102 protein-coding genes are annotated in these 111832 nt (G+C 68.9%); 60 read left to right on the forward strand and 42 right to left on the reverse strand.

The window, feature by feature from the left end:
- The first annotated feature begins 149 nt into the window (after positions 1-149).
- Positions 150-455 carry a DUF1905 domain-containing protein gene (locus tag RIE08_13620; GenBank protein MEQ8718643.1) on the forward strand — a complete coding sequence of 102 codons (306 nt, stop codon included), beginning with the start codon at positions 150-152 and terminating at the stop codon, positions 453-455.
- Between the two features lie 3 nt (positions 456-458).
- On the opposite strand, the gene RIE08_13625 is transcribed toward RIE08_13620, so the two are convergent.
- A complete protein-coding gene (locus RIE08_13625; GenBank protein MEQ8718644.1) occupies positions 459-2936 on the reverse strand; it encodes a winged helix-turn-helix domain-containing protein in 2478 nt (825 codons plus the stop codon).
- Positions 2937-3015: 79 nt separating this feature from the next.
- Between RIE08_13625 and RIE08_13630 the strand changes: the two genes are divergently transcribed.
- Both RIE08_13630 and RIE08_13635 read left to right on the forward strand, forming a co-directional pair.
- The gene (locus tag RIE08_13630; GenBank protein ID MEQ8718645.1) at positions 3016-3942 is read left to right on the forward strand and encodes a phytanoyl-CoA dioxygenase family protein; all 927 of its coding nucleotides are present in this window, start codon (positions 3016-3018) and stop codon (positions 3940-3942) included.
- The gene (locus RIE08_13635) at positions 3939-4934 is read left to right on the forward strand and encodes a homocysteine S-methyltransferase family protein (GenBank protein MEQ8718646.1); all 996 of its coding nucleotides are present in this window, start codon (positions 3939-3941) and stop codon (positions 4932-4934) included. Before RIE08_13630 ends, RIE08_13635 begins: the two co-directional genes overlap by 4 nt.
- A 114-nt stretch (positions 4935-5048) precedes the next feature.
- On the opposite strand, the gene RIE08_13640 is transcribed toward RIE08_13635, so the two are convergent.
- From RIE08_13640 to RIE08_13650, 3 genes are all read right to left on the reverse strand, one after another.
- Positions 5049-7472, reverse strand: a complete 2424-nt coding sequence (locus tag RIE08_13640) for an EAL domain-containing protein (GenBank protein ID MEQ8718647.1) — start codon at positions 7470-7472, stop codon at positions 5049-5051.
- Positions 7473-7670: 198 nt separating this feature from the next.
- On the reverse strand, positions 7671-9062 hold the full coding sequence (locus RIE08_13645) for an ATP-binding protein (GenBank protein MEQ8718648.1): 1392 nt from the start codon (positions 9060-9062) through the stop codon (positions 7671-7673).
- On the reverse strand, positions 9059-9733 hold the full coding sequence (locus RIE08_13650) for a response regulator transcription factor (protein ID MEQ8718649.1): 675 nt from the start codon (positions 9731-9733) through the stop codon (positions 9059-9061). Before RIE08_13650 ends, RIE08_13645 begins: the two co-directional genes overlap by 4 nt.
- A 111-nt stretch (positions 9734-9844) precedes the next feature.
- Between RIE08_13650 and RIE08_13655 the strand changes: the two genes are divergently transcribed.
- Genes RIE08_13655 through RIE08_13670 form a run of 4 tightly spaced genes read left to right on the forward strand, consistent with a single transcriptional unit; the run spans position 9845 to position 12524 of the window.
- Entirely contained in the window at positions 9845-10480 is a 636-nt protein-coding gene (locus RIE08_13655; protein ID MEQ8718650.1) for a hypothetical protein, read from the forward strand.
- Positions 10464-10949, forward strand: coding sequence for a hypothetical protein (locus tag RIE08_13660; protein MEQ8718651.1), 486 nt, complete (start codon positions 10464-10466; stop codon positions 10947-10949). The genes RIE08_13655 and RIE08_13660 overlap by 17 nt, the downstream gene beginning before the upstream one ends.
- Positions 10936-11913 (forward strand): FAD:protein FMN transferase, encoded by a 978-nt coding sequence (locus RIE08_13665; protein MEQ8718652.1) that lies wholly within the window; start codon positions 10936-10938, stop codon positions 11911-11913. Before RIE08_13660 ends, RIE08_13665 begins: the two co-directional genes overlap by 14 nt.
- Positions 11910-12524, forward strand: a complete 615-nt coding sequence (locus RIE08_13670) for a ferric reductase-like transmembrane domain-containing protein (GenBank protein MEQ8718653.1) — start codon at positions 11910-11912, stop codon at positions 12522-12524. Before RIE08_13665 ends, RIE08_13670 begins: the two co-directional genes overlap by 4 nt.
- Before the next feature lie 369 nt (positions 12525-12893).
- Here RIE08_13670 and RIE08_13675 read toward each other — a convergent pair whose 3' ends face one another.
- Entirely contained in the window at positions 12894-15377 is a 2484-nt protein-coding gene (locus tag RIE08_13675; GenBank protein ID MEQ8718654.1) for an FtsX-like permease family protein, read from the reverse strand.
- 41 nt (positions 15378-15418) lie between these two features.
- A complete protein-coding gene (locus tag RIE08_13680) occupies positions 15419-16207 on the reverse strand; it encodes an ABC transporter ATP-binding protein (GenBank protein ID MEQ8718655.1) in 789 nt (262 codons plus the stop codon).
- Between the two features lie 182 nt (positions 16208-16389).
- On the opposite strand from RIE08_13680, the gene RIE08_13685 reads away from it, so the two are divergent.
- Together RIE08_13685 and RIE08_13690 are read left to right on the forward strand one after the other, a co-directional pair.
- On the forward strand, positions 16390-17574 hold the full coding sequence (locus tag RIE08_13685) for a sensor histidine kinase (GenBank protein ID MEQ8718656.1): 1185 nt from the start codon (positions 16390-16392) through the stop codon (positions 17572-17574).
- Entirely contained in the window at positions 17574-18272 is a 699-nt protein-coding gene (locus RIE08_13690; protein MEQ8718657.1) for a response regulator transcription factor, read from the forward strand. Before RIE08_13685 ends, RIE08_13690 begins: the two co-directional genes overlap by 1 nt.
- A 9-nt stretch (positions 18273-18281) precedes the next feature.
- On the opposite strand, the gene RIE08_13695 is transcribed toward RIE08_13690, so the two are convergent.
- A complete protein-coding gene (locus RIE08_13695) occupies positions 18282-19301 on the reverse strand; it encodes a class I SAM-dependent methyltransferase (protein MEQ8718658.1) in 1020 nt (339 codons plus the stop codon).
- Positions 19302-19465: 164 nt separating this feature from the next.
- On the opposite strand from RIE08_13695, the gene RIE08_13700 reads away from it, so the two are divergent.
- From RIE08_13700 to RIE08_13710, 3 genes are all read left to right on the forward strand, one after another.
- Positions 19466-20866: an MBL fold metallo-hydrolase gene (locus tag RIE08_13700; GenBank protein MEQ8718659.1), complete on the forward strand. Its 1401-nt coding sequence runs from the start codon at positions 19466-19468 to the stop codon at positions 20864-20866.
- Between the two features lie 40 nt (positions 20867-20906).
- A complete protein-coding gene (locus tag RIE08_13705; GenBank protein MEQ8718660.1) occupies positions 20907-21626 on the forward strand; it encodes a flavodoxin family protein in 720 nt (239 codons plus the stop codon).
- A 157-nt stretch (positions 21627-21783) separates the two neighbouring features.
- Positions 21784-23223 carry an NADH-ubiquinone oxidoreductase-F iron-sulfur binding region domain-containing protein gene (locus tag RIE08_13710; GenBank protein MEQ8718661.1) on the forward strand — a complete coding sequence of 480 codons (1440 nt, stop codon included), beginning with the start codon at positions 21784-21786 and terminating at the stop codon, positions 23221-23223.
- A gap of 44 nt (positions 23224-23267) precedes the next feature.
- Here the strand turns inward: RIE08_13710 and RIE08_13715 are convergent, their stop codons facing one another.
- The 4 genes from RIE08_13715 to RIE08_13730 form a co-directional block, all read right to left on the reverse strand.
- Entirely contained in the window at positions 23268-24662 is a 1395-nt protein-coding gene (locus RIE08_13715; GenBank protein ID MEQ8718662.1) for a class II fumarate hydratase, read from the reverse strand.
- A 75-nt stretch (positions 24663-24737) separates the two neighbouring features.
- Positions 24738-25094 carry a hypothetical protein gene (locus RIE08_13720; protein ID MEQ8718663.1) on the reverse strand — a complete coding sequence of 119 codons (357 nt, stop codon included), beginning with the start codon at positions 25092-25094 and terminating at the stop codon, positions 24738-24740.
- 102 nt (positions 25095-25196) lie between these two features.
- Positions 25197-26558, reverse strand: a complete 1362-nt coding sequence (locus RIE08_13725) for an NADH-ubiquinone oxidoreductase-F iron-sulfur binding region domain-containing protein (GenBank protein MEQ8718664.1) — start codon at positions 26556-26558, stop codon at positions 25197-25199.
- A gap of 85 nt (positions 26559-26643) precedes the next feature.
- Complete coding sequence (locus tag RIE08_13730) at positions 26644-27690, reverse strand: NAD(P)-dependent alcohol dehydrogenase (GenBank protein MEQ8718665.1); 1047 nt, start codon at positions 27688-27690, stop codon at positions 26644-26646.
- A gap of 99 nt (positions 27691-27789) precedes the next feature.
- Between RIE08_13730 and RIE08_13735 the strand changes: the two genes are divergently transcribed.
- Positions 27790-28455, forward strand: a complete 666-nt coding sequence (locus tag RIE08_13735; protein ID MEQ8718666.1) for a TetR/AcrR family transcriptional regulator — start codon at positions 27790-27792, stop codon at positions 28453-28455.
- Between the two features lie 35 nt (positions 28456-28490).
- On the opposite strand, the gene RIE08_13740 is transcribed toward RIE08_13735, so the two are convergent.
- Positions 28491-29015, reverse strand: coding sequence for a MarR family transcriptional regulator (locus RIE08_13740; protein MEQ8718667.1), 525 nt, complete (start codon positions 29013-29015; stop codon positions 28491-28493).
- A gap of 54 nt (positions 29016-29069) precedes the next feature.
- On the opposite strand from RIE08_13740, the gene RIE08_13745 reads away from it, so the two are divergent.
- On the forward strand, positions 29070-30134 hold the full coding sequence (locus RIE08_13745; GenBank protein MEQ8718668.1) for an EamA family transporter: 1065 nt from the start codon (positions 29070-29072) through the stop codon (positions 30132-30134).
- A gap of 488 nt (positions 30135-30622) precedes the next feature.
- Here the strand turns inward: RIE08_13745 and RIE08_13750 are convergent, their stop codons facing one another.
- The 5 genes from RIE08_13750 to RIE08_13770 are packed head-to-tail and all read right to left on the reverse strand — an operon-like array spanning position 30623 to position 35171.
- The gene (locus RIE08_13750; protein MEQ8718669.1) at positions 30623-30994 is read right to left on the reverse strand and encodes a hypothetical protein; all 372 of its coding nucleotides are present in this window, start codon (positions 30992-30994) and stop codon (positions 30623-30625) included.
- A 44-nt stretch (positions 30995-31038) separates the two neighbouring features.
- Positions 31039-31959: a ferritin-like domain-containing protein gene (locus tag RIE08_13755; protein ID MEQ8718670.1), complete on the reverse strand. Its 921-nt coding sequence runs from the start codon at positions 31957-31959 to the stop codon at positions 31039-31041.
- A complete protein-coding gene (locus RIE08_13760) occupies positions 31956-32912 on the reverse strand; it encodes a hypothetical protein (GenBank protein MEQ8718671.1) in 957 nt (318 codons plus the stop codon). Before RIE08_13760 ends, RIE08_13755 begins: the two co-directional genes overlap by 4 nt.
- Positions 32909-33589, reverse strand: coding sequence for a thiaminase II (gene tenA / locus RIE08_13765; protein MEQ8718672.1), 681 nt, complete (start codon positions 33587-33589; stop codon positions 32909-32911). The genes RIE08_13760 and tenA overlap by 4 nt, the downstream gene beginning before the upstream one ends.
- Positions 33590-33620: 31 nt before the next feature.
- On the reverse strand, positions 33621-35171 hold the full coding sequence (locus tag RIE08_13770) for an aldehyde dehydrogenase family protein (protein MEQ8718673.1): 1551 nt from the start codon (positions 35169-35171) through the stop codon (positions 33621-33623).
- 86 nt (positions 35172-35257) lie between these two features.
- On the opposite strand from RIE08_13770, the gene RIE08_13775 reads away from it, so the two are divergent.
- Positions 35258-36865, forward strand: a complete 1608-nt coding sequence (locus tag RIE08_13775; protein MEQ8718674.1) for an AMP-binding protein — start codon at positions 35258-35260, stop codon at positions 36863-36865.
- A 33-nt stretch (positions 36866-36898) separates the two neighbouring features.
- Here RIE08_13775 and RIE08_13780 read toward each other — a convergent pair whose 3' ends face one another.
- The 5 genes from RIE08_13780 to RIE08_13800 form a co-directional block, all read right to left on the reverse strand.
- Positions 36899-37981 (reverse strand): Zn-dependent alcohol dehydrogenase, encoded by a 1083-nt coding sequence (locus tag RIE08_13780; protein ID MEQ8718675.1) that lies wholly within the window; start codon positions 37979-37981, stop codon positions 36899-36901.
- A gap of 52 nt (positions 37982-38033) precedes the next feature.
- Entirely contained in the window at positions 38034-38867 is an 834-nt protein-coding gene (locus RIE08_13785) for a creatininase family protein (GenBank protein MEQ8718676.1), read from the reverse strand.
- On the reverse strand, positions 38864-39796 hold the full coding sequence (locus tag RIE08_13790; GenBank protein MEQ8718677.1) for a hypothetical protein: 933 nt from the start codon (positions 39794-39796) through the stop codon (positions 38864-38866). The genes RIE08_13785 and RIE08_13790 overlap by 4 nt, the downstream gene beginning before the upstream one ends.
- A 29-nt stretch (positions 39797-39825) precedes the next feature.
- Positions 39826-40764, reverse strand: a complete 939-nt coding sequence (locus RIE08_13795) for a ferritin-like domain-containing protein (GenBank protein ID MEQ8718678.1) — start codon at positions 40762-40764, stop codon at positions 39826-39828.
- A 112-nt stretch (positions 40765-40876) separates the two neighbouring features.
- Positions 40877-42337: an aminobutyraldehyde dehydrogenase gene (locus RIE08_13800; protein ID MEQ8718679.1), complete on the reverse strand. Its 1461-nt coding sequence runs from the start codon at positions 42335-42337 to the stop codon at positions 40877-40879.
- 143 nt (positions 42338-42480) lie between these two features.
- On the opposite strand from RIE08_13800, the gene RIE08_13805 reads away from it, so the two are divergent.
- Together RIE08_13805 and RIE08_13810 are read left to right on the forward strand one after the other, a co-directional pair.
- Positions 42481-43173: a GntR family transcriptional regulator gene (locus RIE08_13805; GenBank protein ID MEQ8718680.1), complete on the forward strand. Its 693-nt coding sequence runs from the start codon at positions 42481-42483 to the stop codon at positions 43171-43173.
- A gap of 8 nt (positions 43174-43181) precedes the next feature.
- Positions 43182-44153: a hypothetical protein gene (locus tag RIE08_13810; protein MEQ8718681.1), complete on the forward strand. Its 972-nt coding sequence runs from the start codon at positions 43182-43184 to the stop codon at positions 44151-44153.
- A gap of 22 nt (positions 44154-44175) precedes the next feature.
- On the opposite strand, the gene RIE08_13815 is transcribed toward RIE08_13810, so the two are convergent.
- Both RIE08_13815 and RIE08_13820 read right to left on the reverse strand, forming a co-directional pair.
- The gene (locus tag RIE08_13815; GenBank protein MEQ8718682.1) at positions 44176-45009 is read right to left on the reverse strand and encodes an ABC transporter ATP-binding protein; all 834 of its coding nucleotides are present in this window, start codon (positions 45007-45009) and stop codon (positions 44176-44178) included.
- 88 nt (positions 45010-45097) lie between these two features.
- Entirely contained in the window at positions 45098-46204 is a 1107-nt protein-coding gene (locus tag RIE08_13820; GenBank protein ID MEQ8718683.1) for an NAD(P)-dependent alcohol dehydrogenase, read from the reverse strand.
- Positions 46205-46413: 209 nt separating this feature from the next.
- Here RIE08_13820 and RIE08_13825 point away from each other — a divergent pair, with 209 nt between their 5' ends.
- The 7 genes from RIE08_13825 to RIE08_13855 are packed head-to-tail and all read left to right on the forward strand — an operon-like array spanning position 46414 to position 53243.
- Positions 46414-47607: a M20/M25/M40 family metallo-hydrolase gene (locus RIE08_13825; GenBank protein MEQ8718684.1), complete on the forward strand. Its 1194-nt coding sequence runs from the start codon at positions 46414-46416 to the stop codon at positions 47605-47607.
- A complete protein-coding gene (locus tag RIE08_13830; GenBank protein ID MEQ8718685.1) occupies positions 47604-48032 on the forward strand; it encodes a cobalamin B12-binding domain-containing protein in 429 nt (142 codons plus the stop codon). The genes RIE08_13825 and RIE08_13830 overlap by 4 nt, the downstream gene beginning before the upstream one ends.
- Positions 48022-49632, forward strand: coding sequence for a methylmalonyl-CoA mutase family protein (locus RIE08_13835; protein MEQ8718686.1), 1611 nt, complete (start codon positions 48022-48024; stop codon positions 49630-49632). Before RIE08_13830 ends, RIE08_13835 begins: the two co-directional genes overlap by 11 nt.
- Positions 49629-50825 (forward strand): CoA transferase, encoded by a 1197-nt coding sequence (locus RIE08_13840; protein ID MEQ8718687.1) that lies wholly within the window; start codon positions 49629-49631, stop codon positions 50823-50825. The genes RIE08_13835 and RIE08_13840 overlap by 4 nt, the downstream gene beginning before the upstream one ends.
- Entirely contained in the window at positions 50822-51916 is a 1095-nt protein-coding gene (locus RIE08_13845) for a M20/M25/M40 family metallo-hydrolase (protein MEQ8718688.1), read from the forward strand. The genes RIE08_13840 and RIE08_13845 overlap by 4 nt, the downstream gene beginning before the upstream one ends.
- Complete coding sequence (locus tag RIE08_13850) at positions 51913-52905, forward strand: LLM class flavin-dependent oxidoreductase (GenBank protein MEQ8718689.1); 993 nt, start codon at positions 51913-51915, stop codon at positions 52903-52905. The genes RIE08_13845 and RIE08_13850 overlap by 4 nt, the downstream gene beginning before the upstream one ends.
- Before the next feature lie 44 nt (positions 52906-52949).
- The gene (locus tag RIE08_13855; GenBank protein MEQ8718690.1) at positions 52950-53243 is read left to right on the forward strand and encodes a thiamine-binding protein; all 294 of its coding nucleotides are present in this window, start codon (positions 52950-52952) and stop codon (positions 53241-53243) included.
- Between the two features lie 20 nt (positions 53244-53263).
- On the opposite strand, the gene RIE08_13860 is transcribed toward RIE08_13855, so the two are convergent.
- Positions 53264-53911, reverse strand: coding sequence for a TenA family protein (locus RIE08_13860; GenBank protein MEQ8718691.1), 648 nt, complete (start codon positions 53909-53911; stop codon positions 53264-53266).
- A 331-nt stretch (positions 53912-54242) separates the two neighbouring features.
- Here RIE08_13860 and RIE08_13865 point away from each other — a divergent pair, with 331 nt between their 5' ends.
- The 5 genes from RIE08_13865 to RIE08_13885 all read left to right on the forward strand — a co-directional run bounded on the left by RIE08_13865 (position 54243) and on the right by RIE08_13885 (position 60357).
- Positions 54243-55364 (forward strand): ABC transporter substrate-binding protein, encoded by a 1122-nt coding sequence (locus RIE08_13865; GenBank protein MEQ8718692.1) that lies wholly within the window; start codon positions 54243-54245, stop codon positions 55362-55364.
- Positions 55365-55603: 239 nt separating this feature from the next.
- A complete protein-coding gene (locus tag RIE08_13870) occupies positions 55604-56368 on the forward strand; it encodes an ABC transporter permease (GenBank protein ID MEQ8718693.1) in 765 nt (254 codons plus the stop codon).
- 30 nt (positions 56369-56398) lie between these two features.
- On the forward strand, positions 56399-57733 hold the full coding sequence (locus RIE08_13875) for an amidohydrolase (protein ID MEQ8718694.1): 1335 nt from the start codon (positions 56399-56401) through the stop codon (positions 57731-57733).
- Between the two features lie 55 nt (positions 57734-57788).
- On the forward strand, positions 57789-59342 hold the full coding sequence (locus RIE08_13880) for an amidohydrolase family protein (protein MEQ8718695.1): 1554 nt from the start codon (positions 57789-57791) through the stop codon (positions 59340-59342).
- A 1-nt stretch (position 59343) separates the two neighbouring features.
- Positions 59344-60357, forward strand: a complete 1014-nt coding sequence (locus tag RIE08_13885) for an amidohydrolase family protein (GenBank protein ID MEQ8718696.1) — start codon at positions 59344-59346, stop codon at positions 60355-60357.
- Here RIE08_13885 and RIE08_13890 read toward each other — a convergent pair.
- The gene (locus tag RIE08_13890; GenBank protein MEQ8718697.1) at positions 60354-60782 is read right to left on the reverse strand and encodes a VOC family protein; all 429 of its coding nucleotides are present in this window, start codon (positions 60780-60782) and stop codon (positions 60354-60356) included. The two genes, RIE08_13885 and RIE08_13890, sit on opposite strands and share 4 nt — an antisense overlap.
- A 92-nt stretch (positions 60783-60874) precedes the next feature.
- On the opposite strand from RIE08_13890, the gene RIE08_13895 reads away from it, so the two are divergent.
- The 4 genes from RIE08_13895 (at position 60875) to RIE08_13910 (ending at position 64763) form a co-directional block, all read left to right on the forward strand.
- The gene (locus RIE08_13895; protein MEQ8718698.1) at positions 60875-62443 is read left to right on the forward strand and encodes an amidohydrolase family protein; all 1569 of its coding nucleotides are present in this window, start codon (positions 60875-60877) and stop codon (positions 62441-62443) included.
- The gene (locus tag RIE08_13900; protein ID MEQ8718699.1) at positions 62440-63054 is read left to right on the forward strand and encodes a hypothetical protein; all 615 of its coding nucleotides are present in this window, start codon (positions 62440-62442) and stop codon (positions 63052-63054) included. The genes RIE08_13895 and RIE08_13900 overlap by 4 nt, the downstream gene beginning before the upstream one ends.
- 79 nt (positions 63055-63133) lie before the next feature.
- Entirely contained in the window at positions 63134-64048 is a 915-nt protein-coding gene (locus tag RIE08_13905; protein ID MEQ8718700.1) for a hypothetical protein, read from the forward strand.
- Between the two features lie 55 nt (positions 64049-64103).
- Positions 64104-64763, forward strand: coding sequence for a dienelactone hydrolase family protein (locus tag RIE08_13910; GenBank protein MEQ8718701.1), 660 nt, complete (start codon positions 64104-64106; stop codon positions 64761-64763).
- On the opposite strand, the gene RIE08_13915 is transcribed toward RIE08_13910, so the two are convergent.
- Positions 64753-65712 carry an NAD-dependent epimerase/dehydratase family protein gene (locus tag RIE08_13915; protein MEQ8718702.1) on the reverse strand — a complete coding sequence of 320 codons (960 nt, stop codon included), beginning with the start codon at positions 65710-65712 and terminating at the stop codon, positions 64753-64755. The genes RIE08_13910 and RIE08_13915 overlap by 11 nt on opposite strands.
- 58 nt (positions 65713-65770) lie before the next feature.
- A complete protein-coding gene (locus RIE08_13920) occupies positions 65771-67369 on the reverse strand; it encodes a hypothetical protein (GenBank protein MEQ8718703.1) in 1599 nt (532 codons plus the stop codon).
- A gap of 262 nt (positions 67370-67631) precedes the next feature.
- Here RIE08_13920 and RIE08_13925 point away from each other — a divergent pair, with 262 nt between their 5' ends.
- On the forward strand, positions 67632-70682 hold the full coding sequence (locus tag RIE08_13925) for an EAL domain-containing protein (protein MEQ8718704.1): 3051 nt from the start codon (positions 67632-67634) through the stop codon (positions 70680-70682).
- Between the two features lie 96 nt (positions 70683-70778).
- The gene (locus RIE08_13930) at positions 70779-71225 is read left to right on the forward strand and encodes a hypothetical protein (protein ID MEQ8718705.1); all 447 of its coding nucleotides are present in this window, start codon (positions 70779-70781) and stop codon (positions 71223-71225) included.
- A 47-nt stretch (positions 71226-71272) separates the two neighbouring features.
- Here RIE08_13930 and RIE08_13935 read toward each other — a convergent pair whose 3' ends face one another.
- Positions 71273-72454 carry an acetyl-CoA C-acyltransferase gene (locus RIE08_13935; protein ID MEQ8718706.1) on the reverse strand — a complete coding sequence of 394 codons (1182 nt, stop codon included), beginning with the start codon at positions 72452-72454 and terminating at the stop codon, positions 71273-71275.
- A 172-nt stretch (positions 72455-72626) separates the two neighbouring features.
- On the opposite strand from RIE08_13935, the gene yaaA reads away from it, so the two are divergent.
- From yaaA to RIE08_13990, 11 genes are all read left to right on the forward strand, one after another.
- Positions 72627-73412, forward strand: a complete 786-nt coding sequence (gene yaaA / locus RIE08_13940; GenBank protein ID MEQ8718707.1) for a peroxide stress protein YaaA — start codon at positions 72627-72629, stop codon at positions 73410-73412.
- Between the two features lie 19 nt (positions 73413-73431).
- Positions 73432-73719, forward strand: a complete 288-nt coding sequence (locus tag RIE08_13945) for a DUF167 domain-containing protein (protein MEQ8718708.1) — start codon at positions 73432-73434, stop codon at positions 73717-73719.
- A 133-nt stretch (positions 73720-73852) separates the two neighbouring features.
- Positions 73853-74713: a L,D-transpeptidase family protein gene (locus tag RIE08_13950; protein ID MEQ8718709.1), complete on the forward strand. Its 861-nt coding sequence runs from the start codon at positions 73853-73855 to the stop codon at positions 74711-74713.
- 106 nt (positions 74714-74819) lie between these two features.
- Entirely contained in the window at positions 74820-75542 is a 723-nt protein-coding gene (locus RIE08_13955; protein MEQ8718710.1) for an NAD(P)H-hydrate epimerase, read from the forward strand.
- Positions 75543-75616: 74 nt separating this feature from the next.
- Positions 75617-76225, forward strand: a complete 609-nt coding sequence (locus tag RIE08_13960; protein MEQ8718711.1) for a histidine phosphatase family protein — start codon at positions 75617-75619, stop codon at positions 76223-76225.
- A gap of 71 nt (positions 76226-76296) precedes the next feature.
- Positions 76297-78081 (forward strand): solute carrier family 26 protein, encoded by a 1785-nt coding sequence (locus RIE08_13965; protein MEQ8718712.1) that lies wholly within the window; start codon positions 76297-76299, stop codon positions 78079-78081.
- A gap of 96 nt (positions 78082-78177) precedes the next feature.
- The gene (locus tag RIE08_13970; protein MEQ8718713.1) at positions 78178-79575 is read left to right on the forward strand and encodes a sensor domain-containing diguanylate cyclase; all 1398 of its coding nucleotides are present in this window, start codon (positions 78178-78180) and stop codon (positions 79573-79575) included.
- A 63-nt stretch (positions 79576-79638) separates the two neighbouring features.
- On the forward strand, positions 79639-80751 hold the full coding sequence (gene ald / locus RIE08_13975) for an alanine dehydrogenase (GenBank protein MEQ8718714.1): 1113 nt from the start codon (positions 79639-79641) through the stop codon (positions 80749-80751).
- Positions 80752-80846: 95 nt separating this feature from the next.
- Positions 80847-81371 carry a hypothetical protein gene (locus RIE08_13980; GenBank protein ID MEQ8718715.1) on the forward strand — a complete coding sequence of 175 codons (525 nt, stop codon included), beginning with the start codon at positions 80847-80849 and terminating at the stop codon, positions 81369-81371.
- A gap of 3 nt (positions 81372-81374) precedes the next feature.
- Positions 81375-81986, forward strand: coding sequence for an HD domain-containing protein (locus RIE08_13985; protein ID MEQ8718716.1), 612 nt, complete (start codon positions 81375-81377; stop codon positions 81984-81986).
- A 72-nt stretch (positions 81987-82058) separates the two neighbouring features.
- Positions 82059-82955: an ROK family protein gene (locus RIE08_13990; protein ID MEQ8718717.1), complete on the forward strand. Its 897-nt coding sequence runs from the start codon at positions 82059-82061 to the stop codon at positions 82953-82955.
- A 38-nt stretch (positions 82956-82993) separates the two neighbouring features.
- Here the strand turns inward: RIE08_13990 and RIE08_13995 are convergent, their stop codons facing one another.
- From RIE08_13995 to RIE08_14050, 12 genes are all read right to left on the reverse strand, one after another.
- Positions 82994-83839: a PAC2 family protein gene (locus RIE08_13995; protein MEQ8718718.1), complete on the reverse strand. Its 846-nt coding sequence runs from the start codon at positions 83837-83839 to the stop codon at positions 82994-82996.
- Between the two features lie 82 nt (positions 83840-83921).
- Positions 83922-84485 (reverse strand): prepilin peptidase, encoded by a 564-nt coding sequence (locus RIE08_14000; GenBank protein MEQ8718719.1) that lies wholly within the window; start codon positions 84483-84485, stop codon positions 83922-83924.
- A gap of 5 nt (positions 84486-84490) precedes the next feature.
- On the reverse strand, positions 84491-85507 hold the full coding sequence (locus tag RIE08_14005; GenBank protein MEQ8718720.1) for a DnaB-like helicase C-terminal domain-containing protein: 1017 nt from the start codon (positions 85505-85507) through the stop codon (positions 84491-84493).
- Between the two features lie 2 nt (positions 85508-85509).
- Positions 85510-86424, reverse strand: a complete 915-nt coding sequence (locus tag RIE08_14010) for a type II secretion system F family protein (protein MEQ8718721.1) — start codon at positions 86422-86424, stop codon at positions 85510-85512.
- Between the two features lie 19 nt (positions 86425-86443).
- Positions 86444-88390, reverse strand: a complete 1947-nt coding sequence (locus tag RIE08_14015) for a VWA domain-containing protein (protein ID MEQ8718722.1) — start codon at positions 88388-88390, stop codon at positions 86444-86446.
- Positions 88387-89787, reverse strand: coding sequence for a CpaF family protein (locus RIE08_14020; GenBank protein MEQ8718723.1), 1401 nt, complete (start codon positions 89785-89787; stop codon positions 88387-88389). Before RIE08_14020 ends, RIE08_14015 begins: the two co-directional genes overlap by 4 nt.
- Positions 89784-90965, reverse strand: a complete 1182-nt coding sequence (locus tag RIE08_14025) for a P-loop NTPase (protein MEQ8718724.1) — start codon at positions 90963-90965, stop codon at positions 89784-89786. The genes RIE08_14020 and RIE08_14025 overlap by 4 nt, the downstream gene beginning before the upstream one ends.
- Positions 90962-91807 (reverse strand): hypothetical protein, encoded by an 846-nt coding sequence (locus RIE08_14030; protein MEQ8718725.1) that lies wholly within the window; start codon positions 91805-91807, stop codon positions 90962-90964. The genes RIE08_14025 and RIE08_14030 overlap by 4 nt, the downstream gene beginning before the upstream one ends.
- A 175-nt stretch (positions 91808-91982) precedes the next feature.
- Positions 91983-93119 (reverse strand): pilus assembly protein TadG-related protein, encoded by a 1137-nt coding sequence (locus RIE08_14035; GenBank protein MEQ8718726.1) that lies wholly within the window; start codon positions 93117-93119, stop codon positions 91983-91985.
- The gene (locus RIE08_14040; GenBank protein ID MEQ8718727.1) at positions 93104-93574 is read right to left on the reverse strand and encodes a TadE/TadG family type IV pilus assembly protein; all 471 of its coding nucleotides are present in this window, start codon (positions 93572-93574) and stop codon (positions 93104-93106) included. The genes RIE08_14035 and RIE08_14040 overlap by 16 nt, the downstream gene beginning before the upstream one ends.
- Positions 93575-93695: 121 nt before the next feature.
- Positions 93696-93944, reverse strand: a complete 249-nt coding sequence (locus tag RIE08_14045; GenBank protein MEQ8718728.1) for a Flp family type IVb pilin — start codon at positions 93942-93944, stop codon at positions 93696-93698.
- A gap of 166 nt (positions 93945-94110) precedes the next feature.
- A complete protein-coding gene (locus tag RIE08_14050) occupies positions 94111-94308 on the reverse strand; it encodes a Flp family type IVb pilin (GenBank protein MEQ8718729.1) in 198 nt (65 codons plus the stop codon).
- A gap of 238 nt (positions 94309-94546) precedes the next feature.
- On the opposite strand from RIE08_14050, the gene RIE08_14055 reads away from it, so the two are divergent.
- Together RIE08_14055 and RIE08_14060 are read left to right on the forward strand one after the other, a co-directional pair.
- A complete protein-coding gene (locus RIE08_14055; GenBank protein MEQ8718730.1) occupies positions 94547-96211 on the forward strand; it encodes a HAMP domain-containing sensor histidine kinase in 1665 nt (554 codons plus the stop codon).
- A 26-nt stretch (positions 96212-96237) separates the two neighbouring features.
- Complete coding sequence (locus RIE08_14060; protein MEQ8718731.1) at positions 96238-96837, forward strand: response regulator transcription factor; 600 nt, start codon at positions 96238-96240, stop codon at positions 96835-96837.
- A 98-nt stretch (positions 96838-96935) separates the two neighbouring features.
- On the opposite strand, the gene RIE08_14065 is transcribed toward RIE08_14060, so the two are convergent.
- Entirely contained in the window at positions 96936-98294 is a 1359-nt protein-coding gene (locus RIE08_14065; GenBank protein ID MEQ8718732.1) for a serine hydrolase domain-containing protein, read from the reverse strand.
- Positions 98295-98370: 76 nt separating this feature from the next.
- Between RIE08_14065 and purL the strand changes: the two genes are divergently transcribed.
- From purL to RIE08_14125, 12 genes are all read left to right on the forward strand, one after another.
- The gene (gene purL, locus RIE08_14070; protein MEQ8718733.1) at positions 98371-101178 is read left to right on the forward strand and encodes a phosphoribosylformylglycinamidine synthase subunit PurL; all 2808 of its coding nucleotides are present in this window, start codon (positions 98371-98373) and stop codon (positions 101176-101178) included.
- Positions 101175-101972 carry a phosphoribosylformylglycinamidine synthase I gene (gene purQ, locus RIE08_14075; GenBank protein ID MEQ8718734.1) on the forward strand — a complete coding sequence of 266 codons (798 nt, stop codon included), beginning with the start codon at positions 101175-101177 and terminating at the stop codon, positions 101970-101972. The genes purL and purQ overlap by 4 nt, the downstream gene beginning before the upstream one ends.
- Positions 101962-102885, forward strand: coding sequence for a phosphoribosylaminoimidazolesuccinocarboxamide synthase (locus RIE08_14080; protein MEQ8718735.1), 924 nt, complete (start codon positions 101962-101964; stop codon positions 102883-102885). Before purQ ends, RIE08_14080 begins: the two co-directional genes overlap by 11 nt.
- Positions 102882-103379 (forward strand): 5-(carboxyamino)imidazole ribonucleotide mutase, encoded by a 498-nt coding sequence (purE, locus tag RIE08_14085; protein ID MEQ8718736.1) that lies wholly within the window; start codon positions 102882-102884, stop codon positions 103377-103379. The genes RIE08_14080 and purE overlap by 4 nt, the downstream gene beginning before the upstream one ends.
- Positions 103380-103429: 50 nt before the next feature.
- Positions 103430-104524 (forward strand): ATP-grasp domain-containing protein, encoded by a 1095-nt coding sequence (locus tag RIE08_14090; GenBank protein MEQ8718737.1) that lies wholly within the window; start codon positions 103430-103432, stop codon positions 104522-104524.
- A 16-nt stretch (positions 104525-104540) separates the two neighbouring features.
- A complete protein-coding gene (purF, locus tag RIE08_14095) occupies positions 104541-105944 on the forward strand; it encodes an amidophosphoribosyltransferase (GenBank protein MEQ8718738.1) in 1404 nt (467 codons plus the stop codon).
- 122 nt (positions 105945-106066) lie between these two features.
- Positions 106067-107341, forward strand: coding sequence for a phosphoribosylamine--glycine ligase (gene purD / locus RIE08_14100; GenBank protein MEQ8718739.1), 1275 nt, complete (start codon positions 106067-106069; stop codon positions 107339-107341).
- Positions 107338-108393 carry a phosphoribosylformylglycinamidine cyclo-ligase gene (purM, locus tag RIE08_14105; GenBank protein MEQ8718740.1) on the forward strand — a complete coding sequence of 352 codons (1056 nt, stop codon included), beginning with the start codon at positions 107338-107340 and terminating at the stop codon, positions 108391-108393. The genes purD and purM overlap by 4 nt, the downstream gene beginning before the upstream one ends.
- Positions 108390-109004 carry a phosphoribosylglycinamide formyltransferase gene (purN, locus tag RIE08_14110; protein MEQ8718741.1) on the forward strand — a complete coding sequence of 205 codons (615 nt, stop codon included), beginning with the start codon at positions 108390-108392 and terminating at the stop codon, positions 109002-109004. The genes purM and purN overlap by 4 nt, the downstream gene beginning before the upstream one ends.
- Before the next feature lie 36 nt (positions 109005-109040).
- A complete protein-coding gene (locus RIE08_14115; protein MEQ8718742.1) occupies positions 109041-110561 on the forward strand; it encodes a CYTH and CHAD domain-containing protein in 1521 nt (506 codons plus the stop codon).
- A complete protein-coding gene (locus tag RIE08_14120; GenBank protein ID MEQ8718743.1) occupies positions 110558-111307 on the forward strand; it encodes a ParA family protein in 750 nt (249 codons plus the stop codon). Before RIE08_14115 ends, RIE08_14120 begins: the two co-directional genes overlap by 4 nt.
- Positions 111308-111567: 260 nt before the next feature.
- On the forward strand, positions 111568-111832 hold a 265-nt coding region (locus RIE08_14125), incomplete at its 3' end, for a hypothetical protein (GenBank protein ID MEQ8718744.1).

Raw genomic sequence — 111832 nt, forward strand, 5'->3', positions numbered from 1 at the left:
GCACGATCTTGAGCAGACGATTCCCCTCATCGTTGGTGATCTCTCGAACCCGGACGCGTTCAGCCATACCCACATCCAACGCGACTTCGACACTCAAGTGGTGGACGCGCCACCCCCGACGTTGCCGGTCACGGCACTAGGTTCTCCCGATGGCATTCGCCTTCGATGCCGAGCTGTTCGAGTGGGACGCACGTACCGACGCCTCCTGGGTGTTCGCCATGGTGCCGGTCGAGGTGGCCGAGGAGATCCGGGACATGACCCCTCCCCGTCGGGGTTTCGGCTCGGTGCGCGTGCATGTGCGCATCGGCGGGAGCGAGTGGCTGACATCGGTGTTCCCCGACTCCGGATCGGGCTCCTATGTGCTGCCCGTCAAGAATCCCGTCCGAAAGGCCGAGAACATCGAGGTCGGTGACACGGTCGCAGTCGAGCTCGAAGTGGTGCTCGCTGACCTGTAGGTCCTACTCCGTCGCTGCCCGGCGCTCGTTCAGGATGTCGATGGCGTGATCGAGGGCCCAGGGGGCGTCGTGGCGTGCGCCCTCCCGTAGCCATTCGTCCACCGATTCACTGCCGGCGGCGGCGATGGCAGCTCCACGCACCGCCTCGACACGGTCGGACTCCGCGCCGTACGTCGATTTCACCGCCGAGCTCGAGAGCGCACCGGCGATCCTCATCGCCGGCTCCGTCATCCCGGCGTTCACCATCGCCTCGATCAGGTTACGAAGCGTCGTGACGGCATGGGTGAGGCTCTGAGTCCGCCGGTACTCCTCGAGGAGCGGAACGAACGCGTCGAGGGGAGCGTCGCTCGCGCGGGTCGCAGCGGCGAGGGAGGAGACGTTGGACACGCTGACGACGAAGAGACTGCCGACCGAGGTCCCGAGCTCGATGGCTCGGCGGTAGGCATCGGTCGCTGGCGCAATTCGGCCGGCGGCTGCCAGGACCTCGCCTTCGGTGTATGCGATCCATGCCGCGCTCGTCGGGCTCAGTTCGGTCACGGTGTTCAGTCGTTCGAAGGCCGCTTCGCCCTCGCCGACCTGGCCGTCGTAGACGAAGGACAACACCTCGGTGGAGACACCCAGACTGCGGATCATCGCGTCATCGCAATGCTCACCCAGCTCCAGGAGTAGCGCCGCATGGTGATGCGCTGCGTCCAGGTCGCCGCTGTAGAGGCCGATGTTGGCGAGTGTGTCGTAGGCGAACCCCACGACACGCAGGTCCGTACTGTTCGCCGCCTGCTCAGCGAGGTGTCGGGACCTGGTGAAGTCGCCACGATTCGATGCTTCGGCGGCGAGCGCGGCGAAAGCGGCGAGCCTCGCCGGCTCAGCCAGATCGGGGAGTTCCGCGAGAGCACCGGCCCACGCGTTGGGCTCCGCCCATGGTCGCTCGTGGGCGTACCGCAACAACGCGGCGGTCAGTTCTCCCGCCAGCACGGTGTCGTGGGTTCGTGCCCAGGCGTGAGCTGCTCGGATCTCGGCGGTGAGCGCCTCGAGACGCGCTGTCGCGACGGGTTCGTCCACGGTGCGGATGAGGCGGTCGCATGTCGTGACGGTCACCGCGACGTGGCGGGCGTGGGCGGCTGCGACATCGGGCGGGCGGCGCTTCTCTGCGTACGCACGGACTGTCTCCAGAAGCCGGTACGTGGTCGGGCTCCTCGTTGTGTCGGCCACTGCGAGTGACTTGTCGACGAGTCCGGCGAGGGGGCCCATCGCGAGTTCGGCGGCTTCGCCAGCGGCGACAGCAGCGATATCGGTGATCGTGACCGGCCCCGAGAAGACCGACATCGTGGTCAACAGGTCGCGCTCGGTGCCGGTGAGAAGGCTCTCGGACCAACCGATCAGTTCGTCGATGGTGCTGTGCCGGGCGACCGCGGCCCGGTCGGCTGAGCCGAGGAGGTCGAGTCGACTCGTGAGGAGGTCGGCGAGCTCTGACACACCGATCGTCGGGAGACGGGCCGCGGCCATCTCGATGGCCAACGGGAGCCGGTCGATCGCATGGAGTATCCGGTTCACGTCCACTTCGTCACCGACGCCCCACGAGAAGTCCGGCTGGGTCAGGCGTGCCCTGGCGAGCAGGAGCTGCTGTGCCGCGGTCTCACCGAGCGGAGCCAGCGGCCACACCTGCTCGGCCGGAACGCCGAGGCGTTCGCGGCTCGTCGCCAAGAGCCGCACGGTGCCGTTCCGGGCGAGGATCCCCGCGACGAGCCTGCCGACCTCGGCGATGAGGTGCTCGCAGTTGTCCAGCAGGATGACAGCATCGAGCGCCGCCACCGCAGCGATGAGGGCGTCGCTGGTGCGGGCGTCCACCAGTCCCGTGTCGCGGCGTAGGACGTGGATCAGGCTCGCCGGGTCGCTGGTGTGCGCGAGCTCCACGACCCGAACCCCATCGGCGTGCTGGTCCCCTGATCGACCGATCAGCTCCCGGGCCAACGTCGTCTTGCCGACACCACCGGGGCCCACCAGCGTGACGAGCTTCGACGTGTGGACGAGGCCGGCTGCCTCTGCGAGGTCGACGTCGCGCCCGACGAGCGCCGCATGTGCATCCACCTCGGCCCGAGCGGTTCGCGGCCGCAGGTCCTCCACGGCGTCGGCCACGAACCGGTACCCGCGCCCGCGGAAATTCCTGATCACCGTCTGGCGGGTGCCGTTGTCGCCGAGCGCCTGACGGACCTCCTTGATGCGGGTGGTCAGGGCCGACTCCGATACGAACTGGTCGCCCCACACCTCATCGAGCAGTTCGGCCTTGGGGACGACGCGCTCGCGGTGGGCCAGCAGATGTACGAGGAGATCGAAGGCCTGCGGCTCGAGGTGCTGCTCCACGCCGTCCCGTTCGACGACGCGGGCGCCGACGTCGACGGAGTAGTCACCGAAACGGAGCATTCCCAACAGTTTGTCCCGCTTCACCGCGGCCCGCAGGCGACGATCCTCAGAGAATCCGGACACGGCCCTCAAGCTCCTCAGTCGGCGCTTCTCCACGATGGCAGTGCTCGCAACACGGCGAGCAGGAGAAGAGGAGAATCCGATGAGAGTGGGAGCGCTGCCCACCCTGCCCAGCACCGCCGGGATCGCGGAGGTGGACGCTGCGATCGAAGAGGTCGGAGCTGTGATCGTCGACGGGCTCATCGCCGCGGCAACCGTCCGCCGGATGAGCGACGACCTCAGCCCGTGGGTCGACGGCACCCCGGCCGGGAGTCGCAGCGGCGACCCCGAGTGGGAGGAGTTCCACGGCGCCACGACGGTCCGCGTGAACGGAATCCTGGCCAAGACGCCGGCCTTCGTCGACATCTGCCTCGACGACACCATCCTCGGTGTCGCCGACAACCGTCTCATCCCCGACGGGGGGGCGACCCAGATCAGCGACACCCAGCTCATCGCGATCGGCCCCGGTGAGTCCGCCCAGTACCTCCACCGCGACCAGAGCGGCTGGCCCTGGTTCAACCGGCACCTCCCCGACGGCCCCGAGATCACGGTCATCGCGATGTTGGCCGTCACCGACTGCACAGCCGAGAACGGCGCGACGCGTGTCGTCCCGGGTAGCCACCTCCGGGCCGACTCCATCGGCCTGTACGACCCGGCGAACTCGCTTCCGGCCGAGATGTCCGCGGGATCGGTGCTGTTGTTCAGCGGCAAGACCGTCCACGGTGGCGGCGCCAACCACTCCGTGGACCAGTGGCGTCAGGCCCTCCACCTCAGCTACCTGCAGGGGTGGCTGAGGCCGGAGGAGGCACACGCCTATTCGATTCCCCCCGAAGTCGGAGCGGCCCTTCCCCGGCGGGCCCAGGAGCTCTTCGGGTTCGCGGAGTACAACCCGGCCCCGTGCGGCGGTGGCCGCCTCTGGCTCGTCGACTTCGAGGATCCCGCCCGTCTGTTCACCCATCCCCGCCCGACCAACCCGATTCCCCAGATGACCGCAGGTGAGTACGCCTTCGGTGAAAGGACCCCTTCATGAGCACCCGTTTCGTCACAAGCCCGGTCGGCTCTGCCGACTCCGCCACCCACCGCCTGCCGCAACTGGACGGGCGCGTCTTCATCAGTGAGGCCGGCTTCGAGACCGATCTGGTCTTCAACCACGGCATCGACCTGCCCCACTTCGCGACCTTCCCGCTCCTGGAGTCGCCGGAGCACCGAGACACCATCCGCCGCTACTACCAGGCGGTGATCGACATAGGCCGACGTGACGGCACCGGTGTGGTCATCGAGACGCTCACCTGGCGGGCACATTCCGACTGGGGCGCCCTGCTCGGCTACGACGCGGGAGCCCTCGAGCGGGTCAACCGCGACGCGGTCACGCTCTTCGTCGAGTTGCGTGCGGCCAACCCCGACACGGCGGTGGTCGTCAGCGGCAACCTCGGTCCTCGCGGCGACGGGTACGCCATCGCGGACGCCATGAGCGCCTCAGAGGCAGCGAAGTACCACCATCCACAGGTCCGGTCCCTCGCGGCCGCCGGTCCCGATCTCGTCTCCGCCTTCACGATCAACTACGCCGACGAGGCGACCGGGATCGTGATGGCAGCCGTCAGCGAAGACGTGCCCGTCGTCATCTCGTTCACCGTCGAGACCGACGGCCGGCTGCCCTCCGGTCAGTCGCTGGCAGCGGCGATCGAGCAGGTCGACGCGGCCACCGACGGCGCAGCGGCTTACTTCATGGTGAACTGCGCCCACCCCAGCCACTTCCTCCACGTCCTCGACACGCCCGGCCCCTGGTACCGCCTCCGCGGGGTCCGCGCCAACGCGTCGACGAAGAGCCACGAGGAACTCGACAACTCCACAGAGCTCGATCGGGGCGACGAGACGGCCCTGGTCGACGGCTACCTCCGGATCGCGGACCGGCTCCCACACCTCGCGGTCACCGGCGGATGCTGTGGCACCGACCTGGCCCACCTCGACCTGATCAGTGCGGCATTCGCCGGGCGCCCGAGCACGAGACCCGAGCCGTCGTGAGCGGCCTGAGCTTTCCGGTGGAGGAACACGCGGTTCCGGCCCACCCGAGGGCCGACGACCGCAGGCTCGGCGAGCTCCCCTGCCACCAGGGCGAGTGAACTGTAGAACCCGCGCTCAGGCGCCGGCCACGAGAGCTGGTGCTACGGCTCCTTCGAGGGCTTGGCCCCGCACAAGTTGGTTTCGTGTGTGGAGCTCGGCCACCCGGCGACGCAGGTCGAGCAGCGTTGCCGCCTGCTCGGCCAGGGCGGTCAACAGGTCCAGGTCGTCGTCGCTGAAGGTGCGTGGCGCGGTGTCCAACACGCAGAGGGTTCCCAGCGCGAGTCCTTCCCGGCTGCAGATCGGGATGCCGGCGTAGGCGCGGATGTTGGGGGGTCCGGTGACGAAGGGGTTGGTGCAGAAGCGGTCGTCCAGTTCTGTGTCGGGGATGACGAACGGCTGGTCGGGGACTTCGATGGCGTGTGAACAGAAGGCGATGCCGCGCGGCGTTTCCGTGACGTCCACGCCGATGCTCGCCTTGAACCATTGGCGCTGGGCGTCGACGAGCGAGATCAGCGCGATCGGTGTCCCCAGCAACCGGGAGGCCAACCGAGCGAGAGAGTCGAACGCGTTCTCGTGGTCCGTATCGAGGACCCTGCAGGCTTCGAGAGCTGCGAGACGAAGCCTCTCGTTCCCTCCGGCCGGGATGACGGGACGAACCGCATCGCCCTGTCGACGTGCTCGAATGAACTCATCGAGTTGGACGGCGTGCCCGAGTAGCCATCCTTGCCCGAGACGGCACTCGAGCGCCACCAGCTGAGCCCGTTGGGATTCGGTTTCGACACCTTCGGCGATGACCCTCACCCCGAGCTCCCGTCCGAGGCCGATCACCGAGCGAATGATTGCGGTGTCGCTGACGTTGACGCCGAGACCCCTGACGAAGGACATGTCGATCTTGAGCGCATCCACTGAGAGTCGCGTCAGATACTGCAAGCTGGCATAGCCGGTGCCGAAGTCATCGATGGCCAGGCGCACACCGAGATCGTGTAGGCGATGCAGAGACTCGATGGCACGGTCATCGACCAGCACGCCTTCGGTCACCTCGATCCACAACCGATGTGCGTCCAGGCCGGCGGCCTCCAGGACTTCCGCCACGCATTCAACGACATCGGGGTGGTGTAGCTGCGTCGCCGAGACGTTGACCGTCAAGTCGACGTCGATCCCGCTCCGATGTATCTCGACTATCCCGGCGCAGGATCTCTGCAACACCCATGCCCCGAGTTCGTCGATCAGGCCGTGACGTTCTGCCAGGGGGATGAACGTTCCTGGGGAGATGGCCCCACGCACCGGGTGGTCCCACCGTGCGAGCGCTTCGACCTTGCGGATCCGCTCAGAGTCCAGATCGAAGATCGGCTGGTAGGCGACGTAGATCGCCCCCGAGTCCATGGCTTCGCGAAGGTCCGCAGCGAACGACTCTTCGTCGCGCCAATCCGGTAGCAGTGGGGGGTCCATCGCTGGTGGCGAGGTGGTGCGAAGATCGTGGATCTGATGGTCTGCTCCGCCTCTGCGTTTGACCGCGTACATCGCGACGTCTGCTCTGGTGATGAGCTCATCGGTGATGTCCGCGCCCGCGCCGGCGAAGGCGATCCCGACGCTTGCTGTGATCGCGATGGGGCGACCGAAGATCGAGAACGGTGGCTTGAAGGACGCGCCGATCCGCTCGGCGAGATCCTCCACATCCTTGGGCGAGCTGATGTTCTCGCAGAACAGGACGAACTCGTCTCCTGAAACTCGAGCGAGTGTGTCGCCATCGCGAATCAAGTGGCTGAGCCGATCGCTGACGGCGCGGAGTAGCGCGTCGCCGGCGTGATGGCCGTGCTGGTCGTTCACGTCCTTGAAGCGGTCGAGGTCGACGAAGAGTACGGCCGCCTTCGTGTGGGACCGTTTCGCCAGGTCAGAGGCGTGAGTGAGGCGCTCCTGAAGTAGCTGTCGGTTGGGCAGTCCGGTGAGAGGGTCGTGCAGCGAACTGTGGCGGACCGACTCCAGGTCTTGGTTGGCCTCCTCCCGTGCTCGTGCGTTGAGGAGATAGGCGGCGGTGACATCGGCCAGCGTCTGCGCTGTGTCCATGTCGTGCTCGTCGAGTGGGCCGGGGCTGGTTCTGTACAGGTCGAGCGCGCCGATCCGAACGTCGCCATGTCGCAGCGGGAACGTGAACACGGCTCCGAGACCAGCCGTGCTTGCGAGGGGCGAGAAACGTGGGAACCGGCCGTCAGTTGCCACGTCTGGGACGGCGACCGCCTCGCCGGTTTGGTACGCCTCGAGGCAGGGTCCCTCTCCGACCTCGGACTGCAGTTGCTCGAACCGCAACGCAGACGCGTCGGAGGCCGCGATGTATTCCGCCTTTCTGTCGTCCGAGATGAGGGTCACACCCGCAGCGGTGATGGGCAAGACCCCGACGATCCGTTGCACCAGGTGGTCGAGGATCTTCTGGATCGGGAAATCGGTGATGACGGTGCGCGCGAACTCGCTGAGAACTGCAGAGAGATTCTGTTCGTCGGCCATAGGCCGTCCCTTCCACATGCCGCGCGGGGTCAGGGGACGGCGAACTGAATTTACAGATTCACATATCAGCCTATATGGGATCGGACACCGTTTCTTGTCACCGACTCCGTCTATGCCTCGACCACGAGCTGCGCCGGCGAGATGGTGAACATCCCGCTCACGCCGGCTGGCAGTGAGCGGCGATCCGTGACTGCGGCACTAACCGTGCTCAGAGGGGTGGAGCTCCCCCGGCTGTTCGGCGGGGAAGTCGACGGTGACCTCCAGTCCACCATCGGGACCGTCGCCCAGGCTCAGGCCGCCTCCCGAGGCCGTCGCGAGGCTCGTTGCGATGGCGAGGCCGAGGCCGGTGCCGGGGCGGTTCGTGTCGCCGCGCCAGAAGCGTCGCAGCGCGCGCGCCTTGTCGTCGTCGGTCAGGCCGGGTCCCTGGTCGGTAACGACGAGGCTGTGCTCTTCGACGCCGGGGTGGATGGACACGGTGACGGTGGTACCCGCGGGCGAGATGTCCACCGCGTTGTCCAGCACGTTGTCGAGGATCTGTTCGATCGCACCGGGGACGGCCATGACCATCAGGGACGGCTGATCGGACTGCAGCGCGAGGCGGACGTCGGCTCCCTCGGCCACGGCGCTCCAGGTGTCGACCCTCTCGGCGGCGATGGCGGCGAGGTCGTGAGGGACAGATGTGTCGTGACGGTCGGCGCGGGCGAGCTGCAACAGGTCGGTCACGAGGGTCGACAGGCGGGTGATCTCCTCGATAGCCGCTTCGATCTGCGCCCCGTCGGTGGTGCCGTCGGGGTCGGCCTGGAGGTTCTCGAGTCTGAGTCGGAGCCCCGTGAGGGGAGTGCGGAGCTGGTGTGAGGCGTCGGCGACGAAGGCCCGCTGTTCGTCGATCATCGCCGCGAGCTGCCGTGCCATCGTCGACATGGTCTCGGAGAGCTCGCGGAGCTCGGGTGGTCCTTCTGCGGCGGCCGGCTCGATACTGAGGTCTCCGCTGCCGAAGCGACGGGCGGTGGCGTTGAGGCGGCGCAGTGGCAATGTCACGGAACGGGCGATGAGCCAGCCGACCAGGCCCATCGCGGCGAGGACCACGAGACCGATGCTCGCGAGTCCCCACCAGAAGCGGTGTACGTGTTCATCCACCTCGGAGGTGTCGAGGGTGATCCGCAGGGCGCCGTGCACGGTGCCGCTCGACGCGACGGGTACCGCGACATAGAGCAGTTCGGTGCCGAGGGTCTCCGACGGGCGCGTGCCCGTGGAGCGTTCGCCCGTGAGAGCGGTGGCGATCTCCGGGCGTGTCGCGAAGTCCCGGGGGGCCGGTTGGCCGGTGTCGACGACGGAGATCCCTCGTGCGTCGACCACGACGACCCGCGCTCCCGTCCGCGCTTCGTAGCGCTGCGCGGGGAGTGGGTCGGGGGTGCGCCCTGCCTCGAGGTCGTCCTCGTAGATGGAGGCGATGACCGATGCGTCGCGCTCGACGTCGGCGGTGAGGCGTTCGAGTTCCCGTTGGGCGTAGAAGACGGCGAACGGCACTTCGAGAAGGACCAGGACGACGACGGTGATCGCCAGGTAGCTGACCACGAGACGTCTGGTCATGGAGGATCGGTGGGGAGCTCGACCAGTCGGTAGCCGACCGATCGGACGGTCTCGATCAGATCGGGGAGCAGCTTCTTGCGCAGTGATGCGACGTGGACGTCGAGCGTCTTCGTCGATCCCCACCAGTGCTCGTCCCACACGTCGTGGATGAGCTGTTCGCGGCTGCGGACGGCGCCGGCATCGGAGGCGAGGAACACGAGGAGGTCGTACTCCTTGGGCGTGAGCTCGACATGGTCACCCGCGAACTCCACGGTCCTGCTGCGTTGGTCGATGTGTAGCGGTCCGACGACAAGTTCATCTGTGGTGTGGGAACTCTCCGTCGAGTTGGCGCGGCGGGTGACCGCCCGGATCCTGGCGACGAGTTCACGGAAGCCGAACGGCTTGACGACGTAGTCGTCGGCGCCGAGTTCGAGGAGCATGACACGGTCGATCTCGTCGCCGCGGGCCGAGACCACGATGATCGGCACGCTGGTCGTCGATCGGAGCCGCTGACACACGACGCGTCCCTCGAGGTCGGGAAGACCGAGGTCGAGCAGTACCAGATCGACAGGCGTAGCAGCCAGCGCCTCGGCGCCGGTCGCCGCCACCTCGACCTCGAATCCCTCGCGGGTGAGGCCGTCCCGCAGCGGCCCCGAGATCGACGGATCGTCTTCCACGACCAGGATTCTCATGGCGAGAGCATGCCGCGGCCCCGACATGGCCGACAGGGCAGACGGTCATCTTTGCCAAACGCTTACCTCCGGCTGGCCACCCTCTGGTGGGCACGTCTCTACGTTGAGCACATGACTTCTCCACAGCCCTCAAAGCCCACCGGATGGTTCTCGGGCCGCACACGGCTCGTCACGATCGTGTCCGTCTTCGCGGTCGTCCTCGCCGGTGCGACAGCCGTCAGCGCCAACATCGGCATCCTCGACAACGCATCCGACAGTCCGGTCGGGAACGTCTCGGCCGCCGGCGACCTGACGACGCCCTCCGCGCAGGTGGTCGACGTCTACCTCCCGGACACTTCCGCGGCCGAGCCGTCGACGTCCACGTCGGTCGCCGACGCGGACGGCGTGCAGGAATTCGCCGTCGACACCGCCGGGACCGTCGCGGTCGCGACGACGGATGCCGGAGTGCGTCTCGAGTGGGTGGCGCCGGCACCCGGTTGGAGCTGGAACCTCGCACAGAGCGACCCGTCAACGTTGACGGTCACCATGACCGACGGGTCGCGGGCCCTCGACTTCACCGCTGTCTCGAACGCCGACGGCACCATCACGGCGAGCGTGAGCGAGCGGGCGGGTGCACCCGTGGCCGCTACCACCCCCTACGACGACGATCACGACGATGAGTACGACGACGAGCACGACGACGAGTACGACGACTACGAGGACGAGTACGAACACAGAGAGTACGAAGGGCGTGAGGACGATGACTGAGCCGGCTTCTCATCGGGCACGGGTCGAAGAGCTGCAGCGACGCAGGGCCCAGTCGTCCCGCTCCGGTGGCGAGGGACAGCCGGCCGGCACCGGACGCTCCACAGGGGCGCGACGCGAGGGTGCCGCTCAGCGGTCCAAGATCGCTGCGGCAGGTTTCGGCTTCGCCGCCATGCTCGGTCTCGTCGCCGCCCTGGGTTACGCGAACCGGGAGACGTCCTCGTCTGCGCAGCCCCTGATCACGACGCCGGCCACTCCCGCCCAGGTGGTGGTCGTCATCCACCCCGCCGACGCGACGGACGCGGCCACTGTCGTCGGAGGAACGTCGGAAGCTGTGCCGGCATCGCCAGGCCAGCCGATCGTGTTGAGCGCAGAGCCGGCGGTCCGGCAGGCCAGCGTGGCCCAGGCCCCGACGGTTCGTCAGGCCCCCGTGTCGCAGGCGCCGACGGGGCAGACCAATGGCAGTCGCTGAGATCCACAGCCGGGTGATGGCCAGCCGGCTGCATCTCATCGCCTCAGACCCGACCGACGGCGGGCCGGCCGGTCGAGTCGATGCAGCTCTGAGGGATGTCGTCTCCTACCTACGCCACCTCGAGGATCGCTGGAGCAGGTTCATCCCCACCAGCGACATCAGCCGCATCAACGCACTCGGTCCGACCGGCGGTGGAGTGCTCAGCGTCGACCCGTCGACGTTGACCCTGTTGGGGGCGATGATCGAGGGCTACCAGGTGACCGCGGGTCGGTTCGACCCGACCGTGTTGAGGGCCGTCATCGCCGAGGGGTACTCCGCCAGTCACCTCGACCCAGACCTTGTGTGCCAGGTGCCTGCGGCGACGATGTGGGCGTCGGCGTCACTGCACGACCTGGAACTCGACCCGTGCGCGAACACCGTGACGGTCCCGGCCGGCCTCGTCGTCGACCCCGGAGGCATCGGCAAGGGTCTGGCGGCCGACCTCGCGGTCGCCCGCCTCCTCGACGCCGGCGTGGCCGGGGCAATGGTCGAGATCGGAGGAGACCTCGCGATGGGTGGCGTGCCGGTCGACCCCGCCGGCTGGCTGGTAGACGTCGAGCACCCCGATCCCGCCGACGGGCTGCTCTGCGCTCTCGCCATCAGCGGCGGAGGCGTCGCAACGTCGAGCACCCGCTCGCGTCGCTGGACACGTGACGGCGTCGAACGCCATCACCAGATCGACCCGGTCACCGAGCGGTCCTCGTCGACCGATCTCGACGCTGTCACGGTCATCGCCTCAGCAGCGTGGCTGGCCGAGGTGCACGCCACCGCCGCACTCGCGGCAGGCTCCGGCGATGCCGTCGCCTACCTGGACGGACATGGACTCAGTGGAATCGCCGTCCCACGGGCCTCGGCCGGATGCAGCGTCCTGAGCACCGGTGATCTCGCCGGGATCGACATGCGGCCACGGAGCGGTGCGCGATGAATCCGGAGTTCTGGTGGTACCTCACGCGCTCGTCGGGGATGATCGCCTGGCTGATGCTCACCGCGTCGGTGATCTGGGGAATCCTCCTCTCCACGAAGGCGTTCCCCAACCATCGGCATCCGACCTGGCTACTGGCGATGCACCGTTGGCTGGCCGGGCTCACGATGTCGTTCCTCGCGATCCACCTGGCGTCCCTGGTCGCCGACAGCTACGTGTCGTTCGGACTCGCGGATCTCGCCGTCCCCTACGCGTCTGAATGGAAGCCCGGGGCCGTCGCTCTCGGGGTCCTCGGCATGTGGCTCCTCGTCGCGGTGCAACTGACCTCGTTGGCGATGCGACGCCTCCCGCGTCGCTTCTGGCGGGTCGTGCACCTCACCAGCTACCTGGCGTTCTGGCTCACGAGCATGCACGCCGCCTTCGCCGGGACCGACTCCACCTCGTGGCTGTACCGGGGCGGCGCAGCGGCCTCGATCCTCGCCGTCGCCTTCGCGCTCATGTACCGGGTGGCGAATCGACGAGCGGTGCGTCGCGCCGAACGGTCGGCCTCCGCACGGGACGCCGTTCCTGTGAACACGGCCATCTCCGACGGCTCCGTCTCCACTGGCCCTTAGGGTTCCGATCGCGCTCGACCGACGGTGCGGAAGGTAGAACGTCTCGATGCCCGTCGGACATGGAGTCATAGATCGCTCCCGTGCTCGCCGGGGGCGTCGTGGAGCCTGACACCGTGCTGCTCCTCGCCGGTGCAGGTGTCGCCGCGGGAGGGATCAACGCGATCGCCGGTGGTGGCTCACTCGTCACGTTCCCGGCGCTCGTGGCCTCGGGCCTGCCGACGCTCGACGCGAACGTGACCAACACGGTGGCCGTCTGGGGGACGTCCTCCCCCCACGGTGGGACGGGTCGACCGGTAACGGACGCGACCCTGGCCACCCGGCTGTCGCCGGGTGGCCAGGAAGGGGCGGGACTTCGGTCCCGGGCGCCGTTCAGGCGGACCGGACGGCGTCGAGGACAGCGATACGGGCGGCTCTCCGGGCCGGGAGAGCCGCGGCGATCGTTCCTGCGAGCAGGGCGCCCACGGTGACAGCGACCAGGGCGCCGGCCGGGACGACGGGCGATGCGAGCCCGTCGTCGACGAGCGTCGTGAGCAGCGCCCAGGTGAACCCGATGCCCATCGCCATGCCGAGCAGCGTGCCGAACAGCGCGATCGCGATGGACTCGAGCCGGATGGACCGACGCAGCTGCCGTCGACTCATGCCGACCGCCCGCAAGACCCCGAGTTCACGGGTGCGCTCGTGGACCGACAACCCGACGGTCGTCGCGATCCCCAGCACGGCGATCACCACGGCCAGGCCGAGGAAGCCGAGCACCACGGTCAGCACCATGTCGAGCGAGCCCGCAAGCGAAGCTGCGTATCCGTCGACGGTGTCCACCGTCACCGTCGGAGCGGTGGACAGAATCGACTCGACCGTGGCAAGTGCGTCGGATGGGGCGTCGACGAAGACCAGGCGATCGAGGTCATCGCCGTGGGGGGCCACCGTGTCGTAGGGGGCGATCACGGGTGGTAGGGCGGTGGTCTCCTCGAAGATGGCTCCCACCACGGCCAACTGGGATACCCCGTCGGCGAAGGTCATCTCGACCGTGTCACCGACCGACCAGCCCCGATCCTCTGCCACACGATCGCCGATCGCGAGCCCCGCTGGACCGAGGTCACCATCGACCAGGTTCAGGCGGATCATTCCGGTCGCCGCCGGGAGGTCCAGTCCGGCGACGTCGGCCGCCTCGCCGTCGAGCAGTGCCATCGTGATCTGCATGGGCACGGCTCTCACGTCGTCGAGAGCGTCGATCGAACCGGCGATGCCAGTCGGGAACCCGGGGTTCATGCCAACCGGTCGTAGCACCTGATCGGCCGTCAACACGTCGTCGACGTCGCCACTCAACGTCGCCTTGGCCGTCGAGGCGAACATCGAGGCACCGACGACCAACATCACGCCGATCGTCAGTGCTGCGGCGGTGGCGGCTGACCTTCTCGGGTTCCGTGTCGCGTTGGCCGCGGCCAGTCGGCCGCTGGCGCCGAGTCGGCGCATCGGCACCGCGAGCGCGCCGGTGACCGGGCGAACGAGCACCGGACCCAGCGCAAGCACGGCGAGCAACGTTGCGAGACTGCCGAGGCCCACGGTCGAGGCGGCACCCCCAGAGGCGCCGCTGACGAGCGCAGCGATGCCGGCGACTCCGAGCGCGGAACCGATGGCGACCCGTCGGCGGGACGTGTCGAGACGCTCGATGCTCGCGTCCCGCATGGCGTCGACCGGAGCGACCGAAGCGGCCCGTCGAGCGGGCACGACCGCGGCAGCGACGGTGACGACGATGCCGGCCGCCATCGAGACGGCAACGGTCGAGGGAGCCACGATCAGTGCTCGGGACGGGAACTCCAGCCCGGTCGCGCTGAAGACCTTCGTGAGAGCGGTGGCCACCCCGAGGCCGGCGACGAGACCCAGCGCGGCGGCGACGGCGCCGAGAATTCCGGCCTCGAGGAAGACGGAACCGAGCACCTGGCGCCGGCTCGCTCCGATGGCCCGGACGAGGGCGAGTTCCCTGGTGCGCTGGGCGATGGTGATTGTGAACGTGTTGGCGATCGTGAACGAACCGACGAACAACGCGATCGCACCGAAGGCCAAGAGCACGGTCTCGATCAGCTCGATCGAGTCGTCGACCTCGTTCTGCAACTCGTCGACGAACTCGGAACCCGACAGGACCTGGGCGTCCGGGGTCGCAGCCGAGATGGCGGTGGCGAGTTCGGCCTCGGTCGTGGTGTCGTCGGCGCCGACGAGGATCCAGTCGACGGCCCCGGGCTCGGCGAGCCGGGTGGCAGCGTCGCTGTCGTGGAAGAAGGCGAACGCCGTGTCGCCGAGCGAGCTGCCCCCGTCGAGTTCGGAGAGCCCGACGATCCTGAAGGACTCACGACCTGCGACCGTGATCAGGTCCACGGTGTCGCCCACGTCGAGTTCGGCGTGGTCCGCCGTGTCCGAGTCGAGGACGACCTCGCCGCCGGAGCGTGGAGCGGTGCCGTCGACGAGGTGGAACATCGTGAGGTCCGGGTCGGCGATCCAGTTCAATCCGACGCTCTGGCGCAGATCGAGTGCCTTCCCGTCCGCCCCGATGACCTGTGCGTACCCCTCCCAGTAGGGAGCCGCGGTGCGGACCCCGTCGATCGAGCGGACCGTCTCCAGAGTGTCGAACGGAACGGTCGCACGAGGGGAGAAGGAGTCATCGGGGTCGAGTCGGTCGCCGCGCACGACCGCGTCCACGCCCTCGCCGAGGTCGTCGATGGTGGACGAGAACGACGCGGACATCGTGTCCGCGAGGATCATCGTCCCCGCGGTGAAGGCCACGCCGAGAACGATCGCGATGGCGGTGGTGAGGAGTCGGAGCTTCTTGGCGAGCAGTGAGCGTAGGGAGAGGCGGAACATGGTGGATCCTTCGTCGATGTGTGGGTGGAGAAGAAAGGTGGTCAGTTGCCGAGCCGCTTCATGCGGTCGAGCACCTGGTCAGGGCTGGGCGAGGACATCGCGTCGACGATGCGGCCGTCGGCGAGGAAGACGATGCGGTCCGCGTAGGAAGCGGCGACCGGATCGTGGGTGACCATGACGACCGTCTGGCCGAGTTCGCGCACGGCGGATCGGAGAAACGACAGCACCTCGGCGCCGGCGTGGCTGTCGAGATTCCCGGTCGGTTCGTCACCGAAGATGATCTCGGGTCGGTTGATGAGCGCGCGGGCGACGGCGACACGCTGTTGCTGACCGCCCGACAGTTCGGCCGGGCGGTGCCGGAGGCGGGAGCTGAGACCCACGGTCGAGACGACCATGTCGAACCAGTCGCGGTCGACCTTGCGGCCCGCAAGGTCGACGGGCAACACGATGTTCTCACCGGCGGTCAGGCTCGGCACCAGGTTGAACGCCTGGAAGATGAAGCCGATCTTGTCGCGCCGCAGGCGGGTCAGTTCCTTGTCGGACAGCGTCGACATCTCGACGCCGCCGATGTACACGCTTCCCGACGACACCGCGTCGAGACCGGCGACGGTCTGCATCAGGGTCGACTTCCCTGATCCGGATGGGCCCATGATGGCGGTGAAGCGACCACGCTCGAAGGACACGGTCACGCCGGCGAGGGCGTGCACGACCGCGGCGCCGGTGCCGTACGTCTTGACGACTTCCACTGCTTCGGCGGCGGCGACAGACGCCGTCGTGGAGGGCGGCGGGGGAAGCGTGGATGCACCTGGGTGGGTCGAGGTGAGCGACATGAGGATCTCCTTGTGGAATCGAGGTGTGGTCGGGCCGGTGTGGCCTCGATCCCAATGTGGTGATCCGCACGGGTCGCCGTCGTCCTTCCCGTGGGTGGTCTTCTGCCGTCGGCCGAAGGGGGAGTCGTGTCCTCCCAGAGGGGGACGACCACCGATGTCGTGCCCGGTACTTTCGATGTTCGATGATCGAACGGTTTCGAACAGACCGAGATGTGAACCGCGAACCCGTGTGGTTGACGGCCGATGCGGTCGTGGCCCTCGCGCTCGGCTTCCTGACGGTCTCTCAGATGACGTCCGACGCGGCGGTAGCCGAGTTCGGAGAGGTGGAAGGTCTGGGTTGGGTACTCGTGCTCGGCCCGACGGCGCTGCTTCTGGTCCGTCGCGTCGTGCCCGCAACCGCGCTCGCGGCCGCGGCAGTCCTCTACCTGCTCGCGGGGGTCGATCACGTGGAGGGCAACGCGCTGCTCGCCGCCTCGTTTCTCGCGTACACCGTCGCGGTGACCCGGCCGGTTCGCGATTCGGCGACGATCACAGCGGCGGCCGCCGTCCCGGTCTCGTTGACGGCCTTCTACGGTCCCGGTGGGATCGATCCTCTGGTCGTCCCGGTCAGCCTGTTCTTCTTCGGCATCGGCTGGGTAGTCGGTGTGCAGGTCCGCAAGAGTCAGATCCGCCAGCACGAGCTCGCGGAGAAGGCCGAAGCCACCCGCGAGGAGGTGGCCGAGATCGCGCGGCGTGCCGTGGCCGATGAGCGGCTGCGCATCGCCCGTGATCTCCACGACGCCGTCGGCCACGCCGTGAACGTGATGGTCATGCAGGCCGGCGCCGCGCGGCTCGCGTCGCGAGATGAACGGACCGCCCAGTCGCTGCACGACATCGAGCGCGTCGGTCGGTCCGCGCTGTCGGATCTCGACCGCATGCTGGGCCTGCTCGACCGCAGCGATGGAGATGGCGTACCCCTGGAGCCGACCCATGGCCTGGCCGACATCGCCCGTCTCGTCGAAGGCGTGCGGGCCACCGGTGCCGACGTCCACCTCGCGGACGGCTGTTCCGGCGTAATCGACCCCGCGATCGAGCGGCCGATCGGCGCGGCCGCCTACAGGATCGTGCAGGAGGCACTCACCAACGCCGTCAAGCACGCCGGACCTGCGCGTATCGAGGTGTCTCTGCGCTGCGACGACGACGAGATCGTCGTTTCGGTGGCCGACAACGGACGTGGAGCCGCAGCGGCGCCCACCGGTGTCGGCGGTCGGGGCATCGTCGGGATGAAAGAGCGTGTCAGCGTCCTCGGGGGACGCCTCAGCGCTCAACCCCGCGTCGGCGGCGGGTTCGCAGTGACTGCCCACCTTCCTCGGATGAAGGAGCGATGATGACCATCAGGGTGCTGATCGTCGACGACGACGTCCTCGTGCGCACCGGCTTGCGGATGATGATCGAGACCCAGGACGACCTCGAGGTCGTCGGTGAGGCGGGCGATGGGGCCGCCGGTGTCGATCTCGCCGACTCCCTGCGACCGGACGTGGTCCTGATGGACATCCGCATGCCGGGAATGGACGGTCTCGAGGCGACCCGTCGGATCACGGGTGCAGTCGCCGTCGACGACGACGGGCACTCCGATGCGCCGCGTGTGCTGGTGCTCACGACCTTCGAGCTCGACGAGTACGTCTATGAGGCGGTTCGCGCTGGCGCCAGCGGGTTCCTTCTCAAGCGCACTCCGCCCGAGGACCTCCTCGAGGGCCTCAGGGTGATCGCAGCCGGCGACGCCCTACTCGCCCCGTCGGTCACGAGGCGGCTGATGAGCGAGTTCAGCCGGGCCACCGCCGAGGGCCCGCAGCCGACGGACGTCACCAACCGCGAGCTCGATCAGCTCACCGAGCGCGAACGCGAGGTCCTCGTGCTGATGGCCCAGGGTCTGGCGAACAAGGAGATCGCGAGAGAGCTGTACGTAGCGGAGAGCACGGTCAAGACCCACGTGAAGCGGATCCTCATGAAGCTCGCGTTGCGGGACCGGGTCCACGCCGTCGTGTTCGCCTACGAGACCGGCCTCCTGGCGCCGGGGAGCGGCTGACCCGGCTGGTCAGAGAACCTCGACGCTCCAGGTCGAGGGTTCGACGAGCTCGCCCAGATGCACGTGCAGGCGCAGTGTCTCAGCGGCGCCGAGTTCCCGGTCCAGGCGGAACATCCGGTTACCCCAACTCGTGACGGGGCCGAGGGGTGACGTGGACAGGACCGTCTCGTCGTCGAAGCGGGCCTCGAACCAGACGCACGCCCCGTCGACGATCGCGTCGGCGGATGCCGTCCGCTCCACCACGTGGTCGATCGCGAGCTCCTCGACGCCTCCGAGCGTCGCGAGATCGAACTCGAGGATCGGTCGGGGCGTCCCGAGCGGGGACGAGACCGATCCGGGTCGGGCCCAGAACTGCTCGGCGCGGCCCGTGTCGAACCGGGCAGCGGCGGTCGAGTGCTCGACCGCGCTCAGGTTGAGCCCGTCGGGGAGTTCGATGTTCCAGAAACGGCGGACCCGCATGGATTCGTGCAGTGACACCGGCTCGACGAAGAGGGCGAACCTCGCGGGGAGGATGCGGCCGCCGGGTCGCAGCACCCGGTCCCGGAGATCGCGGACGTTCTCGAGCATGTTCTCGTTGAAGAGTTCGTCGCCCATCTGCTCGTGGAGAACGACGTCCACGGGCTCGGGGGGAGTGAACTCGCGGCTGTTGGCCTGCACGAACTCGATGTTCGTGACGCCGTTGTGCCGGGCGATCTCACGCGCGACCTCGATGAAGTCGGAGTGTTCGACGGCGTAGACCTTCGCCGCGCCGGCCCGGCTCGCCATCAGGGCCAGAAGACCGGTACCTGTGCCGAGGTCGACGACGACGTCGCCGGCCTCCACGTTGCGCCGGATGCCCCGGTGGTACGCGTCCACCCGGACCGAGTCGCTGAGCATCTCCTCGTGTTCGGCGAGGCCGGCGAAGTTGGTCTCGTTCATGAGGTCGTACACGACGCTCATGAGCCGGTCGCTCGCCGCGAACCGTTCCGCGCCGAACCGCAGCGTCGAGCGCAGAGCTCTGGTCGCGGCCTGCCGCGCCCGATCGATCATGGGGCGAAGGCTACGCCGTGGGGTCGGATGACCGGATCGGGTAGCTGGGCCGGCGGCGGTCCGGAGCGGCCATCGCGGTGACCTTTGCCCGTGGCGGCCGGGGCGGCTCACCTGCAGAATCGAGATCGCATCTCCTTCAACCGTGTGCCCGAGGCAGGCCCACCATGGACACAGCCCGACGTTCGCCGACCCTGACGTTCATCGGCGGGGCACAGACCGTGACGGGCAGCAAGACCCTTCTCGACACCGGCGACGTCCGGGTGCTCGTCGATTGTGGGCTCTTCCAGGGCCCCAAGAAGCTCCGGTTGCAGAACTGGGACGCCTTCCCGGTCCCGCCCGAGTCCATCGACGCCGTGGTGCTCACCCATGCGCACATCGACCACTGCGGGTACCTCCCGCGACTGGTGCGGCTCGGGTTCGCGGGACCGGTCCACTGCACGCAGGGGACCGGGAAGCTCGCAGCGATAGTCCTGCCCGACAGCGGGCACCTCCAGGAGGAGGAAGCGGCCTATGCCAACCGCAAGGGCTACTCCCGCCATGACCCGGCCCTGCCGCTCTACACGCGCCAGGAGGCTGTCGACTCGGTCGACCACCTGACGGTGACCGACTTCGACACGACCGTCACCGTCGCACCCGGCATCGACGTGACGTGGCGGCGGGCGGGCCACATCCTGGGGGCCGCGTCGGTGCACATCGATCTGACCGCGTCGGGCCGCAAGGTCGTGTTCAGCGGCGACCTCGGCAGGTCGACGCACCCGCTGCTCCTGCCGCCGGCCCCCGTGACCCGGGCCGACATCGTTGTCAGCGAATCCACCTACGGAGACGAGAACCATCCCGACGACGACCCCGAAGCCGCCATCGCCGAGGTGGTCACCGAAGCGGCCCGCTACGGCGGGGTCGTCATCATCCCGGCGTTCGCGGTGGACCGCACGGAGGTCGTGTTGTGGCACCTCGACCGGCTCGTGTCGTCCGGGCGGGTTCCCGACATCCCGGTGTTCGTCGACAGTCCCATGGCCAGTCGTGCCCTCGACGTCTACCGCGCCGAAGCGCGCTCCGGGTCCCCCGAGATCCGTCCTGAGTTGCACGGCAGCGGACTCTTCGCCTCGCTGCGTCTGACCGAGGTCCATACCACCGAGGAGTCGAAGGCCCTCAATGCGCGACACGGCCCGATGGTCATCGTCTCGGCCTCGGGAATGGTCACAGGCGGGCGCGTCCTTCATCACCTCGCGAACCGGATCGGCGATCACCGCAACGCTGTGCTCCTTGCGGGCTTCCAGGCTCCCGGTACGCGCGGTGACGCGCTGCGCCACGGAGCGAGCCAGATCAAGCTCCTCGGTGCCTACCACCGGGTCCGGGCCCGGGTCGTCTCCGTCGACCTCTCCTCGCACGCGGATCAGGGCGACCTGGTCGACTGGATCGCGACGGCGACGCCCCCGCCCGAGATGGTGTTCGTGAACCATGGCGAGTCCGACGGCTCCGCCGCTCTCGTCGACGTCCTCGAAGACCGCCTCGGCCTCGACGCCGTCGCGCCACGACCGGGGGAGCGCGTCCGCCTGGAGCACTGACCCGGGGTTGGTCGCCGGCCCAACGGGGAACACCCTGGTCATGAGAACGTCGGGTACCCCCATCAGCGCCCTTTTCGTCAACTGCTCGTTGAAGAGGACGGCGGCGGACTCGCACACCCGCCGACTCATGCAGCGTGTCGCAGGCGTGATGCGCTCCGAGGGGGTCGAGGTCGAGATCCTCCACGCGCTCGACCACGACATCGCAGTCGGCATGGCGAAGGACCTCTCCAGGGAGACCGGCGGCCACGACGACTGGCCTTCGATCCAGAAGAAGGTCGAGGGCGCGGACATCCTGGTCATCGGCACGCCGATCTGGCTCGGCGCGGTCTCGAGTGTCGCCGCGTTGGTGATCGAGCGGATCTACGCCTACAGCGCCGACATGAACGACGCCGGACAGTACATCTACTACGGCAAGGTCGCCGGATGTGTCGTGACCGGCAACGAGGACGGCGTGAAGACCTGCGCCCGCGACGTCCTCTACGCCCTCCAGCACGTCGGATACACCATCCCGCCGCAGGCGGACTGTGGTTGGATCGGCGAGGTCGGGCCCGGTCCGAGCTACGGGGACCAGTCCGAAGGCGACGGCGACGTCCCTGTGGGCTACGACAACGAGTTCACGAACCGCAACGCGACGATCATGGCGTGGAACCTCGTGCACATGGCCCGCCTCCTGCGGGACAACGGCGGGATTCCTGCAGTGGGCAACCAGCCTGACCACTGGCGGGAGGTCGCGAACGCCGCCGACCAGATCGTCGACTGACCGGCGGCCCTGCTCTACCTGCCGGGTCCGTGTCCCGGGTCGAGGCTGTCCACGTCGGAGAGGCGGAGCGGAACGGGTGCTCCCTCGTCGCCGGTGGGAACCGGCCGTCGGCGGCCCGACGGTGTTTCGCACACGTCGAGCGGGGAACGCTGCTGACATGGAGACAGTCAGCCAAGCCCAGCGCGTACTTCCCGAGGCGGCGGTCGCGGATCTCGCCGCCCACCGGTCCCGGGGAGGTGGTGCCGCCATCGACCTGGCCCACCGCGTGGGTCCGGAAGCCGTCATCGCCGAGATCGAGGCCGCTGGACTGCGCGGCCGCGGCGGCGCCGGATTTCCGACGGGGACGAAGTGGCGAACCGTTGCGGAAAACCGGTCCCCGTCGCTTCCCTCGACAGTGGTGGTGAACGCCGCGGAGGGCGAGCCGGCGACCTTCAAGGATCGCACCCTCGTGAGTCGGGATCCCTACTCGGTCATCGAGGGAGCCCTGGTCGCAGCGGTCGCGGTGGGAGCGGACACGGCCGTCATCGCCACCAAGGAGAAGTTCCACCGCGCTGTCGATCGGCTGCAGGCGGCGGTGGACGAGATCGTCGCTGCCGGTTGGTCCCCGGACGTCTCACTCGAGGTCGTGACCGGGCCTGACCGCTATCTGTTCGGCGAGGAGACGGCGTTGTTGGAGGTGATCGGTGGTCGGCCACCGTTCCCGCGCATCGCCCCGCCCTACCGGGAGGGATCCGAATCCGCCGTTGCGCCGGCATCGACACGCTTCGCCGGGCCGTCGACGGAGACCAAGTCGCCACCGACGCTCGTCAACAATGCCGAGACGCTCGCGAACATCGGCCCGATCCTCCGCCACGGCGCCGACGAGTTCCGTCTAACCGGGACCGGCGACACGCCCGGAACCCTTCTCGTGACCGTCGTGGGTGCCACCGCCCGCCACGGGGTCGCCGAGCTTCCCGCCGGGGTCACGCTGCGTGAGGCGATCGAGACCATCGGCGAGGGGTCGCGTCCCGGCCGCAGGATCACCGGCGCGATGTCGGGCGTCGCCAATCCCGCCCTCTTCGGTGACGCTCTCGACACGGAGCTGTCCCACGATGCGATGAGCGCCGTGGGTTCGGGCCTGGGAGCGGCAGGGTTCACGGTGTTCGACGACGAGACCGACCTCGTAGCGGTGGCGCACGGGGTTTCGCGCTTTCTCGCCGTCGAATCGTGTGGTCAGTGCGAGCCGTGCAAGGTCGACGGCCTGGCCATCGCCGAGAGTCTCGACTCGCTACGCCGGTCGGCGGGTTCCCCCGAACTGCTGACAGTCGTCGACGAGAAGCTCCACACCGTGGCGGACAGCGCCCGCTGCTACCTCGCCACCCAACATGAGAAGACCGTGCGCTCCCTGTTCTCCGCCGCTCCCGAGATATTCGAACTTCACTCGAAGGGCGAGGTGCCGGCGGCCGACGCGTTCCTCGTGGCACCGGTGACCGACATCAGCGACGGCCGGGCGAGCCTCGATACGGGCCATCTCGAGGTCTCGGCTGACTGGACGAACACGGCCGACTCGGGCAGTGCGCCCGCCGATCGCATCGACGCAACTCGCGAGTCCGGCTGAACTGGCGGGGCCCGCCGCGCCCCGTGCCGTTCAGTCGCCACTGCTCAGTCGCCGCTGCCGCGGATCCCCGGACGGGTCATCGCCTCGACGTCCAGTAGCGAGCGGGCCTCGGACTCGCCCATCAGTCCCCGTTCGACGACCACCGAAATGATCGTGGCACCCGTTCGAAGGGCTTCTTTCACAACCGATGCGGCTTCGTCGTAGCCGATGACCGGAGCCAGCGCCGTCGCGAGCGCAGGCGTTGACTCCGCGTAGCGCCGACATCTCGCCTCGTCCGCTGTCAGCCCGTCCACAGTCGTACCAGCGAGTAGTCGACAGGCGGCAGCGCAGAGCTTCACGGCATCGAGAAGCGCGTCGGCGATCACCGGTTGGTAGGTGTTCAACTCGAACGAGCCCTGGGAGCCGGCGAAACCCACTGTGGCGTCGTGGCCGAACACACGGGCGGCGACCTGGGTCACCGTCTCACAGATGACCGGGTTGACCTTTCCGGGCATGATCGAGGACCCGGGCTGCAGCTCCGGAAGGGTGATCTCGGCGAGTCCGGTCGCCGGACCCGACGCCATCCAGCGCAGGTCGTTGGCGATCTTGGTCAACGCCACCGCGAGGACGCGCACGGCGCCGGACATCTCGACGAGGTCGTCGCATGAACCCTGCGCCGCGAAGTGGTCCGGGGCCTCGACGAGACCCAGGCCCGTCTCGGCGGCCAGCGCCGCGATGACAGCGCCTGCGAAGCCTTCGGGCGCGTTCAGGCCGGTCCCCGTCGCCGTACCACCGAGCGGAAGTCGACAGAGCCGCGGCAGCACGGCTTCGATGCGTTCGATCGCCTGGTCGATCTGGGCCGCATACCCGCGGAACTCCTGGCCGAGGGTCACCGGCGTGGCGTCCATCAGGTGGGTTCTGCCGGCTTTCACGACCCCCCCGAGGCGGTCACCGGTCGCGCCCAGAGACGACGAAAGCCTGCGACAGGCACCGAGGAGGTGGTCGCGGACGGCGAGAGCGACAGCGATACGCACCGCCGATGGAAACGTGTCGTTCGACGACTGGCCGTGGTTGACGTGATCGTTCGGGTGGACCGTGACTCCGCAGCGCTGCGATGCGATGTTCGCGACGACCTCGTTCACGTTCATGTTGGTCGACGTCCCCGAACCGGTCTGGAAGACGTCGACGGGGAACTCGTCGTCCCAGCGCCCCTCGGACACCTCGCGTGCGGCATCCGCGATGGCGCCTGCGATCGTCGAGTCGATGCGACCCGCTGCACCGTTCACCTCAGCCGCATGTGTCTTGATGGTCGCGAGTGCATGCACGATGTCGGGGTCGACGCGTCGACCCGACACGACGAAGTTCTCGACGGCGCGCTGGGTCTGCGCCCCCCACCTGGCGCCGGCAGGTACCCGGACCGCACCCAGCGAGTCGGTTTCGATGCGGTGTGCTGGATCCATCGGGTCTCCCGGGTTCGTTCTGGGTGCCTCTCACAGTGGCCGGCCCGGTTGCCGGTTCCGACAGTCGGGGCGTCGTCAGGTCGTGACGGTGCCCGGGTGGGCGCCGTCCCCGATGTCGAGATGGTGCAGCACGGCTTCATCGGCCGCCGACGTGTTCGGTCCGTAGCCGAGGGTCAGGGTCCCCCGCGCGTCGCATCGGGGACAGGTGACAGCCGCGACGATCATCATGTCGGCGGCGTCGCTCGTGCCTTCGATGCGCCAGATGGACCCGGCGCTGATCGCCGCCGGATTGACCCGGTGGCCACCGGCCTCGCACCGGACCTCTCCGCCCTCGACGGAACGGAACTGCGTCGTGTAGCCCGCGTCGGCGGCGGACTCCAGGGCCTCCATGATGGTGAGGCCCGGCGGTGTTGTCGATTGCTCTGATGACATCGATCCTCCAGAGGTGGTCCCGGTGCGGATGTGGAATGGTCTCGATGGACGTTTCCCGTCGGGATCGACGGCGAAACCACGACACGCGTCCGTCGCAGTGCGTCACACGTCGTCGGAATACGTCCAGTCGGGTTGCTTGTGACGCTGCCGCTCGTCGATGTCGAAGCGGTCTTCGCCCAGGTCGACCAGCTTCGTGACGAGGAGTCCCCGGGTCTCACCGGTGACGCCCGCGCGGATGTCCGGGAGCAGGCTGGCGAGCACCCGCTGCTCCTGCGTCGGCAGATAGCAGCGCGCACCGTCGCTCACCTGGCGCAGCCGGGCCGACAGCGCGCCGACGTCGAGCCGACGCTCCGGGGCCGACTCCAACATCTCGGTGACAGCGCCGCAGCCGAGTTTGCAGGCAGGGCACTGACCGCACGACTCGACCGATAGGAACCTCGAGACGGCGGCGGCGAGCTCGATCGGGTCGGTGCGATCGTCGTAGACGATGAACCCGCCCGTGCCGAGGCCTGAACCGATCGCCTCGAGACCCTCGTGGCTCGCCGGAACGTCCAGGTCACCGGCCCCCAGTACTGGGTTCGCGACGCCGGACAGGACGTAGCGGAGCGAGCGACCGCCCGCCACGCCGCCTCCGAGAACGGCGAGGACCTCCGCTACCGGGGTGCCCATCTCGAACTCGTCCACACCGTGGCGGACCGTGTCACCCGAGACCGTGGCGATGAACGTTCCGGGGGACTCGCCGGTGCCGAACGTCCGGTAGGCCTCACCGCCGTCACGCACGATCACCGGAACCGTGCACAGGGTCTCCACGTTGTTGACGAGTGTCGGGTTGGAGCCGCCGGCTCGGGCATCGAGGGTGTCGCCGGCGGACCAGCCCATCTGCGGGCTGTTCGTGAACAGGCCGTACACGTAGGGCGGGAACATCCGCGGGAGTGGATCCTCGCCCTCGATCACCTCGAGGAGGGCCTTCTCCTCGCCGAAGAGGTACTCGTCGGGCCCTGCGACCAGGTCGATGCGTACGTCGGGCGCCCAACCCGCGTCCTCGACCTCCGCCACCGCGCGGATCAACCTGGCCCGCTCCGTCTCGAAGGACGCCTTCAGGGCGATGAAGGCGCGTTCGGCGCCAACCGTGCGTGCGGCGATGAGCAGACCCTCGACGAGGAGGTAGGGGTTGCGGCGCATGAGGTAACGGTCCTTGAAGGTCCCGGGTTCTCCCTCGGCGCCGTTCGCGACGACGAAGCGCGTTCCGGCGGATGCTCCACCGGCGACGATCGAACGCCACTTGGTTGCCGTCGGGAAGCCGGCGCCACCGCGACCCCGCAGGCCCGAGATCTCCAACTCGTCGAGCACGCCGTCGGGCCCGAGGGCCTCGGCGGCCATCAGCGCCTCGCCGCCGCCTGAAGCGAGATGGTGGTCGAGCGAATCGACGGGCTTCCGGCCTGAGACCAGACGATTGACGGCCATGGATGCTCCCGGGGTCGCGTGTTGAGGCCACTCTAGGTCCGTACCGCACGGTCGTCGCCGGGCGTCGTGGCGATACGGGGGAGTCTCAGGGGCGCTCGTCGCGGACGACGATGACCGACTTGCCGCGGGCCCTCCCGGCCTCGAGATCGCCAATGGCGGTGGGCGTGTCCGCGAGCGGGTGGCGGGCGCCGACGAACGGAACGACCGATCCGTTCGCCAGATGGGAGGCGAGGCGGTCGATCCAGACGTGGTCCTCGGCCGCCACGAACATCGTGAGGCGCTGGGAGACGAACGGCGAGAGGGCGCTCGCTCGGATCGACCGGCCGAAACCCCCGGTCAACCGGTTGCCGCCTTCGCCCCCGACCACGACGAGAGTCCCGTCGGGCTCGAGGGCGCTCCGAAGACGACGCAGGGGGTTGCGGCCGCCGATGTCGACGATCAGGTCGTATGTCCTCGTCCCGTCGAGGTAGTCGTCTGTCTCGTAGTCGAGGACCTCGGTGGCGCCGAGTGAGCGGACCAGTTCGGCTTTGGCGGCGCTGGCGACGCCGGTGACCTGCGCACCCAGAGCCTTGGCGAGTTGCACGGCGTAGCTGCCGACTCCGCCGGATGCCCCGATGACGAGAACGCTCTGGCCGGCCCGTAGGTCTCCCTTGTCGGTCAGTGCCTGCAGCGCGGTGATCCCCGAGATGGATGCGACCGCTGCCTGTTCGAACGAGAGGCTCTGGGGCTTGTGGGCGAGTTTCGACTCCGGCGCTGCGGCGTACTGCGCGTAGGCACCTCTGGCGATTCCGAAGACGGCGTCACCGACGGCGAAGCGGGTGACTGCCTCGCCGATGGCGACCACGCGCCCCGACACGTCGAGGCCGGGTACGGGGTTCTTCGGCCGGAGGAGCCCGTACCCCGCCAGTCGCACGAGGTAGGGCTGACCGGTCATCAGGTGCCAGACGCCGCGGTCGACGCCGGCGGCGTGGACCTCGACGAGGACCTCGTCGGGTCCGATCGCGGGAACCGGCGTCTCGCCGACGGTCAGTGTGTCGGCCGATCCGTAGCGGCGCTGCAAGACAGCGGTCATGGTGTCGCCCGGGTGCGGCGAAGTCTTGCGGGACTCGGGTGGGCTGTGATGCGTTGCCATCGTGTTCCTTCGAAGGAGTGCTCGTACTTAGTAAGGTAGTAGGGTGAGCATGACAGTACTAAGTACGGGTGTCAAGTGTCGTGCGGAAAAGGGGGTCCGATGACCACGAGTGAGCAGCGGCAGCCGCTCACGCCCGAACGCGTCCTGCGGGGCGCGGTGGACCTGGCGGACCGGATCGGAGTCGAGGCGCTGACAATGCGCCGGCTCGCCGATCACCTCGGGGTGAAGCCGATGAGCATCTATCACCACGTGCCGTCGAAGGAGGAGATCCTCGACGGAATGGTCGACATCGTCTTCGGCGAGATCGTGCTGCCGCCCGAGGACCTGGACTGGCAGGATGCGATCCGGACCCGCTGCGTCTCTGCCCGATCGGTCCTCAACCGCCACCCGTGGGCGCCACCGTTGATGGAATCGCGCACGTCTCCGGGCCTGGCGACGCTGACCCACCACGACGCCGTGATCGCCTGCCTGCGACGAGGTGGTCTCTCGTTCGCTCTGACGGCTCACGCGTACGCGGTCGTCGACAGCTATCTCTACGGGTTCACCCTCCAGGAGGCCAACCTTCCGTTCGGTGGTGGCGGGGAGATCACGGACCTCGCCGACGACCTCGTCGCGGCGATGCCGGACGAGCAGTTTCCGGCCCTCGTGGAGTTCGTCTCCGCGGTTGCCCTGCGACCCGGCTACAGCTTCGGCGCATCCTTCGAGTACGGCCTCGATCTCATTCTCGACGGGCTGGCCCGCGCGGTCGACGCCGAGGGCGGGTGAGCCCGACCGTCCGGGTCGGTCACAGCACCACGTCGCTAGGTCGATTCCGTGGCGACGACGAGGCGGCGTAGGAGGCCGGCCAGCGTCGCCCGCTCGGCCGGGTCGAGGGCTGCTGCCAGGCGCAACTCCGCCTCGGCGTGGACGCGCATGGCCGCATCGACGGTCGCCAGACCCTCATCGGTGAGCGCGACGAGGTTGCTTCTTCGGTCGTCGGGGTTCGGCTGACGCGAGATCAGACCCTTTCGTTCCAGGCGGTCGAGGGCCGCCGTCATTCCGCCCGAGGTGATCATCCGGTGGCGGGCGAGTTCGGTCGGGCTCAGGGCGTAGGGCGCTCCCGTCCGCCGCAGCGGGGCCAGGATCCCGTACTCGCCGTCGGTGAGCCCGAGGGGGGCGAACTCCCGCCCGAACGTCTCCTGGAACAGGGTGGCCAACCGCACGACCCGCCCGGTGATGTGTTTTCCGCCCGGGTCGAGGTCGGGTCGTTCCCGCTCCCACTGGGCGACGATCTCGTCGATGGCGTCGCGCTCCGAGATATCTTGGGACAAAGCTTCTTGACTCATCACTATCTCCTGAGTATCTTAATAACAAGATAAAGCTGCTGAGGGAGAAACGCAATGGCCACCTTCAACGACGGTGCCGACGGGGTGCTCTCGCCGGCGCCGTTTCGCCGACTCGACCTGCTGGTCACGGCCGCCGCGCCGGCTGCATGGGGCCTCACCTACGTCGTCACCACCGAACTCCTACCCGACGGGCGCCCGCTTCTGGCCGGCGTGGTCCGGGCTCTCCCGGCCGGGTTCGCACTCGCAGCGCTGTCCCCGCACCGACCCGTCGGCTCGTGGTGGTGGAAGGCCGCGGTGCTCGGTGTCTTCAACATCGGCGCGTTCTTCGCCCTTCTCTTCGTCGCTGCCTACCGGCTGCCGGGCGGGGTGGCGGCGACCCTCGGGGCGGTGCAGCCGCTCATCGCGGCGGGGCTCGCCGCGCTGTGGTTACGCGAACGGTTCCGGGCGACGACGGCGGTCGCCGGGTTGCTCGGCATCGTGGGTGTCGGCCTGCTCGTGCTGCGCTCCGACGCGTCCCTCGATGCGGTCGGGGTGATCGCAGGTCTCGCCGGGGCGCTGTCGATGGCGACCGGGGTCGTCCTGACCAAGCGATGGGGTCGACCCGTGCCTCTCGTCGCCTTCACGAGTTGGCAGCTGATCGCGGGTGGGCTCGTTCTGATGCCGTTGGCGCTCGCCGTCGAGGGCGTGCCGGGTCACCTCAGTGCGGCCAACCTCGCGGGCTTCGCGTGGTTGGCGACCGGCGGGACGGCGATCGCCTACCTCCTCTGGTTCCGCGGTATCAGTCGGATCCCCGTCGGCCAGGTCTCGATCCTCGGCCTCATGAGCCCGGTGGTGGCAACCGCTGCGGGATACCTCGTCCTGGACCAGAAGCTCGCCGCCGCGCAGATCGCCGGAGCCATTCTTGTTCTGGCGGCCATCTGGATCGGTCAGCGACCGACGAGCGGCGCGGGTGGTTCATCGGCACAACGAAGAGTCGCCAGCGACCAGGCGGTCGCGAAGGGTTCGCGCAATCCGGACACGACCGTGCTCCCGCCGGCTCGCGCTCGGACGGCGGCTGTCTGTGCCATCGCGTCGAGACAGGACGACTCGATGAACGTCGCTGCGTCGGCGAGCACGTAGAGAAACGGCACGGGCTCCGATTCCAATGCGGCGAAGGCCCCCTTGAACGTCTGGCGGTCGAACATGTCGACCTCTCCGACGATGCGGACCTCGACCGTTCCCGGGAGCCGACGGCTATCGAGGACGCCACCGCCGGGAAGGGTGATCGTCGAGGTCGCCGGGCTTGCAGACCTCAGCGTGTTCGCCTCGACGGATCCCGCCCCGGCCCGGTCGCCTGGACCGTCGGTGGGGGAGACCTCGTGGGCGACGCCGGCTTGCGCTGTTGGAGTAGCGGTCTTCATCGTGTGCCTCTGGTGGGGCCGGGGAGGCCTTCGGGGCCTCATAGGTGGGTTGGGTGGCGGAGCGACGCCCGCTGTGACTCCCTGCCGGTGCGCTCGAAGGGATGAGACGTCGCAGCCGGGCATTCTTCTCCCGAAACATCCGAGGACCCGGGGCTGAGGGCCTCCTCGCCGGTACCTCGTCGCCGGGGAGGCGTTCGGTGGGAGGGCTCAGCCGACGAGCTGGCGGACCGTTCCGGCCGCAGCGGCCGCCGCCCCAGCGCGGGTCACTGCGTAGTTCATCGAATAGGACTGGTTGCGGAGTCCGACGACGGGATAGACGAGCCCGGCGTGCTCGAGGACCTGGAGGCCCTCAGCGATGACTCCCACGAGGTCGAGCTTGTCGGCGCTCGTCGACTTCCTACCGATCATGGCGTCGACGACCTCATAGTCGTCGGGTCCGCGGGCACCGCGTGGCAGGTCGTCCATGGCCACCAACGTGTCCATGATCTCCGAAGCGAGGTCGTTCAGCGCGAGCGAACTGAGCCGGTCGATCTCGGCTCGGATCTCCGCCTCGTCGCCCTTACGTCCGAAAACACCCATCGCCGAACACTAGGGCGATGGTGATCTTCGTGCCGTCTGTCGTGTCAGATCTCACCCAGGAGGTGGTGCTGGAAGGTCGGCAGCTCGAGGCCGAGCCCGGCGGCGCGTCCGCGGATGGCCCTGATGGACGCGACCACGATCGGCCCTTCCCATTCGGCTCGGACGCCGCCCAGGCCGGCGTCGAACACCAACTCGTCGACAGCCACCTCCTCTGGCGTCGGATCGACTGCGAGCCACGCCGACCGGTAGCCGGCCAGCTCGACGTCCCGGATCATCGAGATCATCGCCTGGCGGCAGTCCTCGAGTTCATCGGCCGACATCTGCGGTGCGCGGTGGGCGAGGTACTCCCAGCCGAAGTCGCAGTGGCGGACCTCGTCGCGCAGGATGAGCCGGAAGATCTGCTTCGCCACCGGGTTCGTAGCGGCCCGAACGAGTTCGAGAAAGACGTCGTAGACGACCGTCTCAGCGACACAGACGAGTCCGGCGATCGTCACCTCGAGCGGCCGTGACCTGTCGAGCACCCGGGCACGCGTGCCCAGCGCGCCGGCGATCGCCTTCAACTCCTCGTCGGAGGGTTGCAGGTGGTAACCACCGAGGGCGTCGGCCATGCGCATGCACACCTCGGCATGGCGGACCTCTTCCTGGGTGCGTAGCGCCCAGAAGAGACTGAGGTCCGGCTCGCGACCCTCGAGGACGTAGCGGAACTGCATGGCGGGGCTCTCAGAGATGGCCCCGTACTCGCCCCACGCCCGTCGTGACCAGTAGACCCGGGCCGCCTCGATGACCTCGGGGCTGTACTGCTCGGGGTTCACCTCGTCCCAGGGGATCGCGGTCTCGGGATCCCAGGCGGTCTTGACCGCGGCGCGGTACATACGGCGGATCGCCGGGACCGTCTCGCCCAGGTCGAGTGAAACGTGGTGGTCCGGGAGCTCGAGTACGTCGTGGGGTGGTGTCGGTGCAGTCACCGTGGGCTCCTCGGGGATGCGGGCGCGGTCTCGATCGACGTGGCGGCTCCACCGTCGAGGCCGAGACGGTCGAGGTCTGCGTGCAGCGCCGCCAGGGCGGCCGTGACGGCCTCACCCTGAGCGACGAGGGTCGCGGCGCCGAGACCAGCGTGTGCGGTGAGCTCCTCGGCCATGCGCAGCTCGGCTCCGCCCGCGATGTCCTCGTCGACGAAGGCGACGCAGCGCCGTCCGCTCAGAACGTCGAGGCGGACGACGTCGACGACGTTGGCCGTCACGGTTGCCCGTGCGTCGTCGTCGAGGCGGTCCAGGCGTGCTTCCGCGTAGATTCGTCCGGCGGTCTCCTGACGCTCGATGTCCACGAGTATCCGTTCCAGGGCGCCCCGACACGTGGCGTCGGTCGTCGCGGCCACGGCGGTCTCGAGGAGCGCGCGGTCGATGGTCGCGAGGACGACGAAGTGGGCGACGACGTAGGCGTCGAAGTCGACCCGCTCGTCGAGTGCCCGTCTGATCGGTTCCGCGGTGAAGAGCGCTTCTGTTCCCTCCGGTGGCGTCGCCCGGTACCCGCCGAGACGCTGCGCGATGCGGTGGCACGCGTCGGCCGCGACCGCCCGCTCGGTTCCCCGGGTGGCGAGGACGAACTTGAAGTCGGCCTCCCGGTCGAGTTCGAGGCAGCTTCTCACGAGGGCGGCCTCGGACTCGGAGATGTCGGCGAAGGACAGCCACGCACGCCGGGACCAGCTGAGCGCAGCCGCCGCCCGGGTCTGATCGTCGAGTCGGTCGACATCGATCGCAGTGATGTCGAGATCGTCGGCGACGTTCCAGATCGACGCGTTCGACTCGTGATAGAGCCGTCGCAGCTCTGGGATCCGGGTGGAGAGATCGAGCGGATAGCGGCGTTCGGTCGGCAGCGGGAACGGCTCGTCCCGGGACAGGGTGACCGATTCGGTGGTCACGGGGTCGCCGCGTCCGGCCAGGTCTGCATCGTGTAGGCCATGTCCCAGAATGCCGCCTCGAAGCGGGCTCCGGCCAGGAAGCGGCGCCGTAGGCGCGGCAGGTCCCGCTCGTCGACGTCGCCCACCACCTCGTCGAGCTCGCCGAGCAGTCCCTTCAGGTAGGTGCCGTACTCGTCACTGGCGAAGAAGCCGAGCCAGTCGCTGTACACCGGGTGCGAGGCGGGCTCGGGATGGCGCAGGGCGATCTCGTGGTAGCTCCAGGCACACGGAAGGATCGCCGCCATGATGTCGAGCGAGTCACCGGTCGACGCAGTCGCGACCAGGTAGCTGGTGTAGGCGAGACAGGTGGGGGAGGGTTCGGTCGCAGCGCCGTGGTCGGCGGCGCCCAGTGCGACGATCGCGTCGCGCAGGCGCCGGTTCGTGTCCAGCTCCACGTCGACGATCTGGGACAGCGAGTGGGTGAAGCGTTCCAGCTCTGCCCGGCTCGTGGCCCGGGCGGCGCCCAGCCCCAGGACCTTCGCGTACTCGGGGAGGTACTGGAGGTTCTGCTCGATGTAGTAGCGGAACTTCTCCGGCGGGAGGGTGCCGTCGGCCATGTCCGCGACGAACCGGTTCGCGAGCAGCGTCTCCCAGATTGCGTCGTACGGTTCCCTCAGTGCCTCGGTGAAGCGGGCCATCACGGTTCCTCCCGGAGTTCGGTGGCGGATCTCACTCGGCGAGGTTGACCCATACGGTCTTGGACTGCAGGTACGCGTCGAGCGATTCCTCGCCGAGTTCACGGCCGTAGCCACTCATCTTGAAGCCGCCGTACGGGGCGGCGACGTCGAACATCCCGTAGGTGTTGACCCACACGGTGCCCGCGCTCAGGGCCGCAGCCACGCGGTGGGCGCGACGCACGTCAGTGGTCCAGATGCCGGCGGCGAGCCCGAAGCGGATGTCATTGGCCGTCGCCACGACGGCGCTCTCATCGTCGAAGGTGGACACTGCCACGACGGGGCCGAAGACCTCGTCCTGCATCACGGCCATCGTCGGGTCGACGTCGGTGAGAACGGTCGGTCGGATGAAGTGGCCCGACGACAGCGCGCCGTCGCCGCGTTCACCGCCGACGAGGACCGTCGCTCCCTGGGAGCGGGCCGTCTCGACGTGGCCCAGGACCCGGTCGAGTTGGGTCTGGGACACGAGCGGCCCCATGTCGGTGCCGTCGTCGAGTCCGTTGCCGAGGTGGATCGAGCCGGCCTTCTCCACGAGGCGCGCCGTGAGCTCATCGGCGATGTCTGTGTGGGCGAAGAGCCGCGCACCCGCGATGCAGCACTGGCCCTGGTTGAAGAAGACGGCACCGAACGCACCCTCCACAGCGGCGTCGATGTCGGCGTCCGCGAACACGATGTTCGGCGACTTTCCGCCGAGCTCGAGCGTCACACGCTTCAGGTTCCCCTTGGAGGCGTCGAGGATTTTGCGGCCGGTTTCGAAATCGCCGGTGAAGGAGACCTTGTCCACACCGTCGTGGGCCGCCAGGGGTGCGCCCGTTCCGGGACCGTCGCCGGTAAGGATGTTCACGACACCCGGCGGGAAGCCGGCCTCCATGATCAGCTCGCCGAGGCGGAGAGCCGACAACGGGGTCTGTTCGGCGGGCTTGAGGACCACGGTGTTGCCCGCGGCCAGAGCCGGGCCGAGCTTGTAGCCGCACATGAGCAGAGGGAAGTTCCAGGGCACGATCGCACCCACGACGCCCATCGGTTCGCGTCGGGTGTAGGTGTGGAAGTCCGGAAGCGACACCGGCAGCTGGCGGCCCTCGATCTTGGTCACCCAGCCGGCGTAGTAGCGGAAGATCTCGATGGTCAGCGGGAGGTCGACGGCCATCGCGTCGCCGTAGGTCTTGCCGTTGTCCAACACGTCCAGTTGGGCGAACTCGTCCGCGTGGGTCTCGATGAGGTCCCCGAGTCGCCACATGAGCTGTGCCCGCGCGGTGGGCGCCATCGCTCGCCACCCGGCGAGGGCGTCGCGGGCTGCAGCGACGGCGTCATCGACGTCGGCCGCGCCGGCCTGGGGAACGGTGGTCAGGATCTCCCCTGTGGCGGGGTTCTCGACGTCGAAGTGGCCGTCGCGACCGGTGGTCCAGTCTCCTCCGATGAGATTGGCCCGCTCCGAGCCGATGAACGTCCGTACCGATTCGAGCAGTTCCACGTCCGACTCCCGTTTCGTCCGCCCGGTGGCCGCACCGCCGGGTCGCATGAGCGCCAGATCCCGTGTGGGCGTCATGCCCGGGAGGATCTGAGATCTAAGATGCAAAGTACGCGGTCGGCGGGGGAGTCGCAAGACTGCACGATGTTCACGGAGGGGGCGACATGTCGCATGACCGGCCGAGAGATGGCGATCCCGTTCGGCCACCGTCGTACACGCCGCTGCATCCGGTGTCCTTTTTGCGTCGGGCGGGTCAGGTCCATGCGGATCGGACCGGCGTGATCGACGGCGACGTGGAGTTGAGCTACGGCGAGCTGTGGTCCCGGGCTCAGCGGTTGGCGGGGGGACTGAGGGCGGCCGGAACAGCCCCGGGCGACCGGGTGGCGGTTCTCGCGCCGAACACGACGGTGATGTTGGAGGCCCACACCGGCGTACCGGCGTGTGGCGCGGTGCTCGTGGCCCTCAACATCCGGCTCACGGCGGCCGACCTCGGGGCGATCCTCGCCCACTCGGGGGCGCGGATACTGATCGCCGATCACGAGTTCGCGGCCACGGCTTCCGGGGCGGTCGCCGCGGCCGGCACACGCTGCGACGTCGTGATCTCCAACGGCGTCGACGGGGACTACGAGGCGCTCCTCGCGACCGCTGAGCCGCTCGACGACCCGCTCGACGACGAGTTGGGACTGCTCGCTCTCAACTACACGAGTGGTACCACGGGGCGGCCGAAGGGCGTCATGTACAACCCGCGTGGGGCGTATCTGCAGGCGATGGCGATGGCGCTGCACATGCGACTCGGGCCGGAGTCGCGGTTCTTGTGGACGTTGCCGATGTTCCATTGCAACGGGTGGTGCTTCACCTGGGCGGTGACCGCGGCCGGTGGGACCCATGTCGGGCTGCGCAGGGTCACGCCGGACGCGATCTGGGACGCCATCGCCCGTCACGGCATCACGCACTTCAACGCGGCCCCTACGGTGTTGACGGACCTCGTCGAGAATGCGCCCAGCGACGCCGCAGGGCGGTCGGGTCCGCCGATCCGGGTGGGGACCGGCGGGTCGCCGCCCACGCCGACGTTGCTCGCCCGACTCGCAGAGCTCGGGATCGAGGTCACCCACCTCTACGGCCTGACCGAGACGTACGGGCCGTCGGTGGTGTGTGACTGGCATCCCGAGTGGTCGACCCTCGGCCCGGCCGAACAGGCCGCACTCAAGGCCCGCCAGGGCGTGGGAAACGTGATCACCGCGGGTGTGCGCGTGGTGGACCCGCTCGGCGTCGACGTCGCAGCCGACGCATCCACCGTCGGCGAGATCACCGTTTCGGGCAACAACGTCATGGCCGGCTACCTCGACGACCCGGCGGCCACAGTGGAGGCCATCCCCGACGGATGGTTCCGTACCGGCGACCTCGGCGTGATGCACCCCGACGGCTACGTGGAGCTCAAGGACCGCGCCAAGGACGTCATCATCTCCGGCGGCGAGAACATCGCGTCGGTCGAGGTCGAGCGCGCCATCGCCTCGCATCCTGCGGTGGCCGAGGTCGCCGTCGTCGCGATGCCCCATCCCCGGTGGGGCGAGGCCCCCGCCGCGTTCGTGACGCTGCGCCGTGGTGCCGTCGTCACCGAGGAGGAGATCGTCGCCCACGCACGCAGCACACTCGCCGGATACAAGATTCCCCGCCGGGTGATCTTCGGGGACCTTCCGAAGAACGCCACCGGCAAGGTTCAGAAGTTCGCTCTGCGAGAACTCGCCGGCGAGGGGCCCGAGGAGGGTGGTTGACGCGGTCTGGTCCGGGTGGCCCCGGTCAGGGCCTCAGTCGAAGCCGATCACGGTTCGTGCGACGTTGCCGCCTCCGAGCGCGGCCATCGCCTCGCCGACGCGATCGAGTGGCAGACGGTCGGTCACCAGCGAGTCCAGATCCAGGCGACCGTCGAAGTAGAACTCCACGAACCGTGGCGCGTCGGTGCGGAACTGGTTGCTGCCCATGCACGATCCCTGGATCTTCTTCTCCGCGAGGAAGTCCACGCCGGGCAACTCGATGTTCGTTCCCAGCGCGATCATCCCGATGATCGTCGCCGCCCCACCGGGGCGGAGCATCGCGAACGCCTGCGCCGGGGTGGTGGCGAGGCCGATCGCGTCGAAGGCGTGGTCGACGCCGCCCCCGGTCATCTCGAGGATCTCGCCGGCTGGATCGGTTCCCGAGGCGTCGATGGTGTCGGTCGCGCCGAAACGCTTCGCCATCTCGAGCTTCTCGGGGACGACGTCGACGGCGATGATCCGCAGGGCACCGGCGATGCGGGCGCCCTGGATCGCGCTGAGCCCGACTCCGCCGCAGCCGATCACGGCGACGCTCTGCCCGGGGGATACGGCGGCCGTGCGGAACACCGCACCGAGGCCGGTGGTGACGGCACAGCCGATCAGCGCAGCCTGGTCGAAGGGCATGTCCGGGCGGATCTTGACGAGAGCGTGCTCGTGGACGAGTAGTTCCTCGGCGAACGAAGAGACGTCCGCGTACTGGTGGATCACCTCGCCGTCCTGGGACAGGCGCGGGGGCGCGCCCGCCGGGCGCATCGTGTCCTCGTGGGGACACAGGGCCATGTGGCCGCTCAGGCAGTACTCGCAGTGGCCGCAGAACACCGACAACGAGGTGATGACGTGGTCACCGGGCTTCACGTAGGACACCTGGTCGCCCACGGCCTCGACGACTCCGGCTGACTCGTGGCCCATCACGGTGGGCACCGGCGTGTCGTAGGCGCCGGTCAGGTAGTGGTTGTCGCTGTGGCACACCCCCGCGGCGACGGTGCGTACGAGCACCTCCCGCGGTCCGGGCGCGTCGATCTGGACCTCCTCGACGGTCAACTCTCCGGGGACCGAGCGCAACAGGGCGGCTCTCATCGGGGGACACCTCCTCGGTGCGCGCCCGGGGCGGGCACCGTCGTCGAACAGGTCATGACGTGCCGTCGACCACGCGGGCCTCGAGCAGCGGTCTCGCGCGCAGCTCGGCGACGATCGTCGCCAGCTCGACTCCGCCGGCGTCGAGCATGGCCCGGCCGAGTTCCGCGGTAGCGCCTCTCGGATCACCGCGCACGCCGTTGCGGGACCAACCGCTCCATGGCTCGGTGACATGGATCGGTCGCCGATAGGTCGGGTCGGGGAGCCGGCCGAGCGTGTCGCGCCAGATGTGTGGGGACGTCGGGAACTCCTCGCCGGGTTCGAAGCGGTCTGTGTGGACGACGTCGGGCGCGAGCGCCAACATCAGCGAGGTCTCGAACGCGCAGGCGTGACTGGCGGGTGTGTCGGGGCCCTGTTCCACAGCCACCTCGCGCACATCGCCCAGTTCCCACCACGACACGGACGCGAAGAGGTGGCGCGGATGGGCGAAGAGGGCTTCACGGGAGGCGAGGTCGAGCGGTGCGACATTCGACCCGTGTCCGTTGACGGCGAGGACCCGCCGGAACCCTGAGCGTGCGTAGGAGGAATACACCTCGCTCAGCACGGTGATGAGCGTGGCGGTGGTGTGGTAGACGGCGCCCGGGAAGTCGGCGAGGTGCTGGCTCAGTCCGAACGGGACCGTCGGTCCGACCACGGCCGTGCCCGGCGCGCAGGCGGCTGCGGCAGCATGGGCGAAGCCCTCGGCGATGCGGTTGTCCGTGTCGAGCGGGAGATGGGGTCCGTGTTGTTCGACCGTGCCCACCGGCACGATCACGACGGCATCGGCCCGGGCGAGACGGGCGGTCTCCTCCCATGTGAGGTCGGTGAGGACGAGGCCGTCGCCGCTCATCGGCCTGCGACGGTGACGGGCGCAATCACGATGTCCAGATCCGCGAGGCGTGCGGCGACCTCGGTCAGTGCGGACTCCACCGCGTCCAGTTGCTCCGCCTCGGTGACGCCGGCGAGGCCGGCGGTCGCGGCGACAGAGTGGGCGGTCATCAGGCCGTCGCGGTCGGTACCCGCTGCGAGCAGCGCAGGGACGCGCCGCCCCCTCAGCTCCTCCTCCACGATGACGTACTCGACTGCGGCGGCGATGGCCCGCCGGTCCGCTTCGGTGCGGCCGGGGATCGTCTCGGCCAGGTGGGTCCACGCGACCTCGAGCATGCGGGCCTTGTCGCGCACGACGAGGCCGATGAGCCCGGCCAGCGGCTCCCGGGCGTTGGCTGCCGCGGCCTCCCACATCCGCAGGTCCACGGTCGCCTGGGCTCCGAGATGCGCTGCGATGTAGGCGTCGAGATCGGAGTCGACGTGCAGGGCTCGACGGACGAGTTCGTCGTCGAGCAGGCCGGCCAGCCCGGTGCCAGTCGGTTCGGACTCGTAGTGATCCAGTCGAGCGGCCACCATGTGGGCCAGATCGGTGGAGCGTGCCCGTTCGACCGCGCGCATCGACAGGCAGTACTTGAGGTCGATGTCGACGCCGGGTTCGAGGCAGGCCCGGATGAGCACCGCCTCGGATTCCGCGATCGCTGGGAACTCGATCCACGCGAGGTGGCTCCAGACGAGAGCGCCACCAGCGCGCGTCGCCTCGTCGTACGTGGCGACGTCGAAGCCCTTCCAGAGTGCCTCGTCCTCGGGGTCCCACACCTCGCGCAGCGCGGTCTCATAGGCGTCCCAGACCGTCGCGCTCGACGACGTCAGGTCGAGCGGGAAGCGCTGCTCGGTTCCGAGCCGGAACGGGCGGGTGAGGTCGAGTGCGGTTGTCTCGGCCGACGCGGTCATGGCAACTCCTGTCCCGGTCCGGCGGTTGCCTAGAACCGGCCGATTCTGGGGTGGGAGAACTCGGGCAATTCGACGCCCCAGCCCCGCATCCGGTCGCGGATGCCGGCGACCGACTTGACGAGGACCGGCTTCTCGATCTCCTCGACCGTCGCGCCGAGGCCGGCTTCGTACACGATGCGGTCGGCGGTGATCTCGGAGATGTCGGGGTCCGGCGCGAGCCAACTCGAGTGGTACCCCTTGAGCTCGACCTCCTCCATCATCCAGATGACCTTGTCGCGGACGACGTCGAGTTCGGCGCGGGACATGTCGGGAACCCGGTGTTCCATGTACTGCCAGCCGAACTCGCAGTGGCGGACCTCGTCACGGAAGATCAACTGGAGGACCTGTTTCGCCACCGGGTCCGGGGTGATCTTGATGAGTGCCCGGAACACGTCGAAGGCGATGACCTCGGCGCAACAGATCAGCGCCGCGATCAGCGCCTCGAGTGGTGTGTCCGCGTCGAAGCTCATCCCGCGCACACCGTGCGTGGCGACCGACCCTTCGAGGTCCTTGGTCACCGGTTCGGGGAGGTAGCCGCCGAGGGCGTCGGCCATCCGGCGGCAGACGTCGGCGTGGCGCACCTCCTCTTGTGTGCGGATGGTCCAGAACAGCGCGAGATCGGCCTCGCGGTGCTCCTTCGTGTAGCGCAGCAGCAGCGCGGGGCTCTCGGAGATCGCGCCGTACTCGCCCCATGCCCGACGGGACCAGTACTGGCGAGCGGCGAAGAGCTGCTCGTCGTCGTACTGATCCAGGTCGAGCAGCTCCCACGACACGTCGGTCGCGGGGTTCCACTCGGTGCGCTTCGCCTTGCGGTACAGCTCACGGATCCCCGGGACACCGTTGTCCAGGTCGAGGGGGAGATGCCGGTCGGGGATGTCGAGCACGGCGTGGGGTCGTCCCGTGCCGGTCGGCGCGTAGGTGTAGCTCATCGGCTGTCCCCCTTCAGAACTGAGATCTGAGATCTCACACGCTATCCCGGTACCCGAGGCGGGGCAAGAGCCGCGCCTGTGCACGCGGTCCCCCAGCCGTTGCACCGTCGACTCACCGGTTCAGGTTGACGATGACATGCTTGAGATCGGAGTACGCGTCGAGTGCGGCGGTAGAGAGGTCCTTGCCGTGCCCGGACATGCCGAAACCTCCGTGGGGCATCTCCGACACCAGCGGGAAGTGGTCGTTGATCCAGACCGTTCCCACATGGAGCTCCCGCGCGAGTCCCATGGCGCGGCTGACGTCACGTGTCCAGACGCTCGCTGCCAGCGAGTAGCGCACGTCCTGGGCGACGTCGACCATGTTCGCGTCGTCGACCTGTTGGATCGTCACGACCGGCCCGAAGACCTCGCTCTGGACGATCTCGGCGTCCTGGGCCGCGCCCACGAACACCGTCGGTGCGAAGAACCAGCCGTCACGCCCGGTCGTCGTGGCACCGGTCGTGACCTGAGCCCCGGCGGCGCGTGCGCGCTCGACGAATCCGCTGACGCGGTCGCGGTGTTCCGAGGAGATGAGTGGTCCGACGTCGACGTCGGGTTCGAACGGCCCGCCGACACGGACGGCCTCGGCGGCTGCGGTCACCGCATCGACCACCTCGTCGTGGATGCGGGGGCTGACGAGGAGACGACATGCTGCGGTGCAGTCCTGTCCGGTGTTGCCGAATCCGCACATCGCCGCGACCGACGCGACGACCGCCGGGTCGGCATCGTCGAAGACGAGCATCGGGGCCTTGCCGCCGAGTTCGAGGTGGGTCCGGGCGAGGCGACGGGCGGCCGCTGTCGCGATGGTCTGTCCCGTCGAGACCTCGCCCGTCAGGGTGATCATCGCGACATCGCGATGACCGACCAGGGCCGCGCCGACCCCTTCGCCGTCGCCGGTGACCACGGCGAAGACGCCGGGGGGGAACAGATCACTCGCGAGTTCTCCGAGCATCAGCGCGGTGAGAGGCGTGAGCTCCGCGGGCTTGAGCACCACGGGGTTTCCCGCGGCGAGCGCGGGCCCGATCTTCCACGCCGCCATCATCAGGGGGTAGTTCCACGGTGCGATCGCCGCCACGACGCCGACGGGTTCGCGTCGCAGCATGGACGTGTAACCCTCGGCGTACTCGCCGGCGGCCTGCGCCGAAGGCGTCCGGGCGGCCCCAGCGAAGAACCGGAGGTTGTCGACGACGAAAGGGATCTCCGCTTCTGCTGCCGCCAGGGGCTTCCCTGTGTTGGCTGCTTCGACGGCCGCGAGCGCCGAGCTGTGTTCTTCGATCCTGTCGGCGAGTCGCAGAAGCGCCAGGGCCCGGTCCGCAGGCGTCGTCGCCGCCCAACCCGGCAGGGCCCGCCGAGCTGCCGCGACCGCCCTGTCGACATCGCGGGCGTCGCCTTCGGCGACCACGCCCGCCACCTCGCCGGAGGCGGGATCGATGAGCTCGCGGCGTCCACCGCTCACCGCGTCCACGTGGATACCTTCGATCCAGTGTCCTGGCGGGGGTAGGGTCAACTCTGGTGCGTTCTGGGTGTCGGCCATCGTCGTCTCCGGGTGATGTGGTGGTGCCGGGTGATTGTGGTGCTGCCCAGCCATGTCTAAGATCTCAGATTAGAGATCGCAGCACGCCGGGGGGCGCGACCCGTCACCGTGCGGTGTGTCGTCGACGAGGAGGAGCAGCAGCGATGGCCGAAGGACAGGCACTGCGGACACTCCAGTCCTCACATCTCAAAGACGTGGCCTACGAGGCGATCCGTGAGGCACTGACCGACCTCACCTTGCCGCCCGGTACGTCGATCTCGGAGAACTGGCTCGTCTCGCAGCTCGGGATCTCCAAGACGCCCATCCGTCACGCACTGACGCGCCTCGAGCAGGAGGGCCTGGTCGAGACCATCCCGTTCAAGGGTACTTTCGCCGCCGCGTCTCGTGGCGAGGATGCCCGGGACCTACTCGAGTTGAGGATCGTGCTCGAGCTGGCGGCGGTGCGCCGGGTGGCGAAGACCGCCTCGACCGAGGACCTCGATCGGCTCCGCGGCCTCGCCAACGAGGGTGCCTCTGCCGAGGCGGCCGGCGATCATTCCGACGCCCTGCGTCGGATCGGGGACTTCCACTCCGAACTGGTCGGTCTGGCGGCGAATCCCTGGTTGACGCGTAGCTACGCGGCGCTGCTCGGCCCGCTGGACCGACTGCGGTCCATCAGCGGCTCCGACGCCGGCACGGTGGAGGACTCGACGGCCGAGCATCTCGAGGTCGTCGACGCGCTTGCCGACGGAGATGGCGAACGGGCCGCCAACCTTCTCGAGGCTCACATCGAGCGCGTGCTCGCGTTGTACCTTCGGAGCAACACGTTCTCCCCGCCTGATTCCCCTGATTCCTGACGGTTTCGATGACACCGGCTGAGGCCACGCTCGAGAACGTCCTCGGTCGTTGCCTCGGGGTCTCGTCAGGTGAACACGTCGTCCTTCTCGTGGACGACGACACCGACCGTCGGGTCGTCGATCTGCTGACCCTGGGACTGTCCGCTCGGGGCTGCACGCCCGTGGTCGTCGCGATGCCACGGGCTGTGATTCCCGGCTCGGAGGTCCCCCGGTCGGTCGCGGCGGCCATGGCGGCGTGCGACGCCGTCATCGAGTTGACGTCGGTCTTCATCGGATCGAACCAGGCTCGGCGTCGCGCGAACGAGGTCGGCGTCCGCTATCTGGCGATGCCCGGGGTCCGCCTCGACACCTTCCGCCCGGACGGTCCCCTCGCGGTCGACTTCGACGAACTGCGGGCCTCCGCCGAACAGATCGGTGAGCTGTGGACCGCGGCGTCGTCGTTCACGCTCACGACTCCGGCGGGGACATCCCTGCACGGTTCTGTGACCGGGAGACCGGGGCGGGTTCTCCATGGGATCTGTCGACTGCCGGGAGACTACATGGCGCCGCCCGACATCGAGGCCGGTACCGCACCGGTGGAGGGCACGACCCACGGTGTCGCGGTGATCGACGCCGACCTGCTCTTCATGGGGGTCGGACCGCTGCCCGAGCCGGTCGTGTTGACCTTCGACGAGGGTCGTCTCGTCCGAGTCGACGGCCCCGAGAGTGACCGCCTCACCGCGATGATCGAGCGCTGCTCGGATGATCGAATGGTGAACTTCGCCGAGATCTCCCTCGGGCTGAACCCGGCGGGCCACGTCTGTGACGTCGCCATGGAGACGGAGTCGTCGCTCGGTACCGCACACATCGCCCTGGGCAACTCGATCGCCTACGGCGGTCGCGTGGCCGCGGTGGCCCACCTCGATTGTGTGATGCGCGATGCGACGCTGTCACTCGACGGGGTTCCCGTCGATGCCATCGGTCTCATGGGTGGCCGCTGAGGGCACCTCCGGTCGAGGGCGCTCAGCCCGAGCGGATGTCGTCCTGTTGATGGGAGCGGGTGGCTTCCTCGCGCAGGGCGGCGAGGAGTTGCGCCTCCAACTGGACGAAACGCGGGTCGGTCACGACGTCGAGTTGACGCGGCCGTTCGAGTTCGATCTCGTAGGCGGTGCGCACAGCCGCTGGCCGTGCCGTGAGCGCGTAGACCCTGTCCGAGAGGAAGATCGCCTCACGGATGTCGTGGGTGATGAGCACGACGGTCCACCGGAACTGCTCCCATACCGTCGTCAGCCACTCCTGCATCTCGACGCGCGTGAGCGAGTCGAGTGCGCCGAACGGCTCGTCGAGGAGGAGAACCGGCCGGTCCTGCACGACGGTCCGCAGCAGCGCCGCGCGCTGGCGCATGCCGCCCGAGAGTTGCCACGGGTAGGCGTCCTCGAAACCGCCGATACCGAAAGTCTCGAAGAGCGGTCGGGCCTTCGCCCGCGCCTCGCGCCGGGACATCCCCTGGACCTCGAGCCCCAGGGTCGTGTTGTCGAGGACCGTCCGCCAAGGAAAGAGAAGGTCTTTCTGGGGCATGTATGCGAAGTCCTCGGGGTGCCCCACCGCCTGCTTGCCGTCGACGAAGATGTCGCCGCTCGTGGGGAGGTCGAGCCCGGCGATGAGCTTGAACATCGTGCTCTTGCCGCAGCCGCTGGGTCCGATGATGCTGATGAACTCGCCGGTGCCGGCATGCAGGTCGATGGAGTGCAGGACCGGTAGTCGGCCCTTTTTCGTCGCGAAGCTCTTGGCGACGTTGCGCAGTTCGAAGGCGTGCTTCGAGGCCGGCGTGTGGTCTTGGACTGTGGCAGCGTTCATCGGCCGACCCTCCTCGGTCATTCCCGGAACCTAGCAGCGACGGTGTGAGATCTCAGATCTCGGCATCACTTCCCGTAGGGGAACAGTCTCAGGCGGACATGTCGATGACGGGCTTCACCGTCGCACCGGACTCGGCATCGTGGGCTGCGGTGTTGATCTCCGACAGGGGGTAGGTGCGGATGAGCCGGTCGAAGGGGAAACGGCCCTGGGACCACAGCTCGATCAGCTTGGGGATGAACAGCTGTGCCCGGGCGTCGCCGCCGATGATGCCCCGGACGAAACGGCCGAACAGGACGCTGTGGAAGTCGAGTTGGAGTTCGGTGCCGGCCGGGGGGACTCCGACGAGCCCACAGGTGCCGAGCAGAGCGAGGCATTCGACGGCCTGGCGGGCCACCGCGGGAACGGCCGTGGTCTCGAGTGAATAGTCGACGCCACGCCCGCCGGTCAGCTCCAGGATGGCGTCCCTGGCGTCGGTGTCGCGCCCGTTGACGACGTCGGTGGCGCCGAGTTCGGTGGCGAGGGCGAGGCGCTCGGGGTGGACGTCGACGCCGATGATCCGGGTGGCGCCGGACACTACGGCGGCCATGATCGCGCTGAGCCCGACTGCGCCCGTACCGAACACGGCGATCGAGGTGCCGACCTCCACGCCGAGGGAGTTGATGACCGAGCCGGCGCCGGTCTGGATGCCGCAGCCGAGAGGTCCGAGGAGTTCGAGAGGTACGTCGTCGCGGACCTTCACGACGTTGCGTTCGGTGGCGATCGCCCGCGTCGCGAGAGAGGACTGTGCGAAGAAGTGGGCGTTGATCTCCTCGTCGCCGTTGTGCAGCGTGGCCGAGCCGTCCGGGCGTCGTCCCCCGAAATTGAGGTCGTAGTGCCCGACGCAGTACCCCGGTGGTGCGGTGCGACAGAACTCGCACACGCCGCAGGAATGCATGCTCATCACGACGTGGTCGCCTTCGGCGACCAGCGTCACGTCCGAGCCGACCTTCTCGACGATCCCCGAGCCTTCGTGGCCCAGGACCAGGGGTAGCGGAACCGGGAACCACTGATCACGACAGACGATGTCGGTGTGGCAGATTCCCGCGCCGGCCACCTTGACAAGGATCTCGTGGGGTCGCAACTCGTCGAGCGTGAGCTCCTCGAGCTGGAACTCGCCTCCGGCATCACGCACGACTGCTGCGGTCGTCGTCTCCACGGGTACCTCCGCTGGTCCGATCCGTATGCCGCTCGAGACGGCGCTGTTCTCCCCGGTCTACATGGTCCCAGGCTGGTCCCGTTCGACGGGGTCTCGGCCGTTTCCGTTTGACATGGGGAACTCGAAATCTAAGATACCAGATATCGGTAGGTGGGTCGGCGCCGCGTCGCGAGGCCACCCAGCAACCCCGACCATCAGAGAGGGAACGCGTGGATCCAGCCGAGATCGCAGCATCGGTCCTGAACGCGGTCGACATCGATCGCGCCGTCGAACTCACCCGCGAGGTCTGTCGGGTCCCCAGCATTCTCGGTGAGGAAGGACCGCTGGCGAAGCTTCTCGCCGACGTCATGACCGAGTCGGGCTTCGAGGCGGTGGAGCTCCAACCCGTTCTGCCTGATCGCCCCAACGCCATCGGCGAGATGGACTTCGGTCCCGGTCCGCGTGTCGTGCTGACGGGTCACATGGACACCAAGCCTGTGTCGATCGGCTGGTCCAGGTCGGAACCGTTCTCCGGCGACCTGATCGACGGTCGGGTCTACGGCCACGGAATCATGGACATGAAGGCGGCCCTGGCCTGCAAGATCGTCGCCATGGAGGCCGTGCGCTCATGTGGGCTGCCCGTGAGCGGGACGCTCGCCATGGCTGCGGTCAGCGACCACATGGGCGACCAGATGGGCAGCATCCGCTACTTCGAGTCACATGGCGCGGACTTCTGTGTGCTCGGGGAGCTCTCGGACAACGAGATCTTTCTCGGTCACCGTGGTCGCTACTACTTCGACGTCACCGCACAGGGCCGTTCGGCTCACACCTGCCACAAGCACCACGCGATCAATGCGAACGCGCTCGCGGCGCACGCCATCCTCGAGCTGGACGCGTCGCACCTCGAGCCGCCGCTCGACGAGCGGACAGCGGCTCTGTTCGGGCCCGAGACCATGATGGCGCCCGGGCGCGTGTACGGCGGTCTTCCGCCCGGCGGCCCCTCGATGATCCCCGACGAGTGCGTCATCCGGGTCGACTGCCGGCCCCAACCCGGTGTCAGCGTCGAGACCGTGCGCGCGGAGATCGACCGCTGCCTGGAGGCGGCACGTGAGCGCGACGAGCGATTCAGAGCCGAGGTCGAGCTCGTCGACGTCAAGAACCCCTACGTCGCCGACCCCGAGTCCGCGGTGGTGCAGACCATGGTCGAAGCCGTCCGGCAGGTGCGCGGCACCGAACCCGAGCTGATGGCCGCCGGATGGCTGGGTGATACGGCGTCGTTCGGAGCGGACATCCCGACCGTGATCTTCGGCCCCGGTGGTGAGCCGGTCTACTGCGCCGACGAGAACCTCTCGGTCGACGACATCGCGGAGGCGACCAGGGTCTACGCGGTCTTCTCGGCACTCGCACTCAGCGCAGCGACGTGAGCGCTGACCGGCCGCCTCGCGTGCTCGTCGCGAAGCCCGGTCTCGACGGACACGATCGCGGCGCGAAGGTCGTCGCCCTCGCGTTGCGGGAGGCCGGTTGCGAGGTCGTCTACCTGGGACTGCGGTGCTCTGCGGAGCGCATCATGGAGGCGACGCTCCAAGAGGACGTCGACGTGATCGGAGTGTCGGTGCTCTCCGGTGCCCACATCACCCTGGCAGCGCAGCTGCTCGAGGCGCGCAGTCGCGAGGGCCTCGACGACGTGCCGATCGTCATCGGTGGCACCGTGCCACCCCGCGACGCCCGCAAACTGCGCGAGATGGGGGTGACGGCCGTCTTCCCCGCCGGATCCGACATCGACGATGTCGTCGAGGCCGTCATCTCGCTGGCTCGCGACGCCCACGACGGAGATGGCGATGACGACTGACCCTCGCCCGCGTGACGCGGTCACCACCGACTCCGGGATCGAGGTGCGCGCCCTGTACGGCCCCGGGGACCTCGGTGACCCGGACGCGTTCGTGGCGCGCCTCGGACGGCCCGGAGAGCCACCGTTCACCCGCGGTCCCTACGAGGCGATGTACCGGGAGCGGCTCTGGACGATGCGCCAGTACGCCGGCTACGGATCCGCCGAGGACACGAATGAGCGCTATCGCTACCTGCTCGCACAGGGCCAGACCGCCCTGTCGGTAGCGTTCGACCTTCCGACGCAGCTCGGCTACGACTCGACCGATCCGATCGCAGCGCCCGAGGTGGGCAGGGTGGGCGTGGCCATCGACTCCGCCGGTGACATGGCGGCGGTGTTCGACGGGCTCCCGCTCGACGAGCTGTCGGTCAACTTCACGATCAACGCCACCGCCCCGATCATCTTGGCCTTCTACCTCGTCGCAGCCGAGCGCCAGGGGGTCGCGCGAAGGGACCTCGCCGGAACGCTCCAGAACGACATCCTCAAGGAGTTCCTGGCCCGCAAGACGTTCATCTATCCGCCTCAGCCGTCGATCCGCCTCGTGGCCGACGTCGTCGAGTACTGCACGGCCGAGCTCCCGCGTTTCAACCCGATCTCCATCACCGGTTACCACGCACGCGAGGCGGGCTGCGACGCCATCCAGGAACTGGCCTTCACGATGTCGGACGCGATCGCCTACGCCTCGGCGCTGTGTGAGCGGGGTCTCGACTTCGACGACTTCGCCCCCCGGCTGTCGTTCCATTTCTCGACGACGCTGGACCTCTTCGAGGAGGTCGCCAAGCTCAGGGCAGCCCGTCGCCTCTGGGCCGGCATCGCCAAGGACCGCTTCGGCGCGACGCTGTCCGAGTCGATGCGGCTCCGGTTCTTCTCCGGATGCTCGGGAGCGACGCTCACCGCTCAACAACCCATGAACAACGTGGTGCGCGCGACCATCCAGTGCCTGGGCGCCGTCCTCGGGGGCGCTCAGAGCATCCACGTCATGGGGTACGACGAGGCGCTGGCCATCCCGAGCGACGAGGCGGTGACCCTCGCCCTGCGTACCCAACAGATCGTCGCCCACGAGTCCGGCGTCGCCCGGACCGTGGACCCGCTCGCCGGGTCCTTCCACGTCGAGGCCCTGACCGACGAGATCGAGGAACGGGCGACGCGCCTCATCGAGACGATCGACGACCTCGGCGGAGCGGTCAGCGCGATCGAGGCCGGTGCACCCCAGCGGTGGATTGCCGAGAGTGCGTACCGCACCGAGCGGGCCATCTCCGATGGCACGAGTGTGAAGGTCGGGGTGAACAGCTACACGGACGACACCGAACCCCCCGAGCTGACCCTGTTCGAACTCGATGAATCCGGCTACGAGCGCCAGATCGCGCGCCTGCGTACGCACCTCGACAGCCGCGACGACGAGGCGGTGGGAGCAGCCCTTGCCACGGTGCGCGCGGCTGCGTCCGGTGACGACAACGTGATGCCGTCACTCGTGGATGCCGCCCGGATCGGAGCGACCCTCGGCGAGCTGTCCGATGTCCTGTGCGATGTGTTCGGTACCTATGACGAGCCGCCGCCGTGGTGAGCGACACGATGGCGACGCCGCTGGCCGGAACGAAGGTGGTGGACCTGACGCGCTTCGTGGCGGGTTCGTACGCGACGATGCTCCTGGCGGCTCTCGGCGCTGAGGTCCTCAAGATCGAGGTTCCACCCGGTGGCGACTCCTATCGCGGCCAGGGCGCGGTCAAGACCGAGACCGGTTCGACCCTGTTCGAATCGCTGAACCGTGCGAAGCGCAGCGTGGTCCTCGACTTCCGCGAACCGGACGGGTCCCAGGCGCTCGAGGCACTCCTGGCCGGCGGTGACTTCCTGGTCCACAACGCGCGACCCGGGAGCCTCGCCCGACACGGCCTCGACTTCGCAGCCGTCCACGAACGTCACCCGCACCTCGTCTACGCCGCGATCTCGGCGTTCGGCGATGTCGGCCCCGATGCCACCCGGGGAGGTTTCGACCTGATCGTGCAGGCTGCGAGCGGACTCATGGCCGTGACAGGCAGCCCCGAGTCCGGACCCGTGAAGGTCGGAGCGCCGGTCCTCGACGTCGGCGCCGGTCTCGCGGTCGTGATCGCGATCCTCGCCGCTCACTCGCAGCGGGCGTCGACCGGCATCGGTGGTGAGGTCTCCTCGTCGCTTCTCGAGTTCGCCCTCGCAGGTCTGACCACGCTGACCCCCGACGTGGTTGCAACCGGGGTCGCGCCCCCGCTGCTCGGCACGCACTCGCCGACGTTCGCTCCCTACGGGGCCTTCGCCGCAGGTGACGGGTACCTCGTCCTCGCCGGTGCCGGTAGCGACCGGCTCTGGCCGCTGCTCTGTGAGGTGCTCGAACGCGCGGACCTCGTCGACGACCCGCGCTTCGTCGACAACGCGACCCGCGTCGCCCACCGCGACGAGCTCACCGCCGAGATCGAGGCTGTGCTCGCCCGCCGTGACGTCGCCGACTGGCTCGTTCAGCTCGACGCGGCCGGCGTTCCAGCGGGAACGGTTCGATCGCTTCCCGACCTGCTGGCATCCGAACAGGTCGCCGCCCTGGGGCAACTCAGGGCGCCGGACGGATCAGCGCAGGGTCCCCACGTGGAGGTCCCGTTCCGGCTGGGTGGGAACAGGCCGCACCTCGGCCCGGCACCTGCGCTCGGGGCGGACACCCGTGCGGTGCTCACCGACGCCGGGGTCGACACGGCTGTCGTCGACCGGATCTGCGCGGCGGGCGGGCTCCGGTGAGCGCCCCCGACACACTCGTCGCCGAGGTCCTCGACCGTACGCGCGTGCTGGCGCAGACTCCCGCACCGTCCTTCCATGAGGGGGACCGCGCAGCGCTGGTGTCGGGGTGGTGGGCCGAGTGGGCCGCCGAGGTCGATGTCGACGCCGTCGGCAACGTCTGGGCGCGGGTCCGGCCGGGCGACGGACCGGCAGTCGTCGTCGCAGCCCATCTCGACACGGTGTTCTCTGCCGATTTCGACCACAGTGTCGTGGAACGCGACGGCCACCTCTTCGGTCCCTCGGTCGGCGACGACAGCGTCGCGGTCGCCGCCCTCGGCGCACTCGACGCTCTGTTGCCACCAGACCCCGGGGGACCGGTGTGGGTCCTGGCCACGGTCGGTGAGGAGGGCCTCGGGAACCTCACCGGGATCCGCCATGCTCTGTCCGCTCCGCCAGTCGAGATCGGAGCTGTGATCGCGCTGGAGGGGAACTGGCTCGGGCGTGTCTGTTCGACCGCTGTCGGGTCCGTCCGTCGCAGGGTGACCCTCCGCGGCCCCGGTGGCCACGCATGGGAGGCCTCCGAGGCTCCCAGTGCAGTTCACGGCGTCGCACGGGTTGTTGCCACGCTCGACTCTGCGCAACGGCCCATCGACGCGCGCACGGCGGTCAACGTCGGACGGATCGGCGGCGGAACGGCGATCAACGCCCGTGCCGATCACGCCTGGTTCGACGTCGATCTGCGAGCTGAGTCCCAAGCCGCGCTCGACGAGCTCGTGGCGACACTCGAGTCCACGGTGGCGGCGGCCGCAGGTGATTTCGCCATCGAGGTCGAGTCGCTGGGTGACCGCCCGGCAGGTGCGATCGATCCAACTCATCCACTCGTCCTCGCCGCGCTCGAGGCTCTGGACGCTGCAGGAATCGTCGGGGAGCTGACGGCCGCGAGCACCGACGCGAACGCCGCCCACCCGGTCGGCGTGCCCGCCATCGCGCTGGGCGTGACACGCGGCGGCGGGGAACACACCCCTGACGAGTGGATAGAGACGGCGCCCCTCGGGCGCGGCCTGAGCGTGCTGGCCGCGACCATCACCACTTACCTGAGGAGAACGACATGACCGACGTCGCCCGAGGAGTCGTGCTCCAGGGGGTCGACTCGCCTCCCGATCTCGTCGACTTCGCACGCCGTATGGAGTCCCAGGGGTTCGACCACCTGTGGATGACGGAGTCGTCCTTGCACGCACGAGATCCGTACCAGCTACTTGCCCTCGCTGCGGCGGCCACGGAGCGGCTCGTCGTCGGTACGGCCGTGACGAATCCGGTCAGTCGCCACCCCGCTCTGACCGCGGTCGCCGCGGCGACGCTCGACGAGGTCTCCGGCGGCAGGGCGATTCTCGGGATCGGAGCCGGTGACCGGCCGTTGGTGGCCCTCGGGATGAAGCCGGCGCGCCTCGCGGTCCTCGAGGCGTCAATACATGCGATCCGTTCGTTGATGGCGGGCGAAGACGTCGACGTCTCAGCGCCCGGCTTCGATCTCGTCGACGCGCACCTACGGTTTCCGACCCGCCCCGACGTTCCGATCTTCGTTTCGGCCAGTGGACCGAAGACCCTCGAACTGGCCGGGCGGGTGGCCGACGGGGTGATCCTGCTGTGTGGCCTCGACCCCTCCGTGGTGAGGTGGGCGCTCACGCAGATCGATGCTGGCGCACGGACAGCCGGTCGGCCGCGTCCCCAGGTGGCGATCTTCGCCTACGGGGTGATCGACGAGGACGAGGCAGCCGCCGTCGAGGGCGCCCGTTCGATCGCCGCATGGTTTCCCCAGACGTCACCGCACTACTGCGAGCTGGTGGGCCTCGACCCCCGGATCGTTCAGGCCGTGCGTGAGCGCTACACGGGTGGGGAGTTCCAGGAGGCGGCCGAGGCAGCCGCTCTGTTGCCGGTCGAGTTCGTCCAGAAGATGGCGCTCGCCGGAGGGCGGGAGCTCGTGACCGGTCAGCTACAGGCGCTGGCAGAGACCGGGGTCGACTCGATCAACGTGTTCCCGCTCGGCGAGGACAGGTTCGCGACCGTCGAGGCGTTCGACGAGTGCTGGCGGGCGCTGCGCTGACCGACCAGCCGGGACACGGAAACCACGACGACAGGAGCGGACCGGTGACCAACGCATTGATGAACATCCAGATCATTCCCAAGGTCGAGGACCTCGAGGATCTCTATCCCGCAGTCGAGGCGGCCATCGCCCTGGTCGAAGGGTCGGGACTGCCCTATGAGGTGGGCGCGCTCGGCACGACGGTGGAGGGTGATCTCGACACGCTCGTCGAGCTGGCCCGGCGGATGAACGAGATCGTCGTCGAGCGGGGAGCGACTTCGGTGATCTCCCAGATCCGGATCTACCTCGGACGCGAACCGATCTCGATGGACGGCCTCACGGCGAAGTTCCGCGAGTGAACTGGTCGCAAGCGCACGAGTCAGCGCGAGGTCGCCGTTGCGGTCGCGGCGTCGTCCCAGAGTGCCATCTCGAAGGCCATTCCCGTCTCGAAGATCTCGATGGCAGCGGCCTCGTCGATGTCGAGGTCGTCGACGATGCGGGCGAAACGCGCGGTGTACTCCTGGAAGTCGCCGGAGGCGTACATCTCGATCCAGCGGCGGTAGCGGGGCTCGGTGGGCGGATCGAGGGTGAGCCCTATGGCGCTGAACCCCACCATGCAGGGGAGGACCGCGACCACCCCCGTCTCGAGGGTGTCGCTGTTGTCGACCAGGTGGGCCGTGTAGCCGCGACAGGCCTCGCCCATCTCCGCGGTCCCGAGGTCTGCGCCGAAGATCTCCGCCAGCTCCCGGATCTGTCGGACCTCGGTGTGGATCGTGTAGTGCGCACCGTCGATCAACGTCGCGAGGTGACGGTCCGGGGCCAACGAGGCGAGCCGGGCGAGAACCCGCGAGTACGTGTGGAGATAGAGATGATCCTGTTCGATCCAGCGGCGCATCACGGCCGGGTCGAGCGTCCCGGTGAGTATCCCCCGGAACGCCGGCGAGTCGGCTCTGGCATGTACCCACGGTCGGGCCCGTTCGGTCAGCAACGCATGAAGGCCGGGCGCCTTGCTCGTTCCAGATCTCATGTCTAAGATCTTACCCAGCTCGGCCACCCGGGGGAGGTGTCGTGCAAAGAGCAGGCGCCATGACGATGAAGCCGGTCGACCGGGACCGGAATACCCACGCGTCCTCGTTGTCAGAGAGTCGTCAGATTCGCCACAGGCTCCGTTCCCGCAGATGGAACAACCCTGTGATCCGCCGGGTGAACACGCTCGCTACCTTCGGCACCAGTGCTCGCCCGGGGCCGACAGCCCGACCCGGGACAGCGCCGACCGATACCGGGCGGACGGGTGCCCAAGATGTTGACGCCGGCCACGCGTCGGTCAGAGATCGCATACGCGAAGAGGGAGAGAGTCCATGGTCCGTAGTCGAAGGTTCAGACTTCTGGTTGCGTTGCTACTCGTGTTCGGCCTGATCGCCGCAGCATGTGGTGACGACGACGACACGAGTGCCGGAGGTGACGACGGCGCGGCATCCGATGATGGCGCGGCATCCGACGACGGTGCCGCGTCCGACGACGGTGCCGCTGACGACGGCGACGAGCCGATGGAGATGGAGACCGTCACGCTCCAGCTCGACTGGGTTCCCAACACGAACCACACCGGCTTCTTCGTCGCCGACGAGCTGGGCTACTACGCCGACGCCGGCATCGAGTTGGAGGTACTGCCGTATTCCGGCGGCAACGGTGACACGATCGTCGCCGAGGGCCAGGCGGACTTCGCCATCTCGTTCCAGAACAGCATCACGCTCGCCCGTCCGGTCGGCGTTCCCATCAAGGCCGTTGCGGCTGTGATCCAGCACACCGCAGAGGCGATTGCCGTCCGCGGTGACCGCGACGACCTCAATTCGCCCGCCGATCTCGACGGGCTTCTCTACGCTGGCTTCGGAGGCCCCTTCGAGGTGCCCGTCATGACGGCTGTCATCCAGGCCGCCGGCGGCGAGGGCGAATTCGACAGCGTCGTTCTCGACACCGCCGCCTACGAGGCCGTCTACAACGGCTCAGCTGATTTCGTCATCCCATTCAAGACGTGGGAGGGCGTCGAGGCCGAGATCACCGGCCAGCCGCTCAAGTACTTCGAGTACGCCGACTACGGCGTGCCGGACCACTACTCGGTCATCATCGTGGCCGGTGAGGACTTCCTGGCCGACAACGCCGACCTCGCGTCACGTTTCCTCGAGGCAACGCGGATGGGCTTCGAGTTCGGCGCCGAGAACCCGACCGAGGCGGGCCAGATGCTCATCGACGCCAACCCCGGCGTCTTCAACGAGGAGGAACTCGTCTTCCAGAGCCAGGAGCTCATGGCCAACGAGTTCTTCCTGGCCGACGACGGGACCTGGGGTTGCATCGAACTCGACAAGTTCGCCGCCTACTCGGGCTTCCTCTACGGCGCGAACATCGTCGTCGACGAGGGCGGCGACGCCCTCACCGAAGAGCCGGACTGGTCCGAGTTCTTCGACATGACCTACCTGGGCTGCTGAGCAATCGCCGGGATCGGGCCCTGTCCGGTCCCGGCGGGCCCACCTGGACCTGTCGGCGCACGTCGACACGTCCAGGTGGGTCACCATGGGAGCCACGTCATCGCCGAGGAGGGAACGTGACTGTTACCAGAGCGGATGCCGGAGCCGAGCCGGCCGTCGCGGGGCCGGGAGCGCATGAGGTCGTACCGCATGCCGGCCGTAGTCTCCCAGCGCGGCTCGGGAGTGCGGTGTGGCGGGGTGTGAAGCTGTTGACTCCGCCGCTACTCCTCGTGGCGGCACTCATCGGGTTCTGGCAGTGGTACGTCGTCACCAACGACGTCCGGCCGTCGACGCTGCCCTCGCCGGGTCGGGTGGTGCAGCAGGGCTGGCGTTTCCGTGACCAGCTCTGGGAGAACACGAAGCCGACGCTCCAGGAGACCTTCATCGGCTTCAGCCTGTCGGTCGCCATCGGGTCCCTGTTCGCCATCGCGATCGACTTCTCGAAGATCATCCGCCGCGCCGTGTACCCGGTGCTCGTCGCGTCCCAGACGCTGCCCATCATCGCGATCGCGCCGCTGATGATCATCTGGTTCGGCTTCGGGCTGCTGCCGAAGATCATCGTGGTCATCCTGGTGACTTTCTTCCCCATCACGGTGGCGCTCAGCGACGGCTTCCGCTCCGCTGAGGCCGAGGCCATGGACCTGCTCGGGTCGATGGGTGCCAGCCGCTGGGAGGTGTTCCGCTACGTCCGGCTCCCGAGCGCGCTCCCGTCGTTCTTCTCCGGGCTCAGGATCTCGATCACCTATGCGGTGGTGGGAGCCGTCTTCGCTGAATACGTCGGCGCGAAGAAGGGCCTCGGCATCTTCATGCTGTTGCAGAAGAACTCGTTCCGGACCGACCTCGTGCTCGCAGCCGTGTGCGTGACAGCGCTCGTGAGCGTGTCGCTGTTCATGCTGGTCTCGGTGATCCAGCGCCTCACCATCCCCTGGTACGCGGCATCACGCGCCCACAAGACCAACAACTGACCCACACATCCATCCAACCGGAGGAGAGCGATGACAGACCGGATCATCATCGAGAACGCCATCGTCGTGACCATGAACGACGGCGACGACGTCCACTTCGACGGGTCCGTGGTCATCGAGGGGGACCGCATCGTCGCCGTCGGCCGCGACGCCGCAGCGCCATACGAGCGAACCGGGGCCAAGGTCATCGACGCATCCGGCAAGGCCGCCCTGCCGGGCCTCGTCGACCTCCACTACCACACCGCGCTGGGCAAGGGCTGGTCCGACCACCTCCCGCTGTGGGAGTACCTCCAGTCCTGCTGGTACCCCATGATCCGGGCGCTCGACCCCGAGGCCGCCTACTGGGCCGCGATGGCCAGTTACAGCGAGTCACTGCGGACCGGCACGACGACCATCAACGACATGTACAGGCAGCTGCCGGCGATCGGCCGTGCGGCCGAGGAGATCGGCATCCGCGCCGTCCTCTGCAACGACGTCGCCGACGACGAACACGATCTGGACACGCTCGCCGACAACGAATCCGCGTACAGGGAACTGCACGGCTCGGCGGACGGACGGATCGAGGTGCTCATCGGTATCGAGTGGCTCCCACTCGCGTCAGGTGGTCTGTTGCGCGACGCCCGGGCACTCGCCGACCAACTCGGCACGGGCATCCACATCCACCTCAACGAGTCGCTCAGCGAGGTCGAGATCTCCAAGAAGACCTTCGGTCGTCGCCCGACCGAGTTCGCCTACGACTGCGGGATTCTCGGTCCGGACTGCATCGCCGCGCACTGCGTCTGGCTCACCGACGCCGAGATCGCGCTGATGCGCGAGACCGGCACCCAGATCTCTCACAACCCGACCTCCAACGCGAAGCTCGGCAACGGGGTCGCCCGCCTGCCCGAGATGCTCGCCGCGGGTCTCAACGTGGGCCTCGGTCACGACGCCGCCGAGTGCAACAACAGCCGCGACATGTTCCAGGTGATGAAGTGGGCCTCGCTCGTCCACCGTGCGACACGGGTCGACGCGTCGCTGGGACAGGCGCCGGACATATTGCGGATGGCCACGCGCAACGGTTCGGCGGCGCTCGGACACGAGACCGGTCAGCTGAGTGTCGGCACGCTCGCCGACGTCATCCTCGTCGACCTGAAGTCCCAGTTCTTCACGCCGCTGATGCCCGAGAGCAAGGCGCATCTCTACTCCCATCTCGTCTTCTCGGCCGACGGATCGTCGGTCGACACGACGATCGTCAACGGTCAGGTCCTCATGGAGGGCCGTGAGTTCACGACGATCGACGAGCAGGAGGTGCTCGCCCGGGCCAACGAGCACTTCCAGGCGGTCGTCGGCCGGATGGTCGTACCGCCCGAGTACGCCGACCTCTGAGTCGGAAGCACCCCTCGCCCGCACGCAGACACCCGACCGCTCCCCCGGAGAACCCATGACACGCACGCTCGTCGTCGGCGACCCCGTCGTCACCCTGTCCGACGCCGGCCTCATCGTCGACGGTGCTCTCATCGTCGAAGGCCGCCAGATTGTCGCCGTCGGGTCGCGTGAGGCGCTCAGCGCCCGCGGACCGTTCGACCAGGTCGTCGGCTCCCCGGAACACTTCGTGATGCCCGGCTTCATCAACTGCCACTACCACTCGGAGCTGGCGGTAGGCCCTGGCCTGTTCGAATTCATCTTCGAGCGGGCGAACGTCATGCTCGTCCACCCCGAGCAGGGCGCCGATCCCGCCGACGTCCACACCGTCGTCTTGTGGGGCCTGGTCCAGGCGATGAAGGGCGGCCAGACCGCCGCGATCGACTTCTTCTACGGTCGACCCGGCATGGAGCACTTCTCCGCGCCTGCCGCGCTCGAGGCCTACCGCGACGCGGGGTTCCGCGTCGCGTTCGGGCTCGTGAGCCGTGACGAGAACATCTACGCACACGAGCCCGACGACCAGTTCCTGGCACGACTCCCCGCCGATCTCGCAGCCGAGGTGCGCGCATCGACCATGGGGTACGCATGGCCTGTCGACGAGGTCCTCGGATCCTTCGAGTCGCTCGCCGAGACCTGGCACGAGCGCGACGACCTCATCCACATGGTCCTTGCCCCGGACTGGACGCCTTCCTGCTCCGACGATCTCTACCGGCGCTGCGTCGCACTCGCCGAGGAGTACGACACCTGCCTGACCACCCACGCCCTCGAGACACGGGCCGAGATGATGTTCAACCTCGAGCGCTACGGCATGTCAGCGCTGAAGCGGCTCGACGGCCTCGGGGTTCTCGGCCCCCGCACGAGCCTCGCCCACTTCGTGTGGGTCACCGACGACGACGTCGCTCTGTTCGCGGACTCGGGAGCGGTCGCATCGAACAACCCCGGCTCGAACCTGCGTCTCTCCACGGGGATCTGCCGCACGAGGGACCTGCTCGACGCCGGTGGCAACGTCGGGATCGGCACCGACGGGATCTCGTTCTCGGACCGTGACGACTTCTTCCAGGAGCTCCGCCTCGCCGCCTACCTCCAGCGCACGCCCCACCGTTTCGAGGTCGGTCGCCTCGACTCCGAGAAGTTGCTCCGCACCGCCTCGCACAGTGGCGCCGCGGCGACGGGATGGGGAGGTCGTCTCGGTGAGCTCTCCGAGGGGATGCTCGCCGACCTGCTCGTGGTGAAGAAGGACCGGGTCTTCTTCCCGCCGGGTCGTTTCGCCATGACGCCGCCGCTCGATGTCATCATCGACCGCACGGAGTCCGCCGACATCGACGCCGTGATGATCAACGGGCGGCTGGTGATCGAGGACGGCACCGTGACGGTGGTCGATGAAGATGCGCTGCGCGAGAAGGTCGTCGACGCCACCACGCGCCTGTACCCCCTGGGTGCGAGTACGCAGACCACCGGAATCTCCGCCCGTGTCGACCCGTACATCGTCGATTTCTACCAGCGGTGGTACGACACGCCGGTGCAGCCCGCGTATCTCTACAACCCGAAGGTGGACCCGGAGACCGGGGTCTGACATGGCACTCGTCATCGATGCCCACACCCACATCCTGAGCCTGTCCGCGGATCCCGAGTTCACCGCGGCCTACGGTCGGGAGGGTTCGTTGTGCATCTGTCGCAGCATGGGGAAGCTTCCGACGCATCGTCAGCCGACCGACGAGGAATGGGACGAGTCGGGGTTGTTCGACAAGGCGTTCCTCACCATCGGACCCTCCGAGACGGTCGCTGCGCACCCGGGATTCGACAAGATCGTCATCCTCGGGGTGTCGCCCCAGTACCTGGACGGACAGCTGATCGGGACAGTCGACACGACCGGTATCACCGGTGTGGAGGGCCCGCCCCACCCCGACAGGTGCAACGACTACATCGCTGCATGCGTGGCGATGGACCCCGATCATCTGATCGGCTTCGCGTCCGTCAATCCGATGTACAAGGGCGTTGCGCACGCGGTCGCCGAGCTGGAACGAGCTGTCGTCGACCTGGGTCTGTCGGGCGTGAAGCTCTACCCGATGTACCAGCACTGGTCACCCGAGGACCGCGAGGTTGCGTTCCCCGTGTTCGCCAAGGCAGCCGAACTCGGCATCCCGGTGATGGTCCACCAGGCCGGATCCACCCGGATCGACGCGAAGATGTCCTACGCCCGACCGGCGATGCTCGACGACATCGGCCGCGAGTTCCGGGATCTCGTCGTCATCCTCGCCCATTGCGGGATCCCGTGGATCGACGAGGCGATGTTCATGCTGACCAAGCACCCGAACTTCTACACCGACCTGAGCTACCACATCGCGACGATCACCCGGCGTGAGCTCTTCGAGTTCCTCCACCGGGCCGAGCCGTTCTTCGTACCGCTGGAGAAGCTGTTCTTCGGTACGGACTATCCGGGCTTCCTCTACGACCCGATCGCGTTGCGCGAGAAGCTGATGACGGTGAACGAGGAGGCCGCACCGTTGGGGCTCGACCCCATACCCGAGGAGAAGCTGCACGGGATCATGGGCGACAACCTCGCCCGAGTCCTCGGCCTCGAGGGCTAGGTGCGCCCGGTCTCCGTGGCGTCCGAAGGCGCCATCTCCTGGACCAGTTCGACCATCACGCCGTCGAAGGCCGACGGGTGGACGAAGGCGATCAACGTGTCGCCCCCGCCGCGGCGGGGCTCGTCGTCGATCACGCGTAGGCCCCGGTTCTTGAGATCGGCGAGGGCGGCTGCGACGTCGTCGACCTCGAGGGCGATGTGGTGCAGACCCGGCCCCCGCGATTCGATCGACCGGGCGACCACGCCCTCGCCGGTTGCCTCGAGGGTCTGCAGGTGGCAGTCGCCTACGGGCCACATGCGCTCGGTGAACCCCGGGCCGTCCTCGACGTGGTCGACCGCGAGGTCGCATGCCCCCTCGAGTATTCCAAGAAGCGGAGAGTCGCCGTCATGGGCCAGCGCCACGTGATGAATACGTCGAACCTTCATGGAATCCTCCCGATGCTCGGGGTCGAAGATACCGGTTCGCCCGACCCGGCCAGAACGACGGACGGAGACCCCGCCGGGGTGAGGAGGAAGCGATGACACGGAGGACCCTGGTGATCGGCGACCCGGTCTTCGTCGGCGGGGCGACGGGCGTCCTCGACGACGGCGCTCTCGTGATCATGGATGACACCGTCGAGGAGGTGGGTCCGAGGGCCGTTCTCGAGACACACGGCCCGTTCGACGAGGTCATCGGGGGGCCCGACGTCGCTGTTCTTCCCGGCTTCGTGAACGCCCACTACCACACGGAGTGCTGGACGGCACCCGGGCTCATCGACGAGATCTTCGAGCTCGGCAACCTCTACGTCGGTTCCAGCATGATCGAGACCGACCTCGAGGTGATCGAGCTCCTGGCGACCTACGGCCTGGTGCAGGCCCTCAAGGGCGGCCAGACGACGACCATCGACGCGTTCTACGGCCGGCCCTCGGTGCCGTTGCTCGGAGCCGAGGCCGTGATGACCGCGTACGACCGGGTCGGGATGCGTACGGCGCTCGCTCTGTCGCTGCGGGATCAGAACCGCTACGGGCACCGCAGCGACGACGAGATGCTCGCTGCGCTCCCACCGGAGATCGCGGCGGAGGTCCGGGCGTCGCCGCTGGGCTATGCCTGGCCGATCGACGAGATGGTCGCGATCTTCCACGAGCTCCACGACCGCTGGGACGGACGTGACGGTCGCTTCCGCGTCATTCTGGCGCCCGACTGGACTCCCGCCTGTTCTGACGAGCTCTATGTCAGGGCCCGGCGTCTCGCGGACGACTACGACGTGCCACTCACCTCCCACGTCCTCGAGACCCGCGCCGAGCTGATGTGGAACCTCGACGTCTACGGAAAGCCCGGCGTGCGCCGACTCGCCGACCTCGGCGTGCTCGGTCCCGACGTCTCGTTCAGTCACTTCGTATGGGCCACGGACGAGGACATCGCCATCGCTGCGGACCACGGGGTGACAGCCGTGAACTGCATCGGATCCAACATGCGGACCTCGGTCGGTCTGTGTCGGGTGCGCGACATCCTCGAGGCCGGGGGCCGGGTGGCCTTCGGCACCGACGGGGTGTCCGTCGGCGACCGCGAGGACTTCCTCTCCGAGATCCGGGTGGCGACGATTCTGCAGCGTCAACCCGACCGGTTCGACGAGCACCGCATCGATTCCGAGATCGTTCTCGGTTCGGCGACGGCCGCCGGCGCGGCCGTGAGCGGATTCGGTTCGAAGCTGGGGACGCTCGAGCCCGGCTGCCTGGCGGACCTGGTGTGCGTCGACACGAGCCGCATCATGTTCCCGCGGACGCGTTATCCGCGGGAGCGCATTCTCGATGTCCTCGTGGACCGTGCTGACGCCGGCGACATCAGCCGTGTCATGGTCGCCGGGAAGGTCGTCGTCGCCGACGGTCGTGTCCTCACCATCGACGAGGACCAACTCGTGGAGCGGATCACCGACATCGAGGATCGGCTCTACCGGCCGACGTCGGAGGCTGTCCGCCGCAGCGAGCTCGCTGCCATGTTCAAGCCCCAGGTCGTCGAGATGTGCGAGGACTGGTACAGCCGGCCCATCACCCGGCCCGCCTCCATCTTCAACACCCGGTCCGCGCCGGGGCCCGCGTCTTCGACGTGACGGCCTCGGACCTGCTCCGGTCGATCGGCGAGCCCGAGATCGTGCGCTGGCTCGACCATCCCACGGTGACCGGGCTCGCCTCCGGTGAACTGCCGCGTGACGACTTCGTCGCCTGGGCCCGTCAGGACTGGATCTATCTGCACCACTACGTGCGGGTCTACGCGTCGCTCGCTGCCGTGGCCCCCGGACCGCTCGTGCCCGAGATCGTCGGGATGGCGCACAACCTCGCCGCGATCGAGCTGGGCCTGCTGCGGGACCTCTCCGATGGGATGGGCTTCGTCATCGACGGAGCGGAGCCCGCCGCTGTCACGGCTGAGTACATGGAGTTCCTGTCCTCGAACATGGCGGACTTCGGCCTCGGTCTGGCGGCCGCGCTGCCCTGCCTGTGGGGGTACACGCGTCTGGGCCTGTTGCTCGGTGTCGACGATCTCAGCGACGACCACCCCTATGCGCCGTGGTTGAAGACGTACGGTGGTGACCCGCTGCGCGAGCGGGTGGGGCGACTCCTCATCCTGCTCGACGCGGCGACGCCGTCACCTCGTGAGGTGGAGCGACTCGTGCGGGAGGCCTTCGTTCTGGAGTGGCGGTTCTGGGACGTGCCGAGCCACTGAGCGGGTCCGGCGGGCCGCCCGCACCGGGAGCAGCCGGACGCGGTTACGGTCATGGCACCAGACGGCGAGGAGCCCGACATTGGGACGCGGCGACACTGACGGCGGTGACCTGCCGGTGGTGGAGGTCTTCGCCCGCGACGCCCGCCACGCGCCCCCCGCGTCGAAGGGGTCGATCGTCCACGACCCGCCGAGGCGGCGCCTGGGGACTCGTGGGTGCATCGTCATCGCGACGCTGGCCATCGGTGTCTCGGTCGTCGTGGTCGGCTCGATGACGACCGGGGAGGGCCGCGACGCCGATCCCGTCGACGATGCGCAGGCCGGCGTCCGGGGAGCTGAGCCGCCTGATCCGTTCGCTGCTGACGCCGTCTTCGACGGCGCCGCACGCCACACCGTCGGCGTGGTGGGCGAGACGTGTTGTGACCGCCCCGCTGTGGTCGTCAGGGGGTCGGACCCGTTGGGAGGGCACGCGCGAGCTGTCGCAGCGGATGTAGCCGGGATCCCGGGAGCCGCGGTGTTCGCGGGGCCAGGTGGGTCCCAACTCGTCGCGCTCGGTTCAGGGGGCGCAAGAGTCGTGGTGGCGGCCGAAGCGAGTCGGCCGTTCACCCCCGCCGAGCTCGCGACGCTGCGTGATCACGTGGCCGTCGCCGTGGACCAGACCGGTTCCGTGCGGCTTGTCGTGGACGCGCCTCTCGTCGCGAGGGTCGACGATGGTCCCGCTGCCGGCCCCCCGTCGTCCTTCTCCGTGGGGCGGACGACGCCGCTACGGACCGACCAGACCACGTTCGTCGCCGGCGGAGCCGACAGCGGAACCGTGGTGGCCATCGACCGGTGGACCGGCCGGCTCCTGTGGGCATCGACGGTGGGAAGCGCGGCCTTTCTCGACGGGGTGGTTGGTGACCTCGTCGTCGTCGCAGCCGGTCCGGGGCGTGTCGTGGGGCTCGACGTGTTCACGGGAGCGCCGCGGTCCATTGAGATCCCCCTCGGGCCGCCGTAGTCGTAGGGTCGCGGCACGAGTCCGACCCATCACCCCACATCGAGGAAAGCCGCACATGACGGAACTGACGGCCGCCGACGGTCACGTCCTCGGCGCGTACGAGAACCATCCGGCCGACGCCCTTGCGGGGATCGTCGTCATTCAGGAGATCTTCGGGGTGAACGCCCACATCCGCTCCGTCGTCGACGTGTGGGCGGACCGCGGCTACCACACGATCGCTCCGGCTGTCTTCGACCGCATCGAGCCCGGGATCGAGCTCGGCTACGACCCCGACGGCATCGCCCGCGGTAGGCAACTCAAGTCCGAGCTCGCTTGGGACGACGTCATCGCCGATGTCGCAGCTGCGGTGCGTCGGGTCGCCGAGTCGGGCCCGGTGGGGATCATCGGTTTCTGCATGGGCGGGTCCGTGGCGTGGCTGGCGGCCTCGTCGCTGCCCGTGGCCGCTGCGGTCGGCTACTACGGCGCGGAGATCCCGGCGTGGGTGGACCACACGCCCACCGTGCCGGTGATGTTGCACTTCGGATCACAGGACGCCGCCATCCCCCTCAGCGGGGTCGCCGAGGTGACCGTCGCCCACCCCGAGGTGGCCGTCCACGCCTACGAGGGAGCCGGACACGGTTTCGCCTGTGATGCCTGCGGGTCGTTCCACGCTCCGTCGGCCGCGGTGGCAGATGAGCGGACGGCCGGGTTCTTCGCCCGACACCTCACTTCGTGACGTGTGCGGCGATCCACTCGTAGGTCGGGGCGAGACCGTCGCGAAGTGAGATCGTCGGCTCCCACCCGAGGCGGGCGCGCACCATCGTGTTGTCACTCGAACGTCCCCGCACGCCCTGGGGGGCCGACAGGTCATGGGATCGTCGCAGGGTGACACCGGCGATATCGCTGACCGCGTCGACGAGCTCGTTGATCGACACCATCTCCTCAGAGCCGATGTTGACCGGATCCGACACATCGGATTCCATCAGCGTCAGCACGCCTTCGATCGCGTCGTCGATGTAGAGGAAGCTGCGACGTTGCTCCCCGTCGCCCCAGATCTCGATCTCGTGGTTGCCGGTGGCCTTCGCCACGGCGACCTTGCGACAGATCGCAGCGGGCGCCTTCTCCCGGCCTCCGTCCCAGGTCCCGCGTGGTCCGTAGACGTTGTGGAAGCGGGCGACGCGGACATCGATGCCGAAGTCCTCGGCCATGTGTCGGCACATCCGTTCGCTGAACAGCTTCTCCCAGCCGTAGCCGTCCTCGGGGTCGGCCGGGTAGGCGTCGTCCTCGCGCAGAGCGACCACCTCGGTGCTGTCCTGGAGGCGCTGGGGGTACACGCACGCAGTCGAGGCGAAGAAGTAGCGGTCCACACCGGCATCCACGGCTGCCGCGATCAGGTGCGTGTTGGTGAGAACCGAGAGCATGCAGCGGGCCTTGTGGCTCTCGATGAATCCCATGCCCCCCATGTCGCAGGCCATGTTGAAGACCCGGTCACATCCGGACACGGCGCCGGCCGCGGCATCGGGGGCGTTCAGGTCGGCGACGACGTTCTCGGCCTCCGGATGGACCTGGTGCCAGTCGGCTCGGTCCTTGCGGTCCACGGAGCGCACGTCATGGCCCTGCGCGAGAAGGACTCCGGCGAGGTGTCCTCCGATGAATCCGCCAGCGCCTGCAACGAGAATCCGCATGGCTCACGACGCTACTCAGTGCAGGCTGGCCCGCCGGCGCGATGTCGCAGTCGTCCGGTCACGAACTCGTCGGGTCGCCAGGGATCTCGAAGAGCGGCTCCCACGCGGAGTCCGGTGGAACCGGGAACAACACGGACGGAACCTCGTTCTGATTCGGCCAGCGGGCACGGTACGGCAGGCCGTCGAAGAGGATGACGTCACCTGCATCGAACAGCGTCGCGGGCTCCCACGACGGATGGGTGCCGGCCGGAAGCGTGCTCGGGGTGAACGGCGGCTCGTCCGGACTGACCGGCCCGAGTAGTGACCATGGCGAATCCCACGGGGTGTCGGTGACGATGCCCGGGTCCTGCCCCTGCGTGTACCACTTGGCCTGATACACGAGTCCCTCGCGGACGACCTTGTAGCCCTCGACATAGTGGGCGTCGGGGCGCCAAACCGGGTAGGGGCTCGTGGCGGGGTCGTCGGCATCCGAGGAGGCGTCGGCGACCGTCACGGTGTCGGACTGGGGGAGCGTCGGAGCCCGACCCGGGAGTGCGGTGAACACGTTCGCGAACTCGAGCGGGGCCTGGTCCACTCCGCTGCACGAGTTGGACAGGATCATCACGTCTGCGAAGGATTCGGGACACGCCCTGTCCCGGTTCAGGGACCACGTCGAGACGCGCCCGAGGCCCCGGTCCACGGCGAAGTCCGCCAGGCCACGGGCGTCCTCGAGTGTGAACACCTCGCCTGGCACGTCGTTCTGTCCGAGCATCGGCGTGGCACCGAGGCGGGCCCAGCGCTGCACCTCGTCGAGCTCGACTCCGTTGTCGGCCCAGATCTCGCCTATCTGACGCGCCGAGGCCTCGAGAGAGGACTTCGCCGCCTCCAACATGTCGAGCGTCGGGTTGGCGGGATCGCTGAAGTTCATCGTCATGGCGTTGACGCCGGCCAGATCGACACCCCCGGCAAGGGTCGCGCTCACGAGCGCGACGCCGTCGGCGGTGAGCCCGCCGGTCGATACCGGAAGGGTGATCCACACCGACAGGTCCTCGTCGCCCGCGCGCCGTTCGGCCTGGATCGTGGCGATCGCACGCGCGCGACGCTCGATCGAAGGCAGGTCGGCGATGTCCTCGTTCTCGATGTCGAGGTCGATGACCTTGACGTCGTAGCGCTCCACGACCTCCCGGTACGCGTCGGTCAGACGGTCCTCGTCGGCGCACACGTACGCCAGTTCGTCGTTCGCCTGGCCGCCGAAGGAGATCGTGACGTCGCCCCCGGCTGCCCGGAGTTGGGTGATCCGCCTGTCCAGTTCGAGGTCGCGTTCCGCCTCGCCGAGGGTGTAGGCCCCGCCCCATGAGGGCGTGCACGCATCGTCGGGGTGCGCGACGACGAAAGCCAGGGCGATGTCACGGGCCGGGTTGAGGCGCGGGTCCTGGAACTCATAGGTGGGCGTGAGAGTGACGTCCACGTAGGGCACGCTCCACGACCGCTGGCGGACGGGATCGGTGGTGGTCGCCTCCCGGAATCCGAAGAGACCGACGCCCGCCATCATTCCGACGATGAGGACCACCGCTCCGAGGCGGGTCCACGAGAGCCGCTCCTCGGGCTCGTCGGAGAACGCGGCGTCGAGGGTCGCCGTGGCGTCGGCTCTCGAATTGTCGTCTCGTGGTGAAGTCATGGCGACTGGTGAACCTCAGAGGTCGAGCTCGGGCGAGGACTGGTTCTCCCATCGGTACGGGAACTCGAATTCTTAGCCGTCACGCCGCGGACGGATCTCGTGAGAACCGATTCGTCACCGCCGGAGCCGGGAGTGTGCCTCCGACACCTAACGACATGGCTTCAACGGTCGATAGGGAAGATGGGAACGGTGCTCCGCGCTGCCGTTCCGGCGCGGTCTCGGTGGCCGCGGACCTTGGAACGCAGGCGAGAACAGGACAGCGATGCTGACGCGACGCAGGAAGCAGTCGAACACCACCCGCCGACGCCAGTGGGGTAGTGATCGCCGCACGCAACCCCTGCCGAAGGTTCCGCCCCCGGTCTCGGAGCGCCGCGTCACCATCGGTCGACTGGCGATCGTCACCACCGTGGGAGCGTGGTTCGCCTACGTCGCGATCACGATCGTCGAGCAGTTCGTCGAAGGTCGGGCCTCCAGTGCCCGGCTCGGTATCGAGGCGATCGTGTACCTCCTCGTCGTCACGGCGCTGACCGCGTCGGCGATGGCCTACCTCATCACCCGGATCGGCTTCTTCTACCGGAACCGGTCACACCAACGGGCTCCCCGGGCCGTGATCGACGCGTTCTACACGGAGACGGTCCCCACCGTGACCGTTCTCGTCCCCTCGTACCAGGAGGACGAGCGGGTCATCCGTACCACGCTGCTGTCAGCTGCGCTCCAGGAGCACCCCCACCTGCGCGTCGTCCTGTTGATCGACGACCCGCCCCAGCCGCGCAACATCGCGGCACACCGCCTACTCGAAGCGGCGCGCGGGCTTCCCGAACGGATCGCCGACGAACTCGCCGAGCCGCTGGATCATGTTCGTGGCGGCCTCGAACGCTTCGAGTCCCTCCAGGTCGGGTCACGCCGGACCACGCCCGACGACATGGTCGAGCTGGCCTCGCACTACGAGTTCGCATCCCAATGGCTCCGGAAACTCGGGGACCGGCACGAGATCATCGACCACGCCGACACCTTCTTCGTCGAGCACGTGATCGGTGCGCTCGCAGAGGATCTCGAGACGATCGCCCGGGCCCTGCGCAGCGGGGCGGAAGAAGGTGCGAGCCTCTCCACAGACCGGATCATGCAGCTCTACCGACGGCTCGTATCGACCTTCCGTGCCGAGATGTCCAGCTTCGAACGGAAGCGCTATGTGTCGTGTTCGCACGCCGCCAACAAGGCGATGAACCTGAACAGCTACATCGCGCTGATGGGTGGGAACTGGCAGGAGGTCGCCACGCCCCAGGGTCTCGCTCTGGTGCCCTGCAACACGCGCGACGCGGACTTCGCCGTGCCCGACCCGGACTACATCCTCACCCTCGACGCCGACAGCGTCCTGCTCCCTGAGTACTGCGCCCGGATCCTCTACGTCCTCGAGCAGGGCGGCAACGCCGACGTCGCCGTGGCGCAGACCCCCTACAGCGCCTACCCGGGCGCGGGCACCCGCATCGAACGCATCGCGGGTGCCACGACGGATCTGCAACACATCGTCCACCAGGGCATGACGCACTACGACGCGACCTTCTGGGTCGGGGCCAACGCGATCCTGCGCAAGGAGGCACTCGACGACATCGTCGAGATCGACCACGAGGACAAGTGGGAGATCCGCCGCTACATCCAGGACCGGACCGTCATCGAGGACACCGAGTCCACCATCGACCTCGGTGTGCACGGGTGGACGCTGTTCAACTACCCGGAACGGCTGGCCTACAGCGCGACCCCACCGGACTTCGGCTCGCTCTGCATCCAGCGACAGCGGTGGGCCAACGGTGGCCTCCTCATCCTGTCCAAGCTGCGCGATCAGTCGCGGGCCCGTCGCGAGCGGCGCGAGAAGAACCGATTCGGTGAGGTCTTCCTGCGGGTCAACTACATGGCCTCGATCTTCTGGGCATCGCTGTGTCTGTTGATCCTGTTGATCTACCCGTTCAACAGCGGTCTGCTGAAGCCGATCCTGCCGCTGATCGCGCTCCCGTACTTCTTGATGATGGCCTCGGACCTTCGCTACTGCGGCTACAAGCGCCTCGACGTCCTGCGCATCTACGGCTTCAACCTGATTCTGCTGTTCGTCAACCTCGCGGGCGCGTTCGCATCGGTGCTCCAACTCGTCACGGGTGAGAAGAGCTCGTTCAAGCGGACGCCGAAGGTCCGTGACCGCACGACGGCGCGGGCGTTCTACATCCTCTCGCCGTGGCTGCTGATCGTCTTCTCGGCCTACTGGGTCGTCTACGACATCCAGCACAGCCACTGGGCCCACCTGTTCTTCGCCGGTCTGAATGCGACGCTCGCTTTGTACGCGATGGTCGCGTTCGTGGGAACCCGCAACAGCGTCGTCGACCTGTGGGTCCAGTTGCGTGGCTGGCTCTACCAACCTGCTCCCCCGGGAACGGTCTCCAAGTCGTCGCGGTCCGCCGACCGGCTCTCTCCCGGCGCCATCGGCGACTGGGCGTCGGTCCTCCACTACGGGCCAGCCGGTTCGGGAGCGCGGGTCTTCGAGGCCCGCTCGACCGGTGCGGGGGTCGCAGTCGAGGCGAACGGTGCCGGTCGGTTCGCACCGCAACCGCTGAGCGACGGGCGATCCCCGACACAGCCGGCAGCGGCGGCGTTCGAGGAGTACACGTTCTTCACCGTCTTCCAGCCGATCGTCGACATGGGTGACGATCAGCCCGTCGGCTACGAGGCACTGACCCGGTTCGCGGATGGCCAGTCTCCGCAGGAGAGCCTCGCCCAGGCGACGTCCGCGGGTCTCGGCCTGGAACTGGACATGGCTCTGATCCACGCCGCGATGGCATCGGCACGCGCTCTACCTGTGGGAGCCTGGCTCGCCGTCAACGTCTCACCGGGGCTCGCAGCTGAACCCGACAAGCTGGCGGGGATCCTCAGCCAGGCACCGTGCCCGGTCGTCGTGGAGGTGCCGGACACGGCCGGCGCGGAGGACCTGGTGCGGCCGCTGCGTCAGATCCCCGGCGTGATGGTCGCCATCGACGACGCGGGAGCGGGATATGAGAGCCTCTCGCGTATCGAGCGGCTGCAACCGGAGTTCATGAAGTTGCAGCGCGACGCTGTCACCGGCCTGGCCGATGACGCCGCCCGCCAGGTGTTCGTCGAGACCCTGGTGGAGTTCGCCGAGCGCCACGGGTGCCAGGTGATCGCCGAGGGAATCGAGACGGAACCCGAACTCGAGACCTTGCGACAGTGTGGGGTCCACCTGGGACAGGGCTACCTGGTGGGTCGGCCCGTGCCGGTCAGCCGCGTCTCAGAACGGGTCGTGTCGAGCTGAACGAAACGCGCGGGCGCGGGAACCGCCGGGCGTCGCGCGACGTCGGATTGGGGACAGACGAACGACCCGGACCGATCCGGGTGAAAGGAACCCCCCATGAAGATCAAGGCTCTCGTCGTGGCGGTCGCGCTGGCGACTCTCGCAATCACAGCTGTCGCCTGGGCGGCCGCCGACGACGACGCAGCGGACGACCGGACATCCGATGAGCCGCCCGTCGGCGACGCGTCGGACCAGCCGAACACACCACCCGACGGCGGGGATGACGTCGACGGAGGTCCGACCGAGCCGGGCGATCCCGGCGACGTGTTCCCGACCGAGCAGGCCCGCCAGGACGCTCAGGGTTACCTCGGCCGCAATGAGAACACCCTTCCCGACGAGGTCAGGGTCGGTCGCCGCGGCGCTGAGCAGATGATGCTCACCGAGGACTACGTTCTCGGGCGGGTCACGGTCAGCCTCGACGATGACGGGGACGGTTACCGGGTGACGTCGGTGACCGTCGAGTTGCCGGACGGTCCCGAGACCTTCGACCTCCAGCCGAGCTGAGCCGTGTGTCGCGGGCCCGCCGGGTCTACCCGGCGGGCCGCCGCGCGTCAGACGCGTTCGATGACGACGGCGATCCCCTGGCCGACGCCGATGCACATCGCGGCGAGCCCGTAGCGCCCCCCTGTGCGGCGGAGATGCCACAGGAGCGTCGTGAGAATGCGCGCGCCGCTGGCTCCCAGCGGGTGGCCGAGGGCGATCGCGCCGCCGAGCGGGTTCACGATCGCGGGGTCCATCTCACCCAATTCGTGGAGAACGGCGAGAGCCTGCCCGGCGAACGCCTCGTTCAACTCGACCGCATCGAGGTCGCCGGCTGACAGTCCGGCCCGGGTCAGCGCCGCCCGGGTGGCATCGACCGGCCCGAGGCCGAAACGGTGCGGTTCGAGCGCCGAGGTCGCACGGGCCGCGATCCGTGCGATCGGATCGCGACCCAGTTCCCTGCCCGCATCGGCCGACCCGATGAGCAGCGCAGCGGCTCCGTCGTTGAGCGGGGAGGCGTTTCCCGCCGTCACGGTGCCCTCGGGGCGGAAGACGGGCCGGAGTCCGGCGAGTGCCTCGACGGACGTCTCGGGCCGTATCGACTCGTCGATCGCCAGCGGGGCGCCGGGCACCTGGGTGATCTCGGCGTCGAAGTGGCCGGCGGCCCATGCGGCCGCCGCACGGCGGTGTGACGAGGCGGCGAACTCGTCCTGGGATTCTCGGCTGATCCCGAATTCGCCGACGAGCAACTCGGTCGCCTCGCCCAACGAGACCGTCCAGCGGTCGTGGTGGCGGGGGTTCACCATCCTCCAGCCCAGGGTCGTGGAGTGGAGGGTCTCGTTCCCGCGGGCATAGGCGCGTCCGGGCTTGAGGAGGACCCACGGTGCGCGGCTCATGGACTCCACGCCGCCGGCCACCGCGAGCGTGAGGTCACCGGAGGCGATCGCCCGGCTCGCGGCGATCACCGCCTCGAGTCCCGACCCGCACAGCCGGTTCACAGTTGCGCCCGGGACTGTCACCGGCCATCCGGCGAGCAGCGTCGCCATCCGGGCGACGTTGCGGTTGTCCTCGCCGGACTGATTGGCAGCGCCGAGCCACACGTCCTCCACCGCCCCGGGGTCGAGCTCCGGGTTGCGTGTGCCGAGCGCGGTGAGGGCGGTGGCCGCGAGATCGTCGGGCCGGACGCCGGCGAGCGCGCCCCCGTGATGCCCGACGGGCGTGCGGACAGCGTCGAAGATGAAGGATTCCGCCACGGCTTCTCCTCGGCGGCCGATCGTGCCGGACTCCGAGTATCGCACTCCCCGCGTCGGGCCGACCGTGTCCGGTCGGGGCGACGCACTCGGAAAGGTTCGGTCATCGTCATCCGAATGGATCTGGCGGCCGATGGGTGCGACCGGAGCAGCGTGCGTGCGGTATCAAGGTGGGGTGCTGATCGTCGTATCTCCCGCCAAGTCGCTCGATTTCGATTCGCCCCCGGTGACGGATCGCCACACCGAACCGCGTCTCGCCGACCGGGCCGCTGAGCTCGTCGAGGTCCTGGCGGCGAAGTCGCCCGACGACCTCGCCGCGTTGATGTCGATATCGCCGGCCCTCGCGGAGCTGAACTTCGAGAGGTTCGCCGACTGGCGGCCCGAGGTGTCGGTCGAGACGGGCCGCGCCGCGGTGCTCGCGTTCGCCGGTGACACCTACCGGGGACTCGAAGCGGGGGGCTTCTCTACCCGGGACTTCACGCGGGCCCAGAAGGTCCTGCGGGTCCTGTCCGGTCTCTACGGGGTGCTGCGGCCCCTCGACCTGATCCAGCCGTACCGGCTCGAGATGGGGACGAAGCTGTCCACCGGCGCCGGCGACACCCTCTACGACTTCTGGGGGGACACGATCACCGAGATGCTCGCCGCTGACCTCGCCGCCAGCCCGGGGGCGAAGGTGCTCGTGAACCTCGCGTCGAAGGAGTACTTCTCCGCAGTCGATCCCGACGGGCTCGCAGGGCGCGTCATCACGCCGCGGTTCATGGACACCAACGATGACGGCGACCTGCGGGTAATGGGGATGTTCGCGAAGCAGGCCCGCGGTGCGATGGCGCGGTGGATCATCACCGACAGGGTCACCGCTCTCAGGGACCTCGACGACTTTGCCGGCCTCGGCTACCGGTTCGATCCCGAGCTGTCCGACGTCGACGAGCCCGTCTTCGTCCGTTCGCGCGCAGACCGCTGAGCGGCCCGCCGCGCCGGCGATGACAGCGGACCCCCTGCGAATCCGGGTTCGCGTGAAGCCGGGCGCGCGCCACGAGGGGGTCGGTGGCCGATGGGGCGAGGAGGACGTCCTCGTGGTCGCGGTTCGTGCACCTGCCACGGAGGGAAAGGCGAACGCCGCCGTGGTGGCAGCGGTGGCGGAGGCTCTCGGTGTGCGGGCCCGGACCGTGAGGATCGTCGCGGGCGCCGGCGGCAGGAACAAGGTCCTCGAGATCATCGAGCCGCCCGTCCACGTTCGCGCTGCCATCGCAGACCTTCTGGCGGTCTGAGTCCTCCTCCTCACGGGGGAGGCATGCATCCTCCGCAGGGACGAAATCGCGAATGGCCGGGAAGAAATCCCAGCCGCAGCGACGTCTGAATCGATGGCTCCGAAGGTCGGAGCAGATCGAGAAAGACACGCCCATGAAGAAGCTCGCAGTCGTCATCATCATCACGATCGCCGTCATCGCCGGTGGTGCTGCCCTCGCCGGTGGGGATCTCCTCGGGGAGCCGCCGGCCGCCGAGGTCCCACCAGCTCCGGTGGTCCCTACGGACCCCGCGCCCGCCCCCACGCCCGAGGATCCACCGACTCCGGCCCCGGCCCCTGGGGATCCCGCAGCTCCGGCCCCGGCCCCTGAGGATCCCGCAGCTCCGGCCCCGGCGCCCACGCCCGACGAGACCCGTGATCCGACGCCATCGGAGCCAGGAGATGCGCTGGGGATCGGCGACGAGGGCGAGACTGTCCGCCGGCTCCAGGAGCGCCTCGCGGAGCTCGGATACTGGGTGGGTCCTGAGACCGACGGCCGCTTCGGTGAGCTGACCGAACAGGCGGTGATGGCCTTCCAGAAGGTCGAGGGGCTGCACCGCGACGGCATCGCCGGCGCTGCGACCCTGGCCGCGCTCGACACGGCCCAACGGCCGACGGCGGGGACCGAGTCGACGCCGGGCACGGTGGTCGAGGTGGACCTCGCCCGCCAGGTGCTCTTCGTGGTCCGCGATGGCAGTGTCGTGGAGATCTTCAACACCAGCACCGGTTCCGGGGGTGAATGGGTGACACGCACCGGTCGGTTCGAGGTCTTCCGCGAGGTCGACGGGACCGATTTCGGCCCCCTCGGAGCGCTCTACCGGCCCAAGTACTTCGACGGCGGGATCGCCGTCCACGGTTCCCCGGAGATCCCCGGCTTCCCGGCGTCACACGGCTGCGCCCGGGTTCACGACGCCGTGATGGATCACCTGTGGGACACAGGTGCTCTCGAGATCCACACTCCGGTGCGGGTGTACTGAGGCCCGCAGAGCCCGGGTCGTCGCCGTCTACCGGGCTCCGCCGGGGCCCCGGGTCGGCGACGGCCGTGGCAGGCTTGTCAGCGTCGCCGACCGCCCGGGAGTGACCGTGAGCCGTGACCGTCCCATGTACCCCGAGGTCGCGGCCGACGCGCTCGCCTGGGTCACGACCGATCAGATGCGCACGGTCGATCGCGTGATGACCCAGGACCTCCGCATCGAGTTGATACAGATGATGGAGAACGCCGGGCGCAGCCTTGCACGCCTGGTCAGGGAACGCTTCAGCCCCGCGTCGGTCGCCGTGTACGTCGGCTCCGGCGGCAACGGGGGAGGGGGCCTCGTCGCCGCCCGTCACCTTGCGAATGCCGGTGTGGACGTGACCGTGGTTCTCGCACCGCACCGTGCCGACATGCGGGGGGTCCCGGCGGACCAGCTCGACATCGTCGATCGGATGGACGTGCCCGTCGTCGATGACCCCGTCGACGTCGATCTGGCCATCGATGCGCTCGTCGGGTACAGCCTGGTCGGGGATCTGCGTGGCCGCGTCGCCGACCTCGTCGCCGGGACCCGGCGGGCCTCGCTCGTCGTCGCTCTCGACGGCCCCAGCGGGGTGGACACGACGACGGGTCGGGTCGGTGTGCCGGCGGTCGAGGCGGACGCGACGCTCACCCTGGCGATGCCGAAGGCGGGCCTGAGGGGGACGACGGCCGCTGGGGAGCTGTACCTCGCTGACATCTCGGTTCCCCGCTCGGTGTTCGTCGGGCTCGGGGTGCCGGCCGACCGCACGCCGGACTGGTCCGCGGGTTCGATTCTGCGGGTGGTCGGGGACTGATCCGACTCCCGGCCTCGGAGCGGCCGGGGCTCTGGCATGGTGTGCTGGTTGGACCCGATCCGTTGCGAGGAACCGTGCAGTCCACGACCCAGGTCCTGTTGATCCGCCACGGCGAGACGGAGTGGAGTCGCACCCACCGTCACACCGGGCTCACCGACATCGGTCTGACCGAGACGGGTGAGCGGCAGGCGGCGGCGCTCGGGGCGAAGGTCGCCGCTTTCGAACTCGCCGAGGTCTGGACCAGTCCCCTGCGGCGGGCGGCGCAGACATGTCATCTCGCCGGACTCGGGGACCGGGCTGTCGTCCACGATGACCTCGTCGAGTGGGACTACGGCGAGTTCGAGGGCTCGGTGACCGCCGACCACCGCGTCCGTGATCCGAGCTGGTCGATCTGGACGGCGCCGATCCACGAGGGGGAGACCCTCGCTGCGGTCGGCAGGCGTGCCGACGCCGTCGTCGAGCGGTTGGTCGCCGTCGGCGGTTCGGTCGCGGTGTTCGCGCACGGCCAGTTCCTACGCATCCTCGCGTCGCGCTGGATCGGCGCTCCACCCGACACCGGTCGTCATCTCGTCCTGGGTCCGGCGACGGTGTCGATACTCGGGATAGATCGTGGTGACCGGGTCATCGAGGGTTGGAACGAGGCCTGTCGCCTGCCCGGCGACGCGGCCGGGCCCGCCGCCTGACGGCTGCCGGGCCTCCTGAATGTGTCCGTGAGGAGCTTGACAAGGACACCGGATGTACGTACATTCGGACTATGACAGAGTCCAGCCCCGGGCACGCGATCCGGAACATCGGTCGGCGTCTCCTCCCGATCCTCACATGGGCGCCCCGGTACCGCCGCGGCGATCTGCGCAGCGATCTCGCCGCCGGACTGACCGTCGGAGCGATGCTCGTCCCGCAGGCGATGGCGTACGCGCTGCTCGCAGGGCTCCCGCCCGAGGTCGGTCTGTACTCGGCGACCATCCCGGTGCTCATCTACGCGATCTTCGGCACGTCACGACAACTCGCCGTCGGTCCGGTCGCCATCGTGTCGCTCCTCACGGCATCAGCGCTGGGATCGGTGGTCGCCGAGGGGAGTGCCGGATACCTCGAGGCGGCGGCGATGCTCGCCGTGATGGTCGGCGTTCTGCACCTCGTGCTCGGCGCCGGTCGCCTCGGCTTCCTCGTGGACTTCCTCTCGCACTCGGTCCTCGTCGGCTTCACGGCGGCAGCGGCCCTCATCATCGGGTTCAGTCAGGTCAAGCACGTTCTCGGCATCTCCACGGAGCGCAGGGACCACTTCCACGAGACGGTCCGGGAGGTCATCGACAACATCGGCGGCACGAACGGGACGACGCTGGCAATCGGAGCCGGTGCGGTGATCGTGCTACTCGTCGCGAAGAAGGTCATGCCCCTGCTACCCGGTGCACTCGTCGTCGTCGTCGCATCCACTGCGATCGTCGAGGTCTTCGGTCTGACGGACCGCGGGGTGAGTACCGTCGGCGAGATCCCCGAAGGTCTGCCGTCGTTCGGGTTCCCCCAATGGGACGGATCGCTGTTCGGCACGCTGGCCGCGGCGGCGCTGGTCATCACCCTCGTCGGGTTCATGGAGTCCATCGCCGTGGCGAAGGTCTACGCCCGGCGCCACGGTCACGACGTCGACGCCAACGCCGAACTGGTGGCGCTGGGCGCCGCCAACGTCGCGTCCGGCATCTTCGGTGGCTATCCCGTGACTGGAGGCTTCTCCCGCACCGCCGTCAACGACAGCGCCGGGGCCCGCACACCACTCGCGTCCGTCATCACCGCCGGGCTCGTCCTGCTGACTCTCGCCGTCCTGACGCCGTTGTTCGACTCGCTGCCCAATGCTGCTCTCGGGGCGATCATCATCGTGGCCGTCATCGGACTCTTCGACGTTCGCGAGATGCGCCATATCGCCGCCGTGAAACGCAGCGATCTCATCGGTCTGTCGGTTGCGTTCGTGGCGACCCTCGCCCTCGGCATCGAGATCGGAATAGGGGTCGCGGTCGTCGCCTCGATGCTCGTCGTGTTCGCACGCATGTCCCTTCCCCACACGGCCGTTCTCGGCAGGGTCGATGGCACGACGACCTATCGCAACGTCGAGCGGTTCGACGACGCGCACACGTACCCGGGCATCAGCGTGTTGCGTATCGACGCCGCCATCTCCTTCGTCAACGCCGCCAAGATCAAGCGCCTCCTCGTCGGGACCGCGTCGGAGATCACGGTCGAGCCCCGGGTGCTCGTCCTCGACGCCTCCGGTATCAACGACCTCGATGTCACCGGCGCAGAAGTGCTGCGCGAAGTGCTCGACGACCTCGATCAGAGGGGCGTCGAACTGCACATGAGTGACGTGAAGGGTCCCGTCCGCGACGTCCTGCGGCGGTCGGGTCTGTGGGAACGGCTGGGTACGCGGATCCACGTGTCGACTGCGGACGCCGTCGACGCCGTCCGGGGTGGCCACGACGGTCCCCGCGACCAGCGCGGCTACGCGATCGACGAGAGGCCCACCGCGCACACGGCCGAAGCCGCGCCGGCCCCCTAGAGGGGCCACCGGCTCGCCGGCTCGCGCTAAACATCGGGGCCGCCTCCGCCGATCTGTTCTGGTGACGACCCGTCGGCGGGTCGACGGGAGGCCTGTATGCGTGGCGGCAAGCGTGCTGAGGAGATCGGGGAAGCCATCGACGACGCTCGCGTGGATCTACGCGACCTGGTCGGTCCGGTCCTGCTCGCGATTCTCGTCATCGAGGCCTCGTCGATCGTTCTCGTCGACGCGGTGTCGCCCGACGTCCCGGCGCTGGCACAGGTGGCGGTCGACCTCGGAATCGTCTTCGCGGTCTCGATCCCGCTCCTGTGGCTGATCGTCGGTCGCGCCATCGGGCGCCGGCTGGCTCGGGAGCGCCGAGTGGCGGCCGAGAAAGACGAGGCCCTGCGCGCCGAGATCGAGACCCGTCGCGACCACCAGCGAATGACCCGTGCAGTCGAGATCGCCGACGACGAAGCCGGCGTGCTCGATGTCGTCGCGCGCGCCACCGTCGAGGTGATGGGTGACGCCCCGGCGGAACTGCTGCTCGCCGACTCGAGCGACGCTCACCTGCGCCGCGCGATGACCACCGGTTCCGCGGTGCCCGGTTGCGGGGTGCGTTCGCCGCGGGAATGCATCGCGGTGCGCCACGGGCGTCCGCTCCGATTCTCATCGTCTGAACGGATCGACGCCTGCCCGCGGCTACGCGGGCGCGAGCTGGGGGCCTGTTCGGCGGCGTGCGTTCCCCTGACCGTGCTGTCCAAGTCCGTCGGCGTTCTCCACGTCGTCGGACCCGAGCACGAGCCCCCATCGGCTGCCGACACGGAGCGGCTCGGGTTCCTGATGGCCCAGACGGGCAACAGGCTCGGAATGATCCGTGCGCTGGCCGACAGTCAGCTGCAGGCGTCGACCGATCCGCTCACCGGCCTCGTGAATCGGCGCACATTCGACGAGGCGGCTACCAAGCTCGCCGAACGGGGCAGGTCCTTCGCCGTGGTCATGGCCGACCTCGACCACTTCAAGGATCTGAACGACACCTACGGGCACTCGACCGGCGACCGCGCGCTTCGGCTGTTCGCCTCGGTGCTGCGTCGCTCGGTCCGCACCGAGGAGGACGTCGTCGCCCGCCACGGTGGCGAGGAGTTCGTCCTGTTGCTGCCGGGGAGCGGGCGTGCGGCCGCCCTAGAGGTCGCAGAGCGGATACGGACCGAGCTCTCGGCCGCGCTCGGCGACGGCAGCCTGCCCATCTTCACCACCAGCCTCGGTGTCGCCGACTCGACCGATGCAGCCTCGGTCGCCGGGGTCGTCGCCGCCGCCGACGAGGCCCTCTACGCGGCCAAGACCTCTGGCCGTGATCGTGTCGTCGGGTATGACGCGGAACCATCCAGGGCGGAACCCGGCGTGTCGGATGCAGCCGAGACGGAAATCCGCGTCGACCAGGGAGGCGGCGATCCCCCCGGCTCGCCGGCGACCCGGCGCGTGGCCGGCCCGTCTCCCGTGACGCAGCCCGCCTAGTCTGGAGCGACGAGGTACGGGTCCATCACAGGCCCGGGTACACGACGGAGAGGGGACGGTCCGGTGATCATCGGCGTTCCACGCGAGATCAAAGACTCCGAACGGCGGGTGGGACTGAGTCCCGCAAGCGTCGCCGAGGCGGTCGGCCACGAACACACCGTCCTGGTCGAGACGGGGGCCGGTGAGGGTTCGGGTTTCTCCGACGCGGACTACTCGGCGGTCGGGGCGGAGATCGAGGCCACGGCACGCTCGGTCTTCGAACGCGCCGAGCTCATCGTGAAGGTGAAGGAGCCCCAGGCCTCCGAGCGGGCGATGCTCGGCCCCCGGCACACGTTGTTCACGTACCTCCATCTGGCGCCCGACCCGGATCAGGCGCGCGAGCTGATGCAGTCGGGCGCAACGTGCATCGCATACGAGACGGTGACCGACGCCAGAGGGGGCCTCCCGCTGCTCGCTCCGATGTCGCAGGTGGCCGGCCGCCTCGCCGTGCAGGCCGGGGCCCACTGCCTCGAAGGCCCTCAGGGCGGCTCCGGGATTCTCCTCGGCGGCGTTCCCGGTGTCGTGCCCGGCCACGTCGTCGTGATCGGTGGCGGTGTCGTGGGGTCCAACGCGATCGAGATGGCGATCGGCCTCGGCGCCGACGTGACCGTCCTCGATCGCGACGCCGCGGTGCTCGGGCACCTCGCGGACCGGTTCGGTCCAGCGCTGCGGACGGTCTACTCGACGCTCTCGTCGCTGACGCAGTTCGTCATAGCGGCGGACCTCGTGATCGGTGCGGTTCTCGTGCCCGGCGCCGCGGCGCCGAAGCTGGTGACCGCGCAGCATGTGAGCGCAATGCGACCCGGGTCGGTGGTCGTGGACGTGGCCATCGATCAGGGAGGCTGCATCGAGACGTCGCATCCGACGACACACAGCCATCCGACCTTCGTGGTGGACGACGTCGTGCACTACTGCGTTGCGAACATGCCCGGTGCCGTGCCTCGTACGTCCACGCTGGCGTTGAACAACGCGACGCTCCCGTTCGTCATGTACCTCGCAGACCATGGAATCCGCGCCGCCCTGCGGAGCTCCGGGCCCCTGCGCGACGGGCTGAACATCCACAGGGGCCACGTGACCGAGCCCGCCGTCGCAGCTGCTCTGGGAGTGGAACTCGTCACAGACCCCGATTTGAGCTGACGGGGCAGACGGACACGACACAGCGCCGCCGCGATTTCCACAGCCCTTCAGTTCACCTTTCCGCAGCCGTAACCCCCGCAGAATACGGTCACCATGTGGCATCTCCCGACCTCGAACATTGGAACGAGCGGCGTTGGGTACACGGCAGCGTCCTCGGTCCGACGTCGATCGAGCGGATGCGCACGTGTGCGGCGGATCTCGCCGAGGGGGCCGGCGTCGGTCCGATCGACATCGGACTTCCCCTACGGACGCTGTTCAGTTCGGCTCGACTCAAACGGGAAGCCTCGCTTCTACTCGGCCGGGAGGCCTGCCTCGGCGGGGTGGTGGTGCCGACCGCGACCGAGGGCATCGAGGTTCCGCCGGGCCGCCTCGCCGCGATGCTGTCGCTGTCGGTGTCCCGCGACGGCGCCTGCACCGTCGTGGAGATCGAAGCCGACTCCGGGCACGATCCTGTGCCGGTGGCCCTTCCCGTGGGCGCGGTCGTATGGGTTGCAGGGGCGTGTTCGGGTGCCTGGCCGAGCGATGGGGAGTCGGGACCGGTCGTCGTGGCCGCCTACGGCCCCGTCGACGTCGCGAGCCCCGGTTCGGGCTGTCGGGAACTCCAGCAGACATCGAGCTGAGCGGTGGCCTCATCGGCGGGGACGGTCGTCGACGAGATCCTCGGACTTCTGCGGTGCGGGGCCGACGTCCGTCTCGACGAGCCGGTGAGCCAACTCGACCACGCGCTACAGACCGCCGCGTTGGCCGAGGCGGCCGGAGCGTCGGCTGGTCTCGTCGCTGCGGCGCTGCTCCATGACATCGGACACCTCCTCGCACACCGGGCTCACGACGGGTCGTGTCGCCCAGGAAGCGGGGGGAGGCACCACGAGGCCGTGGCTGCCCGGTATCTCGCGCCCTTCTTCGGGTCTGCGGTGACCGCGCCGATCGCCCTCCACGTCCGCGCGAAGCGGTACCTCTGCGCCGTGGAGCCCGCGTACGTGAACAGGCTCACGCCCGCATCGCGGTGGGACCTCGCCGCTCAGGGAGGACCACTCTCGGCGCATGGGGTTGACGGCTTCGAAGACCTGCCCTGGGCTCTGGACGCCCTCGCCCTGCGCCGCTTCGACGACGCGGCCAAGACACCTGGGTCCGTCACAGCGGACCTCGAAGGTCACCGTCGCCTCCTCGAGTCGCTCGTCACGAGCCACCTCCGGGGTCGCAGCCGGGCGCAGGTTCCGGTTCCCGCGGCGCCCTGAGGGTTCGACCCGCGCCTCGAGGGCTCCTCCGGGCCACCGGCGGGGCTCCGACCTGCCCGGTATCGTGGCCCGATGCAGCGCTCCGGGCCCCGGCACGTGCTGGCCGTCGACATCGGTGGAACCAAGGTCGCCGTGGGGGTCGTCTCCAGAGACGGTGAGATCCTCGCACGGGGGCAGGCGCCCACCGCCGCCGCCGCAACCGGTGAGGAATTGTTCGGGACCGTCGTGGAGCTCGCCTCCGACGCGATGTCGGCTGTCGACGAGGCGCCGACCATCTGTGGCGTGGGGACCGGTGGTCCCGCCCGCGAGATGCACCGGTTGATCTCGCCACTCAACATCGCGGTGTGGCGGGACTTCCCGCTCGGCGAGCGGCTCAGCCGCGAGCTCGGTCTGCCCACCCACGTCGAGAACGACGCCAAGGCCCTCGCCCTCGGTGAGGGGTGGCTCGGCGGGGCGCGCGGGGAGACCGACTACATAGCGATGGTGGTGTCGACCGGGGTCGGTGGGGGCATCGTCCTCGAGGGGAGACTGCTCCACGGCGCCGACGGCAACGCGGGCCATGTCGGTCATGTCTTCGTCGAACCCGACGGGCGTGCCGATGCCTCGGGGGCACGCGGGAATCTGGAAGGTCAGGCATCGGGCACCGCCATCCGGGCCGTCACGGGCGCCGACCCAGCTACTGCACCTGTCGAAGTGCGGCGCCACGTGGGCGAGCTCGTCGGGCGCGGCATCGCCTCCGTCGCCAATCTGCTCGACCTGCGGTTGGCTCTGGTCTCAGGGTCCGTCGCGCTCGGCTATGGCGACGACTTCTTCGATGCCGCGCAACGAACTGTGGACCAGCTCTGTCGGCTCGACCACTCGCGGGGCACGGTCGTGCGCCCGGGGGAACTCGGCGCGGACGGCCCGCTGATCGGCGCGGCAGCGGTTGCGCTGCGTGCGGCGGGAATGAAGATCCTGCCCGCCGACTGAGGGTTCCTGCGCCCGCCCCGTGGGTGTGAGCGGGCGCGTCAGCTCTGTCGTCCCCTCAACCAGGCCTCGAGCTCCTCGGCGAGTTCCTCGGCGCTGGGTACCAGCTCGTCGGAGGAGTCGACAGATCGCTCGAGTTCTGCGACGTAGTCGGCGATCTCGGGGTCCTCGGCGACGGCGGCGTCCACCTGGCGGCGCCAGTCGCGTGCGTCGTCGTCGAGCTCCTCGGCGCCGCCGTCGACGCCCAACACGAGTTCGAGACGGGCCAGCAGTGACCGGGTGGCCTCGGGGTTCGGTGGCGAGGGTACGTAATGGGGGACCGCCACACGCAGCGACACGGCGGGGATGCCGGCCCTGTCGAGTTGATCGTGCAGCACGCCGACGAGCCCGGTCGGGCCCTCGTAGGACGGTGGCGCCAGCCCCAGCCGGTTCGCGAGATCGGGGTCCGAAGAGGACGCCACGACGCCGAGCGGGCGGGTGTGCGGCGCCACGCCAACAGTTGCGCCGAGGGTGACCACCACCTGTACCCCGCAGTGGTAGGCGACCCGGGCGACGTGCTCCGCGAAGGTGGGCCAGCGCAGGTGCGGCTCGACACCGGCGAGTAGAACCAGGTCACGGCCCGATACGCCCGAAGCGGCGGCGAAGTGGTTCTCGGGCCAGACGACCGTCCGCACGGCGGCTTCGTCGAAGGCGATCTCGGGGCGCCGCTGGGTGAAGTCGAAGAAGGGGTCGGGGTCGATACGGGCGAACGCTTCGGCACCGTGGCGTTCCGCCAGCCGCGCGACCGCCGTCGTAGCAGCACCAGCGGCGTCGAAGAGGCCCTCGAAGGCCACGACCATGAGCGGCGCGTCGAGTTCGGGATCGTCATCCCAGTGGAGTTCGCTCATCGGACTCCAGCCCCTCTCACGCTCGCCGGCTGTGCCCTTTCAACCCTAGCGACGGGTCGGGGGCCTCCGAGTCCCGGGGCGGTCAGACCGCGACGATCGCGAGGAGGGCGCCGATCGCGATGGAGGGTCCGAACGGGAGTTCCCGCAGCCGGCCACGCGTGGCCGCGAGCAGCACGACTGCGATGACGCCGTTGAGGACGAAGGCGGCCAGCGCACCCTGGAGGAGGGTCGACCAGGAGAACCAGCCGAGGAGGGCGCCGGTGCCGAAGCCCAACTTCACGTCGCCGCCCCCGAATCCTCCCGGGCTGATCGCATGCAGGGCGAGGTACACGGCGAACAGCGCGAAGGCCGCGCCCACCGAGCGACCGAGGGCACCGAATCCGCCGTCGGCGATGGTGGCGATCGTGACGACAGTCAGCACGGTCGCAGCGAAGGTTGCGTTGAGGCGGTTCGGGATGCGTAGCTCGCGTAGGTCGATCCACGTCGCGATCGCAAGGAACGGCAGGCAGGTCGCCACCACGACGGCGTCCCACGCATCCGCCGAGTCGGCGGCGAAGAGGCCGACGATGCCGACGAGCAGCGTCCCCACCGCGGCGGCAATGGGGCCGACCGTCGCTGACGGCTCGGTGGCCGTCGTCGCCTCCACCGCTGTCACTCCGAGAACAGGGTGTCGTCGATCAGCGTCTCGGACAGGAATCCCCCCTGGGGGTCGAACCGGAAGCTGGAGAAGCGCTTGTGGAACTCGAAGGAGATCGGTGCCGGTCCGTCGCGGTTCTTCTCGATGGTCAACACCATGAGACCGCGGGCTTTCTCCAACATGGTCAGATCGTAGGCGAGGTGGTTCTTGGACAACGCCGTGGACTTGTCGTTGAGCAGCATCAGCAGGTCGGCCTCGTGAACCAGGGCAGCCGCTGCGTTGAGGTGGTCGACGCGGAGACGACGCTGGCGCAGGCCCATCTCGTTCACGGACGCCGCTGCGATGACCGCGACGTCGTGGTCGACGGCGAGATCCTTGAGGCCGGCGGCGACGACGGTCGCCTCGCTGTGCCCCCCGTTCGGGCCGGCGGGGACCTTCTGGATGAAGTCGACGAAGAGCGCTCCGCCCGAGCCGACCGACGAATCGGCGATCGACCTGAGCGCGCGCAGGTCAGTGCTACGGACCGAACCCCTGTAGAGAACGAGGTTGTCGCCGTAGTCGCTGATCTCGTCGTAGGCGATGCGCAGGGCCGGGTGGAAGTCGACGAGTTGTTCACCGCTGCACCGGCCCGCCACGTGGTCGCGCACCTTCGTGCGCAGGTGTTCGATGGTGGTGGCGTCGACGTCGGCCGCCACCTCGCCGAGCTCGAGCGTCAGCAGGCGCCCGAGCATGGCGCGTTCGCCGTGGTCGTAGCAGACGTAGGCGACCTTCGTCCCCCGTTTCGCCATTTCCCGGGCCCACTGCATCAACATGACGGTCTTGCCCGTGCCGGGCTTTCCGCCGGTGACGACGAGGTTGCCGGGGGAGAATCCGCCGTTCAGGAACGTGTCGAGGGGGTGATACCCCGTCGCGAGGGGACCGGCCGTTTCGCCGCGCCGTGCGACGGCGAGGCTCAGGTCCGCGAGGAGGCGACTCGCTGCGAGGGGTTCGACCGAAGGGGTCCGTTCCTCGATCTCGAGTTGCGGGATCATCGTCATCCTCCGAACACCCCCGAGTCCATGATCCTGATGGCCGCGGGGCCCATGATCACGACGAACAGGGCCGGGAGGATGGTCAGGATCAGCGGGAAGACGAGTTTCACCGGCGTCTTCATGGCGGCCTCCTCGGCTCGCATCCTGCGCTTGTGGCGCATCTCCTTGGCCTGCACACGCAGCACGCGGGCGAGCGGCATGCCGAGCCGTTCGGCCTGGGTCAGCGCGAGCAGGAAGTGGCGGAGGTCCGCGGAATCCGTGCGTTCCAGGATCGCACCCAGCGCATCGCTGCGACGCACGCCGAGCTGGACGTCCTGCATCGCCCGTCCGAGTTCGTCACACAGCGGCCCCTCGTCCTCCTTGACCACGCGGGCCATGGCCGCATCGAAGCCGAGGCCGGCCTCGACCGACACGGTCATCTGGTCGAGCACGTCGGGCAGCTGGTAGTTGATCTCACGGCCACGGGTCTCGGCGAGCTTGTTGAGCTTGAAGTCCGGTGCCATGTACCCGGCGAAGCCGAGGCCGAAGAGCACGAGAACGCCCATCCCGCCACCGTTGGAGCGGAAGTACAGGAACCCGAATGCGAACCCGGCGATGGCCAGCAGGGCCTTCATCGCGAGGATCCGCTCGGTGGGCCACTTGTGGGAGAGCCCCGCGTATCGCACCTTCTTGTCGAGGTTGTCGATCATGCCGGTCGGCGTCAGTCGACGGGTGCGGCGGCCCAGACCCCGCAGGATCGGGCTGAGAAGCCGGTCGCCGGCGCTCTCGCGCAGCACGGCCTCGCGCATGTCGGTGATTCCGGAGAGGTCGGCAGCGGTGCTCGCGCCGGCCGCCTGGGTGAGGAAGGCCCACATGATGAGGCCGATCGCGGCGATCACCGCAGCGGCGCCGACGTAGATGATGAGGGGGACGTCCATCAACATTGTGACTCCTTTCTCAGTAGCGGATATTGACGATCTTCTTGATCCACAGGCCACCGATGCCGAGCAGCGTCGCGCCGAACGCGAGGGCCCCCCAGCCGCGGGCGTCCTGGAACAACAGGTTGATGTAGCCCGGGTTCGTCAGCTGGATGAATCCGGCCACGAAGATCGGCAGGATCATGAGGACCAGTGCCGAGAGGCGTCCCTCAGCGGTGAGCGAGCGGACCTGCGCCTTCACCTGCGCACGGTCTCGAATGGTTTCCCCGACGTTGTCGAGGATCTCCGCCAGGTCACCGCCGAGCTCACGGTTGATACCGATCGCCCGGATGACCCACAGGAAGTCCTCGTTGCCCACCCGGGCGTAGATGCCTTCGAGGGCATCGCCGAGGTCGCGACCGATGCGGGTCTCGACGACGGCGCGGGTGAACTCCTCCTTCGTCGGAGACTCTGTCTCCTCGGTCACACCGTTGAGCGCCTGCTGGACGCCGTACCCGGCTCGCAGGGTGCTCGACAGGATCATGAGGGTGTCGGGTAGCTGGTCGGCGAACCTCGTCCTGCGTCGGTTGGCCTTGAAGTTGACGAGGACCCGGGATCCGAAGGCCACGAGCGCTGCCACGACCAGGCCACCGATCGGGCCGAACAGGATCGAGAACACGAAGAAGCTGCCGAGAGAGGCGCCGATCACGACCGCCACGAACTCGCCGGGGCGCATGTTGATCCCGGCCGAGTCCAGCGCCCGGTTGATACCGCGGGCCTTCTCCTGGTTCTCGAGCACCCGGTCCGTGAAGAGCGAGAAACGCTGGCCGAGGCGTGCGATCGTGCTCGGCGCCTCGCGCAGGTCGGCGTGGGCGCGCTGGACGGCCTTGCGCGGGTTCGGCTTCGAGGCCGTCGCGAAGATCGTGCGCAACACCATGGCGAGAGCGATGAAGAACGCCGCGCCACCGATGTAGAGGCCGTACTCGCTCACGAATCCGGGGTTCTTGACGAGGCGCGAAGCCGGCGCCCCGAGTTCGATGTCGCCGACGTTCGGCGGCAGTGTCGTGCCCGTCACCGGGCTTGCCGCCGCACCGGGGGAGAGCTCCACTGTGGCCTGGGTCTGCACGAGAGTGTCCTCGGCGAGGACCACCACCCGAAGAACGACGGGGCCGTCGGAGGTCGCAGCGAAGCTCAGGTTGTACGTGTTCGCGACGCGCCCGGCGATCGAGTCGTAGATGTCGCCGAGCTGGTCGAGTTCAGATGCGCTGTAGGTGTTGCCGCCGGCGCGCGAAGCGAGCTCGCTCAGACCTGACAGGTCGGCTTCCGGGCTCTGGAGCCCGACGGCGTAGAGCGAGGCGTTGTGTTGGCTCACGGCTTCCGCTGCTGTCGCGATGGAAGCGTTGCTCACCGTGTCTGCGCCATCGGACAGGACGACGACGAAACTCTGGACGCCGTCACCCCCCACGAGGAGATCTGCGGCGGTCACCACGGCGTCGTAGAGCGCCGTGTCCCCGCTCGTCTGGAGCGCCTCGATCGCCGCTGCGGTCGCCTCGCGGTCCGTGGTCGGCGGTGCGGCGACCAGCGTCTCGCCGCCGAACCCGACGACCGAGACCGTCGCGTCGGCGGGGAGCGAGTCGACGAAAGTCGTCGCGGCGGACTTGGCGGCTCCCAGCGGTTCGCCCTCCATCGACGATGACGTGTCGAGGACGATCACGACCTCGACGGGGTCGGTGACCTTCTCGACGCTCACCTCCCGTTCGACGCCCCCCTCGCTCAGGGCGAACGCCCCGGCGCGCAGATCGACGTCGGTGAAGACCCGGGGTACCCGCACGGTCACTGTGACCTCGGGGTACTCGGAGCTGTCGACCGACGCGATCTGGATGTCGGCTTCGGTCAGGTCCTGGGCGCGTGCCGGGACCGCCGTGGCGACGACGCAGGCGATGATGACGGCGACGAACAGAAGAGCCAGCTCACGGGTGATCCTCATCGGTACGCATCCCCGTTCAATTGGGCGAGGACGTTGTTGACGTCGAAGATCTCGCTGGGCAACTCGATGCCCTCACGCTTGAGCTTGTCAGCGAACATCGGGCGCAGACCCGTGGGACGCAGGCGCCCCGCGAACAGGCCGTCCTCGGTGAAGCCCGCGTCGTAGTCGAACTCGTAGATGTCGGCGAGGGTCAACTTGTCGCCCTCCATGCCGACCACCTCGCTGATCTTCACGATCCGCCGGGTGCCGTCGCGTAGACGGGCGATCTGTACGATCAGGTCCAGCGCAGCGGCCACCTGCTCCCGGATGGCCCGCATCGGTAGGTCGACACCGGCCATCAGGACCATGGTCTCGAGTCGTGCGAGAGCGTCTCGGGGCGTGTTGGCGTGGAGGGTGGTCAACGAGCCCTCGTGGCCGGTGTTCATGGCCTGGAGCATGTCGAGAGCTTCACCACCACGGACCTCACCGACGACGATGCGGTCGGGGCGCATGCGCAGAGAGTTCTTGACGAGGTCACGGATTCGGACCTCGCCCTTTCCCTCGACGTTCGGAGGACGGGCCTCCAGGCGCACCACGTGGCGCTGGCGGAGCCGGAGTTCGACGGCGTCCTCGATCGTGATGATGCGTTCCCACTCCGGGATGAAACCCGACATCACGTTGAGCATCGTCGTCTTACCGGTGCCGGTACCGCCCGAGACCAGGATGTTGAGCTTGCCCACGACGCAGGCTTCGAGGAACTCGGCGGACTGCTCGCTGAAGGCCTTCTTCTCGATGAGGTCGGTGACGCCGAGGACCTTCTTGGAGAACTTACGGATGGTGAGCATCGGGCCATCGACGGCCAGCGGCGGGATGATCGCGTTGACACGGGATCCGTCCGGGAGCCGGGCGTCGACCATCGGGGAGGACTCGTCGATGCGACGACCGACCTTGGAGACGATGCGCTCGATCACCTGACGGAGGTGGTCCTGGGACATGAAGCGGGCTTCGCTGCGCTCGATGCTGCCGTTGCGCTCGATGTAGATGGCCTTGTCGCCGTTGACCATGACCTCGGTCACGGATTCGTCGGCGAGGAACCGCTCGATCGGCCCGTAGCCGAGGATGTCGTCCTTGACCTCGTTGACGAGACGGTGCCGCTCGTCGGTGTCGAGAGGGATGTCCTCGGTGCGCATCACCTCGTCGAGCTCGCGCACGACGAAGGTGTGGAGCTGCTCCTGGGACAGGGATGCGTCGAACAGACGCTCACCGAGGCGGGCGAACAGCCCTTCCTGGGCACGCTGCTTGAGCGCCTGCATGGGGTCCATGGGAGCGGTGTCGTTGCGCTCCGCGGTCCCGAAGATGTCGGTTCCGCCCTCGGAGTTGACCACCCCGGCCTGACGGAACATGTCGCCGAGCTTCATCGACCCCACCTCCACCCGCCGCGCTCGTGGTCCTCGGACCTGTCGGGGAGGAAGAAGTCGACCATCTCCCACATGGGTCGCATGGCGGCGTCCTTGGCCTCGTCGGAGAGCAGGGGCTGTCCGGTGTTCGTGGACTGCATCACACCTCTGGATGCCGGGATCTTCGCGATCGCGTCCATCCCGAGCGTCGCCTCGACGTCTTCGGGTTCGAGCCCGACCCGGCTGTCGACCCGGTTCAGCACCAGGTGGCGGCGCTGGGTCGTCATTCCGATGAGGTCGAGCGCCTCGATCTCGCGCCGGGCGGCGCGCACGCTGGCCGTGTCGCACGCGGCGACGAGGATCAGGTCGGTTGCGAACTCCATCGCCATGAGCGCGTGCTCGTCGATGCCGGCGCCCGTGTCGATGACGACGTAGCCGAACAGGTCCGAGAGCAGCGACAACAGCTTCTTGACGTGCTGGGACGACACCTCCTCGGCCTGGATCAGAGAGTCGGGGCTGGCGAGGACGTAGAGGCCGGAGTCGTGGGGTGTCAGGAAGACCTTCAGCGTGGTCAGGTCCAGTCCGCCCTGTGAACTCAGAGCCGCATCGCCGATCGTGCGCTCGGGGTGCAGTTGCAGCGCGTGGGAGACGTCGCCGAACTGGATGTCGAGGTCGACGAGAGCGGTGTTGCCGTCCTGGCGTCGGGCCAGCCCGTAGGCGAGGTTGGTCGCGATCGTGGTCTTGCCGCTGCCGCCCTTGGGTGAGAGCACGCACAGGACCCGCGAACGGTGTTCGTCCTTCTCGTTGAGGGTCTCCCGGATGCGTGAGGCAGTGCCCATTGCACGGTCCAGGGCCTCGGCGACTTCGGTGTCGGTGGCGTCGTCGGCGAGGACGTCGCGGGCGCCGGCCCGCATGGCGTCCATGACGAAGTCGGGGCGCACGTTGCCGACGAGGATGCAGGCGACGTCGGGACGCTCTGCGTTCATCGAGCGGGTCCATGCCAGTGCGATGGCCTCGTCGACGTCGGGACCGATCACGACGACGTCGGGGTTGCCGGTGGTCACGACCTTGACGACGTCTATGGGCGAGGCGTCGACCCAGTCGTCGTTCCACCGCCTCGAGAGCGGTTCGGCGAAACGGGGACCGAGTCCGCCGATCAGGCCCTCGAAGGAGGGGTCGGGTGAGGCGAGGATGATCATTGGTCCGCTGCCTCGGGCTCCGTCGAGTCGAAGACGTTGCCCCGCTGGACCTCCTTGGTGCCGCCCTCGGGAGCGTTCTCGGGCTCCAGGGCGAACCAGATGTCGCCGTTCACGTTGGTGAAGACGAGACGCTCGACGTCGGGGGCGCTGAGGGCGAAGGTCACGAGGAACCCGCCCTCCGGGGCCCGGATCGGCGCCGTGGGATCGTCGGTCTCGGGCTGGGTCGTGATGTCCGTGACCTGGATCTCGGTGATCAGGACCTTGTGCATGAGGATGTGGGTCGTCTCGGGGATCTCTTCTGTCTGATCGGCACTCAACTCGTCCGGTAGCGGAATGGTTCCGCCGTCGTCGAGGACGATGCCGCCACCGTCGAGGAGCGTGGCGGGGCCGAACGAGGCGATGATGGCGACTGTGTCGCCGGCTCTGGGGATGCCGCTGATGAACCGGTCAGCGCTGACCGCCATCGAGAGCTCCAGGTAGCCCTCGGGCTTTTCGACCTGGAGGTCGCGGTTGTCGAACGCCTGGGGCACCACGAGGCGGCTCGCCACGAGCTGCTCGCCCGGGATCAGGTTGACGGAGGCCACCCGGCCGGCCATCGACTCGAGATTCGTCACCGCCGTGGCGGCCCTCACCTTGACGGGTACCTCGTCGACGTCGAGCACGTCGAGGAAGTCCTCGATGGGGGTGCCGGCTTCGACCGGCTCCCGCACGATGAAGACCTGGACCTGCTCCTCGCCGGCCAGGGCGCGCTCTTCAGCGTCCTCCACCCAGCGAACCAGAATGATTGTTCCGAGCGCCGCGAGTGCGATCGCTGCGACGACTCCGATGACCTTACGTTTCACAGCACGCTCCCCTGCCGGATGATCAGTGCGTTGTCCTTATCGGCGGCTTCCTCCCCAATCCTGAGGATCCAGCGGAGGGAAAATCCCGCAGCCCGTGCAGCCGCACGACGTCGACCTCTGGGTGGGGCCTCGCCGGCGGCGACGCTCACACCTCGGCGGGGGCTCCCGCCGTCCATCAGGGGTCTGGGGTCGCCGTCGGTGTCGGTGTCGGCTCGGCGGCGCACTCGTTGGTGCCCTCGAAGCCGCACAGCGAGACCCCGAAGACCCCGAAGCTCGAGTCGTCGCCGCAACAGCCACCCTCGAGCGGCCCGGGGACGAGCACGACCTGGAGGTAGCGGCTGTGAGCGCTCCCCGTTGCCTTGAAGCCGACGAGACGCACGCGGGCGAAGTCCACGATGTGGAGTTCGGCGTTGGCGCCGTTGCACTTGGCCGAGCAGTTGTTGAACAGCGGGACCCCGAACACGATCTGTTGTGAAACGAGGTAGTTCATCGCGTCGACGAGGCTGCCGGAGAACGCGCCGGTGTCACCCTCGTAGCAGGCGCCCGGGTCGTACCACGCGCTCGCGTCGTCGCAGTCCCCCAGTGGGTCACCGTCGTGGACCTCTCCCGGGTATCCCTCCTCCAGCCACGTCTTGATGTCGGAGTTGGAGTTCGAGCCGGCATCGAAGTCGATGATCCCCCAGTTGGAGGGTGCGGTGCCGCAGGGCTCCTCGCCCGAGGGGCCGGGGTCGGGCTTGTTGTACGGGACCGTGATCACGCCCGACTCCGACGACGCGTCCCAGCCGCCGACGAGGTCGCTGAACGTCGAGTCGCAGATACCGAGCGGGCGCAGGCCGGTGGGACTCGTGACCCATCCCCACTGGGCGCGGCTTCGTGATGTGACCGTGCCGTCGTCGATCCCGAGCACCGGGGCGAACTGGTACTCGACGGTGTCGGTCGCCTCGACGGTGACCACGCCACCCACTCCTGAGGGATGCTCGACATAGGTACAGGTGAAGGTCGTGCCGTCATCGACGGTGAACCCGTTCGACTCGAAGCGGACCTCTGCGACGGCCTCCGAACAGCCCACCGCGGGGTCCGCGCCGTCCGCCTCCGTGAGGGCTGCGGCGAGCGCTGCGGCGTCGGTCGCCGTGTGCAGCTTTCGTTCGTCCTGCCAGGCATTGCCGAGGTCCACAGCCATGGCTGCGAAGCCGAGGAAGGCCGTCATGCCCACTCCGACCATGATGGCGACGGCTCCGCGCGCTCCGATGTCACGAAGCCGGCGCCGGAGGTTCCCGACGACCCGGCCTGCGGTGTTCAGTCCGATTCGCACCGGAAATCACCTGTCCCCGTGACGGTGACGTCTCTCGTCATGATGGGTGGGAGCTCGAAATCCATGGAGGCCGTGACGGTCACCGTCACCGATAGGCCGAGGTTCTCCTGGCAGGGGCGGGCGGTGTCGGCGCTCGCTCCCTGCTCGAACACCCGGGTCCCGTAGGGAGCAGGCGCGGAGATCGTGATCGTGCGACCGTCGGGCAACGAGATGCCGCTCAGCGCGTCATCGACCCTCGAGACGACGTCGTCGGAGGTCGTCGAGGACAGGGCGGCGATGCGGGCGCCCTCGCGGGCCGCGGCGTGGACCCCCTGCTGACGGTTGAAGAACAGTCCGAACTGGATGATGCCGAAGACGAGCACCACGAGGATCGGAAGCACGAGCGCGAATTCGATGGCGACAGCGCCGTCGTCGCGCCGCCAGCGGAGCCTCATCGCTCGTCTTAGTGCTGTCATCTCGTGTCTCCGTTCCGGTGCCCCTGGGTGCGCCGCCACAGACCGTGAAGTTCTGGTCTGCAGATCGGCAGCAAGGGCCGTCTTCTTGAGGCGTCCGTCGGGCGCCCGCGGTTCGCCCCGGTCAATCCGGTAGCGACTGCATGTTTTCGAAGACCTTCTGGAAGAGCGTCGAGTCGACCTGGCCGCCGACCGCGACGACCACGACGATGACCACGGCCGCGATGGCCGCGATCATTATCCCGTACTCGACAGCGGTGGCCGCCTTGTCGGTGCGCTCCGGGACGCCGGCTGTCGCCATGGCATCGGCCGTCACCGCGTCGGTGAGGGCCTCGATCTTCGCCCCCTCGAAACTTGCTCCCTGTGCCTGCATCGTGTCCCTATCCGTCGTGCGGTCTGGCGGACGTGAGTTGCCCTTGTGCCGGGCCGGACGTCGACGTCCGGCCCGTGCGTCTAAACCGAACAGGGCGAGCCGGAGTTGTCCCCGGCTCGCCCTGTTGTCGAAGTGCTGGTGTCCCGGCTCAGCGCCGAGACGCAGGTCAGGAGAGGCCGGCCAGCTCGGTGTTCACATCGGTGAACGCCGTGTCGACCTCGTCGCCGACTGCGATGACCACGGCGATGATGACGGCCGCGATGGCGGCGACCATGATGCCGTACTCAACTGCGGTGGCGCCCCGCTCACGGGTCTTCAGCGTGCTGACGAGCCACGCATGTGCGAACTGTGCTGCTTCCTTCATGGTGTTCATTTGAGGTTTCTCCCTCTGCCGTTTGCTCACTGGAACGTGCTGTAGAGATCGGCCGGTGCCGGATGACCCTGAATCATCAATCTTGATGATTCGCGGGCCGGGGGGGCTCTCTGGGTCTCGCCGATCCGGGGAACGGGTATCGGCATCTCCCCGGGGAACCTTCTCCTCAACATTTGGGAGATATCTGCCGATGGTGGAACACGAAGGTCGTCGCGCAAGGAGAGAGGCAGTGGCGGAACACCACTCGGTAGCTGCAAAGGCCGGGGAGCGCCACGAGCCCCCGCGCGCTCACTCGGTCGACCACCGGCGCGACCGCGCAATACTCTCCGCGGCCGTACTCGTGCTGGCCGCGGCGGCCATCGGTGTCGTCGCCGGGCGGCAGGTCGACGACATCCCGACCGGCTTCAACAGCCCCGTTGTCGTGGCGATGGCTGCCTCGGCGTGTCTCGTCGGCCTCATCGCCTCCGGCTTCATGGCCGTCACCCGCTACCGGGTCGGGCGCGATGCCATCTCTCTCCTCCTCGGCATCGGTGTCCTGATCCTCGCGGTGGGTGTGGTCGGCTACGGCCTCGTGTACCCGCTCGCAGACGGCGTCTCGATCGGGAGCACCGGCGACGGTGTACGAGCGATCGTCACCGGCGCCGGCTACGGGGCCACCGTCCTGTTCGCCGCGACGGTCTTCGGTGCGCACCGACGGGCTCCCATCGACGTCGGGCGCTGGTTGCCCGTCGCCCTCGTGGCCCTCGTCGTGGGCGCGGCGGCATCGGCGCTCGCCCTCGAGAAGAACAGCTTTGCGAACGCGGCCGACGACCTCGTCCTTCCGACCGGCGACCGGGTGCTCGCCGTGCCGGTCATCGTCGCCTTCCTCGTGACCGGCGCCGCCGCCCTGTGGCCGGCCCTGCGCCGGCGCCGCCAGGCGCTCGCGTGGTTCGGCCTGGGGCTCGTGGCTCTCGGGCTCGGTGAGATCCTCGCGACCGAGACGTCCGTGTTCGGCGATGTCTGGTCGATCGGACGGATGGGGATGTTCGTCGTGGCCTCACTCCTCGTTCTCAACGGCGTCGCGGTCGATCTACGGGCCGCCTTCGTCGACCAGCAGCGCGAGGCCGCACATCACCGGTGGGAGCGTGAGCTGATCGCCCGCCGCCATGACGCCGAGGTCGCCGCCCATGAGGAGAGCCTCCACGACGCCGCCTCGTCGGTCCTCGCCATCCAGGGGGTGTCGCGGCTCCTCGATTCCACCCAGGGGTCGGTGTCGATCGACCAGCGCCGCGCCATGACGATCGCTCTCGGCGCCGAGGTCGACCGCCTTCAGAAGCTCATCCGGAGGGGTCAGCGCGATTCGGTGGTCACCGACTTCAACGTCCGCGACGTGCTCGCACCGCTGGTCACCGTCCACAGCGCCAACTGCGAGATCGCACTCGACGTCCCGGCGGCGCTCGCAGCCCACGGGGTCCCCGACGACTTCGCGGAGATCGTCCAGAATCTGATCCACAATGCCCGCCGCCACGCCAAGCCACCGATCCTGGTGACCGGCCGTTGGCGGGCCGGCGACGTCGAGCTCAGCGTCGCCGATCGCGGGCAGGGAATCGCGGAGGGTGACCGCGAGCGGATCTTCCAACGCGGCGTCAGTCGTCTCCCCGACGGGACCGGCCTCGGTCTGCACATCGCGCGGACGCTGCTCGAACAGATGGAAGGCGACATCTGGGTGGAGGACCGCGACGGCGGCGGCTCGCGGTTCGTCATCTTGATGCCGGCCGCCGAGACGGGTCGCCGCGAGCACGACACCTCGCTGGAGACACGGTGGGAGACCTACACCGGCAAGTCCGCCGAGCGGCCCACCGGTTTGAAGAAGACGGGAATCCTTAGCAAAGCCGCGAGGAGCGAATTGTCATGAGGAGTCTTGGGACGGAGCGCACGCCCATGTCGAGAGCGGGGGCGGAACCCCAGCGGGTTCTCGTCGTCGACGACCATGTCCTCGTCGGCGAGAGCATCGTGAATGCTCTGCGGAGTCGCGGGTTCGAGGCGGTCGCCACGACGGCGACGTCGAGCGGGGCCGTGTTGGAGATCGCCGCCGACTTCAAGCCGACGGTGGTTCTGCTCGACCTCAAGTTGACCGGCGACCACGATGGCATCGAGCTCGTCCAGCCGCTGCGTCAGGCGGGGGCCCGGGTGCTCATCCTGTCAGCGCTGACCGACCGCCCCGTTCTCGCCGCCTGTGTCGAGGCCGGCGCCGACGGCCTCGTCCCGAAGACCCAGTCCTTCGACGTCTTCGTCGATCAGGTGTGCACCGCCGCCGCCGGGGAACGGGTTCTCGGGGTCACCCATGAGCAGGCGCTCCTCGAGGATCTGCGCCGTGCACGTGACGAGGAGAAGTCCCGGCTCGAGCCGTTCGAGGCGTTGACCCCGCGTGAGACCGAACTCCTGGCCCTGCTGATGGAGGGGTGCAACGCCTCCGCCGTGGCCGAGCGCTGGTACGTGTCGGTCGCGACCGTCCGTAGCCACGTCCGGTCACTGCTTTAGAAGCTCGACGTCCACTCCCAGCTCGAGGCCGTGGCCAAGGCCCGCGAGTACGGCTTCGATCCGACGACCACGGGCTGAGGGACGGCGCCGGTCGCTCCTCAGGAGCCGGCGGCGTCCAGCGCGAGCTTCGCGATCCGTCCGGCCACGACGTCGATGTCGGTCGGGATCGGGATCATGTTCGACAGGATCACGATGCTGACGGCGGGCCCGTCGTCAGCCGGCAGGTACAGCGCCGTGGACCGGAAACCGGGCACGCCCCCGCCGTGGGACCAGGCCGTGCGTCCCTCGACCGTCCCCACCCGCAGACCCAGGCCGTAGTCCGCGTCGAACACCGTCGTCGTCATCTCGGCGACCGATGCCGGCGAGAGGATCCCGCCGCGCAGGATCCCGGGTAGCAGTCGCACGACGTCCGTCGCGGTGCCCTCGAGCCCGCCCCCGGTCCAGCCGGCGGATTCCACGGCGTTCTGGGGCAGGGCGGTGACGTCGAGCAGGAACCCGTCGTTGGTCGTGACGACCGCGTCGGGGTCCACGAGCTCCGCCAGGGTCCGCAGCGGCGCAGCGAGTGGGTTGTCCGCCTGGGGCCCGGAGGTCGGGACGGCGAAGTAGCCGCGCACGAGCTCACCGGCGGGCTGCTCGGCCGGCTGGAGGGCGAGCCTTCCGGCTCCGGCGGGTTCGAGGATGCGCTCGCGGATGACCTCGTGGGCGGGGCGTCCCGTGACGGCCTCGATGATCTGACCGGCGAGGAGGTAGCCCCCCGTGTTGTACGAGTAGGCGGTTCCCGGCTCGAACAGGAGGTCACGACCGACGACGAAGTCGACCACCTCCTCGGGGTCGAACGGCTGGTCCAGGCGGGGGAGTGTCGCCAGGTAGAAGCCCGGGTCGAAGGCGTACTCGATGAAGCCGGTGGTGTGGTCGAGAAGCATCCGAACGGTGATCTGCCCGCCGTAGCGGAGTTCACGCACGTCCCACGAGGGCAGATAGGTGCCGATCGGTTCGTCCAGGTCGACGAGTCCGTCCTCCGCGAGGCTGAGCACCGTGGCCGCGGTGACCGGCTTGGTGATCGATCCGATGCGGAAGACCGAATCCGTGCGCATCGGGGTCCGGGTCGCCGCGTCCGTGACGCCGGTGGACACGAGAACGGTCCGCTCGCCGTCGACCTGTGGACCGGGGTCGCCGATCGTCACGGCGGCGACCGCTCCGGGTACGCCGTTCGCCTCGGCCCAGGCGGCCAGCTCGTCGGCCACCAGGTCCTCGAGCCCGACGGTGAGCTCCTGTGATGCGCCGTCGGTGCTCTCGTCGCCGCCCGGGCCGCCCGGTGTCGGCGTCGCAGTGGAGACCGCGGTGGGAGTCGTGGCGTCGGCCGAACCGACCGCACCGTCGTCGTCGGAACTGCACCCGGCCGCCACCAACAGGGCGGCCATGGCGACAGCCGACACGGCGCGGGCGCAGCGGTTCATGGCTGCAAGCTAGTGGCCCGGGCACACCGCCCACGGGTCACCGGGGCATGTGGGGAGCCCTGCTACGTTCGCCGTGGTGACACAACAGGGAGTGGTCGTGGAAGTCACGACCGGTGGTCACCCGGAGGCGACCCGGGTCGCGGCGCTCGCCGCCGACCTCGCGTCGACGGGTGTTCAGAGACGTCGCCGCTACATCCTCGACCGGGAACCACCCGCGGGCGTGCTGGACCGGATCGTCGGCGTCGTGGCCGACCCCGTGACCGATGTGCACCGCATCGTCGCGCCTGACGCCCCCATCGGTCCCAACGCGTTCGACGTCGCCTACCTCCCCGGTGTCACCGACACCGACGCCCGCCAGCTCGAGGGGATCCTCGCCGAGCTCGGCGCCCCCGGTACCCGCGTCGTCACGTCGACCGTGTGGGACCTCGGCGACGGGACCGTCGACGCCGCAGCTCTGGAGGGTCTCGCTGCGGGGGTGGCGAACGCGACCGTCGAGAGGGTGGCGGTCGGTCGGCCTCTTCCACCTGTCTTCGTCCCGCCGGTGGGGGACGAGACCACGGTGCGGACCATTCCGTTCTCGTCGTGGACCCCCGAGGAGCGTCTGGTCGAGAGTCGAAGGCGTCTCTGGTCGCTCGACGCCGCCGAACTGGAGGCCGTCGCGGCGTTCTTCGCCGCCGAGGATCGTGATCCGACCGACGGCGAGATGGAGACGATCGCCCAGACGTGGTCCGAGCACTGCTCCCACAAGACGTTCCGTGCCGTCATCGACTTCACCCATGTGGCCGACGGGGGTGCCAGCCGTTCCGAGCGCATCGAAGGTCTCCTGGGGACCCACCTGCGGGCCGCAACCGATGCCGTCGCCGCGGAGTGGGTCGTGTCGGCCTTCGTCGATGACGCCGGCATCGTCACCATCGACGGGATCGGCGAGGTCGCGATAAAGGTCGAGACACACAATCACCCCTCGGCTCTGGAGCCCTTCGGCGGGGCCGCGACCGGCGTGGGCGGTGTGGTCCGTGACGTCCTGGGTGTGGTGGCCCGGCCGGTTGCCACGCTCGACGTGCTGTGCTTCGCCCCCGAGGGGACCCCCACTCCCGACGGCTCGCTCCCACCCGGGCGCATCGCCGCCGGGGTGGTGGCCGGCATCGGTGACTACGGCAACAAGCTCGGTCTGCCGACCCTCGCGGGAGCGGTCGTCTACGACGCCGGCTACGCAGCCAATCCGCTGGTCTACTGCGGAGCGGTCGGCGTGCGACCGGCGGGTACCGAACTTCCGGGGCCGGCGCCGGGCGATCTGGTCGTCGTGCTCGGCGGGGCGACGGGGCGTGACGGGATCCACGGGGCGACCTTCTCGTCGATCGAGCTCGACGCCGAGACCGTCGAGAGCGCCGGCGCCGCGGTCCAGATCGGTGACCCCATCACCGAGAAAGGCCTCATCGAGATCATCGACGACGCCCGCGATGCCGGCTGGATCCGTGGCGTGACCGACTGCGGCGCCGGCGGGTTCTCCTCCGCCATCGGCGAGCTCGGGGCCGCCACGGGCGTGCAGGTCGACGTCGCCCTCGCACCGCGGAAGTATCCCGGCCTCGCGCCGTGGGAGGTCTGGGTGTCCGAAGCCCAGGAGAGAATGGTCATCGCGGTGCGACCCGACGACATCGACGCACTCGCTGCGGCCGCCCTGCGCCGCCACGTTGACATGTGTGTCCTCGGCGAGTTCCGCGGCGACGGGCGGATCGTGGTCACCCACGGGGACACGACACTCGTGGATCTCCCCTCGGATTTCCTCCACGACGGTCGACCGCGCCGCCATCTCAGCGCGCAGTGGACGGACCCGCCGCCGGGCTCCGATCCGCCGCCACCGACCGACTGGGCGGTGACGCTCGACGCGCTGTTGTCGCATCCGACCGTCGCGACCAAGGAGCGCATCTTCCGCACCTACGACCACGAGGTGAGAGGCGGCACCGTGGTGGGGCCTGCGTGTGGACCCGGGGCCGACGGGCCGAGCGACGGCACCGTGTTCGTCCCGCTCGGTGCGGACCTCGACGGTCCGGCTCTGGCCCTGGGCCTCGGAATCCGCCCCTCCTATGGCACGCTCGATCCGTACCGGATGGCCCATGCGGTGCTCGACGAGGCGGTCCGTAACCTGGTCGTCGCCGGTGCGGACCCCGACCGGATCGCCGTCCTCGACAACTTCTGTTGGGGCGACGTCGCCGACCCCGACGAGCTGGGCGCGCTCGTACGGGCCAGCGAAGGCTGCCACGACGCCGCGGTCGCCTACGGGACCCCGTTCGTCTCGGGCAAGGACAGCCTCAACAACACCTACGAAGGGGTGTCGATCCCACGGACGCTGCTCATCACGGGGTTGGCGCCGGTGCCCGCAGCCGGGCTCGCCCGCACCTCGGCGCTCACCGCCCCGGGCAACGTCCTCGTCCTGGTCGGGGCGACCGCGGCCGAACTCGGCGGCTCGCTGTACTCCGAGGTCCTCGGCGTGGCGGGCGGCACCGTCCCGGCTCCCCTCACCGAGCCCCGGGCCCGTTACCGCGCCGTCCACGCGGCGATCCGGGGCGGACTCGTGCAGGCCGCCCACGACCTTTCCGAAGGCGGACTGCTGGTCGCGGCGGCCGAGATGTGCATCGCGGGGCGGCTCGGTGCGTCGCTCGAGGTGGACGGCGAGTGGTGGACGCTGCTCGCGGAGTCCTCGGGTCGGCTACTGCTCGAGGTCTCGCCCGACGACGTGGACGCGCTGGCCGACCTGTTCGCCGGGATCGACCATGTCCGCATCGGAACGGTCACCACGGATGGCGCGTTGCGGATCGCGCTGGGAGGCGGGACCGTGCTCGACGTCGGGGTGGCGGACCTCGCCCGGAGCTGGGGGATCGAAGCGTGAGCGCTCCACCGGTCGCCGTGCTCCACGCCCCCGGAACCAACCGGGACGGTGAGGCGGTCCGTGCTCTCGTCGCCGCCGGGGCCGAGGCGCGGGTGGTGTTACTGGGTGAGCCGCTGGCGTCGTATGCCGCGGTGTGCGTGCCCGGCGGGTTCTCCTTCGGTGACAGCCTCGGCGCTGGTGCACGTTTCGCCTTCGAGGTCGGCGACGTCCTGCGGGCCGTCGCGGCCCGGGGTGCGCCGATCCTCGGGATCTGCAACGGTTTCCAGGTGCTCGTTCGTACCGGACTCCTCGGCGGTGCCCCCGGCGATGCCGATGCGGACGCCGACAGCGACGCCGGAGCCGACACCCACCACCCACTGAGCCGCACGGTGACTCTCACCCACAACCAGTCGGGTCGTTTCGAGTGCCGCTGGGTGAACCTCGTCGTGGACCCGGACTCGCGCGCCGAGTTGGTCGGGGCCGGTGTCTCTCGGTTCTCGTGCCCGGTCGCGCACGGCGAGGGCCGACTCGCTGTGCGCGACATCGCCGTGGCGGGGGCTCTGGCCGCCGGTGGTCGGGTGCTCGTGCGCTACGGCGACGCGACGGGCGCACCAGCCGGCGGGGCCTATCCCGCCAACCCGAACGGGTCGGTCGACGACATCGCCGGGCTGTGCGACGCCACCGGTCACATCTGGGGCCTCATGCCCCACCCCGAGGACAACATCGCCGCCGTGCACCACCACGACCGACCCGGTGCGCCGGGCGCAGGTGGCGGCCTGGCCTTCTTCGAGGCGTTCGTCGACCGTGCTCGCTGAGATCGACGCCACCGGGCTTCCGCTCGTGCGGCGCGGGAAGGTCCGCGACGTGTTCGCCGCCGGCGATGACCGACTCGTCCTCGTGGCGACGGACCGTCTCAGCGCCTTCGACACGGTGCTCGGATGCGTTCCCGGCAAGGGACGGGTCCTCACAGCCGTGAGCGCCTGGTGGTTCGAGCAGTTGCGTCCCGTGGTGGCCCACCATCTCATCGACGTCCCCCACCCGGCCGTCTCGGTCGTGCACCGGTGCGAGACGCTCCCCGTCGAAGTGGTCGTCCGCGGGTACCTGACCGGCGTGACGTCGACGTCGATGTGGACGCGCTACGAAAAGGGCCAGCGGGTCATCGACGGGATCAGGCTCCCCGACGGTCTCGAGCGCAACTCCAGGCTTCCCCGTCCGTTCGTGACGCCGACCACCAAGGCACCCGACGGCGCCCACGACGAGCCGCTGTCGGTGGCGGAGGTAGCGGAGCGCGGCCTCGTCGCCCCGTCGCTGTGGGCCGATGTCGTCGACATCGCCCTGCACCTGTTCGCGCGGGGCACCGCCCTTGCGTCCACCCGTGGTCTCGTCCTCGTCGACACCAAGTACGAGTTCGGGGTCCTCGATGGTCGTCCCGTTCTGATCGACGAGGTCCACACCCCCGATTCGAGTCGATTCTGGGACGGGCGAGTCGATCCGGCACCGGACGCCAACATGGACAAGGAGATCGTCCGGCGCTGGTACGCCGCGCAGGGCTACCGCGGTGAGGGGGACCCCCCGCCGATGTCGCCCGAACTCGTCGCCCGCGTGGCTGACGCCTACGGCGAGGTCGCCGAGCGCCTGTGCGGGCGCCCCCCCGTCGTCGCCGACGAGGACGGCGAGGAGGACGCCGTGCGAGAGGTCGTGCGCGAACTGACCGGAGGTCAGACATGAGTGATGCGACGACGGTCGGTGTCGTCATGGGGTCCACATCGGACTGGCCGACGATGCGGCGCTGCGCAGAGGTGCTCGCCGAACTCGGTGTCGCCTACGAGGCGAGGGTCGTGTCGGCGCACCGGACGCCGGACCTGTTGAGCGAGTACGGACGCACCGCCGCCGCCCGAGGTCTCGCCGTGATCGTCGCAGGAGCCGGCGGGGCTGCGCACCTGCCGGGCATGCTCGCGAGCCACACCACGGTCCCCGTCGTCGGGGTGCCGATCCGGTCCCGCGTGCTCGCAGGTGTCGATTCGCTGCTGTCGATCGTGCAGATGCCGGCGGGTGTGCCCGTTGCGACCATGTCGATCGGTGACGCCGGAGCGACCAACGCCGGGCTCTTCGCCGCTGCGATCGTGGCCCGCGACGTCCCGGAGGTCGCCGCGGCGCTCGCCGCCCGACGCGCCGAGATGGAGGCTGGTGTCCTCGCCGCGGAGCTGGAGGATCTGCCCTGAGTACCGACGTCGGTCGGATCGGGATCCTCGGTGACGGCCAGCTCGGCCGGATGCTCGCGCTCGCCGCGCGCCACATGGGAGCCCGCGTCGTGTGCGTGGGGCGCGACGGTGCGAGTTCGCCCGCGGCCCCGGTTTGCGACGACGCTCTGGCCTGGAACGACGACCCGGCGGCGCTCGTCGCCGAGCTGTCGCGGCGGACCGACGTCGTGACGTTCGAGTTCGAGAGCGTGCCCGTGGATCTCCTCGACGCCCTCGGGGCCTCGGCGGTCGAGTGCCGCCCCGCTCCGGGGGTCGTGTCCGTGGCGGCCGACCGGACACGCGAGAAGGCGCTGTTCGTGGCGACGGACGTGCCCACCGTCGCCCATCACGGGGCCGACGGTCGCGACGAGGCGGTCGATGCTGTCCTCTCGATCGAGGGCCCGGTGGTCGTCAAGACGGCGTCGGGCGGCTACGACGGGCACGGCCAGGTGGTCGTGGGCGCCGAGGTGGCGCCCGACGAGGCGGTCGCCGCGGTGGCCTCCCTCGGCGTCGACCACCTGATCGTCGAGGAGCTGGTGGACCTGGCGGCCGAGTGGTCGGTTGTCGTGTGTCGCGATGCGAGCGGGGCCGTCGCCTACGACCCGTTCGAGAACGTGCACGTCGACCACGTCCTCGACACCTCGACCTGGCCCGCGCGTGACCCTGGCGACCTCGCGCCCGTGGTCCTCGACCACAGCCTCCGGCTCGCCGAGGCCGTCGATCTCGTCGGTGTCATGTGCATCGAGTGGTTCGTGACCGCCGACGGCCGCGCTCTCGCCAACGAGATCGCGCCGCGTCCGCACAACTCGGCGCACCTGACGATCGAGGCGGCCGCGACCTCCCAGTTCGCGCAGCAGGCGCGCGTCGCTCTGGGGTTCCCGCTCGGCGCGGTGAGCCGCCGTGGCCCCGCCGCGATGGCGAACCTGCTCGGTGATCTGTGGGGGTCCGGGGCGCCGCCGGACTTCGCGGCCGCGCTGTCCGCCGGTGATGTCCACCTGCACCACTACGGTAAGGGTGAGGCAAGGCCGGGCCGGAAGATGGGTCATCTCACCGCGCTCGCCGACGACCCCCGGGAGGCCCTCCACAGTGTCCGTGCAGCCAGATCCGCTCTCCGACGACGCCGCTGACCGGCGAGGTGACGAGATGAGAGAGTCCTGTGGGGTCGTGGCCTTCAACGCGCCGGGCCGGGACGTGTCCCGGCTCGCATTCTTCGCGCTCTACGCGCTCCAGCACCGCGGCCAGGAGGGCGCGGGCATCTTGACCTTCGACGGAGCGACGGCGCACCTCCACAAGGGCCTCGGACTCGTCTCGCAGGTCTTCACCGAGGAGAACCTCGAGACCCTGCCGGGTCACCTCGCGATCGGCCACAACCGCTACTCGACCACGGGGCGGGTCTCGCTGCGCAACACCCAGCCGCACGTGGTCGAGACCATCGACGGACCCATCGCCATCGCGCACAACGGAAATCTCGTCAACGGTGCCGAACTGCGGCGGCGACTTCTCGAGCGCGGCGTCGGTCTGTCCACGTCTTCGGACACCGAGATCCTGTTGCAGTTGCTCGCCGGCGCGGGTGGGGCGGTGACGGGAACGTCGCTCGACCGTCTGCGCACCGTCCAGCAGATGGCCGAGGGTGCCTACGCGCTGACCCTCTTGTTGCCCGACGGCATCTGGGGGATGCGTGACCCGTGGGGTCTGCGCCCCCTCGTCGTCGGTCGTCTCGACGGCGGCGGCCACGTGCTCGCCTCCGAGAGCTGTGCCTTCGCGGCGATCGGCGCCAAGACGGTCCATGAACTGGCACCGGGTCAGCTCGTGCGACTCGTCGACGACGGCTATGAGGTCCATGAGGGCCACGCCGCCCCCCGGGCCGCCTTCTGCACGTTCGAGGAGATCTACTTCGCCCGCCCCGACACGGTCTTCTCCGGGCGACTCGTCCACTCGGCCCGCCAGGAGCTCGGCGCGCAGCTCGCCCGCGAGCAGCCTGCCCCGGTCGACGTCGTCCTCGCCGTGCCCGATTCCGGGACGCCCCACGCGATCGGTTACGCCCGCGAGCTGGGGGTTCCCTTCACCGAGGGCCTCATCAAGAACCGCTACATCGGCCGCACCTTCATCGAGCCCACGCCCGATCTGCGTCGTGACCGGGTGGCGATGAAGTTCAACCCCCTGCCGGGGAACCTCGAGGGCCAGCGGGTCGCCCTGGTCGACGACTCGATCGTGCGGGGCACCACCGCCAGCCGTCTCGTCACGCTGCTGCGTGAAGCAGGCGCGGCGGAGGTCCACCTGCGGGTCGCCTGTCCCGCCATCATGCACCCGTGTTTCATGGGTGTGGACATGGCTTCGCGTGACGAGCTCATCGCCGCCGACGGGAACCTCGACGCCGTCGGCGCATCGGTGGGCGCGGACTCGATCGGGTACCTGTCCCTTGCCGGCCTCGAGGCGGTGCTCGGCGATCACGGCTACTGCAACGCGTGCTTCACCGGTTCCTACCCGTTCGCCGAGATCCCCGTCGCGCTGCGAAACGGGGCGCCGGTGGCCGAGGTCGTGCTGTGAAGCCGGCCGCGCTGTGAGGGTTCCGCGGTGTGAAGGACTTCGCGCGGTGAAGGTGTTCGCGCTGTGAGGGTTCCGCGGTGTGAAGGACTTCGCGCGGTGAAGGTGGCCGAGCTGTGAAGGTGATGGTCGTGGGTTCGGGTGGGCGTGAGCACGCTCTGGCGCGGTCCCTGCACCGTGCGCCGTCGGTGGACGCTGTCGTGTGCGCGCCGGGGAACCCGGGCACAGCGGCCTTCGCCGAGAACGTCGCCGCCACCGACATCGACGGTTGGGTGCGGGCCGCACGGGACGCCGCCGTGGATCTCGTCGTCGTCGGTCCCGAGCAACCACTCGTCGACGGCCTCGCCGACGCCCTGGCCGCCGTGGGCATCGCCTGTTTCGGCCCCTCCGGCGACGCTGCACGTCTCGAGGGTTCGAAGGCTCACACCAAGCGGTGCTGTGCCCGCTGGAAGATACCGACGGCCCGCGCCGAGATCGTCACCGATCTCGACGCCGGCCTGCGCGCGCTCGACACCTTCGACGAGGTGCCCGTCGTCAAGGCGAGCGGCCTCGCGGCCGGCAAGGGGGTCATCGTCCCGGCGGACCGCGCCGGTGCCGAAGAGGCCCTGCGTGCCATGTTCGTCGAGCGACGTTTCGGCTCGGCCGCCGACGAGGTGGTCGTCGAGGAACGCCTCCACGGGCGGGAGGTCTCGCTGCTCGCGCTGTGCGACGGCACCGATGCCGTCGCGCTGCCGCTCGCCCGGGACCACAAGCGACTCGGCGCCGGAGACACGGGCCCGAACACCGGCGGGATGGGCGCGGTCGCCCCGGCGGCGTTGGTCGACCCGGGCCTGGACGCGGCGTTCGTCGAGGCCGCCCTCGACCGTTTCGTGCGCACCGCGCTCGCCGGGCTCCGCTTAGAGGGGAGTCCCTACGTCGGGGTCCTCTACGCCGGGCTCATGGTCGACGACGCTGGGGCCGTCACGCTGCTCGAGTACAACTGCCGGATGGGGGACCCCGAGACCCAGGCGGTTCTTCCGCTGCTGGACGGCGCCGTGGATCTCGGCGAGGTGTTCGCCGCGGCGGCCGGTGGCGGCGGACTCGCCGGTGTGGAGATCCCGACACCGACTTCGGCCGCGGTCACCCTCGTCCTCGCCGCCCACGGCTACCCGGTCGACCCCCGCCGCGGCGACCCGATCGTCGGTCTGGACGCGGCGGTCGCCGCCGGATGCGACGTCTTCCACGCGGGGACGGCCGTCGACGCCGACGGCCGCCTCGTCACCGCCGGTGGACGGGTGCTCGCCGTCACCGCCGTGGCGGGCGACCCGGTCACCGCCACCGACCGTGCCCGGGCCGGAGCCGAGGCCATCGACTTCCCGGGCGCACAGTGGCGACGAGACATCGGCGCAGTGGGGCCGTGAGCGCCGGTCCCGCGGGGTCCGGCCCCGCCCGCACCGACGCCACCGGCGACGAGGTGGTTTCCTATGCCGCTGCCGGGGTGGACATCGATGCCGCCACCGGAGCGGTCCGGGACTTCTCGGCCGCGGTGACGGCCACCCACGGCCCCCGCGTCCTGTCCGACGTCGGCAGCTTCGGCGGGCTCTTCGACATCTCCGACCTCGGTTCGAACCCCGTCCTGGTCGCATCCGCCGACGGCGTGGGAACCAAGGTCGAACTCGCCGCCCGGTACGGCCGCCATCGCGGCGTCGGTCACGATCTCGTCAACCACTGCGTCAACGACATCCTCGTCCAGGGCGCCCGGCCCCTCTTCTTCCTGGACTACGTCGCCACGGCGAGCCTCGACCCTGCTGTCATCGTCGAGGTCGTCTCGGGGGTGGCGGAGGCATGTGGGGCCGTGGGATGTGCCGTCCTCGGAGGCGAGGTCGCGGAGATGCCCGGCGTGTACGTCGAAGGCACGCTGGACGTCGCCGGGACCATCGTCGGTGTCGTCGAGCGTGATGCCGTCCTTCCCCGGCTCGACGAGATGGCCGTCGGCGACGTCGTCGTCGCGCTGCCGTCGGTGAGTCCCCACACGAACGGCTACTCGCTCATCCGTCGGGTACTCGACCGGGTCGAGCTCACCGACGAACTGCTCGACTGGTTGTTGACGCCGCACCGTTGTTACCTGCGCGACGTGGAGGCGTGGTGGGCGGCCGGCGTCGAGCCGTCGGCCCTCGCCCACATCACCGGCGGTGGACTGATCGACAACGTGCCGCGCGTGCTGCCCGACCATCTCGCCGTGCAGATCGACACGTCGTCGTGGGTGGTGCCCGAGGGTTTCACCACGTTCGTGGAGGCCGCCGGCATCGACCACCTCGAGTCCCACCGGACCTTCAACATGGGCGTCGGCCTCGTCGCCGTGGTGGCACCCGACAAGGCGGCAGCGGCGCTCGCAGTCGTCGAGGGCTCGTGGGTCATCGGCGACGTCGCGCCCAGCGAGGGCACCGGGGTCGTCTTCGTTCCACAGCCGTGAGTGCCCGCATCGTCGTCCTGGCGTCCGGCTCCGGGACCAACCTCCAGGCCGTCCTGGACGCGTGTGCAGAGGGCATCCTCGACGCCACGGTCGAACTCGTCGTGGTCAACCGGGCCGGCGCGGGTGCGATTCAACGGGCCGAGCGTGCCGGGGTCGACGTCGTCGAGCTCCTCCTCGCCGACCGCTCGCCGCAGGGTCGTCGTGACTACGACGCCGCTCTCGCGGAGATCGTCGGTGCGGCGCGGCCGCACTGGGTCGTGCTCGCCGGGTGGATGCACATCCTGTCCATGTCGTTTCTCGGTGTGTTCCCGAACCGGGTGGTCAACCTGCACCCGGCCCTGCCCGGTGAGTTCGCCGGGGTGGACGCGATCCGGCGGGCCTGGGAGGCCGGCCGGACCGGCACACTGACCCGCACCGGGGTGATGGTCCATCTCGTTCCCGACGAAGGCGTCGACGACGGTCCCGTGCTCGCGACAGCCGAGGTCCCGCTCGACCCGGGTGAGAGTCTCGAGGCTCTGACCGCGCGCGTCCACGCCGTGGAGCACCGCCTACTCGTCGACACGCTGGCCGAGCTCGTCGCAGGCGGCGGACGGGCCGACCCGGGGGTGTAGCGTCGGGCGCGCCCGGACCGACGACACCCGAGACGAATGACCCTCGAGACTGAGCTGAAGATCGACGTACCGGCCGAGTTCGTCATGCCGTCACTCGACGGCGTGATCGACGGGGCCCGGGTGCGTCAGCTACCGACCGAACGCCTCATCGCCATCTACCACGACACGGCCGACCTGAGACTGGCCCGCTGGGGATGCACCCTGCGCCACCGCGCCCCCGAGGGCTGGACCGTCAAGATCCCCGGCCGCGAGAGCGGTCCGGGTCTGGCGCGCATCGAACTCGTCGTCGACGGCGAGCCGGGCGAGATTCCCGGCGAGGTCAGCTCCCTCGTCGTCCCCTATGTGCGGGGGGCGGAGCTCACCGAGGTCGCGGTGATCGAGACGAGGCGTGTCCCGGTGGAACTCCTCGCCGCCGACGGGACGCTCCTGGCGACGGTCACCGATGACGATTCGATCGGAACCCGCCCCGGTCAGGACCCTGTGATGTTCCGACAGGTCGAGATCGAGTTCACCGGGGAGGGTGCGGCCCACGTGGACGCCGTCGGCGACGTGATCGTCGCGGCCGGCGGAACGGTTGGTACCCAGATCCCCAAGCTCGCCACCGTCCTGGGTCCCGCCGCGCGCCGCCCCGCCGACATCGACGTTCCGGAGGTGAGCGAGGATCCCACGGCCCGTGAGGTGATCCACGCGGCCCTCGCATCGGCCGGGGTCCACCTCGTCGACCACCTGCCGCTCGCCCGCGTCGGTGAGGATCCCGAGGGCGTGCACCAGGCGCGGGTGGCGATCCGTCGGCTGCGATCGGACATCGCGACCTTCGGCCTCCTGCTCGACCGCAAGGCGTTCGAACCACTCGCCCGTGAGCTCAAGTGGTTCGCCGCGAAGCTCGGCGCTGTCCGCGACGCCGACGTCCTGCTGGAGAACGTCCGTGGCGTGGGCGAGCGTCATCCGGGCCTCGCCGACGACGGCTTCGTCGAAGTGGTCGCCGCGCTCGAACACTCCTGTCAGGTGGAGCAGCGACGCCTGCGTGGTCATCTCGACAGCGCGCGTGTGGCGCGCCTGTTGGACCGGGTCGTCGAGTTGACCAACGACCCGGTGACCGCCCCCCAGGCTGACGACCCGGCCGACGAGCTGCTTGCGGATTCCGTCCACCGCCGCTGGAAGCGGCTGAAGAAGGCGGTCAAGAAGCTCGGGGCGGACGCGCCGGTCAGTGAACTGCACGCGGTGCGGATCCTCGCGAAGCGATGCCGGTACTCCTCCGATGCCGTGTCGGCCGCGTTCGGTGCCGCTCCCCGCAAGCTGGCGCGGCGCCTCGCCAAGGTCCAGGACGCGCTCGGTGCCATCAACGACGCCGAGATCGCCAGCGAGTCCCTCGCGGTGGTCGCGGCGTCCTCGTCGCCGGAGGGGGCATTTGCCGCCGGGCGGATCGCGGGGGTGTTGACGGCGGAGGCGGCCGAGGAAGCCCGTGCCTGGCAGGCCGCATGGAAGCGGGCGTCGGACAAGAGCCTCCGGGGCTGGATGGCCCCCGCTGACGACGTGCCCCGCTGGGACCGGTCGTGAAGGTCGTCGCGCTGTCGTCGATCAAGGGCGGCGTCGGCAAGACCACTTCGGCGGTGACGCTGGCCCACTTCGCCTCGGAGTCGGGACTGCGGGTCCTCGTGTGGGACGTGGACCCGCAGGGCGCGGCTACGTTCGCCCTCGGCGTGGGACGCCGGGTCGCCGGCGGGGGGCGCCGCTTGTTCGACTCGTCACGTCGGTTGCGCGACAACGTCTTCGAGAGCCGCTGGGAACGTCTCGACGTCGTCCCGGCCGACTTCTCGCTGCGCCGCCTCGATACCGCCTTCACCCGGATCCCCAAGCCGCGGCGCACCTTCGGCCGTCTCCTCGACGAGATCACCGACGACTACGACGTGGTCGTGATCGACTGTCCGCCCGGTATCGGTCTGTCGATCGAGAGCGTCCTGCGGGCCACGGACCTCGTCATGGTGCCGGTGGTGCCGGCGACGCTGCCCCTGCGGTGTTTCGACCAGCTGTCGGCCTTCATGGCCGGCGACAAGCGCCTCCGGCGGGTGCCCGCGGTGGCGTTCCTCACGATGGTGGACAGGCGCAAGCGCGGCCACATGGATCTCGTGGAGAGCCTGCCGTCGCAACGCAGCGAGTTGTTCACGACCATGATCCCGGCCGCCGCCGACGTCGAGCGACTGCCGGACCGGCGCGAACCGTTGAGCCTGTTCGCCCCGACGAGTCCGGCCACCACGGCCTACCGCGAACTCTGGGACGAGACGGCGGCCCGGCTCGGGATCTGACGCCCCGCCGAACCTGACTTCTGGGCGATTCGCCGGACGCGGGCTGTCGCCAATCCACGAACGCTGCTGGTCTCGAGATGGCCCGCGGACCGTGACCCTCCGAACCCCGCGCGTGTTCCCGAGGCTGGGCACGTCCCTGTCCGCTCACTTCTCGGATGAGCAGTGTGCTGCTCTTCTGTTGACACCGCGCATCCTCGCGAATACCTTGTCGTCACATCTGGGCAGCCGAATGCTCAGATGAGCGAAGGGGGAGGACCTCAATGACCGGGACCAAGCGATCGGAACGACACAGAAGCCTCTGGCTGCTGCTGGCGTGTCTCGTGGCGGTGGCGATGTTCGCCGCCGCGTGCGGAGACGACGACGACACGGCGAGCGCCTCTGATGACGGCGCCTCTGATGACGGCGCCTCTGATGATGGCGCCTCTGATGATGGCGCCGTCATCAGAGGCGCTCGCCGTGTCGTCGTCGTCTCCGCACGCGGCGGCGAACATCGCCACCGCCACGAGACACGCCAGCAGCAGCCAG

Source organism: Acidimicrobiales bacterium (assembly GCA_040219085.1).
GTDB lineage: Bacteria > Actinomycetota > Acidimicrobiia > Acidimicrobiales > JAVJTC01 > JAVJTC01.

What these genes read in the sequence shown, in the direction of transcription:
- RIE08_13620 (MEQ8718643.1), top strand. Translation starts at nt 150, where the DNA reads ATGGCATTCGCCTTCGATGCCGAGCTGTTCGAGTGGGACGCACGTACC.
- RIE08_13630 (MEQ8718645.1), top strand. Translation starts at nt 3,016, where the DNA reads ATGAGAGTGGGAGCGCTGCCCACCCTGCCCAGCACCGCCGGGATCGCG.
- RIE08_13635 (MEQ8718646.1), top strand. Translation starts at nt 3,939, where the DNA reads ATGAGCACCCGTTTCGTCACAAGCCCGGTCGGCTCTGCCGACTCCGCC.
- RIE08_13640 (MEQ8718647.1), bottom strand. Translation starts at nt 7,472, where the DNA reads ATGGCCGACGAACAGAATCTCTCTGCAGTTCTCAGCGAGTTCGCGCGC.
- RIE08_13645 (MEQ8718648.1), bottom strand. Translation starts at nt 9,062, where the DNA reads ATGACCAGACGTCTCGTGGTCAGCTACCTGGCGATCACCGTCGTCGTC.
- RIE08_13650 (MEQ8718649.1), bottom strand. Translation starts at nt 9,733, where the DNA reads ATGAGAATCCTGGTCGTGGAAGACGATCCGTCGATCTCGGGGCCGCTG.
- RIE08_13655 (MEQ8718650.1), top strand. Translation starts at nt 9,845, where the DNA reads ATGACTTCTCCACAGCCCTCAAAGCCCACCGGATGGTTCTCGGGCCGC.
- RIE08_13665 (MEQ8718652.1), top strand. Translation starts at nt 10,936, where the DNA reads ATGGCAGTCGCTGAGATCCACAGCCGGGTGATGGCCAGCCGGCTGCAT.
- RIE08_13670 (MEQ8718653.1), top strand. Translation starts at nt 11,910, where the DNA reads ATGAATCCGGAGTTCTGGTGGTACCTCACGCGCTCGTCGGGGATGATC.
- RIE08_13675 (MEQ8718654.1), bottom strand. Translation starts at nt 15,377, where the DNA reads ATGTTCCGCCTCTCCCTACGCTCACTGCTCGCCAAGAAGCTCCGACTC.
- RIE08_13680 (MEQ8718655.1), bottom strand. Translation starts at nt 16,207, where the DNA reads ATGTCGCTCACCTCGACCCACCCAGGTGCATCCACGCTTCCCCCGCCG.
- RIE08_13685 (MEQ8718656.1), top strand. Translation starts at nt 16,390, where the DNA reads ATGATCGAACGGTTTCGAACAGACCGAGATGTGAACCGCGAACCCGTG.
- RIE08_13690 (MEQ8718657.1), top strand. Translation starts at nt 17,574, where the DNA reads ATGACCATCAGGGTGCTGATCGTCGACGACGACGTCCTCGTGCGCACC.
- RIE08_13695 (MEQ8718658.1), bottom strand. Translation starts at nt 19,301, where the DNA reads ATGATCGATCGGGCGCGGCAGGCCGCGACCAGAGCTCTGCGCTCGACG.
- RIE08_13700 (MEQ8718659.1), top strand. Translation starts at nt 19,466, where the DNA reads ATGGACACAGCCCGACGTTCGCCGACCCTGACGTTCATCGGCGGGGCA.
- RIE08_13705 (MEQ8718660.1), top strand. Translation starts at nt 20,907, where the DNA reads ATGAGAACGTCGGGTACCCCCATCAGCGCCCTTTTCGTCAACTGCTCG.
- RIE08_13710 (MEQ8718661.1), top strand. Translation starts at nt 21,784, where the DNA reads ATGGAGACAGTCAGCCAAGCCCAGCGCGTACTTCCCGAGGCGGCGGTC.
- RIE08_13715 (MEQ8718662.1), bottom strand. Translation starts at nt 24,662, where the DNA reads ATGGATCCAGCACACCGCATCGAAACCGACTCGCTGGGTGCGGTCCGG.
- RIE08_13720 (MEQ8718663.1), bottom strand. Translation starts at nt 25,094, where the DNA reads ATGTCATCAGAGCAATCGACAACACCGCCGGGCCTCACCATCATGGAG.
- RIE08_13725 (MEQ8718664.1), bottom strand. Translation starts at nt 26,558, where the DNA reads ATGGCCGTCAATCGTCTGGTCTCAGGCCGGAAGCCCGTCGATTCGCTC.
- RIE08_13730 (MEQ8718665.1), bottom strand. Translation starts at nt 27,690, where the DNA reads ATGGCAACGCATCACAGCCCACCCGAGTCCCGCAAGACTTCGCCGCAC.
- RIE08_13735 (MEQ8718666.1), top strand. Translation starts at nt 27,790, where the DNA reads ATGACCACGAGTGAGCAGCGGCAGCCGCTCACGCCCGAACGCGTCCTG.
- RIE08_13740 (MEQ8718667.1), bottom strand. Translation starts at nt 29,015, where the DNA reads ATGAGTCAAGAAGCTTTGTCCCAAGATATCTCGGAGCGCGACGCCATC.
- RIE08_13745 (MEQ8718668.1), top strand. Translation starts at nt 29,070, where the DNA reads ATGGCCACCTTCAACGACGGTGCCGACGGGGTGCTCTCGCCGGCGCCG.
- RIE08_13750 (MEQ8718669.1), bottom strand. Translation starts at nt 30,994, where the DNA reads ATGGGTGTTTTCGGACGTAAGGGCGACGAGGCGGAGATCCGAGCCGAG.
- tenA (MEQ8718672.1), bottom strand. Translation starts at nt 33,589, where the DNA reads ATGGCCCGCTTCACCGAGGCACTGAGGGAACCGTACGACGCAATCTGG.
- RIE08_13770 (MEQ8718673.1), bottom strand. Translation starts at nt 35,171, where the DNA reads ATGACGCCCACACGGGATCTGGCGCTCATGCGACCCGGCGGTGCGGCC.
- RIE08_13775 (MEQ8718674.1), top strand. Translation starts at nt 35,258, where the DNA reads ATGTCGCATGACCGGCCGAGAGATGGCGATCCCGTTCGGCCACCGTCG.
- RIE08_13780 (MEQ8718675.1), bottom strand. Translation starts at nt 37,981, where the DNA reads ATGAGAGCCGCCCTGTTGCGCTCGGTCCCCGGAGAGTTGACCGTCGAG.
- RIE08_13785 (MEQ8718676.1), bottom strand. Translation starts at nt 38,867, where the DNA reads ATGAGCGGCGACGGCCTCGTCCTCACCGACCTCACATGGGAGGAGACC.
- RIE08_13790 (MEQ8718677.1), bottom strand. Translation starts at nt 39,796, where the DNA reads ATGACCGCGTCGGCCGAGACAACCGCACTCGACCTCACCCGCCCGTTC.
- RIE08_13795 (MEQ8718678.1), bottom strand. Translation starts at nt 40,764, where the DNA reads ATGAGCTACACCTACGCGCCGACCGGCACGGGACGACCCCACGCCGTG.
- RIE08_13800 (MEQ8718679.1), bottom strand. Translation starts at nt 42,337, where the DNA reads ATGGCCGACACCCAGAACGCACCAGAGTTGACCCTACCCCCGCCAGGA.
- RIE08_13805 (MEQ8718680.1), top strand. Translation starts at nt 42,481, where the DNA reads ATGGCCGAAGGACAGGCACTGCGGACACTCCAGTCCTCACATCTCAAA.
- RIE08_13810 (MEQ8718681.1), top strand. Translation starts at nt 43,182, where the DNA reads ATGACACCGGCTGAGGCCACGCTCGAGAACGTCCTCGGTCGTTGCCTC.
- RIE08_13815 (MEQ8718682.1), bottom strand. Translation starts at nt 45,009, where the DNA reads ATGAACGCTGCCACAGTCCAAGACCACACGCCGGCCTCGAAGCACGCC.
- RIE08_13835 (MEQ8718686.1), top strand. Translation starts at nt 48,022, where the DNA reads ATGACGACTGACCCTCGCCCGCGTGACGCGGTCACCACCGACTCCGGG.
- RIE08_13850 (MEQ8718689.1), top strand. Translation starts at nt 51,913, where the DNA reads ATGACCGACGTCGCCCGAGGAGTCGTGCTCCAGGGGGTCGACTCGCCT.
- RIE08_13860 (MEQ8718691.1), bottom strand. Translation starts at nt 53,911, where the DNA reads ATGAGATCTGGAACGAGCAAGGCGCCCGGCCTTCATGCGTTGCTGACC.
- RIE08_13865 (MEQ8718692.1), top strand. Translation starts at nt 54,243, where the DNA reads ATGGTCCGTAGTCGAAGGTTCAGACTTCTGGTTGCGTTGCTACTCGTG.
- RIE08_13875 (MEQ8718694.1), top strand. Translation starts at nt 56,399, where the DNA reads ATGACAGACCGGATCATCATCGAGAACGCCATCGTCGTGACCATGAAC.
- RIE08_13880 (MEQ8718695.1), top strand. Translation starts at nt 57,789, where the DNA reads ATGACACGCACGCTCGTCGTCGGCGACCCCGTCGTCACCCTGTCCGAC.
- RIE08_13885 (MEQ8718696.1), top strand. Translation starts at nt 59,344, where the DNA reads ATGGCACTCGTCATCGATGCCCACACCCACATCCTGAGCCTGTCCGCG.
- RIE08_13890 (MEQ8718697.1), bottom strand. Translation starts at nt 60,782, where the DNA reads ATGAAGGTTCGACGTATTCATCACGTGGCGCTGGCCCATGACGGCGAC.
- RIE08_13895 (MEQ8718698.1), top strand. Translation starts at nt 60,875, where the DNA reads ATGACACGGAGGACCCTGGTGATCGGCGACCCGGTCTTCGTCGGCGGG.
- RIE08_13910 (MEQ8718701.1), top strand. Translation starts at nt 64,104, where the DNA reads ATGACGGAACTGACGGCCGCCGACGGTCACGTCCTCGGCGCGTACGAG.
- RIE08_13915 (MEQ8718702.1), bottom strand. Translation starts at nt 65,712, where the DNA reads ATGCGGATTCTCGTTGCAGGCGCTGGCGGATTCATCGGAGGACACCTC.
- RIE08_13920 (MEQ8718703.1), bottom strand. Translation starts at nt 67,369, where the DNA reads ATGACTTCACCACGAGACGACAATTCGAGAGCCGACGCCACGGCGACC.
- RIE08_13925 (MEQ8718704.1), top strand. Translation starts at nt 67,632, where the DNA reads ATGCTGACGCGACGCAGGAAGCAGTCGAACACCACCCGCCGACGCCAG.
- RIE08_13930 (MEQ8718705.1), top strand. Translation starts at nt 70,779, where the DNA reads ATGAAGATCAAGGCTCTCGTCGTGGCGGTCGCGCTGGCGACTCTCGCA.
- RIE08_13945 (MEQ8718708.1), top strand. Translation starts at nt 73,432, where the DNA reads ATGACAGCGGACCCCCTGCGAATCCGGGTTCGCGTGAAGCCGGGCGCG.
- RIE08_13950 (MEQ8718709.1), top strand. Translation starts at nt 73,853, where the DNA reads ATGAAGAAGCTCGCAGTCGTCATCATCATCACGATCGCCGTCATCGCC.
- RIE08_13965 (MEQ8718712.1), top strand. Translation starts at nt 76,297, where the DNA reads ATGACAGAGTCCAGCCCCGGGCACGCGATCCGGAACATCGGTCGGCGT.
- RIE08_13970 (MEQ8718713.1), top strand. Translation starts at nt 78,178, where the DNA reads ATGCGTGGCGGCAAGCGTGCTGAGGAGATCGGGGAAGCCATCGACGAC.
- RIE08_13990 (MEQ8718717.1), top strand. Translation starts at nt 82,059, where the DNA reads ATGCAGCGCTCCGGGCCCCGGCACGTGCTGGCCGTCGACATCGGTGGA.
- RIE08_13995 (MEQ8718718.1), bottom strand. Translation starts at nt 83,839, where the DNA reads ATGAGCGAACTCCACTGGGATGACGATCCCGAACTCGACGCGCCGCTC.
- RIE08_14005 (MEQ8718720.1), bottom strand. Translation starts at nt 85,507, where the DNA reads ATGATCCCGCAACTCGAGATCGAGGAACGGACCCCTTCGGTCGAACCC.
- RIE08_14010 (MEQ8718721.1), bottom strand. Translation starts at nt 86,424, where the DNA reads ATGGACGTCCCCCTCATCATCTACGTCGGCGCCGCTGCGGTGATCGCC.
- RIE08_14015 (MEQ8718722.1), bottom strand. Translation starts at nt 88,390, where the DNA reads ATGAGGATCACCCGTGAGCTGGCTCTTCTGTTCGTCGCCGTCATCATC.
- RIE08_14020 (MEQ8718723.1), bottom strand. Translation starts at nt 89,787, where the DNA reads ATGAAGCTCGGCGACATGTTCCGTCAGGCCGGGGTGGTCAACTCCGAG.
- RIE08_14025 (MEQ8718724.1), bottom strand. Translation starts at nt 90,965, where the DNA reads ATGATCATCCTCGCCTCACCCGACCCCTCCTTCGAGGGCCTGATCGGC.
- RIE08_14040 (MEQ8718727.1), bottom strand. Translation starts at nt 93,574, where the DNA reads ATGACAGCACTAAGACGAGCGATGAGGCTCCGCTGGCGGCGCGACGAC.
- RIE08_14045 (MEQ8718728.1), bottom strand. Translation starts at nt 93,944, where the DNA reads ATGCAGGCACAGGGAGCAAGTTTCGAGGGGGCGAAGATCGAGGCCCTC.
- RIE08_14050 (MEQ8718729.1), bottom strand. Translation starts at nt 94,308, where the DNA reads ATGAAGGAAGCAGCACAGTTCGCACATGCGTGGCTCGTCAGCACGCTG.
- RIE08_14060 (MEQ8718731.1), top strand. Translation starts at nt 96,238, where the DNA reads ATGTCGAGAGCGGGGGCGGAACCCCAGCGGGTTCTCGTCGTCGACGAC.
- RIE08_14065 (MEQ8718732.1), bottom strand. Translation starts at nt 98,294, where the DNA reads ATGAACCGCTGCGCCCGCGCCGTGTCGGCTGTCGCCATGGCCGCCCTG.
- purE (MEQ8718736.1), top strand. Translation starts at nt 102,882, where the DNA reads ATGAGTGATGCGACGACGGTCGGTGTCGTCATGGGGTCCACATCGGAC.
- RIE08_14090 (MEQ8718737.1), top strand. Translation starts at nt 103,430, where the DNA reads ATGCTCGCGCTCGCCGCGCGCCACATGGGAGCCCGCGTCGTGTGCGTG.
- purF (MEQ8718738.1), top strand. Translation starts at nt 104,541, where the DNA reads ATGAGAGAGTCCTGTGGGGTCGTGGCCTTCAACGCGCCGGGCCGGGAC.
- purD (MEQ8718739.1), top strand. Translation starts at nt 106,067, where the DNA reads ATGGTCGTGGGTTCGGGTGGGCGTGAGCACGCTCTGGCGCGGTCCCTG.
- RIE08_14115 (MEQ8718742.1), top strand. Translation starts at nt 109,041, where the DNA reads ATGACCCTCGAGACTGAGCTGAAGATCGACGTACCGGCCGAGTTCGTC.